The 115,343-nt window shown below is 51.0% G+C and carries 90 protein-coding genes, 1 tRNA gene and 1 pseudogene (1 of these 92 running past the window's edge); 50 read left to right on the top strand and 42 right to left on the bottom strand.

Annotated elements, in window-relative coordinates; all coding sequences use genetic code 11:
* Nucleotides 1-25, bottom strand: the beginning of a protein-coding gene (locus tag Q3C19_RS05235) for a glycosyltransferase (RefSeq protein WP_302727670.1). 932 nt of this gene lie to the left of the window's left edge; only the first 25 of its 957 coding nucleotides appear in the window; it begins with the start codon at nucleotides 23-25; its stop codon lies off the left edge, out of view.
* Nucleotides 26-566: 541 nt separating this feature from the next.
* On the opposite strand from Q3C19_RS05235, the gene Q3C19_RS05230 reads away from it, so the two are divergent.
* From Q3C19_RS05230 to Q3C19_RS05205, 6 genes are all read left to right on the top strand, one after another.
* Nucleotides 567-2,621 carry a glycosyltransferase gene (locus Q3C19_RS05230; protein ID WP_302727668.1) on the top strand — a complete coding sequence of 685 codons (2,055 nt, stop codon included), beginning with the start codon at nucleotides 567-569 and terminating at the stop codon, nucleotides 2,619-2,621.
* Between the two features lie 86 nt (nucleotides 2,622-2,707).
* Nucleotides 2,708-4,033, top strand: a complete 1,326-nt coding sequence (locus tag Q3C19_RS05225; RefSeq protein ID WP_302727666.1) for a glycosyltransferase — start codon at nucleotides 2,708-2,710, stop codon at nucleotides 4,031-4,033.
* A gap of 39 nt (nucleotides 4,034-4,072) precedes the next feature.
* Nucleotides 4,073-5,011, top strand: a complete 939-nt coding sequence (locus Q3C19_RS05220) for a glycosyltransferase family A protein (protein ID WP_302727664.1) — start codon at nucleotides 4,073-4,075, stop codon at nucleotides 5,009-5,011.
* A 113-nt stretch (nucleotides 5,012-5,124) separates the two neighbouring features.
* On the top strand, nucleotides 5,125-6,966 hold the full coding sequence (locus Q3C19_RS05215) for an ABC transporter ATP-binding protein (RefSeq protein ID WP_071148366.1): 1,842 nt from the start codon (nucleotides 5,125-5,127) through the stop codon (nucleotides 6,964-6,966).
* Between the two features lie 136 nt (nucleotides 6,967-7,102).
* Entirely contained in the window at nucleotides 7,103-7,552 is a 450-nt protein-coding gene (locus Q3C19_RS05210; RefSeq protein ID WP_302727662.1) for a DUF6078 family protein, read from the top strand.
* A gap of 247 nt (nucleotides 7,553-7,799) precedes the next feature.
* The gene (locus Q3C19_RS05205) at nucleotides 7,800-8,492 is read left to right on the top strand and encodes a hypothetical protein (protein ID WP_302727660.1); all 693 of its coding nucleotides are present in this window, start codon (nucleotides 7,800-7,802) and stop codon (nucleotides 8,490-8,492) included.
* Between the two features lie 7 nt (nucleotides 8,493-8,499).
* On the opposite strand, the gene Q3C19_RS05200 is transcribed toward Q3C19_RS05205, so the two are convergent.
* Entirely contained in the window at nucleotides 8,500-9,147 is a 648-nt protein-coding gene (locus Q3C19_RS05200) for a ribonuclease H family protein (RefSeq protein ID WP_302727658.1), read from the bottom strand.
* 192 nt (nucleotides 9,148-9,339) lie between these two features.
* Between Q3C19_RS05200 and Q3C19_RS05195 the strand changes: the two genes are divergently transcribed.
* The 5 genes from Q3C19_RS05195 to Q3C19_RS05175 all read left to right on the top strand — a co-directional run bounded on the left by Q3C19_RS05195 (nucleotide 9,340) and on the right by Q3C19_RS05175 (nucleotide 13,866).
* Nucleotides 9,340-9,867, top strand: coding sequence for a shikimate kinase (locus Q3C19_RS05195; protein WP_277120659.1), 528 nt, complete (start codon nucleotides 9,340-9,342; stop codon nucleotides 9,865-9,867).
* Nucleotides 9,868-10,035: 168 nt separating this feature from the next.
* The gene (gene speA, locus Q3C19_RS05190; RefSeq protein WP_302727656.1) at nucleotides 10,036-11,928 is read left to right on the top strand and encodes a biosynthetic arginine decarboxylase; all 1,893 of its coding nucleotides are present in this window, start codon (nucleotides 10,036-10,038) and stop codon (nucleotides 11,926-11,928) included.
* 97 nt (nucleotides 11,929-12,025) lie between these two features.
* Nucleotides 12,026-12,802: an acetylglutamate kinase gene (argB, locus tag Q3C19_RS05185; protein WP_302727654.1), complete on the top strand. Its 777-nt coding sequence runs from the start codon at nucleotides 12,026-12,028 to the stop codon at nucleotides 12,800-12,802.
* An 82-nt stretch (nucleotides 12,803-12,884) separates the two neighbouring features.
* Nucleotides 12,885-13,394 (top strand): RNA polymerase sigma factor, encoded by a 510-nt coding sequence (locus Q3C19_RS05180; RefSeq protein WP_022164154.1) that lies wholly within the window; start codon nucleotides 12,885-12,887, stop codon nucleotides 13,392-13,394.
* A complete protein-coding gene (locus Q3C19_RS05175) occupies nucleotides 13,384-13,866 on the top strand; it encodes a hypothetical protein (protein WP_277120661.1) in 483 nt (160 codons plus the stop codon). The genes Q3C19_RS05180 and Q3C19_RS05175 overlap by 11 nt, the downstream gene beginning before the upstream one ends.
* A gap of 396 nt (nucleotides 13,867-14,262) precedes the next feature.
* Here the strand turns inward: Q3C19_RS05175 and Q3C19_RS05170 are convergent, their stop codons facing one another.
* Nucleotides 14,263-15,123: a head GIN domain-containing protein gene (locus tag Q3C19_RS05170; RefSeq protein WP_277120662.1), complete on the bottom strand. Its 861-nt coding sequence runs from the start codon at nucleotides 15,121-15,123 to the stop codon at nucleotides 14,263-14,265.
* A 325-nt stretch (nucleotides 15,124-15,448) separates the two neighbouring features.
* Here Q3C19_RS05170 and Q3C19_RS05165 point away from each other — a divergent pair, with 325 nt between their 5' ends.
* The gene (locus tag Q3C19_RS05165; RefSeq protein ID WP_302727650.1) at nucleotides 15,449-16,168 is read left to right on the top strand and encodes a SprT family zinc-dependent metalloprotease; all 720 of its coding nucleotides are present in this window, start codon (nucleotides 15,449-15,451) and stop codon (nucleotides 16,166-16,168) included.
* 10 nt (nucleotides 16,169-16,178) lie between these two features.
* Here Q3C19_RS05165 and Q3C19_RS05160 read toward each other — a convergent pair whose 3' ends face one another.
* The 3 genes from Q3C19_RS05160 to Q3C19_RS05150 all read right to left on the bottom strand — a co-directional run bounded on the left by Q3C19_RS05160 (nucleotide 16,179) and on the right by Q3C19_RS05150 (nucleotide 19,371).
* Nucleotides 16,179-16,577, bottom strand: a complete 399-nt coding sequence (locus Q3C19_RS05160) for a hypothetical protein (protein ID WP_071148374.1) — start codon at nucleotides 16,575-16,577, stop codon at nucleotides 16,179-16,181.
* A gap of 303 nt (nucleotides 16,578-16,880) precedes the next feature.
* A complete protein-coding gene (locus Q3C19_RS05155; protein ID WP_302727648.1) occupies nucleotides 16,881-17,933 on the bottom strand; it encodes a DUF1593 domain-containing protein in 1,053 nt (350 codons plus the stop codon).
* 16 nt (nucleotides 17,934-17,949) lie between these two features.
* A complete protein-coding gene (locus Q3C19_RS05150) occupies nucleotides 17,950-19,371 on the bottom strand; it encodes a DUF1593 domain-containing protein (RefSeq protein WP_302727646.1) in 1,422 nt (473 codons plus the stop codon).
* Between the two features lie 348 nt (nucleotides 19,372-19,719).
* Between Q3C19_RS05150 and rimP the strand changes: the two genes are divergently transcribed.
* The 9 genes from rimP (at nucleotide 19,720) to Q3C19_RS05105 (ending at nucleotide 31,035) form a co-directional block, all read left to right on the top strand.
* Nucleotides 19,720-20,187, top strand: a complete 468-nt coding sequence (gene rimP / locus Q3C19_RS05145; RefSeq protein ID WP_277120666.1) for a ribosome assembly cofactor RimP — start codon at nucleotides 19,720-19,722, stop codon at nucleotides 20,185-20,187.
* Between the two features lie 5 nt (nucleotides 20,188-20,192).
* Nucleotides 20,193-21,464 carry a transcription termination factor NusA gene (nusA, locus tag Q3C19_RS05140; RefSeq protein ID WP_071148378.1) on the top strand — a complete coding sequence of 424 codons (1,272 nt, stop codon included), beginning with the start codon at nucleotides 20,193-20,195 and terminating at the stop codon, nucleotides 21,462-21,464.
* 63 nt (nucleotides 21,465-21,527) lie between these two features.
* Complete coding sequence (infB, locus tag Q3C19_RS05135; RefSeq protein WP_022161953.1) at nucleotides 21,528-24,602, top strand: translation initiation factor IF-2; 3,075 nt, start codon at nucleotides 21,528-21,530, stop codon at nucleotides 24,600-24,602.
* Nucleotides 24,603-24,802: 200 nt separating this feature from the next.
* A complete protein-coding gene (locus Q3C19_RS05130; RefSeq protein WP_022161952.1) occupies nucleotides 24,803-25,333 on the top strand; it encodes a CvpA family protein in 531 nt (176 codons plus the stop codon).
* A 36-nt stretch (nucleotides 25,334-25,369) separates the two neighbouring features.
* Complete coding sequence (sufB, locus tag Q3C19_RS05125; RefSeq protein ID WP_287640595.1) at nucleotides 25,370-26,824, top strand: Fe-S cluster assembly protein SufB; 1,455 nt, start codon at nucleotides 25,370-25,372, stop codon at nucleotides 26,822-26,824.
* Between the two features lie 106 nt (nucleotides 26,825-26,930).
* Nucleotides 26,931-27,689 carry a Fe-S cluster assembly ATPase SufC gene (gene sufC / locus Q3C19_RS05120; protein ID WP_302727642.1) on the top strand — a complete coding sequence of 253 codons (759 nt, stop codon included), beginning with the start codon at nucleotides 26,931-26,933 and terminating at the stop codon, nucleotides 27,687-27,689.
* A 93-nt stretch (nucleotides 27,690-27,782) separates the two neighbouring features.
* Nucleotides 27,783-29,126, top strand: a complete 1,344-nt coding sequence (gene sufD / locus Q3C19_RS05115) for a Fe-S cluster assembly protein SufD (RefSeq protein ID WP_288909789.1) — start codon at nucleotides 27,783-27,785, stop codon at nucleotides 29,124-29,126.
* 158 nt (nucleotides 29,127-29,284) lie between these two features.
* Nucleotides 29,285-30,520, top strand: coding sequence for a cysteine desulfurase (locus tag Q3C19_RS05110; protein WP_302727746.1), 1,236 nt, complete (start codon nucleotides 29,285-29,287; stop codon nucleotides 30,518-30,520).
* A 194-nt stretch (nucleotides 30,521-30,714) separates the two neighbouring features.
* Nucleotides 30,715-31,035 carry a heavy metal-binding domain-containing protein gene (locus Q3C19_RS05105; protein WP_071148383.1) on the top strand — a complete coding sequence of 107 codons (321 nt, stop codon included), beginning with the start codon at nucleotides 30,715-30,717 and terminating at the stop codon, nucleotides 31,033-31,035.
* Between the two features lie 184 nt (nucleotides 31,036-31,219).
* Here the strand turns inward: Q3C19_RS05105 and Q3C19_RS05100 are convergent, their stop codons facing one another.
* Together Q3C19_RS05100 and Q3C19_RS05095 are read right to left on the bottom strand one after the other, a co-directional pair.
* Entirely contained in the window at nucleotides 31,220-32,263 is a 1,044-nt protein-coding gene (locus Q3C19_RS05100; protein WP_302727638.1) for a CNNM domain-containing protein, read from the bottom strand.
* 98 nt (nucleotides 32,264-32,361) lie between these two features.
* On the bottom strand, nucleotides 32,362-32,781 hold the full coding sequence (locus Q3C19_RS05095; RefSeq protein WP_302727636.1) for a hypothetical protein: 420 nt from the start codon (nucleotides 32,779-32,781) through the stop codon (nucleotides 32,362-32,364).
* A gap of 113 nt (nucleotides 32,782-32,894) precedes the next feature.
* On the opposite strand from Q3C19_RS05095, the gene Q3C19_RS05090 reads away from it, so the two are divergent.
* The 8 genes from Q3C19_RS05090 to Q3C19_RS05055 all read left to right on the top strand — a co-directional run bounded on the left by Q3C19_RS05090 (nucleotide 32,895) and on the right by Q3C19_RS05055 (nucleotide 47,206).
* Complete coding sequence (locus Q3C19_RS05090; RefSeq protein ID WP_302727634.1) at nucleotides 32,895-35,096, top strand: sodium-translocating pyrophosphatase; 2,202 nt, start codon at nucleotides 32,895-32,897, stop codon at nucleotides 35,094-35,096.
* 160 nt (nucleotides 35,097-35,256) lie between these two features.
* Nucleotides 35,257-36,873 (top strand): DUF6377 domain-containing protein, encoded by a 1,617-nt coding sequence (locus tag Q3C19_RS05085; protein WP_302727632.1) that lies wholly within the window; start codon nucleotides 35,257-35,259, stop codon nucleotides 36,871-36,873.
* Between the two features lie 159 nt (nucleotides 36,874-37,032).
* Complete coding sequence (locus tag Q3C19_RS05080; RefSeq protein WP_302727630.1) at nucleotides 37,033-40,017, top strand: SusC/RagA family TonB-linked outer membrane protein; 2,985 nt, start codon at nucleotides 37,033-37,035, stop codon at nucleotides 40,015-40,017.
* 23 nt (nucleotides 40,018-40,040) lie between these two features.
* On the top strand, nucleotides 40,041-41,780 hold the full coding sequence (locus Q3C19_RS05075; protein ID WP_302727628.1) for a RagB/SusD family nutrient uptake outer membrane protein: 1,740 nt from the start codon (nucleotides 40,041-40,043) through the stop codon (nucleotides 41,778-41,780).
* A gap of 28 nt (nucleotides 41,781-41,808) precedes the next feature.
* Complete coding sequence (locus Q3C19_RS05070; protein ID WP_022019552.1) at nucleotides 41,809-42,267, top strand: SusF/SusE family outer membrane protein; 459 nt, start codon at nucleotides 41,809-41,811, stop codon at nucleotides 42,265-42,267.
* Between the two features lie 24 nt (nucleotides 42,268-42,291).
* Nucleotides 42,292-43,620 (top strand): hypothetical protein, encoded by a 1,329-nt coding sequence (locus Q3C19_RS05065; RefSeq protein WP_022019551.1) that lies wholly within the window; start codon nucleotides 42,292-42,294, stop codon nucleotides 43,618-43,620.
* A gap of 6 nt (nucleotides 43,621-43,626) precedes the next feature.
* Complete coding sequence (locus Q3C19_RS05060) at nucleotides 43,627-45,042, top strand: glucan 1,6-alpha-isomaltosidase (RefSeq protein ID WP_302727624.1); 1,416 nt, start codon at nucleotides 43,627-43,629, stop codon at nucleotides 45,040-45,042.
* Nucleotides 45,043-45,076: 34 nt separating this feature from the next.
* Nucleotides 45,077-47,206, top strand: coding sequence for a glycoside hydrolase family 97 protein (locus Q3C19_RS05055; protein WP_302727622.1), 2,130 nt, complete (start codon nucleotides 45,077-45,079; stop codon nucleotides 47,204-47,206).
* Between the two features lie 639 nt (nucleotides 47,207-47,845).
* Here Q3C19_RS05055 and Q3C19_RS05050 read toward each other — a convergent pair.
* Together Q3C19_RS05050 and Q3C19_RS05045 are read right to left on the bottom strand one after the other, a co-directional pair.
* Complete coding sequence (locus Q3C19_RS05050; protein ID WP_302727744.1) at nucleotides 47,846-48,412, bottom strand: lysine exporter LysO family protein; 567 nt, start codon at nucleotides 48,410-48,412, stop codon at nucleotides 47,846-47,848.
* A 75-nt stretch (nucleotides 48,413-48,487) separates the two neighbouring features.
* A pseudogene (locus Q3C19_RS05045) lies at nucleotides 48,488-48,712 on the bottom strand (LysO family transporter); the annotation flags it as partial.
* A gap of 108 nt (nucleotides 48,713-48,820) precedes the next feature.
* Here Q3C19_RS05045 and Q3C19_RS05040 point away from each other — a divergent pair.
* From Q3C19_RS05040 to Q3C19_RS05030, 3 genes are all read left to right on the top strand, one after another.
* Nucleotides 48,821-49,426, top strand: a complete 606-nt coding sequence (locus tag Q3C19_RS05040; RefSeq protein WP_277120781.1) for a ribonuclease HII — start codon at nucleotides 48,821-48,823, stop codon at nucleotides 49,424-49,426.
* A 148-nt stretch (nucleotides 49,427-49,574) separates the two neighbouring features.
* A complete protein-coding gene (locus Q3C19_RS05035; protein ID WP_302727617.1) occupies nucleotides 49,575-52,454 on the top strand; it encodes a response regulator in 2,880 nt (959 codons plus the stop codon).
* A 570-nt stretch (nucleotides 52,455-53,024) separates the two neighbouring features.
* The gene (locus Q3C19_RS05030; protein WP_302727742.1) at nucleotides 53,025-56,240 is read left to right on the top strand and encodes a hypothetical protein; all 3,216 of its coding nucleotides are present in this window, start codon (nucleotides 53,025-53,027) and stop codon (nucleotides 56,238-56,240) included.
* 97 nt (nucleotides 56,241-56,337) lie between these two features.
* Here the strand turns inward: Q3C19_RS05030 and Q3C19_RS05025 are convergent, their stop codons facing one another.
* The gene (locus Q3C19_RS05025; RefSeq protein WP_071148390.1) at nucleotides 56,338-57,264 is read right to left on the bottom strand and encodes a magnesium transporter CorA family protein; all 927 of its coding nucleotides are present in this window, start codon (nucleotides 57,262-57,264) and stop codon (nucleotides 56,338-56,340) included.
* A 559-nt stretch (nucleotides 57,265-57,823) separates the two neighbouring features.
* Nucleotides 57,824-60,067, bottom strand: coding sequence for a TlpA disulfide reductase family protein (locus Q3C19_RS05020; RefSeq protein WP_302727614.1), 2,244 nt, complete (start codon nucleotides 60,065-60,067; stop codon nucleotides 57,824-57,826).
* Between the two features lie 148 nt (nucleotides 60,068-60,215).
* On the opposite strand from Q3C19_RS05020, the gene Q3C19_RS05015 reads away from it, so the two are divergent.
* From Q3C19_RS05015 to Q3C19_RS04995, 5 genes are all read left to right on the top strand, one after another.
* A complete protein-coding gene (locus Q3C19_RS05015; protein ID WP_302727612.1) occupies nucleotides 60,216-62,381 on the top strand; it encodes a TIM-barrel domain-containing protein in 2,166 nt (721 codons plus the stop codon).
* 115 nt (nucleotides 62,382-62,496) lie between these two features.
* Nucleotides 62,497-64,014 (top strand): 2,3-bisphosphoglycerate-independent phosphoglycerate mutase, encoded by a 1,518-nt coding sequence (gpmI, locus tag Q3C19_RS05010; RefSeq protein WP_302727610.1) that lies wholly within the window; start codon nucleotides 62,497-62,499, stop codon nucleotides 64,012-64,014.
* 351 nt (nucleotides 64,015-64,365) lie between these two features.
* Nucleotides 64,366-64,947 (top strand): DUF3109 family protein, encoded by a 582-nt coding sequence (locus Q3C19_RS05005; protein ID WP_288910922.1) that lies wholly within the window; start codon nucleotides 64,366-64,368, stop codon nucleotides 64,945-64,947.
* Nucleotides 64,948-64,961: 14 nt separating this feature from the next.
* Nucleotides 64,962-65,279 (top strand): DUF3784 domain-containing protein, encoded by a 318-nt coding sequence (locus Q3C19_RS05000; protein ID WP_302727607.1) that lies wholly within the window; start codon nucleotides 64,962-64,964, stop codon nucleotides 65,277-65,279.
* Between the two features lie 347 nt (nucleotides 65,280-65,626).
* Entirely contained in the window at nucleotides 65,627-66,304 is a 678-nt protein-coding gene (locus Q3C19_RS04995; protein WP_368045228.1) for an MIP family channel protein, read from the top strand.
* An 88-nt stretch (nucleotides 66,305-66,392) separates the two neighbouring features.
* Here the strand turns inward: Q3C19_RS04995 and Q3C19_RS04990 are convergent, their stop codons facing one another.
* The 5 genes from Q3C19_RS04990 to Q3C19_RS04970 all read right to left on the bottom strand — a co-directional run bounded on the left by Q3C19_RS04990 (nucleotide 66,393) and on the right by Q3C19_RS04970 (nucleotide 69,711).
* Nucleotides 66,393-66,611: a winged helix-turn-helix domain-containing protein gene (locus tag Q3C19_RS04990; protein ID WP_277120791.1), complete on the bottom strand. Its 219-nt coding sequence runs from the start codon at nucleotides 66,609-66,611 to the stop codon at nucleotides 66,393-66,395.
* Between the two features lie 3 nt (nucleotides 66,612-66,614).
* Nucleotides 66,615-66,842, bottom strand: coding sequence for a winged helix-turn-helix domain-containing protein (locus tag Q3C19_RS04985; RefSeq protein WP_022163392.1), 228 nt, complete (start codon nucleotides 66,840-66,842; stop codon nucleotides 66,615-66,617).
* 411 nt (nucleotides 66,843-67,253) lie between these two features.
* Entirely contained in the window at nucleotides 67,254-69,227 is a 1,974-nt protein-coding gene (gene gyrB / locus Q3C19_RS04980) for a DNA topoisomerase (ATP-hydrolyzing) subunit B (RefSeq protein ID WP_071148396.1), read from the bottom strand.
* Nucleotides 69,228-69,343: 116 nt separating this feature from the next.
* Complete coding sequence (rpsT, locus tag Q3C19_RS04975) at nucleotides 69,344-69,598, bottom strand: 30S ribosomal protein S20 (protein WP_302727602.1); 255 nt, start codon at nucleotides 69,596-69,598, stop codon at nucleotides 69,344-69,346.
* Nucleotides 69,599-69,639: 41 nt separating this feature from the next.
* Nucleotides 69,640-69,711 (bottom strand) — tRNA-Glu (locus Q3C19_RS04970).
* Nucleotides 69,712-70,189: 478 nt separating this feature from the next.
* On the opposite strand from Q3C19_RS04970, the gene recO reads away from it, so the two are divergent.
* Nucleotides 70,190-70,918: a DNA repair protein RecO gene (gene recO, locus Q3C19_RS04965; RefSeq protein WP_302727600.1), complete on the top strand. Its 729-nt coding sequence runs from the start codon at nucleotides 70,190-70,192 to the stop codon at nucleotides 70,916-70,918.
* A gap of 144 nt (nucleotides 70,919-71,062) precedes the next feature.
* On the opposite strand, the gene Q3C19_RS04960 is transcribed toward recO, so the two are convergent.
* From Q3C19_RS04960 to Q3C19_RS04890, 15 genes are all read right to left on the bottom strand, one after another.
* Nucleotides 71,063-71,512, bottom strand: coding sequence for a GatB/YqeY domain-containing protein (locus Q3C19_RS04960; RefSeq protein ID WP_022163387.1), 450 nt, complete (start codon nucleotides 71,510-71,512; stop codon nucleotides 71,063-71,065).
* Between the two features lie 113 nt (nucleotides 71,513-71,625).
* Nucleotides 71,626-72,939: a cell division protein FtsZ gene (gene ftsZ / locus Q3C19_RS04955; RefSeq protein ID WP_022163386.1), complete on the bottom strand. Its 1,314-nt coding sequence runs from the start codon at nucleotides 72,937-72,939 to the stop codon at nucleotides 71,626-71,628.
* A gap of 30 nt (nucleotides 72,940-72,969) precedes the next feature.
* Nucleotides 72,970-74,394: a cell division protein FtsA gene (gene ftsA / locus Q3C19_RS04950; RefSeq protein ID WP_022163385.1), complete on the bottom strand. Its 1,425-nt coding sequence runs from the start codon at nucleotides 74,392-74,394 to the stop codon at nucleotides 72,970-72,972.
* A gap of 16 nt (nucleotides 74,395-74,410) precedes the next feature.
* The gene (locus Q3C19_RS04945; protein ID WP_071148399.1) at nucleotides 74,411-75,145 is read right to left on the bottom strand and encodes a cell division protein FtsQ/DivIB; all 735 of its coding nucleotides are present in this window, start codon (nucleotides 75,143-75,145) and stop codon (nucleotides 74,411-74,413) included.
* Between the two features lie 10 nt (nucleotides 75,146-75,155).
* Nucleotides 75,156-76,526 (bottom strand): UDP-N-acetylmuramate--L-alanine ligase, encoded by a 1,371-nt coding sequence (murC, locus tag Q3C19_RS04940; protein ID WP_302727596.1) that lies wholly within the window; start codon nucleotides 76,524-76,526, stop codon nucleotides 75,156-75,158.
* 24 nt (nucleotides 76,527-76,550) lie between these two features.
* Entirely contained in the window at nucleotides 76,551-77,696 is a 1,146-nt protein-coding gene (gene murG, locus Q3C19_RS04935) for an undecaprenyldiphospho-muramoylpentapeptide beta-N-acetylglucosaminyltransferase (RefSeq protein ID WP_287640578.1), read from the bottom strand.
* A 31-nt stretch (nucleotides 77,697-77,727) separates the two neighbouring features.
* Entirely contained in the window at nucleotides 77,728-79,044 is a 1,317-nt protein-coding gene (locus tag Q3C19_RS04930) for an FtsW/RodA/SpoVE family cell cycle protein (protein WP_071148401.1), read from the bottom strand.
* A gap of 254 nt (nucleotides 79,045-79,298) precedes the next feature.
* Nucleotides 79,299-80,705, bottom strand: a complete 1,407-nt coding sequence (gene murD / locus Q3C19_RS04925; protein WP_235817031.1) for a UDP-N-acetylmuramoyl-L-alanine--D-glutamate ligase — start codon at nucleotides 80,703-80,705, stop codon at nucleotides 79,299-79,301.
* Between the two features lie 91 nt (nucleotides 80,706-80,796).
* Nucleotides 80,797-82,065 (bottom strand): phospho-N-acetylmuramoyl-pentapeptide-transferase, encoded by a 1,269-nt coding sequence (gene mraY / locus Q3C19_RS04920; RefSeq protein WP_302727591.1) that lies wholly within the window; start codon nucleotides 82,063-82,065, stop codon nucleotides 80,797-80,799.
* Between the two features lie 112 nt (nucleotides 82,066-82,177).
* The gene (locus Q3C19_RS04915; RefSeq protein WP_302727589.1) at nucleotides 82,178-83,632 is read right to left on the bottom strand and encodes a UDP-N-acetylmuramoyl-L-alanyl-D-glutamate--2,6-diaminopimelate ligase; all 1,455 of its coding nucleotides are present in this window, start codon (nucleotides 83,630-83,632) and stop codon (nucleotides 82,178-82,180) included.
* A gap of 135 nt (nucleotides 83,633-83,767) precedes the next feature.
* The gene (locus Q3C19_RS04910) at nucleotides 83,768-85,912 is read right to left on the bottom strand and encodes a penicillin-binding protein (protein ID WP_071148404.1); all 2,145 of its coding nucleotides are present in this window, start codon (nucleotides 85,910-85,912) and stop codon (nucleotides 83,768-83,770) included.
* A 59-nt stretch (nucleotides 85,913-85,971) separates the two neighbouring features.
* Nucleotides 85,972-86,334, bottom strand: coding sequence for an FtsL-like putative cell division protein (locus Q3C19_RS04905; RefSeq protein WP_022162785.1), 363 nt, complete (start codon nucleotides 86,332-86,334; stop codon nucleotides 85,972-85,974).
* 12 nt (nucleotides 86,335-86,346) lie between these two features.
* Nucleotides 86,347-87,279, bottom strand: coding sequence for a 16S rRNA (cytosine(1402)-N(4))-methyltransferase RsmH (rsmH, locus tag Q3C19_RS04900; RefSeq protein WP_302727586.1), 933 nt, complete (start codon nucleotides 87,277-87,279; stop codon nucleotides 86,347-86,349).
* Between the two features lie 34 nt (nucleotides 87,280-87,313).
* The gene (gene mraZ / locus Q3C19_RS04895) at nucleotides 87,314-87,814 is read right to left on the bottom strand and encodes a division/cell wall cluster transcriptional repressor MraZ (protein ID WP_288179978.1); all 501 of its coding nucleotides are present in this window, start codon (nucleotides 87,812-87,814) and stop codon (nucleotides 87,314-87,316) included.
* Between the two features lie 417 nt (nucleotides 87,815-88,231).
* Entirely contained in the window at nucleotides 88,232-88,735 is a 504-nt protein-coding gene (locus Q3C19_RS04890) for an RNA polymerase sigma factor (protein WP_022162788.1), read from the bottom strand.
* A gap of 232 nt (nucleotides 88,736-88,967) precedes the next feature.
* Between Q3C19_RS04890 and Q3C19_RS04885 the strand changes: the two genes are divergently transcribed.
* The gene (locus Q3C19_RS04885; RefSeq protein WP_071148407.1) at nucleotides 88,968-89,798 is read left to right on the top strand and encodes a 1-acyl-sn-glycerol-3-phosphate acyltransferase; all 831 of its coding nucleotides are present in this window, start codon (nucleotides 88,968-88,970) and stop codon (nucleotides 89,796-89,798) included.
* Nucleotides 89,799-89,822: 24 nt separating this feature from the next.
* Entirely contained in the window at nucleotides 89,823-90,809 is a 987-nt protein-coding gene (locus Q3C19_RS04880) for a GNAT family N-acetyltransferase (RefSeq protein WP_022162790.1), read from the top strand.
* A 66-nt stretch (nucleotides 90,810-90,875) separates the two neighbouring features.
* Here Q3C19_RS04880 and Q3C19_RS04875 read toward each other — a convergent pair whose 3' ends face one another.
* The gene (locus Q3C19_RS04875; protein WP_277120824.1) at nucleotides 90,876-92,207 is read right to left on the bottom strand and encodes a deoxyguanosinetriphosphate triphosphohydrolase; all 1,332 of its coding nucleotides are present in this window, start codon (nucleotides 92,205-92,207) and stop codon (nucleotides 90,876-90,878) included.
* A 234-nt stretch (nucleotides 92,208-92,441) separates the two neighbouring features.
* On the bottom strand, nucleotides 92,442-92,630 hold the full coding sequence (locus Q3C19_RS04870) for a hypothetical protein (RefSeq protein ID WP_277120799.1): 189 nt from the start codon (nucleotides 92,628-92,630) through the stop codon (nucleotides 92,442-92,444).
* A 294-nt stretch (nucleotides 92,631-92,924) separates the two neighbouring features.
* Here Q3C19_RS04870 and dut point away from each other — a divergent pair, with 294 nt between their 5' ends.
* From dut to Q3C19_RS04850, 4 genes are all read left to right on the top strand, one after another.
* Entirely contained in the window at nucleotides 92,925-93,359 is a 435-nt protein-coding gene (gene dut / locus Q3C19_RS04865; protein WP_071148589.1) for a dUTP diphosphatase, read from the top strand.
* A 14-nt stretch (nucleotides 93,360-93,373) separates the two neighbouring features.
* Nucleotides 93,374-95,236: a tetratricopeptide repeat protein gene (locus Q3C19_RS04860; RefSeq protein WP_302727577.1), complete on the top strand. Its 1,863-nt coding sequence runs from the start codon at nucleotides 93,374-93,376 to the stop codon at nucleotides 95,234-95,236.
* Between the two features lie 154 nt (nucleotides 95,237-95,390).
* Nucleotides 95,391-95,936 carry a DUF4292 domain-containing protein gene (locus Q3C19_RS04855; protein ID WP_302727740.1) on the top strand — a complete coding sequence of 182 codons (546 nt, stop codon included), beginning with the start codon at nucleotides 95,391-95,393 and terminating at the stop codon, nucleotides 95,934-95,936.
* Nucleotides 95,937-95,999: 63 nt separating this feature from the next.
* Nucleotides 96,000-97,292, top strand: coding sequence for a murein hydrolase activator EnvC (locus Q3C19_RS04850; protein ID WP_022163877.1), 1,293 nt, complete (start codon nucleotides 96,000-96,002; stop codon nucleotides 97,290-97,292).
* A 21-nt stretch (nucleotides 97,293-97,313) separates the two neighbouring features.
* On the opposite strand, the gene Q3C19_RS04845 is transcribed toward Q3C19_RS04850, so the two are convergent.
* Nucleotides 97,314-98,384 (bottom strand): M20 family metallo-hydrolase, encoded by a 1,071-nt coding sequence (locus Q3C19_RS04845; protein WP_071148409.1) that lies wholly within the window; start codon nucleotides 98,382-98,384, stop codon nucleotides 97,314-97,316.
* A gap of 316 nt (nucleotides 98,385-98,700) precedes the next feature.
* Nucleotides 98,701-99,309, bottom strand: a complete 609-nt coding sequence (locus Q3C19_RS04840; RefSeq protein ID WP_022163875.1) for a porin family protein — start codon at nucleotides 99,307-99,309, stop codon at nucleotides 98,701-98,703.
* A gap of 212 nt (nucleotides 99,310-99,521) precedes the next feature.
* Between Q3C19_RS04840 and Q3C19_RS04835 the strand changes: the two genes are divergently transcribed.
* Both Q3C19_RS04835 and Q3C19_RS04830 read left to right on the top strand, forming a co-directional pair.
* Nucleotides 99,522-101,330: a long-chain fatty acid--CoA ligase gene (locus tag Q3C19_RS04835; RefSeq protein WP_302727573.1), complete on the top strand. Its 1,809-nt coding sequence runs from the start codon at nucleotides 99,522-99,524 to the stop codon at nucleotides 101,328-101,330.
* Between the two features lie 105 nt (nucleotides 101,331-101,435).
* A complete protein-coding gene (locus Q3C19_RS04830; protein WP_302727571.1) occupies nucleotides 101,436-102,461 on the top strand; it encodes a hypothetical protein in 1,026 nt (341 codons plus the stop codon).
* A gap of 223 nt (nucleotides 102,462-102,684) precedes the next feature.
* Here the strand turns inward: Q3C19_RS04830 and Q3C19_RS04825 are convergent, their stop codons facing one another.
* The gene (locus Q3C19_RS04825) at nucleotides 102,685-105,603 is read right to left on the bottom strand and encodes a pitrilysin family protein (RefSeq protein WP_302727570.1); all 2,919 of its coding nucleotides are present in this window, start codon (nucleotides 105,601-105,603) and stop codon (nucleotides 102,685-102,687) included.
* Nucleotides 105,604-105,754: 151 nt separating this feature from the next.
* Here Q3C19_RS04825 and prfB point away from each other — a divergent pair, with 151 nt between their 5' ends.
* Nucleotides 105,755-106,867, top strand: a complete 1,113-nt coding sequence (gene prfB, locus Q3C19_RS04820; RefSeq protein ID WP_302727569.1) for a peptide chain release factor 2 — start codon at nucleotides 105,755-105,757, stop codon at nucleotides 106,865-106,867.
* A 238-nt stretch (nucleotides 106,868-107,105) separates the two neighbouring features.
* Here prfB and Q3C19_RS04815 read toward each other — a convergent pair whose 3' ends face one another.
* Genes Q3C19_RS04815 through Q3C19_RS04795 form a run of 5 tightly spaced genes read right to left on the bottom strand, consistent with a single transcriptional unit; the run spans nucleotide 107,106 to nucleotide 112,325 of the window.
* A complete protein-coding gene (locus Q3C19_RS04815) occupies nucleotides 107,106-108,545 on the bottom strand; it encodes a Gfo/Idh/MocA family oxidoreductase (protein ID WP_277120808.1) in 1,440 nt (479 codons plus the stop codon).
* A 21-nt stretch (nucleotides 108,546-108,566) separates the two neighbouring features.
* Nucleotides 108,567-109,388 carry an FAD:protein FMN transferase gene (locus Q3C19_RS04810; RefSeq protein ID WP_277120809.1) on the bottom strand — a complete coding sequence of 274 codons (822 nt, stop codon included), beginning with the start codon at nucleotides 109,386-109,388 and terminating at the stop codon, nucleotides 108,567-108,569.
* Between the two features lies 1 nt (nucleotide 109,389).
* Nucleotides 109,390-110,748, bottom strand: coding sequence for a DUF1080 domain-containing protein (locus Q3C19_RS04805; protein WP_277120810.1), 1,359 nt, complete (start codon nucleotides 110,746-110,748; stop codon nucleotides 109,390-109,392).
* A 19-nt stretch (nucleotides 110,749-110,767) separates the two neighbouring features.
* Nucleotides 110,768-111,010 (bottom strand): hypothetical protein, encoded by a 243-nt coding sequence (locus Q3C19_RS04800; RefSeq protein WP_277120811.1) that lies wholly within the window; start codon nucleotides 111,008-111,010, stop codon nucleotides 110,768-110,770.
* A gap of 34 nt (nucleotides 111,011-111,044) precedes the next feature.
* A complete protein-coding gene (locus Q3C19_RS04795; RefSeq protein WP_277120812.1) occupies nucleotides 111,045-112,325 on the bottom strand; it encodes a Gfo/Idh/MocA family protein in 1,281 nt (426 codons plus the stop codon).
* Between the two features lie 449 nt (nucleotides 112,326-112,774).
* On the opposite strand from Q3C19_RS04795, the gene Q3C19_RS04790 reads away from it, so the two are divergent.
* The 3 genes from Q3C19_RS04790 (at nucleotide 112,775) to Q3C19_RS04780 (ending at nucleotide 115,341) form a co-directional block, all read left to right on the top strand.
* On the top strand, nucleotides 112,775-112,909 hold the full coding sequence (locus Q3C19_RS04790) for a hypothetical protein (RefSeq protein WP_022163870.1): 135 nt from the start codon (nucleotides 112,775-112,777) through the stop codon (nucleotides 112,907-112,909).
* A 15-nt stretch (nucleotides 112,910-112,924) separates the two neighbouring features.
* On the top strand, nucleotides 112,925-113,392 hold the full coding sequence (locus Q3C19_RS04785) for a CYTH domain-containing protein (RefSeq protein WP_277120813.1): 468 nt from the start codon (nucleotides 112,925-112,927) through the stop codon (nucleotides 113,390-113,392).
* 203 nt (nucleotides 113,393-113,595) lie between these two features.
* Nucleotides 113,596-115,341 (top strand): hypothetical protein, encoded by a 1,746-nt coding sequence (locus tag Q3C19_RS04780; protein WP_277120814.1) that lies wholly within the window; start codon nucleotides 113,596-113,598, stop codon nucleotides 115,339-115,341.
* Nucleotides 115,342-115,343 lie beyond the last annotated feature (2 nt).

Genomic DNA, 115,343 nt, shown 5'->3' with positions numbered 1-115,343 from the left:
CGATGACGCTGACTTTGGGAGACATGTTTATACGGGATATCTGGTTTTCAGAAGCAAAGTTAGCGTATCTTCTTCAGAAATCCATGTCTTTCACTGATTTTTCGGTCGAAAGTTGTGGCATAGGAGAACTTTTACTATGTTTGCAAAATAAACTATTGGAGAGAGTGTCTCGAAACCCGTGTGTGCCCGAACAGACCGGTCGTCGTGATGCAGTCGCAAATAACAAACCTTAACGCAACGTGATGCAGTATTCGTGCGTAGTTTGTTTTTTTATATAAAGCTTTGTTGGATTCTGTGAATCGAAGAAAGCTGTGTTTTAGCCTACCTGTATGTAAAATGTATTGTTTCTGTAAAGTGAAATGACTGAAATGACACTGAAAAAACTTTTTCGGCATAAGCTGTTGCCCTTGGTTTATGAAAAGAGGATTACGGGAAGCAGCTTGTATTCTGTTGAAAAACGCAAGTGCTTTAAAGTGACTCTGTTTAAACGTGAAAAAACAGATGCTTTTACCCGTACGCATTATTTGAAATTTATTCATTCCACAAAGTTCTTATCTTCAAAAAGAGTGGTCCCTGATGTCAGGGATAATGACTTTGGTGCACTGGATGTACCGGTGACCTGGAAAAAGCCGCCTTTGGTCAGCATCATCGTGCCCAACTACAATCATGTCCGCTATCTGAAAGAACGGTTGGACTCCATTTATAATCAGACGTACAGACACTTCGAAGTGATTCTGTTGGACGACTGTTCGACCGACGGAAGTGTAGAGGTGCTGAAAGAGTATGCGCGGAAGTGTCCCGAAAATACTCGCCTGGTTGCCAATGAACACAATTCGGGCAAAGTGTTCCATCAGTGGAACAAAGGACTGGAACTGGCGAGGGGAGAGTTTGTCTGGATTGCCGAGAGCGACGACTATTGCGACCGGAATTTTCTGGAAACAGTGCTTCAGGGCTTGCGCCATCAGTCGGTCATGCTGTCGTTTGCACGAAGCGTATTCATGCAGGAAGGAAAGCAGATCTGGTCGCAGGAAGAGTATCTGGCCGATTTGCCGGTTGCCTGGAATGCGCCGTTCATCATGTCGGCCCACAAGCTCGTAAGCAAGGCTTTTGCTATCAAGAATGTGGTGCCCAACGTCAGTAGTGCCGTCTTCCGGAACATAGGTACCATTCCGGCTGACATTATATCCCAATGGGAGCAGATGTCCTTGTGCGGCGACTGGCTGTTCTACCTGTGGCTGATTAAAGGCGGAGCTGTAAGCTATACCAATCGGGTGAACAATTATTACAGAATTCATCCGGGAAGCACGTCGCTGAAGATTCAGAAGACGCTGGACTATTATACGGAAACGTTGCAGATTTCCTGTTTCGTGGCCCGGAACTACGCAGTCGATGCGGCAGTTTTCGAGGTGGTAAAGAAAAATCTTATTCAACATTGCCTTGAAAAGCAATGTATCACTGTGGAAGAAGTCGAGAAGGCTTATTCTTTGGACAAGATAAAAGAAAGCATGGCGGGCAGACAGCCCAATGTGCTGATTTGTACTTATGCCATGGTGCAGGGAGGAGGAGAGGTCTTTCCCATCTACCTGGCCAATGAGCTGAAGAGACAGGGCATTGCCGTGACGTTTGTCGATTTCAGAGGAGAGCGTGGTGAAAAAGAAATCAGGCAGAAACTGGACCGGAATGTGCCTTTGCTGGCTTTGCCGCACGTCTTACAGCTTCGCAACGTGATGACTATGCTGGGTGCCGACATCATCCATACCCATCACGGAACCATCGACAGTGCGGTGGCCAATGCCATCGGCAACCGTTCGTTTCCGTGTAAACAGGTAGTCACCCTTCACGGAATGTACGAAGCTGTGCCGGAAGAGGAACTGAACAAGATTCTGAAAGCAGTGCTCCCCGTATGTTCGTGCTTTGTTTACATCGCAGATAAGAATCTGCTCCCGCTGAAGCACGTTCAGTCGCAGATTCGGCTGAAGAAAATAGGCAACGGTCTGCCCTATCTTCCCTTGTCGCCTTATAGTCGGGCCAGTCTGGGCATTGAGGAAGATGCTTTCTGCCTGTCGCTGGTGAGCCGCGGCTTCCTGTACAAAGGCTGGATGGAAGCGGTAGAGGCTGTGAAACGGGCCAATGCAACCATACAACGGCCGGTTCATTTGCTTCTGGTAGGAGACGGCGAGTGTTATGAGGCGCTGAAGCAGCAGGATCTTCCTCCGTTCATACATCTGATGGGCAGGCAAGGATATGTGCGCAATTATTTCGCCATGTCCGATGCCGGACTGCTTCCCTCATACTTCAAGGGAGAAAGCTTTCCGCTGGTAGTTATCGAAAGCCTGATGAGTGGTGCCCCCATCATAGCCAGCGATGTTGGAGAAATCCGGAACATGATTACCGATACGGACGGCGGAGTGGCAGGAGCCCTGTTCGAACTGAAGGACGGGAAAGTGCCGGTAGACACCCTTACGGATATTATAGTCCGGCTTGCTACCGATTCGTCTTTGTATGGCGAGCTGAAAAGACGTGTGGCGTCTATTGCACGGAAATTTGAGATATCCTGCACTGCCCGGCAGTATATAGATGTCTACAATAAAGTGTGGAAGAATGTTGAACCAACAGCCTAAGTCGGCTGTTTTAAAATAATATAACCGGATTCCGGTTGGGCAGTTATCGGGATACTCCGGATGTGAAACGTTTACGAATGTGTTCGATGATGAAAAAGATTCTTATAATTAACCCTTGGCCTCCCTATCCTCTGAACTCCGGAGGTAATCAGGCTTTCTTTAATATGGTGGACTACATGCGCCGCTATTTGTCAGTGTCTATTTTGCTCAATCCGCACACTTCCGGAGAAAGGCAGGCGGTGAAGGAGCTGAAGAAAATCTGGCCCGATGTAGAGTTCTTCCTGTTCGAAGCCGGGGACGAAGAAAAGGGTTATTCGATCAAGCATCCGCTGTATTACAAATGGCTGAAAAAGATTCAGGCATCGGTTGCCCGCAAAATGAGGAGGCAGCTGGTTGCACACGGCACTCAGGCCGTCGAGGGTAATGAAGTACGTAGAAGAGGCACCATCATGAATTCTACTTTCAGGAACTTCGACAGCCAGTATGTCGACTATGTGGCCAAGGTTTCACGCATGGGATTTGACATAGTGGAAGCTCAGTTCTATGATCTGTTACCACTGGTTTACGTTCTGCCGGACGATGTACAGACCGTGTTTGTGCATCATGAACTGCGATACATTCGCAACCAGAACGAAATGAAACTTCTCAAGCAGATGACCAATGAAGACCGTATGCTTTATGGTGTGGCAAGAGATTTTGAGAAAGGGGCGCTGGACAGCTATAAGCATCTGATTGTACTGACTGAGACCGACCGTGCCTTGCTGGCCGAGCTTTTGGGACGGACAGAGCGCATTTATACTTCTCCGGCAGTGATACGCAAGTCGGGAAATGTGGCCGATACGTTTGTCCCCGCGCAAACCAATCGTCTGGTGTTTGTAGGCGGCGAAGACCATATGCCCAATTGGGATGCCGTCATCTGGTTCTGCACCGGAATAGCTCCGCTTTTGCGTCAGCGTGGATTCAAGTTCACATTCCAACTGGTAGGAAAGTGGAACAGCGGAGATGCAAAGAGGCTTTGCGAAGTCTGCCCGGAAATGGAGTTCATGGGGTTTGTAGACGAGCTGACAACTTTCCTGAAAGGAGCCATTTCCATAGTGCCCATTCGGGTGGGAAGCGGAATGCGCATGAAGATACTGGATGCCGTCTTTGCCCGGGTGCCGTTTGTCACTACTTCCAAAGGAGTCGAAGGGCTTGACTTCCGTAGTGGTGAGGAATGTCTGATAGCCGATGAGGCTTCGGCCTTTGCCGATGCGGTAGTCCGGCTGGCCGAGGACGAAAAACTGCAGGAAAAACTGGTGCAGCAGGCTGCCGACAAGCTGAGTGCTTTGTACAATCCGCAGGAAATGCTGGAGCGCCGGATGGCGATTTACGAGCAGATTCTGGGTGAGAAGCTGTTGGAACGAAAGGCGTAAGGTAATGAAGGAATAATGGTGAATGAAACAGTAAAGGGTATGGACAGCAGACTGGCAATTGTGATACCGGCTTATAAAAGTCGTTTCTTGCAGGCTACGTTGGATTCTATCGCGAAGCAAAGTTGCAAGGATTTTGTGGTGTACATCGGTGATGATAACAGCCCGCAGAATCTGGAAGCGATTGTCGGACGCTATCGGAATGAGTTTCCCCTCGTATACCATCGTTTCGAAGAGAATATGGGGCGGAACGATTTGCCCGGTCATTGGGAGCGTTGCATTGCGCTGAGCCGTAATGAACCGTTAATCTGGCTTTTCTCCGACGACGATCTGATGCCCGCTGACGGCGTAGAGCGCATCTTGCAGGCAGCTGCGGTGCATGGTGATACCCGTGTCTTTTTCCGTTTCCCGTTGTCGCTGGTCGATGCCGAAGGCCATTTGTTGCGTAGCAATCCGCCGTTCGATGCGGACTGTATTTCGGGTTATCATTTCCTCTTGGACAAGCTTGGCGGAAAAATATCTTCTGCGGCGTGTGAGTATGTATTCAGCCGCGATGTGTATACTGAGGCAGGTGGCTTTGTGAAGTTTCCGCTGGCTTGGTGTTCGGACGATGCCTCATGGGCTCGTTTTGCCGACCTGGCAGGTGGCATCGTGTCGCTGTACGGACAGCCGGTGTGCTGGCGGAATGCCGAGAACGAGAACATATCCAATTCTATCGTTTACAACAAGGAGAAGGCGAAGGCTACCGCTCTGTTCGTGGACTGGATTGCCAGATATTATCCCGACCGCCGGGACGATGCCGTTTTGCACTGTGCATTGAAGAGTTATATAAAGACCATACTGGTTTGTTCGTTGCGAAGTGTCTTCGACGTGGTAGACCTCTGGGGCATGTGCCGTGCGGTGTGGCAGATTTCTCCGGCTGTAGCTTCCGGCTTGTTTGCAAAATATCTTTTCCGTGCTTTACGCCGTAAGGGGAAGTAGCTGTAAGAGGCCTTGGCGAGTGGTGCGTATAGCCGGCATTCGCTAATATTTCATTCTTGTTGCAGAGGTCGTATTTTTTCTCTACCTTTGTCCCCGTTATTCACTTGATAATTATGCTGAAACAATTTTTTTCTTTGATGAAGCGGTACATCAAACCTTACCGCAAGTATCTGACATGGGCTGTTATCCTGAACTTCGTGTCGCAGTGGCTTAATGTGTTCTCGTTCATGGCCATTATCCCGATTCTGAATATTCTGTTCAAGATAGATGGCAAAGTGTACGAATATCAGCCGATGGATTGGGAACATTTCGATAAGGATGTGCTGGTGAATAATGCTTATTACTGGATCAGCCATTTCGTAGAGACGAACGGTGCTTTCCTGACGCTTGTCATGCTGGGAGGCGTTCTGATATTTATGACACTGCTGAAGACGGCAGGTTACTTCGCTTCATCGGCGGTGATGGTGCCGTTGCGTACGGGTATTGTGCGCGATATCCGCATCGAAGTATATAATAAGGTGCTGAAGCTGCCTCTCAGTTTCTTCTCCGAGGAGCGCAAGGGCGACATCATAGCCCGTATGAGTGCCGATGTGACGGCCGTTGAAAACTCGCTGACGAGTTCGATTGATATGCTTATCCGCAACCCGATAGCCCTTTTGATTTACTTCTTTACCCTGTTCACCGTGAGCTGGCAGATGACGCTCTTCGTCATAGTCATTCTGCCCTTTGCCGGTTGGATTATGGGTGTAGTCAGCCGTAAGCTGAAGCGCCAGTCTTCGGCCGCGCAGGCACAGTGGGGCGACATCATGTCGCAGCTGGACGAAACGTTGGGCGGACTGCGCATTATCAAAGCGTTTATTGCCGAAGAAAAGATGTCGGCACGTTTCACCAAGACGAACGATGAGTTCCGCACGGCCATGAACGAGATGGTTATCCGTCAGAGTTCGGCACACCCGATGAGCGAGTTCCTGGGCACGTGTGTCATTGTTATTGTCCTGTGGTTTGGTGGTGCGCTGATTTTGAATCAGACGTATGCACCGATGGATGCGGCTACCTTTATCTTCTATATGGTGATATTGTATAGCATCATCAATCCGTTGAAAGAATTCTCCAAGGCTTTCTATAACATTCCGTTGGGTCTGGCCAGTATGGACCGTATCGATATGATTCTGAAAGCCGAGAATCCTATCAAGGAACCTGCACAGCCGTTGCCTTTGACCGACTTCGAGGATAAGTTGGAGTTCCGCGACGTCAGCTTCAGCTATACGGAAGGTCGTCCGGTGCTGAAGCACATCAACCTCACCGTGCCCAAGGGCAAGACAATCGCTCTGGTGGGACAGTCCGGTTCGGGAAAGTCGACGATGGTGGACCTGGTGCCACGCTATCACGACATTGCCGAAGGCGCGCTGATAATCGATGGAAAGAATGTGAAGGATGTATCTATCCGCAGCTTGCGTTCGCTGATTGGTAATGTGAACCAGGAGGCTATCCTCTTCAACGATACGTTCTACAACAATATTACGTTCGGTGTGGAGAATGCTACGATGGAGCAGGTGATCGAAGCTGCCAAGATAGCCAACGCTCACGACTTCATTATGGAGACGGAGAAGGGCTATGATACCATGATCGGCGACCGTGGCGGACGCCTTTCCGGCGGACAGCGCCAGCGCATCAGTATTGCCCGTGCCATTCTGAAGAATCCGCCTATCCTGATTCTGGATGAGGCTACTTCGGCCCTCGATACCGAAAGCGAACGTCTGGTGCAGGAGGCTCTGGAGCGCCTGATGAAGTCGCGTACGACGATTGCCATCGCTCACCGTTTGTCGACCATCAAGAATGCCGATGAGATCTGCGTGCTGTACGAAGGCGAAATCGTAGAGCGTGGTACTCACGAAGAACTGATTGCTCTCGACGGATATTACAAGCGACTGAACGATATGCAGTCGCTGAGCTGATACGATGACAAGTTGACGAGGGGACAAGTTGACGAATGGGAGTCTTCTTCTGTTCCTTTCCTTGTTTCCTCGTCCACTTGTCCCCTTGTCCACTTGTCCCCTTGTTAACTCGTCAACTAATACTAACCATACGCCTATGTTAACCGATTTCGATTACACCCTGCTCCCCGAGAATTATACCCTTTGTCTGCACGATGCCTGCCCCCGTGCCAAGGAATGCCTGCGCCGCGCCATAGCCGAAGGTGTTCCGGCAGCTCATATTTCTATCCGCGTCTTCTCGCCTGCTGCCGCCCGGCAGATGGCCGCTGCGGGATGTACGTTTTTCCGTCCCATCCGGACGGTGCGTTATGCACGAGGCATCGAAGCCGTGCTGAAGCAGTTTGAAAAACTGCCTTACCGGGAAGCCCGTATGGCTCGTGCTACCCTGTACGGCTTTTTCGGGCGGAATATGTTCTACCGTATACGCCACGGCGAGCGCTTTGTTTTCCCCGAGGAGCAGGAAAAGATTGCCGCACTCTTCCGTCGGGTTGGTCTGAAGGAAGAGCCGCAGTTCGACGAATATATCGAGCGTTACGACTTGCGCTAGTCACTGCCGCACCATTCCCGACTCTTTTTGCCGGACAACGCCTAAGGTTTTATTCTTTCTCATACCTATGAGAAAGGAATTCTCATGCTTATGAGAACGACATTCTCATATCTATGAGAAAACTATTCTCATGCCTATGAGAAGAGAGAAAACATACTGGAGTGTTGGCGGAAGGCTTAAGGGAGAGGAGATGGAAAGAAGCAGATAGAATTTGTATATTACGGAGGTTAATTAAAAAAACGAAATTATGAAGGATCTGTTCTTACTAAAGTTTATTCGCGTGAATAAGTTGATATCTACTGTCTTAGCTTTGTTGCTGTGTGTCTCGATTGAGGGAGTGGCACAGTCTTTGCTTCCCGATTTCCACAGATATGCCCGTTTTGCCGGGCGCGCTACAGGCTTTGTGGTTAAGACTCCAGACGGATTTGAGGTTGTGCAGCAGGGACAGGATGCCTGTTGGATACCTGAGGAGCGTAAAGCGGGCGGAGTGACACCTTTCTACAACTATATGCTGTTGTCTGACGACGAGGAATGTGTGGCCTTTTATCCGGATGTCTCGGCTTTGACCCTTGCCTGGTTGGGAGGGGCGAAGACTGAACCGGATTACATAAAGCAGGCCGTCGAGTCTGGCACAAGGGAAGGGCTGACGGTGTATGCGGCTTCCGATGCCGACCAGGAATTTGGGGCTGATTCCGTCTGGCTTTTCGAGAAAAACCTGTCCGAAGCCGTGCGTGGCAGATACGCTTATTCGGCCGAGTGGTATGCCATTAAGGACGGACGCCCCTGCCTGTTTCTGATGTGCGTACTGACCGCAGACGGGCTGAAGCGCAAAGAGGTCTATTTCGAACGGCTTTATCGTTCGCTAGGATATAAAAGGAAGTGGACATACAGTCAGGAAGTCTTTGACCGTGAGACTTTGCGTCTGCACACGAAGAAGTAAGACTGCATTACCCTTTCCGCCCAAAGTCCGCCGGAATCTCGCCCCACTGCTCGGTTTCCCATTTCAGTATCGGCGTGGAGTACGTATTTTCGCGCAGCCACTTCTCGGCACGCTCTATCAGTTGGAAGAGGACTTCGGTGCGGGGCTCGCGGGGCAGCTTGGTCTTGCATTGCTTCTGCCGCACCCAGGCGATGGCGTTGCGGCTGTCGCTGTAGATGGGCATGTCTATTCCTTTCTGCTTCAGCAGGGCAAGGCCGTGGACAAGGGCAAGGAATTCGCCGATGTTGTTCGTGCCGTAGACGGGTCCGAAGTGGAACACCTGCTGGCGCGAGGCCACGTGTACGCCGCGGTACTCCATCTGTCCCGGGTTGCCGCTACAGGCAGCGTCGACAGCGAGGCTGTTCTCTATCACCTCCGGCGGCAGTTCTCCTGTGGCTGCGGCAGCTTTTCGTGGCTGTTCTGTACCGGTGGCTTTTTGCCCGATGTAGTCGTAAGGTGAAGATGCGAAAGCCTGTTCGGCTTCCTCCATCGTGTCGAACGACTTGAACCGCGCACCCTCGTATCCGTTGGTCTGAAGCTGGCAGTCTGTCCAGTTGTCGTAGATGCCGGGCGTGACGCCTGCCCATACGACGTAGTATTTCTGTTTCTTTTTCATGCGGCAAAGGTACAAATATTTCTTGTTTTCCCTCTTGTACGTTGCAGAATTGCTTACCTTTGTTAAGTTTTTGAGTTCTTGAGTTTTTAAGTTTATAAGTTTGTAACTTTGTAAGTTAATTCAGCGTGTAAACTCAACCCCCTTAAGAACTCAAAAACTTATAAACTTAAATACTCAAAAACTCAAAATAACATGATACGTATATTCCTGACCGGCTATATGGGTGCCGGAAAGACAACCTTGGGCAAGGCTTTCGCCCGCGAGCTGCATGTACCGTTCATCGACTTGGACTGGTACATCGAGGAACGTTTTCATAAATCCATTCCCGAACTGTTTCGCGAGCGGGGCGAGGACGGCTTCCGCGAACTGGAGCGCTCGATGCTGCACGAAGTAGGCGAGTTCGAGGATGTCGTCATCTCTACCGGCGGCGGTACGCCCTGCTTCTTCGACAACATGGACTACATGAACCGTCAGGGACAGACGGTGCTGCTCGACGTTCATCCCGACATCCTGTTCCGTCGTCTACGTGTGGCTACGCAGCAGCGGCCCATCTTGCAGGGCAAGACCGACGACGAACTGCGCTCGTTCATCGTCAAGGCACTCGGCGAACGCGAACCCCATTACTCGAAGGCCCGTTACCGTTTTGATGGCGGACGGCTGGAAAGCCGGCGTCAGATAGCCGAGTCCGTGCAACAGTTGCGTAACCTGTTGGGGCTATAATCCCTTGTAAATGTGTATTTCTGGGCAAAAGATGCAGGGGGTGTCATATTTATGCTTATTTTTGCACTTCCTAATTGATTGTTGCAGTCCCGCATTCCCTTCCATGCGAAGAAGCAGATGCGGGCGCGTGTATTCATTAATTTTAATCTGTAAATAGAAGACAAGTCGATGAGAAAATGGCGTATTGAAGATTCTGAAGAGCTGTACAACATCACCGGTTGGGGCACTTCGTACTTTGGTATCAACGAAAAGGGACATGTGGTGGTAACGCCGCGCAAGGACGGTGTAGCCGTCGATCTGAAGGAACTGGTAGACGAACTGCAGTTGCGCGATGTGACTGCTCCCATGCTGGTACGTTTTCCCGATATTCTGGACAACCGCATCGAGAAGGTGTCCTGCTGCTTCAAGAAGGCAGCCGAGGAATACGGCTACAAGGGCGAGAACTTTATCATCTATCCCATCAAGGTCAACCAGATGCGACCCGTAGTCGAGGAAATGATCAATCACGGAAAAAAGTTCAACCTTGGACTGGAGGCCGGCTCCAAACCCGAACTGCACGCCGTGATCGGAGTCAATACCGACCCTGACTCGCTGGTAGTGTGCAACGGTTACAAGGACGAAAGCTTCATCGAACTGGCCCTGCTGGCACAGAAGATGGGCAAACGCATCTATCTGGTGGTAGAAAAGCTGAACGAACTGAATCTCATCGCTAAGATGGCCAAACAGCTGAAGGTACGCCCCAACATCGGTATCCGTATCAAACTGGCTTCCAGCGGAAGCGGCAAGTGGGAGGAGAGTGGCGGCGACGCCAGCAAGTTCGGCCTGACTTCGAGTGAATTGCTCGAAGCACTCGACTTCCTCGAAGCACGCGAGATGAAAGACTGCCTGAAGCTGATACACTTCCACATTGGCAGCCAGATCACCAAGATACGCCGCATCAAGAACGCCCTGCGCGAAGCTTCGCAATTCTACGTGCAGTTGCACAAGATGGGCTTCAACATCGAGTTTGTTGATACCGGCGGCGGTATGGGCGTGGACTACGACGGTACCCGCTCTTCGAACAGTGAAAGCTCGGTCAACTACTCCATTCAGGAATACGTGAACGACGTTGTTTCGACCTTTGTCGATGCAGCCGACAAGCACGGTTTCCCTCATCCGAACATCATCACCGAAACCGGACGCAGCCTGACGGCCCACCATTCGGTACTTATCTTCGAGGTGCTCGAAACAGCCTCCCTGCCGCAGATGGACGATGAATGGGAACCGGACGAGAATGCGCACGAACTGGTGAAAGAACTTTATACCATCTGGGACAACCTGAACCAACGCAGCATGCTGGAACCCTGGCACGATGCGCAGCAGATACGCGAGGAGGCACTCGACCTCTTCAGCCACGGCATTGTAGACCTGAACACCCGTGCCCAGATCGAGAAACTGTACTGGAGCATCTGTCGTGAAATCAACTCCATTGCCAGTGGCATGAAGCACTGTCCCGACGAGTTCCGCAAACTGAGCAAACTGCTGGCCGACAAGTATTTCTGCAACTTCTCCCTGTTCCAGTCATTGCCCGACTCGTGGGCCATCGACCAGATGTTCCCCATCATGCCTATCCAGCGTTTGGACGAGAAACCCGACCGCGAAGCTACCATTCAGGACATGACGTGCGACTCGGACGGAAAGATTGCCAACTTTGTCAGCTCGCGCCCCGACGCTACAACCCTGCCGCTCCACTCGCTGCGCAACAACGAGCACTACTACCTGGCCGTCTTCCTGGTAGGAGCTTATCAGGAGATTCTGGGCGACATGCACAATCTGTTCGGCGATACGAATGCCGTACACGTTTCTGTCAACTCCAAGGGATACACCATCGACCAGCTGATTGACGGTGAAACAGTGGCCGAAGTGCTGGACTATGTGCAGTACAATCCCAAGAAACTGGTGCGTAAGCTCGAAACCTGGGTGACACAGTCTGTGAAGGAAGGCCGCATCTCGCTCGAAGAAGGCAAGGAATTCCTGGCCAACTACCGTTCGGGCCTGTACGGATATACCTATTTGGAATAAAAAACTTTTTCACCACAGAGGACACAGCGTTTCACAGAGTTTTTCCCTCTCTGTGTTCTTCTGTGTCCTTTGTGGTGAACTATTTATATAAAGGAATATGAAAGAGAAACTGACACTGATCAAAGTAGGAGGAAAAATAGTAGAAGAGGAAGCCACCCTCCAGGCACTGCTGAGCGACTTTGCCGCCATCGAAGGCCGCAAGGTGCTGGTGCACGGCGGCGGACGTTCGGCAACGAAGCTGGCTGCCCGCCTTGGCATCGAAAGCCAGATGGTGAACGGGCGCCGCATCACCGATGCCGAAACACTGAAGATAGTAACCATGGTCTATGGCGGACTGGTGAACAAGAACATCGTAGCCCGCTTGCAGGCATGCGGTGTCAACGCACTGGGACTGACAGGTGCCGACATGGACGTCATCCGTTCGGTGAAGCGCCCTGTGAAAGACGTGGACTACGGCTTTGTAGGCGATGTGGAACGGGTAGATGCAACCCTGCTGGGCGACCTCATTGCGAAGGGAGTCGTGCCGGTGATGGCACCGCTGACTCACGACGGTTGCGGCAACATGCTCAATACCAACGCCGACACCATTGCCGGCGAGACAGCCAAGGCTCTGGCACAGCTGTTCGACGTCACGCTGGTCTACTGCTTTGAGAAGCGCGGTGTGCTTCGCGACGAGAACGATGACGACAGTGTCATTCCCCAAATCACCCGTGCCGACTTCGAACAGTTAGTGGCCGACGGTGTGGTGCAGGGCGGTATGATTCCCAAGTTGGAGAACGCTTTCGAGGCACTCCGTACAGGTGTGTCGCAGGTCATCATCACGCAAGCATCGGCCATTAATATGCCGGGCGAGGGTACCCGTATCATTCGATAATCGGGAAAAAACATATTTTTTTCAGAAAAAAACAGGGGTCGGCTGTAACTTTCGGCCGACTTAACCGTCAATGTAAATAGAGATGCAAGAAATCAGTTTTCGTAATGACATTCTTCCGCTGAAAGATAAACTCTTCCGACTGGCTCTGCAGATTGTTTTCGACAGGGCCGAGGCTGAGGATGTTGTACAGGAAACGCTGATTCGGGTATGGAACAAGCGCGACGAGTGGACGCAGTTCGGGTCGATAGAGGCATATTGCCTGACAGTAGCCAGAAACCTCGCCATCGACCGCAGCGAAAAGAAAGACGCGCAAACGGTGCAACTGACACCGGAACTGGAGCAGACTCCCGACGCATCGAGCCCCTACGACAGACTGGTGACAAAGGACCGCATGGCACTGGTGCACCGCCTGATCGGCGAACTTCCCGAAAAACAACGGCAAATCATGTTGCTGAGGGATGTAGAGGGAAAAAGTTACAAGGAAATAGCAGCTGCCTTGAACCTGACCGAAGAACAAGTGAAGGTGAACCTGTTCAGGGCGCGGCAGAAGGTAAAACAAAGATTTATAGATATTGATGGTTATGGACTCTGAACATATAGAACAACTCTTGGAGCGCTATTGGAAGTGCGAAACTTCCTTAGAGGAAGAAGCGCAGTTGCGTGCCTACTTCGCCGAAGCGGGCAACATCCCTGCACATCTGCTCCGTTACAAAGACTTGTTTGTGTACCAGCAGCTTCAGCACGATGCCCGTTTGAGCGACGATTTCGACGAGCGCGTACTGGCACAGGTAGAAGTACCGGTAGTCAAGGCACGCCGTATGTCGCTGATGTCGCGCTTTATGCCTCTGTTCAAGGCTGCCGCCGTAGTGGCTGTAGTGCTTTCGCTGGGCAACGTGATGCAGCATTCGTTCTATGACGGTAACGGGGAAATGGCCACAGCCGACACCATCGGCAAACAGATTTCCGCTCCGTCGGTAGCTCTTTCGGAGGAGACGCCGGCAACTCACGAGCAGCAGATTCTTGACAGTCTGCAGCGGGTGGAGAAGCAGGAACTGAAGAAGTAGAGTTTTTAATTTGCTTTTAAAATAACATTTTCATTTGCTTTATATATATAAATAGTTAGTGTGCTTTATTAAAAACGGAAATTTAGAAGCTGTGAAGTTTCAATTCTCTCAAAATTCTTATAGAAACTAACTAAGATAAATGGGACGCCGCGTGATGCAGCGTCCCTTTTATTTTTTCCGGACGGGCAGAAACGGCAAAGGCTTCCTCGCGGAAGCCTTTTTGCCTGTATTGGGAAGGGTGCTCTTATTCGGGTATTTGCCACAGATTGCCTGTGCTGTCGCGGAGTTTCCGGTCGGATTCTCCGCATTGTGTCTGAGATATTTCTGTGCAGGTTTGTTCAGTCTGTGGCGGCAGCTGGTGCGCACCCTTCGGAAAGAGAGAATTTATATTTGCTGTTAGAGTTTATATATGCCTTTCTTTTCAAGATCCAGTTGCGGATTGCCTTTATAGCCGATGCCTCCGCTGCCGGCAGTGCGTGCTTTCAGGTATTCGGTGGCATGGCAGCGGATGTCGCCCGAGCCGCTGACCTGTGCCGACACGCTGCGGGCACGAAGATTGGAAACATTCAGGTCGCCCGAACCTGCCACGCTGTATTCGGCATTGTCCACGCTTCCTGCGATGGTGACGGTACCCGATCCTGCTACCGAGGCATTGGCACTGGTGGCTTGGGCATCTTTTATGGTCATGTCGCCCGATCCGGCTACCGAAACCTCAAGTCGGTTGCAGCGCAGGGCGTTGGCATCGATGTCGCCCGATCCGGCTATGGTAATGCTACAGATGTTTTCGCAGGCGATGGTGTGGGGGCTCTTGATGTCGGCCGAACCTGCCACGCTTATTCCGAAGTCGTCGGTCTTTATTCCGTTGACCAGGTTAATGTCGGCCGAACCGGCTACGCTGATCTTGTTCAGGTCGGGCGAGGTGACACGCACTTCGAGCTTGTTATAAGATATGTTGTAGCCCTTCTTGAAGCCGATGTGCAGAGTGTTGTCCTTAACGTGGATGTCGAGCAGTTCGACGATGTTGTCCGAGGTATAGACTTCTACTTTCGGTTTGCCGGACTTCTGGGTATAAGTCACGTCGGAACTTCCGCTGACGCTTATCTTCTTGAAATTGCCGGTACGGATTTCTTTGGTCACATAGTTATTGCTACCTTTGACGCGTTTGCCGTTTCCGAAACCGTAGTTTCCGGAGAAAGAACAAGCTTGTGTGCTGATGGCCATTATGAAGACCAGAAGGATAGATGTTATTCGTTTCATATCTTTTGTTTTTAAGTATTTCGTTTATCTGTTAGACGTAGAGCCCTGTTGAAAAGTTGCACGGTTGGCGATGTTTTTTTCAAAAAAGTTTCGTCGGTATGTGTAGGACAATTCCTGTGCCAAAAGTCTAATCGGCTGATTTGCAACAAATATCAAGAATCATCTTCTGTTCGGAAACGGACAGTTGTCCGCTTTTGCGTACTGTCTTGCGGGTGGATTGTCCGGTGGAGACGGGATGTTTGCGGGGCGGGCGACAGAGTTTGATGGAGGTTTTGTTGGTGGTTTCGGGGAATCTTTGTTCTTTTGCCTGATTAAAAACGCTGATATGACGAACCCTTATGTGATAGACGACGAACAGCTGGGGCCGCTGCTGGTGCGTGCCGATGCCCGTGCACGGCGGCTGACGTTCCGCACGAAGCCCGATGGCATACACGTGACGGTGCCGCCCGGTACGCCGCTTGCCGAGGTGAAACGCGCCATCGAGCAGTTGCGTCCCCGCCTGCTGGCGGCCCGGCAGAAACTGGCGCGTCCGCTGATCGACCTGAATTTCCGAATTGATGCCGATTACTTCCGGCTGACGTTGGTGCCCGGTAGGCAGGAACGTTTCCTGTCCCGTTCTGGCGTGGGCGAGATGCAGATTGTCTGTCCGCCGGATGCCGACTTTGCCGACGAGGCGTTGCAGGCATGGCTGCGCAAGGTGATAGACGAAGCGTTGCGACGGAATGCGAAAGTGGTGCTTCCGCCTCGTTTGCAGCAGCTTGCCGCACGGAACGGGCTGACGTACAGCAGTGTGAAGATCAATTCGAGTTGCGGACGGTGGGGGAGTTGTTCGGCGCGGGGCAGCATCCACCTTTCCTTTTATCTGTTGCTCCTGCCGCGCCATCTGGTAGACTATGTGCTGCTGCACGAACTGGCTCATACGCGCGAGATGAACCACGGCCCCCGTTTCTGGGCCTTGCTGGACAGGATGACTGACGGACGGGCGCTGGCCTTGCGTCAGGAACTGCGGCAATTCCGCACGGGGCTTTGCGGCCTTGGCCAGTAGGGCGGGCGGTTTACTCCTGTGACAGCAGTTTCACTTCTTCTCCTTCTTTTTCGAAGTGGTAGTCGCCGCCTTTTTCACTCAGTTCGAACAGGGAGAGTTTGTCGGTAGCATTGTCTACAATCATCAGGGCACTTTGCTCGCTGAAGCGCTTGACGGACAGGCTGAACGGCTCGGTGTCGATGGTGCGGCGTTCGAGCAGGCTGTCGTTTATCAGGATGGAGACGGAGTCGCCGGCAAATCCGCGTACCAGGGTGATGTTGTAGGTTTCGGCAAAGTAGCGTTCGCCTTCTTTCTCGCGTTGCAGGCGCATGCTCATGTAGACGAATATCACGACTACCAGGATGACGGCGAAGGCCAGAATGCCGTTGCCTATCATGAATTGCTTGTTGGTGTTCAGACGGTGTGTCATGGTTTGGATGTGTTTAGAGATAATTCTTCGCAAAGATAATTCATTTTTCGGTTTCCCCGTCGTTCCGGTCACGAAAAACATGTGGCTGGCTTGTAGCTGAATGGCGAAGGAGGCGGATGCGGAAAGTATATCGGAAGGCATTGTTTTTACCAGAAAAAGCACTCTGTTTTTCAGGTAGTTGTAGGACACTTGTGTGGCTCGCGAGCGACACTTGCACGGCTCGCGAGCCACACAAGTGTTTCTCATGAGCCACACAAGCGTTGCTCGCGGGCAATGTTTGTGTGCTATGCAGTGCGCAGCAGTTTACTTGGCAGGCGGCAGCATCCAGTCGGCACGCTTGGCGAAGTCTGCCTGAAACTGCGCGCGCCATTGGTAGACGGCCTTTCCGCCTTCGGGTGAGTCGAACCAGTGCTTCTTGTCCGCGTCGGGACGGATGAACCGGCCTCCCCAGCTGGGCTGGTCGGGCTTTTCGGCATCGCTGATGCCTAGGGCGGCGCTTACGAGGTAGAGGTACGAGGGCGAGTCGCCTTCCCACACACCGGGCGTGTCGGGATAGAAGCCGCTTTCGGGGTAGGCCATACCCAGCAGTCCGTGGCCGCGGCGGATGTGCTGGTTCACCCACTTCAGGTCGGCCACCGACGGGTCGGAGCCTACGGCGTTCCAGAACATGCCCATGTAGTTCTGGCGCGACATGATGGTGAACAGGCGGGGGAATGTGTCGAGCAGCCATTGTCCCGAGCCGTCTTGCAGGGCTATCATGTAGACGCGTACTTTGGCCATCAGGCGTTCGGCTTCGGCACGGGGACGGGTCTGCTGTATTTTCCACAGGGCCTGGGCCAGGTCGGCTGTTCCTCCCCAGACGCAGAACCACACGGGGCGTGCGTCGGGTTCTTCCAGCAGGCGGATAATCTGTTCGGATGCCTCGCTGTCGCAATCTTTTCCTACGATTTCATCAGCCTTTTTACCCCACGTGCCCGAGCGTCCCTGCCACGTCACCCGGCGCAGGGCGTCGGCTGTCGGGTAGCGGTTGTCGTGCCGTTGCAGGTTGGGCTGTACGGCTTCGTACAGGTAGAGCATATCCAGCAGATTCTGTTTGTTGGCCACGTTGGCAAAGGTGCCCGAAGTGGCGATGAGGCCCTCTACATCGAATTCGTTGGTGTAGAGTAGGAAGCGGACCATCGACTGTACGTCGTCCGAGTCGCTCCGGCGGTCGGGGGCGCCGAATCCCATTCCGCCGGGCACTACGTCCACCGGAGGGAAGTCGGACATGATGACTACACGCAGGCGCGGTGCTGCCTGCAACAGGCTGCCCGCAACGAGCAGCAGAAGAAAGGCGAGGGATAGTTTTTTTCTCATGAGTTATAGGGTGTTGTTAGGGGTTGACGGTTATGATTACTCTGCGGTAGCCCTTCAGTGCGGGCTGTCCGTCGTCGGTCACTTCGCAGATGACGTGAAGGGCCTTTCCGGCTGCGTCGGCAGGCACGGTGAGGGTGGCACGGGCCGCGTCGGCATGCTCTATCTCCGGCGTACCGGCATAGGTTCCGGCTTCGGGCAGTATCCACCAGTGGTAGCTGAGGCGGTCGCCGTCGGGGTCGGACGATTTCGAGGCATCCAGTTGGATGGTTTCTCCGGCACGGGCTTTAAGGCTGACGGCATCCAGCCCTTTCTGTCGGTTGACTATCACGACGGGGTTGCGGTTGCCTTTCCCTTGGGCAACCCAGTCCATGCGGGCGGCGAAGTTGGCAAAGATAGCGGGGTAGAAGTAATTTTCGTACTTCTGCGATATTTTCTTCACTTCGGGCTGGTGGTTGGTGTAGCAGCTGGTTTCGCCGTCGGGACTCAGTCCCCACTCGAAGTAGCCGCCCCAGCCCGCTTCGTTGAAGACGGCGGGGTTGTTCAGTCCGTTGGGCATTAGGTGCAGGTAGGAGGGTGTGTCACCTTCTACACCGTATTTGTTCTTGGGGTAGATGCGGCCCAGGTGTCCGTGGCCCTGTATATGGGTGGCGTATTCGCCCCAGCGGCTGCTGCCCAGTCCGCATTGCGAGAGCCAGGCGCTTTCGTCCCAGATGAAACGCAGCGATTTGCCGCACGTCTGGCGCATCCAGTAGTGCGAGCTGTACTTGTGGTTGTCGCGGTCGCCCCAGGACACGTCCTGGTCGGTGATGGTGTAGACGTAGAGTTTGTCCAGGAAGGCTTTCAGTTGCTCTTCCGTCCGTTCGCGTTGCACTTTCCAGATGGCTTGTGCCAGGGTGTTGGCTCCACCCCAGGCGGCAATCCACAGCGGGCGGTCGTCGTCCTCGTCGGCCAGCTGAATCAGGAAGTCGCTGCCGCGCGAGTTGTTCTTTTCTCCCAGTTTGTCTTTGCCCAGTTCCAGGCTGCCCGCCATCACCCTGCTGCGCAGATAGTCGGCGCTGGGCCAATAGCCAAGCTGCTGTTGGCGGTTCTCTTTTTTCAGGGGCAGGAATCCGCTCTGTGCCGAGCGTTTCATCAGGTTGGGCAAGTCTTTCTGGTAAGCGTCGATAACGGTGTTGATGCTGTCCATCCAGCTGGTGGGGTAGGGGCCGCCGCTGCTGTTCCATCCGCTGGTGGCGATGATGGCTTCAATTTCATACAAGTCGGCATGTACCAGCAGACGGATGAGCGACTCCATGTCGTCGGGCTCCACATTGGCGGGAGCGATGTCGGTCAGTACTACCAGACGTGGTTTCAGCTGTTTGTTTTGTGCTTTCGCCGGATTTGTGCAGAGGCAACTTCCTGCAAGCAGAATAAGCAGTGTTCTGAGTAAAGTTTTCATGATACGTGATGTGTTTTAGTTAACTTCGCAAAGTTACGTTGGAAATTTCATTTAAATTGCCTCTTTTGAGGAAGAAATTGAGCGAATTCCGAGATTTGGGCAGGTTAAATAGGGAGAAAAGCCATATATTACGTTTGGAAAGAACCTACCGGATATGAAATAAAAATTTGAAATGCGCATGATTGAGTGCAGGAGAAACCCCTATGCGCCGCACAGCTTGTTTCTGTTGCGTAATTTTTTCGTTCTAATATTTTGCAGGCGAGCAGATTATTTATATCTTTGCACCGGAAACGGATGAAAGGTGGAGGGGCAATCAAGCTCCTCTTTTTTGTTCTTATTAGTTAATCTATGATAGAAAAGAAAACTGTTTGTCAGATTGTTGATGAGTGGCTGGAAGGAAAAGACTACTTCCTGGTCGATGTGACCATCAGCCCGGATGATAAAATCGTGGTAGAAATAGACCACAAAGACGGTGTTTGGATTGAAGACTGTGTGGAACTGAGCCGCTACATTGAGTCCAAGCTGAATCGAGAAGAAGAAGACTACGAGCTGGAAGTAGGCTCGGCAGGTATCGGGCAACCTTTCAAGGTGCTGCAACAATACCTCTGCCACATCGGCAGCGAAGTCGAAGTGCTTACCTGCGACGGGCGTAAACTGCACGGAGTGCTGAAGGATGCCGACGAACAACGCTTCATCGTGACTGTACAGAAGAAGGTGAAAGAAGAAGGTGCCAAACGTCCTAAGATGGTAGACGAAGACCTGACCTTTGCATACGAAGAAATAAAATATACTAAATACTTAATCAGTTTTAAATAAGACTTATGGCCAAGAAAGAAGAAACTGTCAGCTTGATAGACACATTTTCGGAATTTAAGGAACTGAAGAATATAGACCGTACCACGATGGTGAGCGTGCTGGAAGAGTCGTTCCGCAGCGTCATTGCAAAGATGTTTGGTACCGACGAGAATTACGACGTAATCGTGAATCCCGACAAGGGTGACTTCGAAATATGGCGTAACCGTGAAGTGGTGGCCGACGAAGACCTGGAGAACCCCAACCTGCAAATCTCGCTGAGCGAGGCACAGAAGATAGATGCTTCGTACGAGGTGGGCGAGGAAGTGACCGACGAAGTGAACTTTGCCAAGTTCGGACGCCGTGCCATCCTGAATCTGCGCCAGACACTGGCTTCCAAGATACTGGAACTTGAAAAGGACAGCCTTTACAACAAGTATATCGACAAGGTAGGCACCATTGTCAATGCAGAAGTATATCAGATCTGGAAGAAAGAAATCCTGCTGCTCGACGACGAAGGAAACGAACTGCTGTTACCCAAGACCGAGCAGATTCCGAGCGACTTCTACCGTAAAGGTGAGACGGCCCGTGCCGTGGTAGCCCGTGTGGACAACAAGAACAACAATCCGAAAATCATTCTGAGCCGTACGTCGCCCGTCTTCCTGCAACGTTTGCTCGAAATGGAAGTGCCCGAGATCAACGACGGTCTGATCACCGTCAAGAAGATTGCACGCATTCCCGGCGAACGTGCCAAGATTGCCGTAGAAAGCTACGACGATCGCATCGACCCCGTAGGAGCCTGCGTCGGTGTGAAGGGAAGCCGTATTCACGGTATCGTACGCGAGCTGCGTAACGAGAACATTGATGTGATCAATTATACATCCAACATACAACTCTTTATCCAACGTGCCCTCAGCCCTGCACACATTTCGTCCATACGTCTGAACGAAGAAGAACGCAAGGCCGAAGTCTTCCTGAAACCCGAAGAAGTGTCATTGGCCATCGGTAAGGGAGGTTTGAACATCAAGTTGGCCAGCATGTTGACAGAATACACCATCGACGTCTTCCGTGAACTGGATGACAGTGCCGTTGAGGACGAAGATATCTATCTCGACGAGTTCCGCGACGAAATAGACGGATGGGTGATAGACGCCATCAAGTCTATCGGTATAGATACTGCCAAGGCAGTGCTCAACGCGCCCCGTGAAATGCTGATCGAAAAGACCGATTTGGAAGAAGAAACGGTGGACGATGTATTACGTATTTTGAAACAGGAGTTTGAAGACGACAACAATGAGTAAGTCCGGGCGAACAGCATGACTTACCCCACTTCTTTCTCCACTATTATTCATTAAAATTAAAGTATGACGATTAGGTTAAATAAAGTAACAAGAGATTTGAATGTAGGAATTACGACGGCTGTCGAATTCCTGCAAAAGAAAGGGTTTACCGTGGAGGCAAATCCTAACACGAAGATTACGGATGAACAGTTCGAAATGCTCAAGAAAGAGTTCAGTACAGACAAGGATCTCAAGATGAAGTCTGAACGTTTCAGCCAGGTGCGTCAGAACAAGGAGCGTAATAAGGCTTCTGTATCGATCGACGGATACGAAACGGAAACTCAGGAGAAAACGAAGTCAGAAGAAATCAGAACTGTGATTCCGGAAGATATACGCCCGAAGTTCAAGCCAGTAGGTAAGATCGACCTTGACAAGCTGAACCGTCGTCCGGTAGTGGAGAAAGAGGAAGAAGTACATAATACGCAAATGGAGAAGAGTACCGAGGAAAAAAACGTGGAAACAATAGAGAAAGTAGAAGAAGTGGCCACCAATGTACAGGCTGAACAGGAGACAACTGTAACGGCTGATGAATCCGATAAACAAGTAGAAGAGTCACAGCCCGAGCCGCAGGCACAGGTTGTTTCTTCGCAGCCCGAGCAGACCTTGGTACAGGATGCCGCAGCTGCCGACAGTCAGGAAGACGTAGTGTCTGCCAGTCAGCAAGCCGAACCAGCAGAAGAACCTCTTCAGGAAAATGCGTCTGCATCGGACGAGGCAGATGGAGCAGAACCTGAAGCTGAGCATACGGAAGAAACGAAGAAATCGGGCGAGGAGGAAATCTTCAAGATTCGCCAGCCGGAGTTCGTTTCGAAAATCAATGTCATAGGCCAAATCGACCTGGCTGCTTTGAACCAGTCTACACGCCCCAAGAAGAAATCGAAGGAAGAAAAGAAACGCGAGCGTGAAGAGAAGGAAAAGCAGCGCATGGATCAGCGCAAGCAGATGAAAGAAGCCATCATTAAGGAAATCCGTCGGGAAGACAGCAAGATGAAGGACATCAACGATGGAGACTTGGGCGGCAAGAAGAAACGCGTGCGCATCAATAAGGAAAAAGTAGATATCAATAATGCTTCCAACTTCCAGCGTGGAGGAAACGACCGTCAGAAAGGTGGTAACCCGATGGCGGGAGTGCCCGGACAGCCAGGTAGCGGAAAGAAGAATAAGGATCGCTTCAAGAAGCCTGTAGTAAAACAGGAGGTAAGCGAAGAAGATGTTGCTAAGCAAGTAAAAGAAACGTTGGCACGTCTTACAGCCAAGGGTAAGAGTAAGGGAGCCAAGTATCGTAAAGAGAAACGTGAACAGGCGGCCGACCGTATGCACGAACTCGAAAATCAGGAAATGGCCGATAGCAAAGTACTGAAGCTGACGGAGTTCGTAACAGCTAACGAATTGGCAAGCATGATGGACGTACCTGTGACACAGGTAATCGGAACTTGCATGAGCATCGGTATTATGGTATCTATCAATCAGCGTCTCGATGCCGAGACTATCAACCTGGTAGCCGAGGAGTTTGGCTTTAAGACCGAGTATGTCAGTGCCGAAGTGGCTCAGGCCATTGTCGAAGAAGCTGATGCAGAAGAAGACTTGCAGCCTCGTGCCCCGATTGTTACTGTGATGGGTCACGTAGACCATGGTAAGACATCGTTGCTCGACTATATCCGTAAGGCTAACGTTATTGCCGGTGAGGCGGGTGGTATCACGCAGCACATCGGTGCATACAATGTGAAGCTGGAAGACGGACGCCGGATTACATTCCTCGATACACCAGGTCACGAAGCCTTTACTGCCATGCGTGCCCGTGGTGCCAAGGTAACAGACGTTGTTATCATCATCGTGGCAGCCGACGACAATGTGATGCCGCAGACCAAAGAAGCTATCAATCATGCCATGGCTGCCGGTGTGCCCATTGTTTTTGCCATCAACAAGATTGATAAACCGACTGCCAACCCCGATAAGATTAAGGAAGAATTGGCAAGTATGAACTTTCTCGTTGAAGAATGGGGTGGTAAATATCAGTCACAGGATATATCGGCAAAGAAGGGTATTGGTGTTCCCGAATTGCTTGAAAAAGTATTGCTTGAAGCCGAAATGCTTGATCTGAAGGCTAATCCTAATCGGAAGGCAACAGGTTCTATCATTGAGTCTTCACTTGATAAAGGTCGCGGTTATGTGGCAACAGTGCTCGTTTCGAACGGTACCTTGAAAGTGGGTGATATCGTGTTGGCCGGAACCAACTATGGTAAGGTGAAAGCCATGTTCAACGAACGTAACCAGCGTATGAAAGAAGCCGGTCCGGCTGAACCCGCTCTGATCCTGGGCCTGAACGGTGCGCCGGCTGCAGGTGATACGTTCCACGTAATTGAAACCGAACAGGAAGCACGCGAAATTGCCAACAAACGTGAACAGTTGCAGCGCGAACAGGGATTGCGTACACAGAAGATGCTGACACTGGACGAAGTAGGACGTCGTTTGGCTTTGGGCGACTTCCACGAACTGAACATTATTGTGAAGGGCGACGTGGACGGATCTGTCGAAGCTTTGAGCGACTCTCTTATCAAGCTGTCTACCGAGCAGATTCAGGTTAACGTTATTCACAAGGGTGTGGGACAGATTTCCGAATCCGATGTTTCGCTGGCCGCCGCTTCCGATGCTATTATTGTCGGCTTCCAGGTACGTCCGTCTAACTCGGCAGCCAAGTTGGCCGAGCAGGAAGGTGTAGATATCCGCAAGTATTCTGTGATCTACGACGCTATTGAGGAAGTGAAGTCTGCTATGGAAGGTATGCTTGCTCCGACTGTGAAGGAACAGGTAACTGCAACCATCGAAGTACGCGAAGTATTCAACATCAGCAAGGTTGGTATGGTAGCTGGTGCCATGGTGAAGACCGGAAAGGTGAAACGAACCGACAAGGCACGCCTTATTCGCGATGGTATTGTAATCTTTAGCGGAAACATCAATGCACTGAAACGCTTCAAGGACGATGTGAAGGAAGTAGGTACTAACTTCGAGTGTGGTATCAGCTTGACCAACTGCAACGACATCAAGGTGGGCGATATCATCGAAACCTATGAAGAAGTAGAAGTAAAGCAGACATTGTAATTTGAATAGTTGATTCTTCAGCCGCAGCTAACGCGGATGACATAGATTTTGTGCTGCACGAATGATTCGTGTTGTCATACCGCAAGGGAAAGTGAAATCTGCGTTGTCGGTGTTGCCTGCGGCTGAAGTTTATATAATAAATAAGGTAATGCCGAAACAGAAGAATACTTTTGGCCATAGCCTTGCAAATAGAGAGAAGCATGACAACGATTGATATCATCATACTTGTTATTGTAGGTATCGGGGCAGTGCTGGGATTTATCAAAGGTTTTATAAAACAGCTGGCATCTCTGCTTGGACTGATTGTGGGACTATTGGCTGCTAAAGCCCTGTATGCTTCGGTGGCCGAAAAGCTATGTCCTGCCCTGACCGATTCCATGACGTTTGCACAAATACTGGCTTTTGTCCTGATCTGGATTGCGGTACCTTTGGCTTTTACGCTGATAGCCGCTTTGCTGACTAAAGCCATGGAGGCTGTTTCCTTGGGTTGGGTGAACCGTTGGCTGGGCTCGGGGCTTGGCGCATTGAAGTATCTTCTGCTGGTCAGTCTGCTGATTGGTGTACTCGAATTCATCGATTCCGATAATTCACTGATTGATAAAACAAAAAAGAAAGAATCGGTGTTATATTATCCCATGGAATCGTTTGCCGGCATCTTCTTTCCTGTGGCAAAAACAGTTGCAGAAGAATTTGTAAACGGTGATTTGGACAAACTTTCGGTTGACTTATAGTATAGTGATTCATAAATAATTCATTGATTTTATATTGTGATGCAAGAAGAACCCAATAAATATGTCAAGGAACTCACGCAGGAGAAGTACAAATATGGCTTCACCACCGACGTGCATACCGATGTCATCGAGAAGGGCTTGAACGAAGACGTTATCCGTCTTATCTCCCAAAAGAAGGGTGAGCCCGACTGGATGCTGGAGTTCCGCCTGAAGGCTTACCGCCACTGGCTGACACTGGAGATGCCCACATGGGCTCACCTCCGCATTCCCGAGATTGACTATCAGTCCATCTCTTACTATGCCGACCCGACTAAGAAGAAGGAAGGCCCCAAGAGTATGGACGAAGTGGATCCTGAACTGATCAAAACCTTCAATAAACTGGGTATTCCCTTGGAGGAGCAGATGGCACTGAGTGGCATGGCCGTGGATGCCGTGATGGACTCCGTCTCTGTAAAGACTACTTTCAAGGAAACACTGATGGAGAAAGGCATCATCTTTTGCTCGATGAGTGAAGCCATCCGCGAACATCCTGATCTGGTGCAGAAGTACTTGGGCTCGGTTGTTCCTTACCGCGACAATTTCTTTGCTGCGCTTAACTCCGCTGTTTTCTCCGACGGATCGTTTGTTTACATCCCCAAAGGTGTGCGTTGCCCCATGGAGCTGTCCACCTACTTCCGCATCAATGCGCAAGGTACAGGGCAGTTTGAACGTACACTGATTGTGGCCGATGACGATGCTTACGTTTCCTATCTGGAAGGTTGTACGGCTCCGATGCGTGACGAGAACCAGCTTCATGCCGCCATCGTGGAGATTGTGGTACACGACCGTGCCGAGGTGAAGTACAGCACTGTGCAGAACTGGTATCCCGGCGATGCCGAAGGCAAGGGTGGTGTTTATAACTTTGTCACCAAACGCGGCATCTGTAAGGGTGTGAACAGTAAACTGTCGTGGACGCAGGTCGAGACGGGTAGTGCTATAACCTGGAAGTATCCTTCGTGCATCCTGGCAGGCGACAATTCCGTGGCCGAGTTCTACAGCGTAGCCGTGACCAATAACTACCAGCAGGCCGATACAGGTACGAAGATGATACACATCGGTAAGAATACCCGTTCGACTATTGTCAGCAAGGGTATTTCGGCCGGACGGAGCGAGAATTCATACCGTGGTTTGGTTCGTGTCAGCCCCAAGGCTGACAATGCCCGTAACTACAGCCAGTGCGACTCGTTGCTGCTGGGCGACAAGTGCGGTGCACATACTTTCCCCTACATGGACATTCACAACGAAACAGCGGTAGTAGAACACGAAGCTACCACCAGCAAAATCAGTGAAGACCAGATATTCTATTGCAACCAGCGCGGCATTTCGAGCGAAGACGCCGTGGGGCTTATCGTCAATGGTTATGCCAAGGAAGTGCTCAACAAGTTGCCTATGGAGTTTGCCGTCGAGGCTCAGAAACTGCTGAGCATCTCGCTGGAAGGCAGTGTGGGATAAATGATGAACGAACAATGCAGAATTAAGAATCAAATTGAATGAGGAAGTCGGGATGAGGAAAAAGTAATTCTTCGTTCTTCATTCTTCATTCTTAATTACATAAGTTATGTTAGAGATAAAAGACCTTCATGCCAGCATCAATGGCAAAGAGATATTGAAAGGCATCAACCTTACCATCCGCGACGGTGAGGTACACGCCCTTATGGGGCAGAACGGTGCCGGAAAGAGTACGCTGAGCAACGTTCTTGTAGGCCATCCTGCTTACGAAGTGACACGTGGCTCCATTACTTTCAACGGAAAGGACCTGCTGGCCCTTTCGCCCGAAGACCGTGCCCACGAGGGTATCTTCCTTTCCTTCCAGACGCCGGTCGAGATTCCCGGTGTATCGATGGTGAACTTTATGCGTACTGCCGTCAACGAGCAGCGCAAGTACCGCCATCTGCCTGCCCTTTCGGCAAGCGAGTTCCTGAAACTGATGCGCGAGAAGCGTGCCATCGTCGAACTGGACAGCAAGTTGGCCAACCGTTCGGTGAACGAGGGTTTCAGCGGCGGTGAAAAGAAGCGCAACGAAATCTTCCAGATGGCCATGTTGGAGCCGACCTTTGCCATCCTCGACGAGACAGATTCTGGCCTTGATGTGGATGCGTTGCGTATTGTGGCCGAGGGCTTCAACAAGCTGCGCACGCCGCAGACCTCGGCCATGATCATCACGCACTACCAGCGTCTGTTGGACTATCTGAAGCCTGATGTGGTACACGTCCTTCTGAACGGCCGCATCGTGAAGACCGGTGGCCCCGAACTGGCAACAGAAATCGAGAACCGCGGCTTCGACTGGATAAAGAAAGAGCAGTTAAATGAAGAATGAAGAATGAAGAATGAAGAATTGCTGTTTTTCGCTTATGGATTGGAGGTAAATTCTTCATTCTTCATTCTTCATTCATAATTCTTCATTGAGATTATGAGACCCGAACAACAATACATAGACCTGTTCTCGCAGTGCGAGGCCATGATATGCCAGCACAGTTGCGAGGTGATGAATGCCCCCCGTGCAGCGGCGTTTGCCGATTTCGAGCGTCTGGGCTTCCCCACCCGCAAGGACGAGAAATACAAGTACACCGATGTCAGCAAACTGTTCGAACCCGACTACGGGCTCAACCTGAAGCAGCTCGACATACCAGTCAATCCGTACGACGTGTTCAAGTGCGACGTGCCCAACATGAGCACTTCGCTCTATTTTGTTGTGAACGATACTTTTTATAGCAAGTCATTGCCCAAGTCGCATTTGCCCGAAGGCGTGCTTTTCGGCAGCTTACGTCAGCTGGCAGCGGAGCATCCCGAACTGGTGAAGAAATACTACGGCAAGCTGGCCGATACCTCCAAGGACGGAGTGACTGCCCTCAACACGGCTTTGACGCAAGACGGTGTGCTGCTTTATGTGCCTAAGAACGTAGTGGTAGAACGCCCCATTCAGTTGGTCAATATCCTGCGCAGCGACGTCAATCTGATGGTGAACCGTCGTGTGCTGATTGTGTTGGAAGACGGTGCGCAGGCTCGTCTACTGGTATGCGATCATGCAATGGATGCAGTTAACTTCCTGGCTACACAAGTGGTGGAAGTCTTTGTGGGACAGAATGCCGTACTCGACCTCTACGAGCTGGAGGAAACACATACCAGCACCGTGCGTGTCAGCAGCATGTACGTCCGTCAGGACAGCGGAAGTAATGTCTTGCTGAACGGCATGACGCTGACAGGCGGTACCACACGCAATACTGTCAACGTGACTTTGGCTGGCGAGAATGCCGAGATCAACCTCTGCGGCATGGCCATTGCTGACAAGAACCAGCATGTCGATACTCACACCGTCATCGACCATGCCGTGCCCCGCTGTACGTCGAACGAGCTTTTCAAGTATGTGCTCGACGATCAGGCTACGGGTGCTTTTGCCGGACTGGTATTGGTTCGTCCCGGTGCGCAACATACCAGTTCGCAGCAGACCAACCGTAACCTTTGCGCCACTCGCGAGGCCCGTATGTACACGCAGCCGCAACTGGAAATCTATGCCGACGACGTGAAGTGTAGTCACGGTGCGACAGTCGGTCAGCTGGACGACGCAGCCTTGTTCTATATGCGTCAGCGTGGTATTCCGATGCACGAAGCCCGTCTGTTGCTGATGTTTGCTTTCGTCAACGAAGTGATAGACACCATCCGCCTCGACGCCTTGCGCGACCGCCTGCACCTGTTGGTTGAGAAGCGCTTCCGCGGCGAGCTGAACAAGTGTCAGGGGTGTGCCATCTGCAAGTAGGGAGCCTCACCCTCAGCCCCTCTCTCCAGGAGAGGGGAGGAGTGACCGAATGCGAAAGTATAGGAAGAGGCTGAAAGTTACATTCTTTTTGAAGAAAAAGGATGGAGCAAATAAACGAATAATAGATGAAAGATATGTCTGAACAGAATAACTCACAAATGTTTTCTTCCCCCCTCTCCTTGGGAGAGGGGATGGGGGTGAGGCAAGACTTCCCCATCCTTAGCCGCACCGTCTATGGCAAACCGTTGGTCTATCTGGACAACGGCGCCACAACCCAGAAGCCGCGCTGCGTAGTCGATGCCATCACCGACGAGTATTACAGCGTCAATGCCAACGTGCACCGCGGGGTACATTTCCTGTCGCAGCAGGCTACTGAACTTCATGAAGCCAGCCGCGAGACGGTGCGCCGTTTCATCAACGCCCGCAGCACCAACGAGATAGTCTTCACCCGCGGCACTACCGAAAGCATCAACCTGCTGGCTTCCAGCTTTGGCGAAGCTTTCCTGAAGGAGGGCGACGAGGTGATTGTTTCCACCATGGAGCATCACAGCAACATCGTCCCCTGGCAACTGCTACAGATGCGTAAGGGCATTGTCCTCCGCGTGATTCCCATGAACGACCGTGGCGAACTGCTGCTGGACGAATACGAACGGCTCTTCACTCCACGTACCCGGATTGTCTGTGTGGCTCACGTCAGCAATGTATTAGGCACGGTGAACCCTGTGCGCGAAATGATAGCCACGGCTCATGCCCACGGCGTCCCCGTGCTGGTGGACGGTGCGCAGAGCATCCCCCACATGCCGGTGGACGTGCAGGCACTCGATGCCGATTTCTACGTTTTTTCCGGACACAAAGTCTATGGACCTACAGGCGTTGGCGTGCTTTATGGAAAGGAAGACTGGCTCGACAAGCTGCCTCCCTATCAGGGTGGTGGCGAGATGATTCAGCACGTTTCGTTCGAGCGCACCACGTTCAACGAACTGCCTTTTAAGTTCGAGGCCGGTACGCCCGACTACATCGGCACTACAGGCTTGGCTAAGGCACTGGACTACGTTTCTGCCCTCGGTATGGACCGCATTGCAGCCTACGAGCACGAACTGACCGAGTATGCCACCCGTCGCCTGAAGGAAATACCCGGCATGCGTATCTTCGGCGAAGCTCCCGAAAAGGGCAGTGTTATCTCCTTCCTTGTGGGTAACATCCATCACTTCGATATGGGTACGCTGCTCGACCGCCTTGGCATTGCCGTGCGCACGGGACATCATTGCGCCCAGCCGCTGATGCAACGGCTTGGCATCGAGGGCACTGTCCGTGCTTCCTTCGCCTTGTATAATACGAAGGAAGAAATTGATGCGCTGGTAGCCGGTGTGGAGCGCGTGAGCAGGATGTTCTGATATTTAAAGCCGTCAATCGGAACCATAAAGCCGCAGAGGACACGGATTGCAATTTAAATCCGTATTCTCTGCGGTTTATATTATCTGTCCGACCCTTTTCTTTGATTTTTCCATCTTTTTCTCTCCCTCCTGCAACTTTTCCTCCATCGGTTGCGTTTAATAAGAGCAAATAACTTTTAAATGACGAGACAGATATGTTACTTACAACCACTTCTATGATTGACGGCGGGAGAATTACCCGCTACTACGGCATCGTGTCGGGCGAGACCATTATCGGTGCCAATGTGTTCCGTGACTTTTTTGCCGGTATCCGCGACATTGTGGGCGGACGCAGCAGCTCTTATGAAGAAGTGCTGCGCGAAGCCAAGGAAACTGCCTTGCGCGAGATGGAAGAGCAGGCTCGTGCCTTGGGGGCCAATGCCGTGATAGGCGTCGACTTGGACTACGAGACTGTGGGCGGCAGCGGCTCCATGCTGATGGTGACGGCAGCCGGTACGGCAGTGACCGTAGAGTGACGCAAATACCCCCTGTGAACCACACTTGTGCGGCTCGTGTGGGACACTTGCACGGCTCGCGAGCCACACTTGCACGGCTCACGAGCAACACAAGTGTCTCTCACGAGCCGTACTTGTATGCCTCCCAGACTGGTTTGGAGTGCTTCTGCGAGGGGGGAAGATTCACCGCTTCCGGTACACGCTTTTAGAAGGTGGAACCCTGTTCTGCCTTCCGTTTCTGCCAGCGGTCGCGTGCCAGCTTCTGCATGTCGGTCACGGCGTCGCGCTCGTCCACAATCTCGAAACCGAGGGCTGTTTCGATGATGTCTTCCATGGTGACGATACCCCGCAGACAGCCATATTCGTCGATGATGATGGAGATGTGCTCTTTCTTCTCAAGCATTTTTTCCCAGATTTTCGAGACCGAAGTGCTTTTGGGGAAGGTCAGGATGGGGCGTACAATGTCGGACAGCTTCATGTCGAACTTGTCTTCGGCCAGGCGCTCCAATACGACTTGCCGCAGCACGTAGCCCGTGATGTTGTCTTCGTTGTTGTGGAAGACGGGGATGCGCGAATAGTTGCAGAACTGCTTGCTGCGGTAGAAGTCCTTCAGTGTGGTGTCCTCGGGTGCAGCGGCCACTACTACACGAGGCGTCATCACGTCGCGGGCCGTTACGTTGTCCAGCTTGATCAGGTTCTGTATCATTCGGTTTTCGTCCTTCTGGAACACGCCTTCCTCGGCACCGATAGACACCATGGCCGACACCTCTTCGCGGCTCACCGAAGCCTCGTGCTTCGACGGTGCCACCAGACGGGTGATCAGTTCGGACAGCCACACCAACGGATAGGAGATCAGAATCATACCCCAGATGATACGGGCCGAAGGCACAGCCAGCGAACGCCAATAGTTGGCACCCACACTCTTCGGGATAATCTCGGAGAGGACAAGGATGAGGATGGTCAGCACGGCAGAGATGATGCCGAAATAAGCTTCGCCGAATACTTTCACGGCTTCGGCTCCGACACCCGCCGCACCTACGGTGTGGGCGATGGTGTTCAGTGACAGAATAGCGGCGATGGGTTTGTCAATGTCCTGCTTCAGCCGCTTGAGCAGGGTGGCCGACTTGGCGCCGGACTGTTCCTTCATGGTGATGAAGGACATGGGGGTAGACAACAGCACTGCCTCCATGACGGAGCAGAGAAAAGATACGGAAAGGGCAAGAATAAGGTATAAAAGTACAAGTCCCATAAAATGAGTATTAAGTGAAACATGCGGACGCGAGCCTTTGGGATAGGATAAAGGCCCGTCCGGTTGATAAAATAAAAGCTGTAGGATGGAACTTGTGTCTAAAGCCGATAGATGCACAGCGTGGAACGGCGGCGGATATAGTCGGCCGAGGGTGTGCACAAGGTTTTCCGGCCGGAACAGGCCGACAGGGATGAAACGTGGCGCTGGATGACTGACGGGCCGGAAACCGACGTCGTCTGGTGGCGCAGCCTTGTTGCCGAAGGGGCATAGGGAGTGGTGTCTTCGTCGATGCAGGTCGAGCCTTGCTGGCGGAACTGCATTTCGCAGTTGTCGAACGAAGTCACGTCATCGGGCAGCGATTCATACTGTCCGAGGGGTTGCAGCATGGCGAAAAGCAGGATGATGATCCACGTTGCAACCTTGTATATGCGGTTATCTTTTTTCATTTGTGTGGAGCAAAGATAGGCAAATGCCTTTCTTGCCCGTAAGGAAACGGTGCCTTTTTGTTTTTTTAGCATTTGATTGGTTGCCATAGCGATGAGAATAGTGGTAAACAAATTTGCTTATTCCGTCTCAATTCCATATATTTAGCGCATTCTATTTTGTCAAACCTCAAAACATAAAGAATGCTATGGATCAACTTCTATTCTGGGTCGTACCGGTAGCTTCCGTGCTGGCCCTTGGCTTTGCCTGGTATTTCCATCGTCAGATGATGAAGGAGAGCGAAGGTACTCCTCAAATGATTAAGATTGCGGCGGCTGTGCGCAAGGGCGCCATGTCCTACCTGAAACAGCAGTACAAGATTGTGGGACTGGTGTTTCTGGCGCTGGTCATCCTGTTCTCCATCATGGCCTACGGCTTCGGTGTGCAGAACTCGTGGGTGCCGGTGGCCTTCCTGACGGGCGGCTTCTTCTCGGGCCTTTCGGGCTTCCTGGGCATGAAGACGGCCACGTATGCCTCGGCCCGCACGGCCAATGCCGCCCGCGGCTCGCTGAACGGCGGCCTGCGCATCGCCTTCCGCAGCGGTGCGGTGATGGGGCTGGTGGTGGTCGGCCTGGGTCTGCTGGACATCTCCTTCTGGTACCTGCTGCTGAACGCCGTGATTCCTGCCGACGCGCTGACGCCCACCCACAAACTCTGTGTCATCACCACTACGATGCTCACCTTCGGGATGGGTGCCTCGACGCAGGCCCTCTTTGCCCGTGTGGGCGGCGGCATCTACACGAAGGCGGCCGACGTGGGCGCCGACCTCGTGGGTAAGGTGGAGGCCGGCATCCCCGAGGATGACCCGCGAAACCCGGCTACCATTGCCGACAACGTGGGTGACAATGTGGGCGACGTGGCCGGCATGGGGGCTGACCTTTATGAGAGTTATTGCGGTTCTATTCTGGCTACGGCGGCGCTGGGTGCGGCAGCCTTTATACACAGCGGCGATACGCTGATGCAGTACAAGGCGGTCATTGCGCCCATGCTGATTGCGGCGGTGGGCATTGTGCTGTCCATCATCGGCATCTATGCGGTCCGCACCAAGGAGAATGCCGGCATGAAGGACCTGCTGGGCGCGTTGGGCTTCGGCACCAACCTCAGTTCGGTGCTTATCGTTGTGGTCACGTTCTTCATCCTGTGGCTGCTGAAGCTGGACAACTGGATGTGGATTTCCTGCTCGGTGGTGGTAGGCTTGCTGGCGGGCATCGTCATTGGCCGCTCTACCGAATACTATACTTCCCAATCCTATAAGCCCACGCGGCGGCTGAGCGAGAGCGGAAAGACGGGACCGGCCACGGTCATCATCTCGGGCATCGGGCTGGGCATGCTTTCTACGGCAGTGCCGGTTATCGCCGTGGTGGTGGGCATCATTGCCTCGTACCTGTTTGCTTCGGGTTTTGACTTCAACAATGTAGGCCTGGGACTGTATGGCATCGGCATTGCCGCTGTGGGTATGCTGTCTACGCTGGGCATAACGTTGGCTACCGATGCTTACGGACCCATTGCCGACAATGCGGGCGGCAATGCTGAAATGTCGGGGCTGGGTGCCGAGGTGCGCAAGCGTACCGATGCACTCGACTCGCTGGGCAACACGACGGCGGCCACGGGCAAGGGATTTGCCATCGGTTCGGCAGCCTTGACGGGACTGGCTCTGCTGGCGTCGTATGTGGAGGAAATACGCATCGGGCTGACTCGCCTGGGCACGACGGAAATCAATGTGGGCGGCACGACGGTGCCTTTGCAGGATGCTACATTCTTTGACTTCATGCACCACTATGACGTGACGCTGATGAATCCCAAGGTGCTTTCGGGCATGTTCATCGGCTCCATGATGGCCTTCCTGTTCTGCGGACTGACGATGAATGCCGTGGGACGCGCGGCGGCGCACATGGTAGATGAGGTGCGGCGGCAGTTCCGCGAAATCAAGGGCATCCTGACGGGTGAGACGGAGCCCGACTATGCACGCTGTGTCTCTATCTCGACCAAGGGGGCACAACGCGAGATGGTGGTGCCGTCACTCATTGCCATTGTGGCACCCATCCTGACGGGTATTGTGTTTGGTGTGCCGGGTGTGCTGGGATTGCTGATAGGAGGATTGAGCAGCGGTTTCGTGCTGGCTATCTTCATGGCAAACTCGGGAGGAGCCTGGGACAATGCCAAGAAATACGTGGAAGAAGGCAACTTTGGCGGCAAGGGCAGCGAGGTGCACAAGGCCACCGTGGTGGGCGACACCGTAGGTGACCCCTTCAAGGATACGTCAGGTCCGAGTCTGAACATACTTATCAAGCTGATGTCAATGGTGGCCATCGTAATGGCCGGGCTGACGGTGGCGTGGAGTGTGTTCTAAGTAGGAGTGGACAACGTAATTTTGTTTCAGTAGACAAGTTGGCGAGGTGAGGTAGTCTTCTGTGTATCACCTTGTGAGTTTGTTCTTTATGTTTATTAAGGAAGAAATGGTTTCAAGATTCTGGTTAAATTATTGTTTTGCCTTATTAGTTCTGGTTGGAATGTCGTTTGCCAGTAGGGCACAAGCGGATGTTACGGGGTTGAATATTGATTCGATATTGAATGTGTTGGATTACGAGATGAGCCAGTGTGATGCATATACGCAAAAGAAGGAAGAAAAACTGGTTTCATTGAAGAGCCTGTTGCATCAGTCGGCTGATGACCAACACACTTTTGCTTTATGTAACGAGCTGTTTGAAGAATACAAACATTATCAATACGATTCGGCTTACGTGTACGCTGTGCGTTCTTTGTGGATGGCAGAGAAGTTGCAGCAGCCGGAGTCGATAGCGTTGGCCAAGAGCAGCCTGATGTTTTGTTATACGGCAGTAGGGTTTTACAAAGAGGCCGACGAGATGAATAGAAGTTTTTCGGTGGAAGGCTTGAGTCCCCAAATGTTGGAGCATTATTATTCGCAATGCCTATATTTATATCAGAATATGCGTGATTTTTCGGTAGATAACGACAGCCTTTGGCAACATTACGAGTCTTTGCGTGAACAGGCTCGTGATCAAGTGCTGGCAAGTGTCGCTATGAACGCTGACGTATACCGGAGGACTTACACGAAAGACATGCTTTCGGTGGAGTTCCTTCCGCCGGCTTCTATGATTGAGAGGCGGAAACAGTTGCTGGGTAAGTATTCGTTGTCGCTACACGATCAGGCAGTGCAATGTTTCATGATAGGTGAAATGTGCGACAAGTTGGGGCGGAGAGCCGAAGCCACCTATTACATGGCGCTTTCTGCCATTAATGACATTCGCTCTAATACGCGTGAGACTTCCGCCGGCAAGACGCTTGCCTCTTATATGTACGAGGCAGGCGACATTGACCGTGCGACACGCTATGTGCATAGGGCACAGAGTGATGCCAACTTCTATAACACGCGTATTCGTAAAATGGAAATCAACTCCATATTGCCGCTGATAGAAAGCCGCCGTTACGAACAGATGAGCCGCCAGCGGAATTTCCTATTTGCCTTCGGCGCTTTTGTTTTGCTTACTTTGCTGTTGTTAGCCGTTTTGTATGTCATTTTGAAGAAAAAGAATCGTAGCTTGTGCGAGGCAAGGAATGAAGTCGAGCGGAAGGCCTGTGAACGTGATGCGGTCAATCGGCAGTTGTCTGTCATCAATATGCAGCTGCAAGAGGCTAATGAGATAAAAGACAGTTATATCGTTCAGTCGTTGTATGGTGATTCATCCTTTGTGAATGATGTAGAGGAGAAGTGTAAGCAGTTGAAACGTAAACTGAAAGCCAAACAGTATGATGATTTGCTGTCTATCATTAACGGAATCAATATCAGGCAGGAGCGTGAGCGTATGTCTTCATCGTTTGATGCCGCCTTCTTGAAACTGTTTCCTACTTTCTTGGAGGAATATAACAAACTCTTTCCAGAGGAATATCAGGCTTGTCTGACCGATAGTGGCATGTTGCCCACCGAAGTACGTATCTTTGCCTTAATGCGGTTGGGTATTGCCGACACGGCATTGGTGGCCAAATACCTGAATATTTCACAAAATACGATTTATGTCTACAAAGCTAAGGTAAAAGCTAAATCGCTCGTTTCAAAAGATGAATTTGACAATCATATTTTGCGTATTTGTAAACCTCGGGAATCTTAATTTTATGTTGATTTAATATTTTGTATTTAGCTGATTTATAGTGGCGCAATGTAAGAAGTAGTATTAAAATGACCTTAATTAGTTGCTCTTGGAAGACATCTTATCTACCTTTGCATGTAAACAAATGAACCACATTGTTTAACTTTAAAATGTAAAGCTATGAGAAGAAAATTCCGTAAACTGGGTTTTTTATTATGCTTGTTGTTTGTGCTTGGAGGACTGGCTCAAACTGCGTGGGCGCAGCAATTAAGCGTAAAGGGAGTAGTGACAGACGCAGCTACTCAAGAAACACTTCCTGGAGTAAACATCCAAGTTAAATCTACAACAAAAGGTTGCATTACTGATTTAGACGGGCAGTTTGTGCTCGAGGGAGTAGGCAAAAATGATGTGCTGATAGTGTCCTACATTGGTTACAAAACTGTTGAAGTGCCGGTGAATGGGCGTACAGAGTTGAAAATTGCCTTGGGTGAAGACACTGAGATGTTGGCCGAAGTGGTGGTTATTGGCTATGGTACGATGGATAAGAAAGAACTGACTTCAGCCATTTCGCACGTTTCTCAAAAAGATTTTCTTGCCGTGAGCAGTATTGACCCTACCATGATGATTCAAGGCAAAGTGCCCGGAGTGTCTATTACCAATACCGGTGCGGGCGACCCCAACAACCAAGCCAGTATTCAGATACGTGGCGTTTCGTCGCGTGCGGCAGGTTTGGGCCCGTTGATTGTAATTGACGGTGTGCCTGGAGGTAATCTTACAAATCTTAATCCAAATGACATTGCCAGTTTCGATATATTGAAAGACGGCGCGGCTTCGGCTATTTATGGAACACGGGGTTCCAACGGTGTTATCCTGATTACGACTAAGAAAGGTAGCAAGGACGGCAGCATACATACATCTTATACCGGCACATTCTCGTTCGATGTGATGAAGAAAGAACTGGATATGCTTACTGCACAAGAATACCGCGACTTGCGTTCTGATTCATCGGTAGGTTATGATTTAGGGGGTAACGATGATTGGCTGGATGCCGTAAGCCAGACAGGATTTAGCATGCAGCATACGCTGACTTTAAGTGGCGGAAACGACCGTACCTCCTATCGTGTAAGTGCAGATTATCGCGATGCACGCGGTATCGACCTTCGTTCAGGGCGTGAAGAATATGGTGCACGTGCTTCTTTAAACCATACAACGGCTGATGGCTTGTTTACGTTTACTGTTAACATCGCTCCACGTATCGCTTATCGTGACCAAGCAGCGTGGGATGTGTTCCGCAACGCTATTGAGGCCAATCCTACCACGCCAATTCGTGACCCTCAAGATCCTTCAAAATATTATAACTTCCAAGGGCAGACGGCAGGATACAATCCTGTGGAACTGATGGCTTTGGAAGAAGACAAAGGAGAAACCAAGTTGCTTGACTGGGATGCTACGGCCCGTTTGAACCTGTTGCCTTTGTTGCTGAAAGACAAGACCGGCAATCATTCGCTGAACACACAAATCACATTTGCCGATCACCAATATGACAACTTTAACGGCTGGTTCCGTCCTTCTACCAGTACGTTGTGTATAAATGCTGGACGTGACGGAGAGGCTTCTCGCTCGTATAGCAAGGAACGCCAACACGTGTTGGAGTGGATAACTAACTACCAGACATCTTTCGGTGGCCACAACCTGAAGGCTATGGCCGGTTATTCTTACCAGTATTCGCAATATTCCGGGTTGAATGCTTCAAACAAGGATTTTTCCAACGATGGTTTGGGATTCAACAATATTGGCTCGGGTGAATATGCTAAAGATGAAGGCGAAGTGGGAATGGGCTCTTATAAGAATGATTCAAAACTCATAGCATTCTTTGGCCGTATCAGTTACGATTACAAGGGCAAGTATCTGATGACAGCCTCACTGCGTCATGAAGGCTCTTCAAAGTTTGGAGCTAACAACAAGTGGGGTAACTTCCCGGCCATTTCACTCGGATGGCGTATTTCGGAAGAATCGTTTATGAAGGGTATTGACTGGATTAATGATTTGAAGCTGCGCGGTGACTTCGGTATAACAGGAAACCAAGAATTCGACAGCTATAAGTCACTGAGTACAATGACGCCTTTTGGTTATTACTATTACAATGGTCGCTATTTCCAGGTATGGGGTCCGTCAAAGAACGTAAATCCTGATTTGAAATGGGAAAAAGGAAAGAACTGGAACATAGGTATTGATTTTGCCCTCTTCAAGAACCGAGTGTACGGTTCTATCAATTACTTCAACCGTCGTCAGCAAGACTTGTTGGGTGATTACAAAGTGTCGGTTCCGCCCTACTTGTTTGACACAACGTTTGTCAATGTAGGTACAATGAAGAATACTGGTCTGGAAATAGATATTACTTGGGATGCTGTGAAGACCAAAGACTTTGATTATTCAGTGTCAGTAGTCGGTTCGACCATGGGTAATGAGTTTGTTGATTTCAGTAACTCGGAATATGTGGGACAAGATTTCTACGACGTAGTGGGTACTGAGGATCCCTATCCTTTCCATTACTTGCAGCGCATTGAGAAAGGGAAGCGTTTAGGAAACTTTTATATGTTCAAATATGCCGGTATCGATGAACAGGGCAACTGGATTGTGTATGACAAGGACGGAGATATGATTAAAGCCGACCAGGCTACGGATGAAGACCGCCAGATTGTAGGCAACGGACTTCCTAAGTTTACTGGCTCTATGACTCATAATTTCCGTTATAAGAATTTCGACCTCTCCATTTTCTTCCGTGGCGCTTTTGGATATGATATCTTTAACATCCATGATTTTTACTATGGCACCAAGAGTTTCATTGGTAACGTGCTGAAGAAAGCTTATGAGAAGAATGCACAGATTACTGCCAACCCGGTAGTAAGTGATTATTTCTTGGAGCGCGGCGATTACGTGAAGCTGGATATGTTGACTTTGGGCTATACCTTCAATCCTCAATGGAAATACCTGAAGAAATTACGTGTTTATGGTACCGGGAAGAACCTGTTGACTTTCACTAAATTTAGTGGTGTAGATCCTTCTACCTATCAGGTAAACGGACTGAATCCGGGGGGTACCGGTTCGCGCAGTTACTATCCGTCGAGCCGCCAGTTTATTGTAGGTGTGCAGATTGATTTCTAAGATTCCTTAAAATTAATAAGAATATGAAAGTCTTAAAAAAGATATATATAGCCGCAACGGCATTAGCTACCGTGTTTGCAACCGGTTGCACCAATTTGGATGAAACCCTTTACGACCAAGTGGGTTCCCAGAACTATTACAATACCCAGATGGATGTGGTACGTGCTACATTCCGTCCTTTTGAACATGCTTTCTGGAGCATACAGTCTCGACATGTTTTGAACGAACTCTCGGCCGATCAGTTGATAACACCGACGCGTGACGGTTGGTGGGATGACGGAGGGCGCTGGCGCCGTTTGCATTACCATACGTGGACGATTGAAGACGGCGATGCGCAGACTGAATGGAACGGATGTTTCCAAGGTATCATGCAGGCCAACTATGTGATTGAAGACCTCAGTTCGTTATCGCCCGAGAAATTTGGTTTTACGGATGACGAGTTCAACAACCTCAAGGCACAGTGCCGAGCATTACGAGCTTGGTTTTACCTGAGATTATTGGATGCTTTCCGCAACGTCCCGTTGGCAGTAAGCTTCAATGATGTATCGTTGAACTCTGAAGGACAAGTAGAGCCGAAAGTCATTTTTGAATTCATTGAGACGGAGCTGAAAGAATGCTTGAATTTGCTGACCACGAAAGAGACGTTGGGAGGTAATCAAGGTATTCAGGGACAATGGACCAAAGCAGCGGCTGCCTCTTTGTTGGTACGGCTTTACCTCAATGCAGAGACCTATATCGACGAAAACCGCTATGCCGATTGTGCCACTTACGCTCAGGAAATCTTGGACGGCAAGTATGGCAAGTACGAATTGGCTGCCACTTGGGATGCTCCGTTCGATTGGAATAACGAGACATGCGACGAAGTCATCTTTGGATTCCCTGCATCACAGGGCTACTCTTATTGGCACTATCAAGGCGATACCTATTGGTGGACTGTGCCGGCGCGCATCCGTTTCTACTTCAACGACTCCAAGGCAAAGGCGGGTGATCATAACTGTAAGTATGCTGCTTCACCCAGCTATGACTTGAGTGGCAATTTGTATGAGTACACGTTGGGTATGCCTATCCAGAAGTTCCGCAAATATCCTGAAGATGAACGTTTGAAATTGTATAGGAACTTGGGCAATAATACTCGTGAAGGAATGTTCCTTTACGGCAAACTGCCCTACACGGATGAAAACGGTGAACTGAAGTATGTACCTTCTCCTAATTCAGATTATGATTTGTGTATCCGCGATGCCGTTGGAAAGTTCCACGGACTTCCCGAAGGACAGTATCCAGACGACAAGACCAGTAACCTCACAACGGGCGATCACAATTCAGGATGGCACTTCTGTAAGTATCCTTTCTATAGTGACGAAGATGACCAGCAGTTGGAATCTGACTTTACTGAAATCCGCCTGGCTGAGATTGTCTACTCATTGGCTGAATGCAAATTCCGCCAAGGTGATGTAGAGGGAGCGGCCAAGTTATTGAACAGTGTGCGCAAGCGCAACTATCCGGCGGAAAGCTGGACACGTAACCTTTATGCACCCGAAGGACAAGCCCAACTTACTGAGAGCGAATTGCTGGATGAGTGGGGACGCGAGTTCTTTGCTGAAGGACGCCGCCGCATTGATCTTATCCGTTTCGGACAGTTCAACAGTGGACGTTGGTGGGATAAGGAGGCTGATTCCGATAATCATACCGAGATTTTTGCCATTACGCGCGACGTGCTGAATGCTAATCATAATTTGAAGCAAAATCCTGGATACGACAAATAAATTTTATAACTAAAAAAGACTTATTCTTATGAAACAGCTATATCATTTTGTACAAGCAGCCGTGTTGCTGCTGACCATAGCCTTGGCTGGTTGCGAAGGAGAAAAAGACTTGATTGTCATCGAAGGAAATCTGCCGATTAAAACCGAAACGTTTTACATGGTAGGCGATGCCACTCCAGCAGGGTGGGATATCAGCAACCCTACGGCTTTGACACCGACGGAAGCTGATCCGTTGATTTTCGTGTATGAAGGGCATCTGAACACCGGCGAGTTGAAATGCTGCTTGGTGACGGGCAGTTGGGATGCACCGTTCGTACATCCTACTACGCAAGGACGTGAGATAAACCAGAGCGGCATCAATGCCGAAGTATTCTTGATGTACGCCGGAGGCGAAGATTTGAAGTGGAAGGTTACCGCTGCGGGAACCTACAATCTGACCTTCGACCTGCGCAACTGGACCATCTCGGCATCTTATTTGGGCGAATAATTACTAAAACGATTTGTATGGTATATGAACTTCGTTTTTAGACTATTCTTATTGGGAAGTTTGCTTCTGGCAAACTTCCTCCCCGTCCACTCCCGCGACAGCAAGTTTACCCGCAAGGGCAGCGGTCCGATGTATTGGATGGCCTACGAGTATTGCTACGACAACAACCGGCCTCTGCCCGAAGACCGTTACAAGAAAAACATCGATTGGATGGACACGCATCTGAAAGCGTATGGCTACGATATGATATGCACTGACGGGTGGATAGAACAGGCGCAAACGATAGATGCCAACGGATACATCACCAAGTACAACAGTGATTGGCAGCATGACTTCAGCTATTGGAGTGATTACATCCGTGGCAAAGGGATGAAGTTCGGCGTCTACTACAACCCGATGTGGCTGACACGTGCCGCGTGGGAGCAAGACTGTCCGGTGGCAGGCGCGGAAACCACCGCCCGCCAAATCGTGGGGAAGAACAGTTTCAACGCCGATTTGTATTGGGTGGATACCGCCCGTCCCGGAGCCGAGCAGTGGATAAAGGGATATGTGCGTCATTTCATCGACTTAGGGGCCACTTACCTGCGCATCGACTTCCTGGAGAATTACGAGCGGAACTACGGTTCGGACAAATACGTGCAAGCCTTGAAATGGATTAAGGAGGAAGCAGGCGATGAGATTTTCATCAGCCTGGTGATGCCCAACTGTTTCAGTCACGGCAAGAACGAAATACCGTATGGCGACATGATACGCATCAGTGACGATTGCTTCAAAGGCGGATGGGACTTTGTGAGTGGACGCCGGAGGGGCGAACGTCAGGAAAACTGGCCGCAATACGGCAATGCGTTCGATGGCTTCATCGGATTCTCTGACATAGCGGCCCCCGGCCGGTTGATTATGGACGGAGATTTTATGCGCATGAACACTATGGCCGATGTGGACGAACGCCGTTTCCTGTTCTCGTTGATGGTTGTCACAGGGTCTGCGCTGGCCGTTTCAGACCAGTTTGACACGGCGACGGAGGAGTGCTTGGAGGTCTATCGGAACAAGGAGCTGATAGAACTGAACAAGGCTGGCTTCTGTGCCCAACCGTTGTCCCGGGATGTCAAGAGCAAAGACAGTTCCCGCTGGATTGGGAAATTGCCTTGCGGCGATTGGATTGTCGCTTTTTTCAACCGTGAAGATGCAGCGGACGAATACCGCATCGATTTCGGGAAAGAACTGGGCATCGAAACGGGAAAAGCGGGAAATGTGCGCGACCTCTGGACACATCAGGACTTGGGCGCTATGGAAGGCTCCTATGCTGTGACGTTAGAGCCTCACAGTTGCCAAGTAATACGTATAACAAAGTAATTAGGGATGAAATTGGCAACAGTTTTCAATATGGGTATTTTGATGATAGTCCTGGCATTCCTTTTAGGAGGATGCCAGGATTCTGGAAGCGGTTCTTTGCAGGAGCCGCAGGAGCCTGAAACGGACATTCACGTCTACAAAGCCCCGTTGTACTGGAGTGTGTACGAATATTGCTGGAACCAGAGCAAGAACGGAGTGGCCAATGAGGATATGGACATCAGCCCGGACGAATGGGACAACATCATCGACTGGGTGGCACGCGACCTGAAGCCTTACGGATACGACATGATATGCACCGACGGATTCATTCCGATGATAGCCGACGATGAATCGGGATATATGACCCGTTATGGAAGCATGCCGCTGGAGGAGCTCATTGCCAGATGCAGGGCAAAGGGTCTGAAAGTGGGCGTCTACGACAACCCCTTGTGGCTGCACGGACCCGACGACACCCCGATACCGGGCACGGACGTGACCTTTGGCGATCTAAAATACAAGTCGGGCGATAAGATAGATAATTCCGGGCATGACGACACTTGGTTCAGCTGGGTGGTAGCTTCACATAAGGGCGCCAAGGAATACATTGACGGATTCTTCAAGCATTTTTCGGAAATGGGGGTGGAGTACATCCGCATGGATTTTTTGAGTTGGTATGAGAATGGCAAAGACCGTAATATGGGTACTGTAGGGCGTGGGTATGGACGCGAAAACTATCAACTGGCCTTGCAGTATATCTGCGAATCGGCACAAAAGTATGGTGTGTTTACTTCGTTGGTTATGCCCCATTTGTTCGACCATGCAGACTTGGAGAAACGTTACGGGAACATGGTGCGCATTGTGGCCGATACGGGCGATGGGGGATGGGGACATTTTTCTGCCAATGAGCGTGGAAAGATTTACGGTTCCTGGCCTGCCAGTATGAATATGTTCGACGGGTTTCTTCACTTCTCTGATGTGGCCGGACGAAACAATGTGATTCTTGACGGTGATTTTATCCGTTTGAATACCTTTGGTACGGATGAGGAGAAGCAATCAGTCATCTCGTTGCAACTGATGGCGGGAGGCCCTGTGACCGTAGCTGACCAATATCACACGATAGGTGATAACCTCCGTTTTTATCAAAACAGTGAACTGCTGGCCTTGAATACTGATCGTTTCGTAGGGAAACCGCTTACAACCGATCGATGGGATAGCCGGAGCCAAATCTGGTACGGACAACTTACTAACGGTGATTGGGTGTTGGGGCTTTTCAACCGCGAAGACAATAAGCAAAAGCGTGCTGTGGATTTCACAGAATTGGGTATTGAAGGCAGCGTGAGCGTGCGTGACTTATGGACACATACTGAAGAAGGAGAAGCTTCACGGTTGGAAGTGGAATTGCCTCCGCATGGCTGTAAAATCGTAAAACTGAGTAAAAAATGAGAAAACTTGAGTATTCATTTTAAACCCTTACAATATGAGACATTTTTTCAAAACCATCTGCTTGGCCTTGTTTGCTCCTTTTATAGGATTATTTGCACAGGCACAGGAAAACACAGTACAGTCGGTCACATCGCCCGATGGAAACCTGATTCTTCGTTTCGAATTGGCCGAAGGAGGAGTGCCACGTTACTCGTTGCGATACAAGGACAAGGATGTGATTAAACCCAGTGGTATGGGTTTCAAACTGAAGGACGGAACAGCGTTAGTTGATTATTTCAGGCTGGTGAAAGCTTCTCAAAGTGAGAAAAATGAGACGTGGAAACCTGTGTGGGGTGAAGAAAACGAGATACGCGACCATCACAAAGAATTGTTGGTGGAACTGGAGCAAACCTCTTCCAAGCGGCTGATGAACATCCGTTTCCGTGTTTTTGACCATGCCTTGGGTTTCCGTTACGAGTTTCCGCAACAGCGTAACCTGAGCTACTTCGTCATTACCGACGAATGTACGCAGTTTGCTATGACAGGCGACCACATTGCTTGGTGGATTCCAGGTGATTACGACACGCAGGAGTATGACTACACACGTAGTCGCCTGAGCGAGATACGCGGCCTGATGACCGGGTCCATCACCGGCAACCTGTCGCAAACCAGCTTCTCGCCCACCGGCGTACAGACGGCCCTGATGCTGAAGAGCGACGACGGCCTGTACATCAACCTGCACGAAGCCGCTCTGGTGGACTATCCGTGCATGCACCTCGACCTGGACGACAAGAACTTTGTCTTTACCTCCTGGCTTACGCCCTACCCCAACGGCGACAAGGCTTACATGCAATCGGCCTGCCGCACGCCTTGGCGTACGGTCATTGTCAGCGACGACGCCCGCGACATCCTCGCTTCGCGCGTCACGCTGAACCTGAACGAGCCCTGCAAGCTGGAAGATACATCCTGGATAAAGCCCTGCAAGTACATGGGCGTCTGGTGGGAAATGATTACCGGCAAGAGCGAGTGGAGCTACACTTACGATGCGCCCAACATCCACTTGGGCCAGACAGACTATGCCAAACTGAAACCCCACGGACGCCATGGCGCCACAACCGGAAACGTGAAGCGGTACATTGATTTCGCGTCAAAACACGGCTTCGACGCCCTGTTGGTGGAAGGATGGAACATCGGTTGGGAAGACTGGTTCGGCAACGCCAAGGACGAAGTGTTCGACTTCGTGACGCCTTATCCTGATTTTGACCTGCCGGGCATTCGCGATTATGCTAAGCAGAAGGGTATCAAAATGATTATGCACCACGAAACGTCTTCTTCCATACGCAATTACGAGCGCCGCATGGATGAGGCTTACCGTTTTATGAAAGAAAACGGTTACGATGCTGTGAAGAGTGGCTATGTGGGCAACATCATTCCCGTCGGGCAGAACCACTACAACCAATGGCACGTGAACCACTACCTGTATGCCGTGAAGAAAGCGGCCGAATACAAGATTATGGTCAACGCCCACGAAGCCGTGCGCCCCACCGGCTTGTGCCGCACTTATCCCAACCTTATCGGCAACGAGTCGGCGCGCGGTTCCGAGTATCAGGCTTTCGGAGGCAGCAAGCCCGGCCACACGGCCATCCTGCCCTTCACACGACTGATAGGCGGCCCCATGGACTACACCCCCGGCCTGTTTGAAAACGACATAAAGAAGTACAACCCCAACAACTCTTCGTGGGTGAACACAACGTTGTGCAACCAGCTCTCGCTGTACGTCAGCATGTCGAGCCCGTTGCAGATGGCAGCCGACCTACCTGAAACCTACGAACGGTTTATGGATGCCTTCCAGTTCATCAAGGACGTGGAGGTGGATTGGGACCGGAGCTGGTATCTGGAGGCCGAGCCGATGGAGTATGTCACCGTGGCGCGCAAGGCCAAAGGAAAAGATTTGTGGTTTGTGGGCGGTACCAACGGTGAACAACCCCGTATTTCGGTCATTAACCTCAATTTCTTGCCGGCAGGCAAGTATGTGGCGATCATCTATCAGGACGGTAAAGATGCTCATTATAAAGAGAATCCTCAAAACTATGTCATCAGTACTAAGAAAGTGTCTCCTAAGACGAAACTGAAGATTTGGACGGCGGCAGGTGGTGGATATGCCATCAGTATACGGCCTCAATAATCTTCCTACTATAGGAGGAAGCAATCGTTTGTGTTCTTGCTCTTTTTCTCTTGTTCGTGCAAGTGGGGTAGATGGTTAGTAATGTGGATTGTACGATTGCTTATTTTGAATTTGTTAAATATTCCCCCCGGATGGTTTGTGAAGCATCTCTTTTTGTTTAAATATGGCAAGAAATGCTTTTCAAACCGTCCGTTTTTTTGTTGTTTATGGAAATGTATAGACAATTGAATTCCATTTGACGGATACTTGCATGGCTTAGGAAAGTCGTAACCAAGGAGTAAACTGATACCATGCTGTGAACTAACTGTTATCATGCTGCGAGTTAACTCTTGCCAAGTTGGCTGTAAACTACTGTGGATTGTCTCTGGTTTTATTCGTATTTTTGTGTGTTTCCTGTTTTTAGTCATAATGGCTGAAGCGAAATATTGCCCCTGCCTATAATGTTTTCGTTTGATACTTGTTAGTATTCTCCGAGATAATCGACTAAGAGTAGCCTTTAGCTCTATTTAGTGGTGTGAAGAGTTGTGGCTGCGCATTACCTTTTGCGGTGTAAAGTATTGGATGTTTAGATGCAAATTATTCCTTTCCCCCGATGAAAATATACTATGTTTTCCTATCGGTGGATGTTGTGGGGTGCTTTTAAAGTGAACAGAACAACGTTACGAGGAATGGTACACTGAAGTCCACCGTGAACCCGTGGAAGATGGACACTACGACAAACTCTTGTCCCGAAGTGCGGGTGATGATGGGAAGCGTGGTGTCCATTGTGGTGGCACCTCCGGCCGAAATGGGTGCCAGACGCCCGAACCAGCGTACCAGCAGCGGTGCTGCCAGCAGGGCTATGGTGCCCAGTTCGGCTCCGCGGTATTCGGTGATGAAGATGCTCGACAGTGAGTAGTAGCCGAAGCCGGAACCGATGGCCAGGCAGTCGGTGAGGCTGCGGTGGGTCAGCAGCAGGCTGATGACGGCTGTGCCCGCCAGTGTGCCTGCAATGGTCATGACGGGGAGGAAGATAAGTCGCGGGTTGAGCGTGCGGAAGTTTTTCAGTGTTTGGGGATCGTTGCCGACGCTGATGCCCACGCTGGTCATCAGTGCGCAGAGGGCGTAGAAGCTGATGTGGCTGCCCGGTTGTGCAGGCAGGATATGGAACAGGCTGCTGATGATTCCCAGAACGAAAAAGATGACAATGACAAGGCTGCCTTTCAGGGCTTGCAGGTTGCCGCTACCCTTTGTCGCATCGGAAGAAGTCTGCTCTTGTGCTTTTTTGTGTCTGTTGAGCATGTGCCACAACAGTTTGGCCGCTGTTACACTGCCCAGTGTGCCGCCTATTGTCAGCAGGATGGCTTCCAGCCCGATGGTGTGCAGGCCTTGTATGATATCTTTGTTGCCTCCTGCCTCTACGCCCAGCAGGAAGAGCAATAGCCAGATGAGGATGGTGATGAAATGCTGGATGCCCTTTAAACGGTGTCTGCGTAGCAGAAAACCGGCAACCATTCCCGTCAGCATGAGTCCTATGACTGTGAACATCTTTTATTATTCTTTTGAAAAACGGGGCAAAGATAGCTATTTTTTAGTTGCTTACCTGTATCTTTGCAACTCGTAAACTGTAATATCATGTTACTTCCTTATTTGAATGCCGATTTGATAGAAGCCGGTTGTGATGAGGCCGGACGTGGATGTTTGGCAGGGGCTGTATATGCCGCCGCTGTTGTATTGCCCAAGGACTTCAGGAATGAACTGCTGAATGACTCCAAGCAGCTGACCGAACACCAGCGCTATGCTTTGCGTGAAGTGATAGAGCGCGAGGCAGTGGCATGGGCAGTGGGTGTGGTGTCGCCGGCCGAGATAGATAAAATCAATATACTCAATGCCTCGTTCCTGGCCATGCACCGTGCCATTGACCAGTTGAAAGTTCGTCCGCAGCACTTGCTTATCGATGGCAACCGTTTTAAAAAATACCAGGATATACCGCATACCACAGTGGTGAAAGGCGACGGCAAATATCTTTCCATTGCCGCGGCGTCCATTTTGGCCAAGACTTATCGTGATGATTACATGAGCCGGCTGCACGAGGAATTTCCGTATTATGACTGGAACCGGAACAAAGGCTATCCCACCAAGAAGCACCGCGCCGCCATTGCCGAGCATGGCACTACGCCCTATCACCGCCTGACATTCAATCTGCTGGGCGACGGGCAGCTTTCGCTGGATTTTAAATAATGTTACTATCTTGGAGGCGAGAATGTGCTTGGAAAATAAAAGCCGAGGTAGATTGCCAAGATTAAAATGAGTAAACAAAATGATAATTCATCGTTGGCGTTTTTTTTAATATTAAAAAACTTTTCTGTTTTGTTAAATTCTGCTATTTTTGCATTATGACAATCTCCTTTTGATTATTATAATAAAAAATATAGGATTACTACTTATGCAGCGCCTTATAATACAGATATTAAGTGTTTTACTAATAATGGTAAGCTGTGTCCCATCCGTACATGAAGGAGCTAATATGGATGCAGGAAAGCAGGAAATAGAAAAACTGGCAAAACAGATGGCAAAAGTTGATTCGCTTGACTGCTTCATCCATCAGCATAGGAAGAACAATTACGCCCTTAGTATCGCTTATAAGATAAGAGGAAAGGAACTGCGGGATAAATCTCGTTTCAGGGAAGCTTTGAATGCCCATTATAAAAGTTTGGAATATGCCTTGGCGGCTCAAGATACTAATGAAATCATTCAAGCATACAACAATTTAGGTACAAACTTCAGGCGTATGGGGATTTTGGATGAGGCATCTAACAACCATTATACCGCATTGCGCTATTGTGAAAACTGGAGCGATACAATATCGGACGTTGCGAAAAAAAACAAGGTAGTTTCGCTCAATGGAATCGGTAATATCCATCTGACATTGGGTAATGCTGAAATTGCCATGCAGGCTTTCAGTAAAGCACTCGAAGGAGAAAAGAAATTGGGCAGCTATTTGGGACAAGCCATCAACTATGCTAATATTGGGAGTATATTGGAAACGCAAGGAGAAACAGCAAAAGCCTACATCTATTACCAGGAATCTATGAAATTCAATCGTTTGGCCCAATCCAATTTAGGCATTGCTCTTTGCCATAATCATCTCGGACGTATGGCAGAAAAACAAAAAAATTGGAAAGAAGCTTTGGAACATTACCAAAGTTCGAGCCAACTTATGGAAGAAAACTCAGATCGGTGGCATTGGCTGGAAGCACACATTGCTATTGCGCGTGTGTATTTATTGCAGGATCTGCGCGGGAAAGCCGGGCCTTATATCGAAAGAAGTGAACTGGAAGCACTGAATATCCACTCACCCGAACATTTGTCTGAAATATACAGGTTGAAATCTCTAGCCTGCCAACAGGCCGGAAACTTTAAAGAAGCCATTAGTCATTACGAAAAAAGTTTGGCATATACGGATAGCGTAATGAACGAGAAAAACAAAAACAATACGCTGAACTTACAGATGAAGTATGAGAGGAATAAAGCGCAGAAAATTGTCAACGTGGCTCAAAATGCTTATCGAACAGAGCAGAAATCCAAAAATACAATTCTTATAGGTAGTGTGTTATTTGCTATATTGGCTGTAACTATTATATTGCTTCTGCTATACATTCAGCGCATACGTCTCCGAACTAACCGGCAACTGAAACGTACGATTCAGATGAGAAGTACTTTCTTTACTAACATTACCCATGAATTTCGGACTCCACTTACTGTCGTCATAGGCTTGGCTGAACAGTTGAAAAAACAGGAGTTGGGGAAAAAAGATGTGGACGATTATCTGGATACCATTATCAGACAAAGCCGCAGTCTGCTCGGGCTGGTTAACCAGTTGCTTGATGCAGCCAAATCGGCTCCGGGTATGGAACAGCAGAAATGGGTGCATGCAGATATTGTTTCTTACATCCGGTTGGTTTTGGATGGCTATCGCTGTTATCTGAATGCCAAACATATCCAACTCATCTTCACCACACAAGTACAGACGCTACAGGCAGATTACATTCCTGAATACATCAATAAAATATTGCAGAATGTACTCGGTAATGCTATTAAATTCGCTCCCAAAGAGGGAATGATACAAGTTCACTTGGGCACAGCATCCGATAAGCAGTTGATTCTGCAAATTACTGATAACGGGCAAGGAATATCAAAAGAAGAACTTCCATACATTTTTGACGCATTTTACCAAGGGGCAAACAGCAAAAATAATATGGGTACCGGTATCGGATTGGCTTTTGTCAAGCAAATGGTTGAAAGTATGAATGGAAGTATCACCGCTGCCAACAGCAAAGAGGGAGGAGCCGAATTTACCATCCGGATACCCTTACAGAATCCAAAGGCTCACATTGAAATTCGGGTTGAAGAAAGTGAACCTGCTTTGAGTAGTTTGCCGGAAAACGATGAAAAGCCTGCTGAAGCCTGTGATATAACCGTAATAGATGAAGAACCTTTAGAGAATGCTAATCCGTTGATTCTGATTGTGGAAGATAATCAAGATGTGTCATTCTACATTCATAAGCTCGTTGAGGGCAAGTATCGGATCAGGCATGCACACAATGGATGTGAAGCTTTGAACGTATGCAATGAAAATATGCCCGATTTAATCATTACGGATCTGATGATGCCTGAGATGGATGGATACACCTTGTGCCAAAATATACGCAGTTCACAAACGCTCAACCATATCCCTATCATCATTACAACAGCGAAAAGTGAGGAAACCGATAGGTTGAAGGGAATACAGGTTGGAGCAGAGGCTTATTTATTGAAACCTTTCAATGCCGACGAACTATTGCTGCAAATTGAAAATATCCTGAACCAGCGGCGCATCCTGCGTGAAAAATACTCGAAAGCATTGTGCGAGGGCAATACGGGGAACGTTGAATTGCGTCCTGCCGACCGTGACTTCCTGAACAACTTGACTGAATTTATACATCAGCATTTGGCCGAAAAGGCTTTGAATGCAGAAATGGTTGCCGACAAATTTTGTGTCAGCAAATCGCAGTTGAATCGTAAGATACGAGCCATAACCAATTACAGTACTACGGCTTATATTTTGTTAATCCGTATGGAAAAAGCCAAGCGTCTGTTGGTTTCCACAGAACAGCCTATTGGTGAGATTGCCATGAACTGTGGTTTCGAAGATACCAGTTATTTTACGCGCGTATTCAAACAACTGTTTTCTACAACACCTTCATTGTTCCGTAAAACGCCTCAATAAGGACGTATGTTCATCCCGGATTTGGAGTGAAGTGCGCAAAAGTCATCCGGAAGAATCTCTAATTAATTAGCTAATATTGCATTCGTAACGTAAGTTGTGTGGTTAGTTGAACTGCACATTCACAGTTACTCGCGACTTTTCTAATCTAATAAATGCAGGCTGGTGTGCCTGCAATTCTGCTGTTGTGTCCCTTCTTATTTAACGTTTGCTATTGTTGAAAAAAAAAATTATGCTTTCAAATCTGGGTTCAATTTAGATTGATGGCAAATTTTGAGTTCCAAAACTGTCTGCTTTTTGATAATCAGAAGACTGAATATTTGCTGATGGATGAAAAAAGAATACTGTGTTAGTAGGATTTTTAAGGTCTTGATTATTATTTGTTTATTGAAAAATGATGCTTCAATTTTCCTATTTGTAGGATAGAATTGGGTTTAAAAATCCTTATTCTTGCTTTAAAAATCCTAACTTGATGAAGCGGATTGGGCTACATTTGCATGAAAACAGGAAAATCCTGGAAATATGTTTAACTTTTTAATGTTATGTGCTATGAGAAGAAGGTATCTTAATGTAATGCTAGTGAGTGCCCTATTAATGGCTTCCACTGGAACATTTACCTCTTGCAAAGATTACGATGATGAGATTGCTAATCTGCAGGAGCAAGTGAATCAGAAAGCTTCTATTGAGGAGTTAAGATCAGAAATCAGTAGCGTTGAATCTGCCATTAATAAGGCTGTCGCTGATGCTGATAAAGCAATCAAAGAAGCTCAGGTTGCTAAAGCTGAAGCTGAAGAAGCTTTGGCTCAAGTTGGTGAAAACACTCCTGATGGAGTGACACAGGAAGAATTGGAACAAATGCTGAAGCAAGCAATTGCTGATGCTGAAAAGAAAATTCAGGAAGAGTTGGGCAAAAAAGCTTCACTAGAGGACGTAAATGCGAAAATTGAAGCTTTGAAAGCGGAACTTTTAAGTGATTTTGTATCAGACGAAGAGCTGAATGCTTTGGCTGCAAAAGTATCTCAGTTAAGTGAAGAAGTTATCAGACTGTTAGGCCATCGTCTGACAAGCATGAATTTGGTTCCTACGCAGCATATCAATGGTATTCCTGCCATTATTTTCACTTCGTTGAAATATACTCCGCAGGTATATACTCCTATTAAAGGACATGCTGTAACGGATTATTCTGACCCATTGCATCCAGTAATGACAACACCTGCCGATCACTCCAAACGCCCTGTGTTGGACCATACGGCTGTAGCGGGTGCGAAAGTACGTTATCTGTCTAGTGAGAAGAACGAGGCATATTATCAGGTAAGTCCTAATATGGGTGTCCGTACGCAGGATCTGGAAAGTCTAGCCTTCGACTGCATGACTTCTAAAAACATAACTCGTGCAGCTGAAAGTGACCTGATTAAGCAGAACAGTCCTATTGAAGTGACTGGCTTTAAAATTGATAAGAGCCTGATGACTGTTACTTTCAAGAAAAACAAAGAATTCTTGAACGACCGAATCATGAGCACGGGCGATGCTCACCCGGCACCTGGACAAGAAAAATTCTGGATGGCATCGGCTAAAGCTGCCATTGCTAAGGAAAATCTGGATGCTGAGGAACGGAAAGCTTATGAAGCAGGGACAAAGACCTATGTGAACTCTGAATATTCGCGTATTGAAGAGCTGGTTAAAGTGCCTTATATTGCCAATATCAGAACAGATTTCGGCAAGCCTTTGACTACCGACTATTTTGCTGACGAAGTTCAGACAGATGCCAATGGAAGTTTCTTTGTACACTATCGTGACTCTATTTGTACATATGAATCTTTAGCAGGTAAGGATATTGACATTTATGCAGACTATGCCGAAGAACTGGATCTGAAGAAGTATGTAACAGTCTGTGTTTCTGATGAGGCAGAGGCATGGAAGGATCATGCTCAACACGAACTGTTCAAGAATTATAAGGATTATGGTCTGGAATTCCGCTTCAGTCTGGCAGCAGCTCCATACATCACTTTAGGAGGTCCGGAAGGTAATACCAATAAGACCGACCAGCAGAAGTTTGCAAAAATTGATTCTCCGTCCAATGGTATCATGACATCAAAGGTGTATACAATTGAAGGAACATCTGCTACAGCTATCGGTCGTGAGCCTATTGTACGTGTATCGTTGGTCGACACCAAAAACGGTGATGCATTGGTTGCACAGCGCTATCTGAAAGTAAAATGGACAAGAGAAATTGGTGTGAAGGAAATCACAATCGAGTTTGATCCGATTTGCTATGCTTGTGGCATCCAAAGCCGTGTAACGACTCAGATGATGAATGAATTAATCTACCACCAGGCTAAAGAAGGCGGTATGACTCACGAAGAATTCAAGGCTATCTATACGACATTTGACGAAAATGCTTCTGAACCTTATGGTACGGCTAAGAACGTAATCAATACCGAAGGTGGTGTAGATTCTTATAACATCCTTTGGGATTTGACAACAGAAACCATGGGTAACATCTGGCCGGGTCAGAAGTACAAAGACTTCAGCAAGGTTGTTTACTACAGAAATGATTCCAAGTCTTATCCGGATCTGAAGATTACATTGAAGAGAAGAGTGAACATGCCTGAACTTGGCGTTTGGGGACACTTGGGTACATACTGGAAGACAACAGATCCGAAGTACACAATCTTCAACGTTAACCCGATTGTTTATGATACGGAAGAATCCAACCCGGCATGGGGCGAACTGGAAACAAACGCAGCAGACTGGAAGGATGAAAATGCAACTTGTAACATTTATACCGACTTGTTGAACGGATTCCTGAATGAAGAAGGTACGAAGCCATTATTCGCAGAAGATGCCGTTTGGTATGACTGTGGTAAAGTGAAGGAAGATTTCTATAAGAAACCTTATGAAACCATTCGTTTCGTGTTTGACGATACGCGCATCAATAACTATACTTACCAGTATTACAACCGTTCGGCAATGAAGTATGAGCCTAAGAAGGCAACGGTACAAAATAGACTGGAAACGATTGACGGAACCTCTTACTACGTATCTATATTGTGGATTAACGGTGAAGTTGCTGCCAAGATCATCAATGAAAGAAAGAACTTCTTGAATGCGGCAGAACAGACTTACAACATTCGTCTGGAAGAGGAAAATGCAATCCATGCTCCGCGCACCGGTGAGAAACCGACAGAAGCAGCCAAGGCATTGGTTGGAGCAGATGTTCCGGTTAGAATGGAGGCGGTACTTTGCGATGCAGTTGGCAAAGACTGGAATGTAAAGACTGTGAAGGCTTATGAGGCATTCATCATTGAACCGTTGACTATGAGCGATCCGACATTGGCACCGTTCACTGATGCCCAGGAAGGTGGTTCTCGTATCTCTATAGAAGGTAAATTCACATACAAGGCTTGGAACAATTCTACCGTTGCTAATACAGTCGGGTTGCCGAAAGCACTGTGGGAATTCTATGAAGCAAACGAAGGTGAATGGCCATACCTCGATCTGACTACCGGTGAATTGGATCCTTCGAGACTGAAGACCAACTTGAAGTTAGTTGATGGAAATATTGAACCGGTTGAAGGTTACCGAGATGGTGCATTGCCAAAGAATGTGAAGATTATCAGAACAACTTCTGGAGGTAAAGACGAATTGGTTTACTATAACTACAGCGGTACGCCGGTTAATAAGGAATACATCATTTACATTCCGGTTACCTTTACATATAAGTGGAAGACATTTGTTTACAATGTAGCCGTAACAGTTAAACCTAATCCAGGTACCCCGTCTGTATAGTACATGGGCTAATATCCAATACGTTGGATAACTAAGAGTAGGGGATGTGCACATCGTTTGTAGTGTACATCTCCTATCTTTTTTATGCTATTTCTTCTCAGAACCACTTAATCCTCCTGAACCACACGAACGTCACCGCCGACAAGGCGACGGACAGCACCACGATGAGCAGGAAGGCATGGGGGAAGGCATCCAGGTGGATGTCCACATTCATGCCGTAGAAGCTGGCGATGACGGTGGGTATCATCAGCGTGATGCTGAGGCTCGTCATGCGTTTCATGATGTCGTTCACGTTGTTCGAGATGATGGAGGCGAAGGCGTCCATCGTGCCGGTCAGGATGTCGCTGTAGATGTTCACCGTGTTGTAGGCCTGGCGCAGCTCGATGACGGCATCGTCCAGCAGTTCCATGTCCAGCATGCCGGTGTTCTGGAAGATGTTCTTCAGCCGGCCTATCAGCACTTCGTTGCCACGGATGGAGGTGTCGAAGTAGACGAGTGTCTTTTGCAGCTTCATCAGCCGTAGCAGGTCTTCGTTGCGGATGCTCTTCTCCAACTCTTTTTCGGCGTTGGCCACTTCGTTGTTTATCTGCTTCAGGTACTTCAGGAACCAGACGGCGGAGGAGTAGATGAGGCGCAGGATGAGATCCAACTTGTTGTTCACACAGATGCCCTTGCGGCGCGTGTGCTGGATGAAGTCGGGCAGCAGCTCCGTGCGGTGGTAGCAGACGGAGACGATGATGTCGTTGTTGGTGATGATGCCGATGGGCACGGTGATGAAGGGAATCTGCGGGTTGCTGCTCTGCATGGGGATGCGCAGGATGGTCAGCAGCCAGTTGCCTTCGGTCTCGGTGCGGGGCCGTTCGTCGGCGTCGGCAATGTCCTCCAGGAAGGATTCGGGTACGTTAAGTTCGCGAGTCAGGAATTGAAAATCGTTGTTGTCGGGGCATTCTACATTTACCCAGCAGTTGGGTGCCCACACAGGCTTCTCTACGAAGCCGTTTTCGCTGTAGAGATACTTTCTCATCGGTGATAGCCTCCTTTCTTAGGTTGCGTACGGAGGCTGGCGATGCAGAGGGTCTCCGTCCGCGGTTAAGGGTTAATACTGTTGCACGTTCGAGGGTTTGAATCGTCCATATCTGTTGTTCTCAATTTGTTTTTAATGCGGGGCAAAAGTAATGAAACGGACCGATAGCTGGTGCATCCGGCCTGATTTTTTAGGTTTTGTTTCGATTTGGGGGAAGGAACCGGTGGCGGAATGTCGCGGAGCGGGTTCTGCCGGTCGGCGGGAAGGGTACAAGTACACCGTTTGTGGGACACTTGTGTGGCTCGTGAGCCACACTTGCACGGCTCGCGAGCCACACTTGCGTTACATTTGTTCCACACAAGTGTCCCACAAACGGGGGATAAGAAGGGTGTGTCAAAACTAAAAGTAACTGACATCTTGTTATTTTTAGGCACGGATTACACGGAAAAACACCGAGAAAGAAGAATAATCATCCGCGAAATTCCGTGTAATCCGTGCCTAAAGGAAAGCAATTCCTTAATTTGACACATCCCCTTGCATTATCATGATATTCAGTGCGTTATTCTGTCCTCTTCTGTTCCGTACCGAAACGTTGTTGCAGGAAGGAGGCCAGGTTGTAGGCTTCGACGTTTTCGGTGCAAATGCTGCCGTCTTTTTCCACCACGACGTAATGGGGAATGCCGTTGAAGCGGAAGAGCTGGCGCAGGTACTTGTAGTCCGTGTCCCCCAAGCGGTAGCTGGCTTCGCCTTTCAGGTTCTTCTCCACGTATTCCGTATAGTCTTTCAGGGGTGATTCGGCTTCACTGGTGATGTAAACGAACTGGAATTCGGGATGGTTGCGGTATTGCTCGCGCAGCTTGGCCGTGGCCTTTATGCCTGCCCGGCAGGGACCGCAGGTGGTTGCCCAGAAGTCAACGAACAGCACTTTGCCCGCATGGGGCGCGATGATGCGGCGGAAGATGTCGGTGGCTTTCCCTTCGGGCAGTTGGTACGACGTCGTTGGGGTGTCGGGGAACCGTTCTTCCAACATTTCGCGGGCCGTGGCTCGCAGATAGGGATGGGTGACGGTTTTTTCCAGCTGGGTAAGGAAGGCTTCGGCATACTGACGTTGCATAAATACATCAGATAACATGAAGTGCAGGCTACGCACACGGGCTATTTGCCAGAGCAATGGGGAGGGCGTGGCGCACAAGCTGTTGACGATGCTGTCTTTTTTCTCAGAGAATCTCAGCTGAAGTCTCAGCTGTCTTTCCTCTAAGGGCAGAGCCTGAAAGGCTTCATCGTTCTGTATGTTTATCTGCTCCTGAAGGGGAATGGAAAGCGGACTCATGAATTCGAAGCGGTTGATAAAAAAGTTTGTGCCGTAATTGACTAATACCGACTGCTCGTTCAGAGGCATTTCCTTCAGAAAATCGTAGTAAGAGGCGTCGGGTTGCACTTTCAGTATCTGATTGGTAGTGTCTTGCTGTGCATAGTAGCTGCGATCCATTTGGAAATCGAAGTAAGCCATCCCTGTCTGTGTAGCTTTCTGGTTGCGTATCAGCGACACGGCTTTCTGCGAGGGGGCGTAAAGGCGGGAGAGCGAGTCGGCCTGCTGTTGCCATTGGTCGATGACGGGTTTCAGCCGTTCCTGGAACTGGGCGGGCGTCAGCGTCTTCTGTGCTTCGGACAATTGGTTGTAAGGATACTGGAAGTATTTGTTCAGTGTCGTGGCTAAGTACGACAGATCGGGTCTCTTGCCCATATAGGCGGTGTGGGAGAGGGGGTAGTTCATATCGCGTGCGCGGCTGCGGGCCATGACGTCTTCCCAGTCTATGTAGAGGGTGACGGTGTCGCCCGGTTCGGCATAGAAGGGTATATCTATATTATTTCTAATTATCAGGTTCTCGCAGACGGGATGCCGCAGGAGGAAGGAGCATTGGAAGCTGCCGTCGGGGTTGATGGGCACCACGGTGGGATAGTCCTGTCGGGTGATTTCGTCTTTCAGATAGAGGATGCCGCTGTCAAAGCCCAGTCGCGGGTCGTATCCGTTCAGATAGCCTTGCAGGCAGACGCTGTCGCGGCGGAAAAAGTCTTCTCCATAACCGTTGTCGGTTTCGGCGGCAACCGTCCCAGGACGGGTACGGACATAACGCTGCGCTTCGTCACCGTCAAGGGCAATGAGGCAGGAGCCGTCCTTGCGTGGTGTCAGTTGCAGGGTGGCGGTGGAGCCGTTTGTGCGGCTGCGGGCAGTCAGCACGATGCGCTTCCCTTTCTTGCGGCATTCGGTCAGATCGTACAACCGGTTGTTCAGGATGACGAGCGAGTCGTGGACGCCATACGTCCAGCGGCCTTGCGCGTCGTCGGCAAACCAGTTGCCTTCCACCTGTTTCAGGGGCGATGGCTGCTTGGGGTCTGCGGGCACTAACGAGATGTCGTAAGTATTGCTTTCGTTGCTGTTAGGGTCAATCATGTGGATGGTCTGTGTTTCCTTGGGCAGGGGTTCGAACAGCAGTACGAAGTCCATTTCGCCCGAATCGGGCATGAAGGTTTCTTTTTTCAGTTCGATGCCTTCGGCGCCCGTTTGTGCGTAGCGTTTGCCGGTGGCAACATCTTCAAGATAGTTTTCTCCGTCTTCCATAATCCACCAGTGCGGACGGAAAATGGCGTGAATATAGACTTTAGTGTACTCGGGGGTACGCTCGATGCGGGTGATGTTGCGGATGCTCCCGTTGCGTACCTTGAACGTGGGGGTCTCGATGGTTTGTGCCGTCAGCAGTCCTGATAGCAGGAGCAGGAGGCTGCAGAGAAATACCTTTATCATAGTAGTATTAAAATAAGTTAGACAAATGTTTTTGTTATATTGTCTCAAAGGTACAAAAGTTATGTATAAATACAAATTTCATTGACTCAAAGATACAACAATAGTAAAAGACAGCTTATCTTTGTATTGTTCATAATCTTAAAAATCTATGAGTAAAAGCGTTAAAAAATGGTTGGCATTGGGCATATGCTTAATGCTGGTATTGTCCCCTTTGCGGGCACAAATTCATTGGACCCTGGTGGAACCGGGAGTGTGGAAAGGAGTTGTAGGTACTCCGGAAGAGTATTCGTTATTGAGTGTTTCGGGAAAGATGCCGTTGAAAGAGGGTTTTACTCGTCTGCCGGTAGTGACTTTGCCTGCTTTGGCCGATGAAATAACTGCTACTTTGAACGACGGGAAGACGTACATTACTATTCCCTTGCAGCGACAGGAACAGTTATATGGTTTTGGGCTGAATTTTAAAACTGTGCACCAGCGTGGACGAATATTGAATTTGCATGTAGATCATTACGGTGGTAAGGATGATGGTAGAACTCATGCGCCAGTTCCTTTCTATGTATCCAGTTGTGGCTATGGTATATTAATTAATTCAGCTCGTTATTTGACTGTTTATGCTGGAAGCGGTTCGCGCAAGGATAGCCCTGACGCACCTGTTGCTAAAGACCGTAATACGGACAAGACGTGGAGCGCCAATCCCTATTCGGATGCTGTTTCAGTATTGGTTCCGGCTCCGGGTGTTGAGATTTATCTGTTTGCCGGTCCCCAGCCGATGGATGTGGTACGCCGTTACAACCTGTTCTGCGGAGGAGGTACGTTGCCTCCGCGCTGGGGATTGGGATTTACGCATCGCACTCCCTCTCTTTATACGGCCGATCAGGTGAAGCAGGAAGCCGAAGAGTTTGAACGTCGTGGTTATCCGCTCGATTTCATCGGTTTGGAACCCGGCTGGCAGAGTAAGTCTTATCCGTGCACATTCGAGTGGGACAAACAGCGTTTCCCTCAGCCGAAGGCATTTGTGGACGAGATGAAGAAGCGTGGCATCCGTATTAATTTGTGGACCAACCCTTATGTTTCTCCCGAGTCGGACATTTATGAACAAATGTTTCCGTTGAGTGGCTCGCACACGGTGTGGTGCGGCATTGTGCCCGACTTGGCTCACGAAAAAGGACGTCGGCTTTGGATGGACAAACTGGACAAGGAACATGTAGGCATCGGTGTGAGCGGTTACAAGGTGGACGAGGTGGATGGTTACGACCGTTGGTTGTGGCCCGACGTGGCTACCTTCCCCAGCGGTGTGTCGGCCGAACAGATGCGGCAGACCTATGGCCTGTGGGTACAGCGTACGACGACCGACCTGTATCACCAACGCAATCAGCGTACCTATGGACTGGTACGTGCCTCCAACGCCGGTGCCAGTGCTTATCCCTACGTCATCTACAACGATTATTACAGCCATCCGGACTTTATTACGGCTTTGATTAACTCGGGCTTCTGCGGTGTGCTTTGGACACCTGAAGTACGTGGTTCTAAGACAGCCGAGGAGTGGTTGCGCCGCTTCCAGACGGTAGTCTTCTCACCGATGGCTATGCTCAATGCCTGGGCTAGTGGTACGAAGCCTTGGTCGTTCCCTGAAGTAGCTGAGCAGGTGAAAGAATACGCCCTGTTGCGTATGCGGATGATTCCTTATTGGTATACAGAGTTTGCTCGTTACCATTTTGATGGCATTCCTCCTTTTCGTGCTATGAATCTGGAGGCGGGTTTTTCCCCTTCTGGAGTAGAGCCTGTGGAGTTGCAAAATACCAATGCAAATTTGGAAACCAATCCTTATTTGGAGGCCGTTTCCAAAGAAATCAAAGACCAGTACATGGCAGGCGAATACTTGTTGATAGCTCCTTTGTTTGCAGGGCAGACTCAGCGTAAGGTTGTTTTGCCGAAAGGTAACTGGTATGACTTTTATACGGGTAAATATGTGGGTAACGGAGAAACAATTACCGTTTCACCAGGTTTGGATCGTATTCCGGTGTTTGTGAAAGATGGAGCGATTATTCCTTTGATGGAGCCTCTGCTGCATGCTCCAACTGCTGGGCAGAAAATGAATCTCGAAATTCGTCATTATGGAAAGGCCGATGGCTTTTATCGCTTCTACGATGATGATGGAGAAACGTACGATTATGAGCGAGGCGAATACACATGGCGTGATATCCGTGTGACCCGCGACCGAAAAGGACAGTTGAAAGGCAGTATTTCGAAGGCCGAGAGGGGAAAGCCGGATAATATCGGTACTGTAAACTGGCGTTTCATGACGCAGGAGTAAGTAGGCTTCGTTGTTAACTTAACATAGATTAATCCTTTACATACGCATCTTTTTTTGTAACTTTGCGGCCGGAAAAGAAATAAGATTGATTTAAACTTTAAATACATTAAGCATTATGTCAAAGAAAGCTCTTTTAATGATTCTCGATGGTTGGGGTTGTGGCGACCATCAGAAGGACGACGTGATCTTCAACACTCCCACTCCTTACTGGGACAGTCTGCTGGCCAACTATCCGCACTCACAGCTCCAGGCGAGCGGCGAGAACGTAGGTTTGCCCGACGGTCAGATGGGTAACTCTGAAGTAGGTCACCTGAACATCGGTGCCGGACGCATCGTTTATCAGGACCTCGTGAAGATCAACCGTGCCTGCGCCGACAACAGCATCCTGCAGAACAAGGAAATTGTTTCTGCCTTCACGTATGCCAAGGAGCATGGCAAGAACATCCACTTCATGGGACTGACTTCGAACGGCGGTGTTCACTCTTCGTTCGATCACCTGTTCAAGCTCTGCGGCATTGCCAAGGAATACGGTTTGCAGGACACTACCTTCATCCACTGCTTCATGGACGGTCGTGATACCGACCCGAAGAGCGGTAAGGGCTTCATCGAACAACTGACTGCTCACTGCGCACAGTCGGCCGGCCGCATTGCCAGCATCGTGGGCCGCTTCTACGCTATGGACCGCGACAAACGCTGGGAACGTGTGAAAGAAGCATACGACCTGCTTGTTAACGGACAGGGCCGTGTAGCTACCGACATGGTACAAGCCATGCAGGAGTCTTACGACGAAGGTGTAACTGACGAATTCATCAAGCCTATCGTAAACGGCGCTTTCGATGGCACCATTAAGGAAGGCGACGTAGTGATCTTCTTCAACTACCGCAACGACCGTGCCAAAGAGCTGACCATCGTACTGACCCAGCAGGATATGCCGGAACAGGGCATGCACACCATCCCCGGTCTGCAATACTACTGCATGACGCCGTACGATGCATCGTTCAAAGGCGTGCACATCCTCTTCGACAAGGAGAACGTACAGAACACGCTGGGCGAATACCTGGCCAACAACGGCAAGACGCAGCTGCACATTGCCGAGACAGAGAAATATGCCCACGTAACCTTCTTCTTCAACGGTGGCCGCGAAACTCCGTATGCCAACGAAGACCGTATCCTTGTTCCTTCGCCCAAGGTTGCCACTTACGACCTGAAGCCTGAAATGAGCGCTTACGAAGTGAAGGACAAACTGGTAGAGGCTATCGGTACACAGAAGTACGACTTCATCGTGGTGAACTATGCCAACGGCGATATGGTAGGCCACACGGGTATCTACGAAGCCATCGAAAAGGCAGTTGTAGCTATCGACAACTGTGTGAAGGACACTGTTGAGGCTGCCAAGGCCAACGGCTACGAAGTCATCATCATTGCCGACCACGGTAATGCCGACCACGCACTGAATGCCGACGGCACACCCAACACAGCTCACTCGCTGAATCCGGTTCCGTTCGTATACGTAACGGACAACAAGGATGCCAAGGTAGAGAATGGCGTACTGGCCGACGTAGCTCCGTCTATCCTCCACATCCTCGGCATGCCTCAGCCGGCTGAGATGACGGGTAAGGATCTGATTAAGTAATTTTAGCAAGAGAGGGTGTGTTGTAGAGTGTTCGGACGCACCCTCTTTTTTTATGAATAGAAGAAAGACAAATATAAAAACTCTATATTCCGTTATCTAAGCGGGAGCACTGGCAATAAGTGCTATTCATGGCAATGCTATTAAAGGTATGTGGAAAATATCTTGAAAGAGCAAATGATTGACAGATACCGGTACAGAGTATTGGCTGGGGGTAACTGGGGCGGAATTTTTTCCCAGTTAGGAAAATAATATTCTCCAGTTAGAAAAAATTTTTTTCCCAGTTAGGGAAAAAAAGTCGGTATACAGTGATCTGATTTATTTTTGTCAGTTAGTAAGAGATATTGAATAATTATGGTACAGATAGGCGACGTAGTAGTGAGTTTCGATGTGTTTCGCGAGAAGTTCCTTTGCGACCTGGATGCCTGCAAAGGGCAGTGTTGTATTGAAGGTGATGCGGGAGCGCCCGTTGAGCTGGACGAAGTGGAAAAGCTGGAAGAAGTGCTTCCCGTCATTTGGGACGAACTGAGCCCCGAGGCGCGTGCCGTTATCGACCGTCAGGGCGTAGTCTATACCGATTGCGAGGGCGATCTGGTGACCTCCATCGTCAACAACAAAGATTGTGTCTTCACTTGCTACGACGAGCGCGGTTGCTGCTACTGCGCCATCGAGAAAGCCTTCCGTGCCGGTAAGACCGACTTCTACAAGCCCGTTTCCTGTCATCTGTACCCCATCCGCGTAGGCGATTACGGTCCTTACAAGGCGGTGAACTACCATCGTTGGGACGTTTGCAAAGCGGCTGTCCTTCTGGGCCGCAAGGAGAACGTGCCCGTCTATAAATTCCTGCGCGAACCCCTTATCCGCAAGTTCGGCGAAGACTGGTACAAGGAACTGGAGATTGCTGCCAAGGAGCTGGAGAAGCAAGGGATGCTGTAAAAAGAAAGGTTACTATGGAAGCTTATCTTGTCTGGCTTTTTGCCGTCCTGTTTGTTGTCTTAGGGTTACTTGTACGGAAGAACCCGAAACTGATAGCGGGTTACAATACAATGTCGCCCGAGCGGCAGAAGAAAGTCGATGTCGAAGGGTTGAGGACTTTCATGTGTCGTGTGTTCTGCATGATCGGGGTACTCCTCGTTCTGTGCCATTACTTGCTGGTGTTGGCTGGCATGCGCGGGCAGATAGCCTTGCTGTTAAGTGTCGTGTTGGTACCCATGCTGGGAGCATTTTATATACTGATTGCCGCGCAGCGTTACGATCGCGGGCGGTGACTGCAGGCAGGATGGTGTCTGCTATCTGAATAGCATTTCAACTTCTGAATAGTGGTTAATATTGCTCGTGAGCCGTGCAAGTGTCTCTCGTGAGCCGTACAAGTGTCTCTCGCGAGCCGTGCAAGTGTCTCTCGTGAGCCGTACAAGTGTCTCTCATGAGCCGTACAAGTGTGCTCCAATATCCCTCTTTTTCTTTGTATTTTCTGCAGGAAACAGGTGTTGATGTTTTGCCGGATCGGGCGGAGATGGGTATGGGCAAAGGGAGCTTTTCCTCGATTTCTCTCCCCAAGACTTGTTTTTCTCGGAAAAAAAGCGTATAATTGTTGGACAACCAATCTTATATGCTTATGAAAAAGTACATTGCAGAAATGGTGGGGACGATGGTGCTCGTCCTCATGGGATGTGGTAGTGCTGTTTTTGCCGGCAGCGTGGCCGATACGGTAGGCGCCGGTGTAGGAACTATTGGAGTAGCTTTGGCCTTCGGACTGTCGGTTGTGGCCATGGCTTATGTTATTGGAGGCATTTCGGGTTGCCATATCAATCCGGCCATTACGCTGGGCGTTTTCCTTTCGGGACGCATGAAGGGCAAAGAGGCCGCTATGTACATGGTGTTTCAGGTGATTGGAGCCGTTATCGGGTCGGCGGTACTTTATGCGCTTATCACGACCGGTGCGCACGACGGCCCTACGGCAACGGGTGCCAACAGCTTCGACGCTGGAGAGACGGTGCAAGCCTTCGTGGCCGAGGCGGTGTTTACGTTTATCTTTGTTCTGGTTGTCTTGGGTTCGACCGACCCTAAAAAAGGTGCCGGACAGTTGGCTGGACTGGCCATCGGTCTGACGCTGGTGCTGGTACACATTGTCTGTATCCCCATCACGGGTACGTCGGTCAATCCAGCACGTAGCATCGGTCCAGCCTTGTTCGAGGGTGGAGCAGCGTTGTCGCAGCTATGGCTCTTTATTATCGCGCCTTTTGTGGGTGCAGCCTTCAGTGCGATGGTCTGGAACTATCTGGAGAAAGACTGATTGCGGTGAAAAGTATAAGCTCCCGTCCGGTTGGCCGATGGCTGTGCCGGGCGGGAGCTTATGTGTAGATGTTGCTCCTACTGTCTTTTTAATAATAGATGTTGAGAGAAAGATATAGGTATTCCGCGTTGTTGCTATCTGTCTCGAAGTAGATTTTGTCTTCTCGTGCCAGCCAGCCGATAGCTGCGTTCAGGTCTCTGTCCGATAGTGCCGATGCGGCTTTCAGGTCTTCGTATTTCCAGCGTTTGCCGTTGTTCAGCAAGGTCCAGACGATGCCTGCATTGTTTCCGATAGTGTATTTATCCATAATTTAGCCGATATAATAATTTAGTTCGATGTATAATACGTTTCTTCTTCCTACTTTGGTTTCCTCAATAGAAAGTTTTCCTTCGCGTGCCAGCCAGCCGATGGCGGCATTGATGATTCGGTCCGACAGGCCGGTTGCCTGTTTGATTTCCTGGTAGTCCCACTTCCGGCTTTCGCTTTGAAGCAGGTTCCAGATGATGCCTGCGCTTTCGCCGATACTTTGAATGTTCATAGGCTTTTCTTTTTAATGGTTTGTCTTTCGTTTTAGTAAGGTTATACAATAGGCCATACATATTCCCGGAGGAGTTTGTCTGGCTTTCGAGAGGGACCGGCAATCTTTTTCGCAAGCGGAAATCGACTGTCGATTTGTTACTTCAAATAAGATTCTTATATGAATCTGTTACAAAAGTATACTTTTCGGATAATAAAACAACCTTTAAGAGTTTTTTCTCAGGAAATCTCTCTTTTTTTAATGATTTTTTCTCTTTGTTGTTACGTTGGTGTGAATGGGGTGGAGGAAAAGGGGGTAGACAGTTGTTCCCGAGGGACAGAAACGGAAAAGCCCCGGAACGAGCAGGAGTTTCCTGTTGTTCCGGGGCTTCTTCGTTGTAAGATGTGAGGTTGGTTAATATATTACGATTGTTTATGCATCGATGTTGGCGTATGTGGCGTTCTTTTCGATGAACTCGCGACGCGGACCAACGTCTTCGCCCATCAGCATGGAGAAGGTGTAGTCGGCTTCGGCAGCATTCTCCAGATGCACCTGCTTCAGCATACGGTTTTCGGGGTTCATGGTTGTCTCCCACAGCTGTTCGGGGTTCATCTCACCCAAACCTTTGTATCGTTGGGTGTGAATGGCGTTCTCCGAACCACCACCGTAAGTGTCGATGAAGCGTTGGCGCTGTTGGTCGGTCCAGCAGTATTCCTTTACCTTGCCTTTGGTGCAGAGGTAGAGGGGCGGTGTAGCAATGTACAGATAGCCTTGCTGGATGACTTCAGGGAAGTAACGGAAGAAGAGCGTCATGATGAGGGTGTCGATGTGCGAACCATCGACATCGGCATCGGTCATGATGATGACTTTCTTGTAGCGCAGCTTGTCGATGTTGGCTTTTTTGCTGTCTTCCGTGTCGACGCCGAAGCGGATGCCCAGTGCCTGAATGATGTTGTTGACTTCTTCGCTTTCGAAGGCTTTGTGCCACATGGCTTTCTCTACGTTCAGGATTTTACCGCGCAGGGGCAGGATGGCCTGGAACGTACGGTTGCGGCCTTGCTTGGCCGATCCGCCTGCAGAGTCTCCCTCGACCAGGAAGAGTTCGCATTCGTCGGGGTCCTTGCTGGAGCAGTCGGCCAGTTTGCCGGGCATTCCGCCGCCACTCATGGGCGACTTGCGCTGTACGGACTCGCGCGCCTTGCGGGCAGCCACACGGGCGGTGGCAGCCAATATCACTTTATCTACAATCAGTTTGGCTTCCTTGGGATGCTCTTCCAGGTAGTTGGTGAGGGCTTCGCCCACGGCCTGGTTGACGGCGCCGCTTACTTCGCTGTTGCCCAGCTTAGTCTTGGTCTGTCCCTCGAACTGGGGCTCGGACACTTTGACGGAGATAACGGCGATGAGTCCTTCGCGGAAGTCTTCGCCCGATATTTCCACTTTGGCTTTTTCGAGCTGCTTGGCGCAGGTTTCTTCGCCGTACTTCTTCAGTACACGGGTCAGCGCAGCACGGAATCCGGCTTCGTGTGTTCCGCCTTCCTTGGTGTTGATGTTGTTGACGTAGGAATGGAGGTTCTCGCGGTAGCCGGTGTTATACATGATGGCGCACTCGATGGGCACGCCGGCTTTTTCGGTGTTCAGGTAGATGACGTCGTTGAACAGGGGTATGTTGTTGCTGTTCAGGTAGCGGACGAACTCTTTCACGCCTTCTTCCGAGTGGAATACTTCGCGGATAGGGTTGCCGTCTTCGTCTTTCTCGCGGAGGTCGGTCAGCGTGATGCGGATACCTGCGTTGAGGTATGCCAGTTCGCGCAGACGTGCCTGCAAGGTAGAGTATTTATAGGTGGTGACGGTGAAGATACTTCCGTCGGGCCAGAAGGTCTGTTTGGTTCCGGTGAAGGCGGGGTCGCATGTGCCTACTTCCTTGACGGGGTAGAGGGGCTTTCCGCATTCGTATTCCTGCTGATAGATTTTTCCGTTGCGGAATACTTGTGTGGTCATGTGCGTGGAGAGGGCATTGACGCAGGATACGCCGACGCCGTGCAGACCGCCTGATACTTTATAGGAACCTTTATCGAACTTTCCGCCGGCGTGGAGCACGGTCATTACCACTTCGAGTGCCGATTTCTGTTCTTTCTCGTGGAAGTCGACGGGGATACCTCGTCCGTTGTCTTGCACGGTGATGGAGTTGTCTTCGTTGATGGTTACTTCGATGTGGTCGCAGTAGCCGGCCATGGCTTCGTCGATGGAGTTGTCTACTACCTCATAGACGAGGTGGTGCAGACCGTTTTCGCTGATGTCGCCGATGTACATGGCGGGACGCTTGCGTACGGCTTCCAAGCCTTCGAGGACTTGGATGTTACTGGCCGAATAGTTGTTCTCGCCGTTTATCTTTTCTTCTTCTGTCATATTGTATTTTCCTTATTGTAATAACAGAGCAAAGTTAGTGAAAATCTTTGAGATACAAAAAAAGGCGAGATTAAAAAATCTCGCCTTTCTGTATCTTTTGTTTGTACTCAATCAGCTTAAGTCAGCTTGTTGATGTAGAGAGCCAACTTCGACTTCAAGTTATTGGCTTTGTTTTTGTGGATGGTGTTGTTCTTAGCTAACTTATCCAGCATTTTTGCAACGAGCGGAAGCATGGCAGTAGCCTCTGCTTTGTCAGTAGTTGCGCGAAGTTTTCTAACAGCATTTCTCATGGTCTTGCCATAGTATCTGTTGTGAAGTCTTCTCTTCTCTTCCTGTCTGATTCTTTTCAGTGATGATTTATGATTTGCCATCTCGACTAATCTTTTTTTAATTCGTTTATCTTTTTATTTAGTAGCCCGTGGGGGAATCGAACCCCCCTTTCAAGAATGAAAATCTTGCGTCCTAACCGATAGACGAACGGGCCATCCTTTTGTCGAGCGTTTCCGCTCTTAGCGAGTGTCTTTGTTTCTCGTTTGCGGATGCAAAGGTAGAAACTATTTTTGAATTACCAAAACATTCGCAAGAAATTTTTCGAAGTTTTTTGTTTGAAATACTCGCAAACCGCGTGTAATATATTGTAAATCAAATAAATAGACGGTGATAAAATTTTTATGGGAAAATGCATTTTTCTTTTGCCCAACTGTGGAAAGTGGTGGAAAATGGGGCTGGCGGGTTGGTGGAAGCTGTAGGGATGGTATGAAGGGGGCAGGAGTGGCTTTTCTACTATGCTTGTATGGCTCGCGAGCCGTACAAGTGTCTCTCACGAGCCGTGCAAGTGTCTCTCAAAGGGTGCCCGTGGCGGGTGTCTGGAGGGGGTAGGATGGCGAAGAGATATTTGGATGCATGGCACGTGAAGCAAAAGGATTTTTTTGTAGATTTGCCTTCGGAAAGGAGAGATTGGTATGCTACAGAAGACTCGTGGAATCGTGTTGCGCACGTTGAAGTACAAGGACAGTTCGCTCATTGCGGACGTTTATACCGAGGTGTCGGGACGCACGTCGTTCCTGCTGCCCGTGTCGCGTTCGCGCAAGGCGCCCGTGAAGACGGCTTTGTTTCAGCCCCTGGCGATGGTGGAACTGGAAGCGGACTATCGGTCGAACGCTACTATGTATAAGGTAAAGGAGGCAAAGTCGTTCTATCCTTTCTCGTCGCTGCCGTTCGATCCTTACAAGTCGGCCATTGCTTTGTTCTTATCCGAGTTCCTGTGTCGTGCCTTGCGCGAGGAGGCCGAAAACCGTCCGCTGTTTGCCTATCTGCAGCATTCGGTTGTTTGGCTGGACGAGTGCCGTGGCGGCTTTGCCAATTTTCATCTGGTTTTTCTGATGCGCCTGTCGCGCTTCCTAGGTCTGTACCCCAATCTGGAGCATTATGCCGAGGGCGATTATTTCGACCTGCAGGCTGCCTGCTTCACTTCGCTGCGTCCGCAGACACACTCGCATTACATTGGTCCGCAGGAGGCCGCGCGTCTGCGGCGTCTGATGCGTATGAACTACGAGACGATGCACCTGTTCGGCATGAGCCGTACCGAGCGTGCCCGCTGTCTGTCCGTCATCAACGACTATTATCGTCTGCATTTGCCTGACTTCCCCGAACTGCGGTCGCTGGAGGTGCTGAAGGAGCTGTTCGACTGAGCGTGTCTGTGCGTGCTCTGCACCGGTTGTACGCCCGCAACAGTAGTGGTAGGGATAAAAAGAAAGAGGATGCAGGACGAATCCTGTATCCCCTTTCCGTAAAACCGACGGGCCTGCCAGCCGGCAAGCACCGCCTTGTTCGTTTTATCCCAGCAGTTCTTTAACTTTGGCCGAGATGGCACGTCCTTCGGCCAGTCCGGCCAGTTTCTTGCTGGCTACGCCCATCACCTTACCCATGTCCTTGCCACTGGTGGCACCTACTTCGGCGATGATTTCCTTCAGGGCAGCTTCCAGTTCTTCGGCACTCATCTGCTTGGGCAGATAGGCTTCCATGACTTTCACCTGTGCCAGCTCGCCTTCGGCCAGGTCCTGACGGCCTTGCTGAATGTAGATGTCGGCAGCGTCCTTGCCTTGTTTCACCAGTTTCTGGATGATTTTCAGGGCAGCGTCGTCTGTCAGGGTATCGTTGGCTCCCGGTGCTGTTTTAGCTTCGAGGAATACTTTCTTGATGTTTCTCAGAGTTTCCAAAGCCACTTTGTCTTTGGCCTTCATTGCGTTTTTAATGTCTTCGCTGACTTTGTCGAATAAATCCATGATATTGTGTCTTTTTAAGTTTCTACGTTTCTCTATTTTATTCTTTCTTACGGAAAATCATTTCAACCACTTTCACTCCCCCCTCTCCTTGGGAGAGGGGTCAGGGTGAGGCATCAGAAGGTAATAATTCCTCCGTCGTTTCCTCCCGTCTCCTGTGCGGCCTCGGTGGCCTGCTGCACGGCAGTTTCGGCTTTGCTCTTGATGCTGTTCAGCGTACTCTTGTCGCGCTGGTAAGTCGGCGTGCTTTCCACCATGCTGATGATGTCGGCGTTGTCCAGGTCCTCGGGTGCGAAGATGTAGATGTGGCGGCGGCGCGTACGCTGGCTACGGCTGTTGGCATTGCTTCCGTAGTAGCTTTCGCGACGCATACGGCGCTGTTCTTCCTCTTCTTCGAGTTCGGCCAGGCGTTGTTGTTCTTCGGCCGAACGTTGGCTGACGCGCTCGTCCATCTCCTTCATGTGAATGTCCTGTATACCGAATCCGGTAGCCAGCAGGGTGATTTTCACCTTTCCTTCGAGCGAGTTGTCTATGGCCATACCGAATTTCGTTTCGAAGTCGCGGTTGAAGCGGTTCATGAATTCCTTCACTTCTTCCATCTCGCTCATCATCAGTTCGTGTTCGGCGCTGTACGAGATGTTGAGCAATACCTTCTTGGAGTTGAAGATGTCGTTTTCGTTCAGCAGCGGCGAGTGTTGTGCGTTCTTGATGGCTTCGCTCACGCGGTTCTCTCCCTCGCCGTAGCCGGTACTCATGATGGCCACTCCACCGTCCTTCATCACGGTTTTCACATCATTGAAGTCGAGGTTGATGATGCCTCGCATGGTGATGATTTCGGCAATGCTTTTGGCGGCGATCAGCAGTGTGTCGTTGGCTTTGGCAAAGGCACTCGTCACCGAGAGGTCCGGGTAGATTTCGCCCAGTTTCTCGTTGTTGATCACCAGCAGGGCATCGACGTGCTGGCTTATCTCCTCTACACCGTCCAGTGCCTGGTCGATCTTCTTGTCGCCCTCCCAGCGGAAGGGGATGGTAACGATACCTACGGTCAGGATGTCCATGTCCTTGGCAATGCGGGCGATGGTGGGGGCAGCTCCGGTACCTGTTCCTCCACCCATTCCGGCGGTGATGAATACCATCTTCGTACCGTCGTTGAGCATGTCTTTTACTTCGTTGATGCTTTCTTCGGTTGCCTCCTTAGCCTTTGCCGGACGGTTGCCAGCTCCCAGGCCTTCGTGCCCCAGTTGCAGTTTGACGGGCACGGGCGACTCTTCGAGGGCCTTGCGGTCGGTGTTGCACACCACGAAAGCTACGTCGTGTATGCCTTCCCGGTACATGTGGTTGACGGCATTGCCGCCTCCGCCTCCTACACCGATCACTTTAATGATTTTCGGCGAATCGGTCGGGAAATCGAATTGTACTATATCTTCCATAACTATGAATGTTTCTTGTTATCACCCTTATTACTTCATGTCCTCGTCCGAGAAGATTTCGTTGGACAGCTTGTTGAAGGTTTTTTCGAACCAGCTGGGACCGTCTTTTTTCTTCTTCTTTTTGGCCTCTTTCTCCAGCCGTTCTTTTTCCTTGCGCTCGCGTTCTTTGCGTTCGCGCTCTTCCTTTTCGCGCTGTAGCTTGGCGATTCGGGCTGCTTCTTCCTGTTTCTTCAGTTCTTCGTCGTTGCTGAACATGTCCGCTGTGCTGTTGGCGGTTGCTGTTTGCGCGGGGCGCGGAATCTCCTGTAAGCAGCAGTTTTCGTTTCCGGCAGCCAGCAGACCAAGCAGTGTATTCTGAGTACCGTTCTTCTTCAGTACGTCGCTGAAGCCGTGAATGGTCTCGTGAACGAATCGGGCAGTCTTGACCTTCTCCATCTTGCTTTGTTTGCGGAAGGCTTCTTCCAGATGCTTCAGGTTCGAGCCTCCGCCGGTCAGGATGACACCGGAGAAGAGCTTGTCCTCGTAGCCGGAAAGTTGCAGCTGGTTCCATACGTTGGCCAGTATTTCCTCAGTACGTGCGCCGATGATGTTGTTCAGAACGTTCAGTTCGATGCTACGTCCGTCTTCTGTCTGGCAGGTGGCAGGCGTTTCGGCTCCTTCTTCCTCCTCGTAGAGGGCATCGCCGTATTGCAGTTTCAGCTTCTCGGCATCTTCTTCCTCCATCTGCAGGGTAGTGATGTCGCGCGTGATGCTGTTTCCGCCCAGGGGCAGTACGCTGAGGTAGCGCAGGATGTTGTTCTTGTAGACAGAGACGGTAGTGGTGTCGGCACCGAAGTCTACCAGTGCGCAACCCGACCGCATTTCGTTTTCCGTCAGTACGGCTTTGGCCAGTACGAGGGGCGAAATGAGCAGGTCGGCTATTTCAATCTTGGCCTGTTCGAAGCTGTGCTCCAGGTTCTTCTTGAGCGTGGCCCGTGCCACGATGTTCAGGAACTGCCCGGTAATACGCTTTCCCGTAACTCCTACGGGGTCGGCCTGTAGGGTATTGTCTATTTTATACTCTTGCGGGGCGACATCCAGTACGCTCATGTCGGCTAAGGGGACTTCGAGGTTCTCGTCGCAGATGCTGTCGATGAGTTCCTGCGAGATGATGCCCTCCTCTTCCAGCGTACGGCTTACCGCATTTGCTACTGTGCGTAGCGACTGTCCGCCGATGCCTACATACACTTTGGCAATAGAGTTGTTGAGCTGGCTTTCCAGCTTGTTGATGATGGAAGTCAGTGCCTGGGCTGTCTTATCAATGTTGTAGATGACTCCCTTGTGTATAAACTGGGATGCCTCTTCGCGTGCATAAGCCAACACCTGGATGCTTCCGTCACTGTTCTTCTTGCCGGCGATACCGGATATCTTGGAAGAACTCAACTCGATGGCGGCGATAAAATCTGTTGTTGCCATATTTGATGTATTTAGTTTATTTCTTCGTACAAATTATCTGATTCCCGAATTCAACGTTTATTCGGGAGTATTTGTTCCAGCCTACCTGGTTCAGTGCCTTCTCGTAGAAAGCCTTGACCCGTTTCAACTTGTTCTCGTAATTGTCCAGCCGGCCGAGGTAGATGAGGTGGTCGCCTACCCGCGGCACCAGTTCGACGTTTCTGCCCAGCAGTACGTGAATCTGTTCGACCTGTGCATTCCAAAAGGAATTGTTCTGCAAAAATACAGCAAACTTGTATAAATCCCTCATGGCAAATGACTTTTCTATACTTCCGGTAGCTACGGCAAGGTGCGCCACGCACTTGGCGTGGGGAGGCATCACGGTTCCTTTGTTGTCCAGGTAATAGTTTTCGCCGTTGTCGCTCATGACGCGCAATACGGGAATGCGCTGGGTGACCTCAACGCACAGCTTGCCGCTGGGTGTCTTGTAGCATTCGGCCCGGTCGATAAGGGGATGCTTGGACAACTCTTTCTCTACGGTTTTGGTGCGTATGCGGTCCAGTTTCTTCCCGATGGGGCTGATGCCTTTCTTTTCAAGCATGCTGATTACTTCCTTCTGGGTGATGAATCCGGCATAGGCAGTGTCCTGAATGATGAGCTGTATGTCGTGGCACACCTGTCCTTCCGGCTTCCGGTTGAAAGCTGTGATGGCCATCACCAGATAGGCTGTGATGAGCAGCAGGACGATGGAAAGTAAAATACGCTTTATCATAACCTGGGTATTAATGGAGTATCTTGATTATCTCGGGTATATAGTTGTCGAGGTCGCCGGCACCCAATACGATGACCACCTGGAAGCTCTTCGTCGCAAGGAAGTTGAGCAGGTCTTTCTTAGGGCAGATGTACTTTTCGATGCCCGGTCGCAGGTTGTCGTAGATGAGCTGGCTGCTGACACCGGGGATAGGCTCTTCGCGCGCCGGATAGATTTCGGTCAGGATGACTTCGTCGAGCAACGAAAGGCTGTCGGCAAAGTCTTTGTAGAAATCGCGCGTACGCGTATAGAGATGGGGCTGGAAGATGGCTGTAATCTTCCGGTCGCTGTAGAGTTCGCGGATGGACTTCACGCTCTGGGCTATCTCGGCGGGATGGTGGGCGTAGTCGCTCAGCAGTACCAGACGGTCGGTCTTCAGGCGGAAGTCGAAACGGCGATCCACTCCGCCAAAGCTGGCCATGCCCTGACGGATTTCTTCGTCGGTAGCACCGTTGAGGTGGGCCAGCGCCATGGCTGCCACGCCATTCTCGATGTTGATGCTGACAGGAACTCCGAGTCGTATGTCGTTGATGCGCGTGTCGGGGGCAACGAAGTCGATGACGATTTCACCGCCGCCGATGCGTATGTTTTCGGCATGGAAGTCGCCTTCGGTGCGCGAGTAGGTGTAAGTACGTACACCGGGTTGCACATCGGGCTTCATCTCCAGTCCGGTATGGATGATCAGTGCGCCGCCCGGTTGGATGAGGGTGGTGTAGTGGCGGAAGCTTTCGAGGTAGGCTTCCTTGGTGCCGTAGATGTCCAGATGGTCGGGGTCGGTAGCGGTGATGACGCTCATGTAGGGCGAGAGCCAGTGGAAGGAACGGTCGAACTCGTCGGCCTCGATGACGGTGTAGGGACTGTCGGCCGAGAGCAACAGGTTGGTGCCGTAGTTTTTCGAAATACCTCCTAAGAAAGCGGTGCAGCCTACGTGCGACTGGTGGAGCAGGTGTGCGGCCATGGTGCTGGTAGTGGTCTTACCGTGGGTGCCGGCCACACACAGTGCTTTGCTGCCGCGCGTGATGAGGCCCAGCACTTGGGCACGCTTGTGTATCTCGAACCCGTTCTGGCGGAAATAGGCCAACTCGTGGTGGTCGTGCGGAATGGCGGGGGTGAAGACAACCAGTGTGGTGTCCTTGTCCTTGCAGGCCTGGGGTATCAGGTCGGCGTTCTCTTCGTAGTGTATCTGTGCGCCTTCTACGATGAGGCGTTCGGTCAGTTCGCTGGGCGTACGGTCGTAGCCGGCTACGGTCTTGCCTTTCGACAGGAAGTAGCGTATCAGGGCGCTCATGCCGATGCCGCCTGCGCCGACGAAGTAAACCGACTTTATGTTTTCTATATTCATTGTCTGTATGTCTTTAGGTTGTTGTTATGCGTTATCTGCCAGTTTCAGTACTTCTTCGGCGATGCGTCGGGCAGAGTCGGGCAAAGCCAGCCGGGCAATGTTGCTGCTAAGTGCTTGCAGGCGGTTGTCGTCGGCCACGGTTTCGAGGGCGGTGGGGATGAGTTTCTCCATCGCTTCGGCATCCTTGACGTAGAGGGCCGCATCCTTGTTGACCAGCGCCAGGGCGTTCTTCGTCTGATGGTCCTCGGCCACGTTGGGCGAGGGCACCAGTATGACGGGCTTGTGCAGCAGACAGAATTCGGAGATGGAGCCTGCTCCGGCACGCGAGATGACAAGGTCGGCCAGCGTATAGGCTTTGGCCATGTCCTTGATGAAGTCGGTGACGTACAGGTTGGGGATGGCCGTGATGTGGGGATGGCGCACGGCTTCGCCCGTGAAGGCGACAATGGCCTGCTTCACCTGCTCGATGTATATTTTTCCGGTCTGCCAGATGAACTGGATGTCGGGATGTGCGCGCATCGTTTCGAGGGCGGCTGTCAGTGTCTGGTTGATGGTGCGTGCGCCCAGGCTTCCGCCCAGTATCAGGATGGTCTTCTTCGCCGGGTCGAGGCCGAACAGGTCGGCAGCTTCCTGGCGGGTGATGGAGTGCCCGAAGAGGTTCTGCCGTACGGGGTTGCCGGTCATGATGATTTTATCGGCCGGGAAGAACTTCTCCATGCCTTCGTAAGCCACGCAGATTTTGCGCGCCTTCTGGGCCAGCAGCTTGTTGGTGACGCCGGCGTAGGAATTCTGCTCCTGTATCAGGGTGGGGATGCCCATCATGCCGGCGGTCTTCAGCGTGGGTCCGCTGGCATAGCCACCTACGCCTACGGCCACCAGGGGCTTGAAGTCTTTGATGATTTTACGTGCCTTCCACTGGCTGCGTGCCAGCTTCACCAGTACGGCGAAGTTCTTCCACAGGTGTTTGCGGTCGAATCCGGCCACGGGCAGTCCGATGATTTTGTATCCGGCATCGGGCACGCGCTGCATCTCCATGCGTCCTTCGGCGCCTACGAACAGTATTTCGGCTCCGGGGCGCAGTTCCTTGATGGCATTGGCTATGGAGACGGCGGGGAAGATGTGGCCTCCCGTGCCGCCGCCGCTGATGATGATATGAGGATGTTCGTTCATTTCGTCTGAAGTATTAATAGATTGTTGTATGTTATTCGAATTCAGCATCGCTGTTCAGGGCTTTCGAGGTAGGGTCGGCCGCCGTCTGTGCATCGCTGGAGGGCGATGGCTCGGGGGCAGCTCCGGTACCGGCATCGACCAGCAGCGGAATCTGTGCGTCGTGCTGTTTCTGTTCTTCCAGCTTGGCAGTGTAGCGGCTCACGCTCAGTATCATGCCGATGTAGGCACAGTTGATGAACGTCGAGGTTCCACCCTTGCTGATGAGGGGCAACGGCTGTCCGGTGACGGGGGCCAGTCCGACAGCTACCATCATGTTGAACATGGCCTGCGTGACCAGCAGCAGGGCGATGCCCATGATGAGGAATGCCGGAAAGGTGCGGTCGCACTTCTTCGCGATGCGTCCTACGCGTACCAGCAGGCAGATGTAGAGGAAGACAACTACGGCGCCGCCTACCAGACCCAGCTCTTCGATGATGATGGCGAAGATGAAGTCGGAAAAGGCCTGGCTCAGGAAGTCGCGCTGCACGGAGTTACCCGGTCCCTTGCCTATGACGTGGCTCGTAGCCACAGCAATGCGGGCGTGGGCTACCTGTCCGTCGCCGTCGATGTCGAACTTGGCGGCGGGCACTTCTTCCTTGCTGGCAAAGTCGGCGATACGCGACTTGACGGTGGTGAAGCGGTGGCCCATCGGAATTTTCTCAAGAGTCTTGTCGGGCGTGGCCAGCAGGAACGACACGAATACCACCAGGAAGGCGGCGATGCCTCCGCCCAGCAACAACAGCTTCTTGGCCTGGACGCGTCCGATGAACATCATCAGGTAGACGGTGCCGAAGAGCAGCATTCCCGTGGAGTAGTTTTCGGGCAGGATGAGGCCGCACACGATGCACGTGATAATCATGATTCGCTTGAAGGCCTTCGGGCTGGCTCCGTTTTCGTCCTGACCCTTCGACAGAATGAAAGCGGTGACTATGACCACGGCCATCTTGGCTATCTCCGAAGGCTGGAACTGGATGCCCATGAACGTCATCCAGCGGGCGGCACCGTTGACGCGGTCGCCCGTGACGAAACCCATCAGCATGACGAAGGCCAGCAACCCGATGGAGAGCGGCAGCAGGAACACGGGGAACACCTGGAACCACTTGTAGGGAATGTTGTGAACCAGTACCACGATGACTGCTCCCACCATCAGCAGGATGCTGTGCTGCGTGATGGGTGCCCAGTGGTCGCCGCTTTTGTAGGTCAGCGTACTGGCGGCACTGAACACTTCGATGATGGAGATGAGACAAAGAAAGAGGAAGATGATCCAGATGACCTTGTCTCCTTTGAATATGCTTTTTAGTAAATCCACGTTAGTCGATAATTGAGTTATATGGTTTCTACAGTTTCGTTGTTGCTCCGGGCGGCTTTTGAGGCCTCTCAGGAGGTGTCTGGCAGGGTGTCCGAGCCGTGCAAGTGTGGCTCGTGAGCCGTGCAAGTGTTTCTCGCGAGCCGTACAAGTGTCTCTCACGAGCCGTACAAGTGTCCTGCAAACGCATGTCCGGCAGTCCTTCCGGAGGATGCCGTCGGGCATCCTTCAGCCGGTGTGGAATGCATGTTCAGGGATTACAGTTCGCGGACGTACTTCTTGAACTGGTCGCCGCGGTCTTCGTAGCTCTTGAAGAGGTCGAACGAGGCGCAGCAGGGGCTCAGCAGCACGGTTTCACCTTTCTTGGCCAGGCGGAAGGCAGCTTCGACGGCATCCTTCATGCCCGTCTGCACGTCGGCTACGGGCAGGCCCAGCCGGTCGAAGAAGTCGTGCAGCTTCTCGTTGTGCAGGCCCAGGTAGACCAGCGCCGAACACTTCTCGCGTACCAGGTCTTCGATTTCGGTGTAATCGTTGCCCTTGTCCTTGCCGCCTAGGATGAGGACGGTCTTCGTGGTCATGCTCTGCAGGGCATACCAGCAGGAGTTGACGTTGGTGGCCTTCGAGTCGTTGATGAAGTGTACGCCGCGCACGTCGCAGACTTTTTCGAGTCGGTGCTCCACGCCCTTGAAGTCGGACAACGCCTTGCGGATGTATTCCTTCTTGATGCCCGCCAGATTGGCCGAGATACCGGCTGCCAGCGAGTTGTACAGGTTGTGCGTGCCGCGCAGCGCCAGTTCTTCCTGCTCCATGTTGAAGGCGATGGGAGCGTTTATCTCTACTTCGCCGTCTTCCACGTAGGCGATGGCTCCTTCTTCCTTGACGGCCGAGAAGGGGTACAGATGCGCCTTCAGTCCGTGCTTGGCCAGTTCGCGCTTGATGATGGGGTCGTCGTTCCAGAAGACGAAGGCATCGTCGGGCGTCTGGTTCTGCGTGATGCGGAATTTGGCATCGACGTAATTCTGCATGCAGTGGTCGTAGCGGTCCAGATGGTCGGGGGTGATGTTCATCAGCACGGCGATGTTAGCGCGGAACTTGTACATGTTGTCCAGCTGGAAGCTGCTCAGCTCGATGACGTAATAGTCGTGCTGCTCGGTGGCTACCTGCAGGGCCAAGCTGTTTCCGATGTTTCCGGCCAGACCGACGTTCAGCCCTGCGCTCTTGAAGATGTGGTAGATGAGCGAGGTGGTCGTGGTCTTACCGTTCGAACCGGTGATACAAATCATTTTGGCATCGGTATAACGTCCGGCAAACTCTATTTCGGAGATGACGGGGATGCCTTTTTCCTTCAGTTTCAGAATCAGGGGGGCGTCGTTGGGGATGCCGGGGCTTTTCACCACTTCATCTGCGTTCAGAATCAGCTCCTCCGTGTGGTGTCCTTCTTCCCAGGCAATGTCGTACTTGTTCAGCAGCTCCTTGTATTTGTCTTTGATCGCGGACATGTCGGAAACAAACGTATCCAGTCCCTTCACCTTGGCCAGTACGGCAGCACCTGCGCCGCTTTCGCCGGCTCCTAATACTACAATCCGAGTTCTCTTTTCCTTTTCCTCCCCGGCAGGGAGAGCGGTAGAGTTACTTCTGTCTGTACAATTACTTTCCTGTTTCATATCTTGTTCTTCTAATGTTCAGTTTTTGTTTTTTCTGTCTCTCAGTCACCTTCTCCCCTCCCTTTGGGGGAGGGGTTGGGGGAGAGGCCTTTTATCTTATCTTCAGTGTAATGATGGTGATGGCTGCCAGCACGATGGTTACAATCCAGAAGCGGACGGTGATCTTCGATTCATGGAACAGCTTTTCGGGGCTCTTGAAGACTACGCTGCATCCCGGTTCTACCAGACTCATGCTGGTGCGGAAGTGGTCGTGGATGGGCGTACGCTTGAAGAGGCGTTGTTTCACTCCCTTCCGTTTGCCTGCTTTGTAGTAGACGCGCTGCAGAATGACAGAAAGATTCTCGACCAGGAACACGCCGCACAGAATCGGGATAAGCAGTTCCTTGTGGATGATGATGGCAAACACGGCGATGATGCCGCCGATGGTCAGACTGCCGGTATCGCCCATGAAGACCTGTGCCGGGTAGGCGTTGTACCACAGGAAGCCTATCAGCGCACCGATGAAGGCGCAGATGAAGATAACCAGTTCTTCCGAGCCCGGTATGTACATGATGTTCAGGTAGCCGGCATACTCAATGTGGCTTGATACGTAAGCCAATATGCCCAGCGTTACGCCGATAATGGCCGAGTTTCCGGCTGCCATGCCGTCCATGCCGTCGTTCAGGTTGGCACCGTTGCTCACAGCCGTCACTACGAAGATGGTGACCAGCACGAACAGCACCCATCCTGCGGTCTGTGCGTGTTCGCCCAGAAAGCCCATCAGGTCGGCATAGTCCAGGTTGTTGCTCTTGAAGAAGGGGATGGTGGTCTGCGTCGCCTTTATCTCTTTGGCGGCATGCACCACTTCCACCTGTCCGTCGGGCTGGGGGATTTCGATGTTTTCGCGTATCACCACTTGTGGACTCAGGTACAGTGTCAGTCCAACGATGAGGCCCAGACCTACCTGACCGATGATCTTGAACTTGCCGTGCAGGCCTTCCTTGTCTTTCTTGAAAATCTTGATGTAGTCGTCGGCAAATCCGAGCGAACCCAGCCATACGGTCGTAATCAGCATCAGCACCATGTAGATGTTCTCCAGTCTGCCCAGCAGCAGGCAGGGGATAAGTATGGCAAAGATGATGATGACGCCTCCCATGCTCGGCACACCCACTTTGTTCACGCCAAAGGGGTCGATGCTGGCATCGCGCTGTGTTTCGGTGATTTGTTTCCGCTTCAGCAGGTCGATGAACTTGTCACCCCAGATACTCGAAATGAGCAGGGCCAGAATGACAGCCATCAGCGAGCGGAACGACGTGTAGCCGAACATACCCGCGCCGGGGAAGTCGTATTTGTCCAGCCATTGGAATAAATAATACAGCATATCAGTCTTTTAGTTTATCAGTTTCTATATTTATCAAAGTTTCCCATTGTTCGTTTTTCGAAGCTGGCCTCCGTTTCCTTTTTCCTTAGGAGAGGGGCAGGAGGAAGATGCTTTACTCGCCGTTCATGATTCGGGTTACTTCCTCCTTATCGTCGAAGTGATGTTTTACGCCCTTCACTTCCTGATAGTTTTCGTGTCCCTTGCCGGCGATGAGGATGACGTCGCCCGGTTGTGCCAGCATGCAGGCCGTCTTGATGGCGTCGCGGCGGTCGACGATGCTGATGGTTTTCTGCATGTCGTCCTTGTCGAGTCCGGCCAGCATGTCGTTGATGATGTCCTGCGGTTCTTCGAAGCGGGGATTGTCGCTGGTGATGATGACACGGTCGCTCAGTCGGGCCGATTCCTTGGCCATGATGGGGCGTTTGCCTTTGTCGCGGTTGCCGCCGGCACCTACTACGGTGATTACTTTTCCTTTGCCTTCCAGTACGCCGTGGATAGCGTTCAGCACGTTGACCAGTGCATCAGGCGTGTGGGCATAGTCCACAATGGCGGTGAAACCTTTGGGCGAGCGCACCGCGTCGAAGCGGCCGGCCACCGGGTGCAGGGTGCTCAGGGCCACCAGTACGTCTTCTTCCTTCTTGCCCAGCAATACGGCAGCGCCGAATACGGCCAGCAGGTTGGAGGCATTGAAACGTCCGATGAAGTGAACGGCTACTTCGTGGTTGTTGAAGTCGAGCAACATGCCTTCGAAGTGTGACTCCAGTACGCGGCCTTTGAAGTCGCTCAGGCTGCGCAACGAATAGGTGTATACCTGTGAGCGCGTGTTCTGTGTCATCACCAGGCCGTTCTTGTCGTCCAAGTTGGTCAGGCTGAATGCGCCTTTGGGCATGTCGTCGAAGAATTTCTTTTTGGCTTTGAGATAGTTCTCCACCGTCTTGTGGTAATCCAGATGGTCGCGCGTCAGGTTCGTGAAGATTCCTCCGGCAAAGCGCAATCCACTGATGCGTTTCTGTGCAATGGAGTGCGAGCTTACCTCCATGAAGGCATACTTGCAGCCACAGTCGGCCATCTCGCCCAGCAGACGGTTCAGTGTGATGGGGTCGGGGGTTGTATGTTCGGTGGGCACGGCACGGTCGTCGATGTAGTTGCACACGGTCGATATCAGTCCCACCTTATAGCCGAAGTAACGGAAGGTATGATATAATAAGGTAGCGATGGTGGTCTTTCCGTTGGTACCGGTTACGCCTACCAGCTCCAGTTTCGAGGTCGGGTCGCCGTAGAACAGGGTGGCAACCTTGCCGACAGCTTCTTCGCTGTCTTTCACCTGTATGTAAGTGATGCCTTCCTTGCGTTCGTCGGGTAGGTCTTCGCACAGGATGGCGACGGCTCCCTTCTCGATGGCGGCCGGAATATAGGCATGGCCGTCGGTCTGTGTGCCGTGCATGGCCATGAACAGGTGTCCGTCGGCTATCTGTCTTGAATCGATGTTTACTCCGTTTATTTCCGTTTCCGTACTTCCGATAATCTGTATCGGTTGTATCGTCTTAAGCAATTCGTTCAGTTTCATGTCTTTTGTTCTGATAACGGATAACGGGTTGTTTCCCGTTAGCTTGTTTATTCTATACCTTATTATATATACTGTCTTTTCTCTTTGTTGTTTCGGCTCTCCGGGCAGTTAGCTTTGCCTGAAGTTCCGGAATGCTTAGTTGTGCATGGTCAGCAGGATAGTCTGGCCTTTCACTACACGACTTCCGCCTGCAATGGACTGCCGCTTCACTCGTCCCACTCCGCTGATTCTTACCTTTAGCCCCTGTTTCTCCAGCAAGTAGACCGCATCCTTGGCTCCCATTCCGATGACGCTGGGCACGGTATTGTCTGCTATCTCTTGGCTTTGCAGGATAACGGCGCTGGGAGCTGCCTGAGTGTGTCCCCATACGTCAGTACCTTTCTTTCCGTCGGTTACCTCGCCCTGAACGGGTACATTCAGGCTGTTCAGTACGTACGAGGCTTCACGCAAGTCGCCGGCTTTGACCGGGGGAATCACGTTTGTGGTACTGTCTATTGCGTTGCTCAGGTCGAAGCGCAGGTTCTTGGCATATACCCTTTCGGCTATCTTGCTGAAAACACTGCCCGCCATCAAACCTCCCGAGGCCGGTAGTCCGGACTTCTGTATGGCGACGATGCAGCTATACTTCGGTGCTTCCGAGGGGAAGTATCCGCAGAAACTTACCAGATAGTTGGTGCGTCCGGTTTTGTATCCGGCTGCGCCTTGCGAAATCTGTGCGGTTCCTGTTTTCCCCGATACCGAGAACTGTTTGCTTCCTGCCGGTTTGGCCAGTCCTTCCGAAACGACTTTCCGCAGAATCTCACGAATTTGCGTGAGGGTATGGTCGGAGCAGATTTTCGGATTGATGACTTCGGTTGGGTACTCTTGGACAACTTCTCCGTCCTTTACGGCTGCCTTGACAAACTTGGGGCGTACCATTACGCCGTTATTGGCAATGGCATTGTAAAACGTCAGGGTATTGAGCGGTGGAAGCTGTGTTTCGTAACCGATACTCATCCAAGGCAGGGTAGTCTTGGCAAAGTAGCGTTCTTTGGGACCTTTTATGTTTGGCTTTCCCTCGCCGGGTATCTGCAAATGCAGGGGCTGGTCGAGGCTCATACGCTTCAGCCCGTCCACATACTTCTGAGGGTCGTCCTTGTAGTACTTGTCTATCAGGTACGATACACCTACGTTGGACGATACTTCCAGTATGCGTGTGACGTTGATCTTTCCATATCCTCCGCGATGCCAGTTATGGTCTTTCATTTTGCTGCCGTACATGTTCATAACACCATTGCCGGTATCTACTTCGGTGTCGGGCGTAATCTTTCCGTCTTCAAGGGCCACCATAATGGAGGCTGTCTTGAAGGTAGAGCCCGGTTCGAGCATGTCGCTGATGGCGTTGTTGCGCATTTCGTAGTAATTGCCGTCGCCGGCTTTCATCATGTTGACGATGGCTTTTACTTCGCCCGTCTGCACTTCCATCAGTACGGCTACACCTACACTGGCGTTGAGTTCCTTCAGTTTATCAACCAGTGCTTTCTCGCAAATATCCTGCATATCGACATCAATGGTCGAGATAATGTCGCATCCGTCTACCGGCGGCAGGTCGACGATGTTCAGGTACTTGTTCATCACTTTCTGGCGGTGTGTGATACCGTTGCGTCCTTTCAGCAGGGTATCGAAAGCCAGCTCAATTCCGTTCTTTGCTCCCTGAGCCGTGTCGGCGTAAAGGTCGCCCAAAGTTCGGGCTGCCAGCGAGCCGAAAGGTTTCTTGCGCTGGTTGAATATCTGTTCGTGGAAACCTCCCTTGTATTTGTTCATCTTGAATACAGGCAGCCTTTTGGCTTCCTTGTACTGGATGTACGAAATACGGCGGCTTCGGCTGGGCAGGATGTTATAGTTGCGGCTTTTCATCTTGCGCCCTTTCTTCAGATGGGCTTTAAACGTGGCGACAGAGTACTCCGGGAATATTTTGTTCAGCCCGATGCAGATGGAATCGAGGTTGGCATTCCAGACAGAGTCTTTGCGGTGTTGTTCTTTCTTTCTGCGCTTCTCGTCGCGTTCGCCCGTCATGAAGTCCATGAAGATCTTGTACTCGGGAAGCGAGCTGGCCATCAGTTTGCCGTCGGCGGAGAGAATGTTTCCGCGGTTGGGCTTGATGGTGACGTTCTCTTTGACGAAGCGGTCGGCCACATCCTGCCAGTACTGCCTCTCGGCGAACATGATGATGGCGCCTTTGGCAATAATAAATACTCCTATCACACCCATGATGAGCATGACGAAGAAGTAACGGGTCATTATGTTTCGTTTATTGACAGCCAATGTTGTTTAGTTTTTATCGTTCAAATGGAATATGTTTATTTGTTCTTTATCAGGTATGGCGGATTGGTCGAAGTTTGCAGGTCGCTTTCTTTGGTGGCGATGTATTCTTCGATTTTCGACTGCCGGCTTCTTTCCAACAACTCAGAACTGCGTGTCAATGCATCGTATTTGATGTCGATCAGTTCTTTCTTCAGCCGGTCAATTTCTATCAGCTGTTGTTGAGCGGCGTATCGGTTGTGGATATAGAAGATGACAAGCACCATGATGAGCACAATCAGCTTGCTCTGGCGGCGGAAGAAGTCAGCAGCCAGAATGTCGCCTCCGATGATGTTCTTCCATGCAGTGCGTCTTCGTATCTTTTCGTTCTTCTTTTCTTCTGTATGTTCGTTGTTGCCCATAATTGCTCCTTTCTATTTGTTATCGGCATTATCGGTCTTTTCTGCAATTCGCAGCTTGGCGCTTCTTGAGCGCGGGTTGCGTTCTATTTCGTCATCGTCGGGGACAATCACTTTGTTGTTGACCAGGCGGAACGGAGTCTTCACGTTACCAAAGAAGTCTTTCTCGGCTTTGCCTTCGACGTTGCCGGTCTTCATGATGTTTTTTACCATGCGGTCTTCCAGCGAGTGATAGGTGATGACTACGAGCCTTCCTCTGGGGCGCAGGGCTTCGGTAGCTGCGTAGAGCATCTCTTTCAGTGCTTCCATTTCCTGATTGACTTCGATGCGTAGTGCCTGAAAGACTTTAGCCAGTTCTTTCTTCTCGCGTTCCCGTCCGAAGAGAGGCTTGACGATATCGAGAAACTCGCCGATGGTCGAGATGGCCTGTGCACTGCGTGCCTTGACGAGGACCGATGCCAGTTTGCGGCTGTTCTTCAGTTCGCCATACAGGTAGAAGATGTTGGCCAGGCGTTCTTCGTCGTAGGTGTTGACAATGTCGGCGGCGGTTAGTCCGGCCCGTTTGTTCATGCGCATATCCAAAGCTCCGTCGAAGCGGAAGGAAAAGCCTCGTTCGCTGTCGTCAAAGTGGTGGGAGGATACGCCCAAGTCGGCCAATATCGCATCCACTTGCTCAATGCCATGATAACGCAGAAAGTTGTGCAGATAGCGGAAGTTGCTACGCACGAACGTGAAGTGCGGATTGTCCACAATGTTGCGCTCGGCGTCTTCGTCCTGGTCGAAACTCAGCAGACGGCCGCCTTCGCCCAGTCGTGAAAGTATTTCGCGCGAGTGTCCGCCTCCGCCGAATGTAACGTCGACATACGTTCCGTCGGGTCGTATGTTCATTCCGTCTACGCTGGGTTTCAGCAGTACCGGTATGTGATATGTCTGTTCTTCATTTGCCATTTCTTTTTCTCCTTTGCTTTGGGTTGGTGTGCTTTCAGGGCATTGGGTTCTGGTATTGGCTTTCGATTGCGTCTTCCGGCAGGCAGGCTTCGTCGCCCAGTACTTCCTGCAAGGCCTGGCTGAACTCTTCGGGCGACATGAATGGCTGTTCGGCCCGTTCCTTAGCCCAGATTTCGATGGTGTTGTCCATACCGATGAAACGCACGTCGCTTTGTATGCCTGCCATTTGCAGGTAGCGTTTAGGAATCAGGATGCGTCCGTTTCCGTCGGGCACTACGATTTCGGCATCGCTGACGAACTGGCGGAAGATGGCCTGTTGTCGTGCGTTCCACTTGTTCAGTCGCTGGCGGAGCTGGTTCTGGGTGCTGAACCACACGCTTTCGGGGTAGAGCACCAGGCAGTCCTGATAGACGTCTTTGCGCAACACGAGCCGTTCTTCGGAGGCGGCCTGAAGCTGCTTCCTGAAACCAGCAGGGATAAAGACTCTTCCTTTAACGTCTGCTTTAGCCTCGATGTTGCCTAAGAAACGTATCATATCTACCTTATTATAATAAGCGACTGTAAAAGTACACAATTCCCCACAATTCCCCACAATGTTTTAACCAAAATCTTTATAAGAAGTTTTCAACACCCTGTTGATGACTTATCCGTTTGAGAATGAAGAATATGCTGTATCCCTTTACTGGTGGGCAATCTGTGGGTTAGGGCATTGTGCGGATGGCTGTTGGGGAGTGGCGTAAAGTGGGGGAAAAAGAAAGAAGAGCTTAAGTGGAGTATGTTCCGCTTAGCTCTTCTTGTCGACACAACTAAAAATTTACGATGGTTATTTCATTTGCAGGCTGTGCCTGGCGTTGGCTGTTGCTAAATGTGTTGTTTGGCCAGTCGGCCCGCCCGGTTTGTTGCCATGGGCGAGCCGGCCAAACTTGAATATGTATGGAGAAAGATTGGGAAATCAGACAAAGTCCTTGAGGTCCTGCTGAAGCTTTTTGCGGGTGAAGAAGATACGGCTCTTCACTGTGCCAAGCGGCAGGTTCAGTTTTTCGGCTATCTCGCGGTACTTGAACCCTGCTACATGCATGGAGAAGGGGAGCTTGTACTCGCGTGGCAGCGTGTTGACGATGCGGTGCATTTCCTTCAGGTCGTAGGCGGCTTCGGTGCTTTCGAAGGCTGTGTCGCGCGGTAGGTTGAGGTGGTAGAGCTGGTCGGTCTGATCCACGAATGTCTGGTCGCGCACCACTTTGCGGTAGTTGTTGATGAAGATGTTCCGCATTATCGTATATATCCAACCCTTAAAATTAGTGTCGGGCATGTATTTGTCCTTATTGTCGAGTGCTTTGAGCGATGTCTCCTGCAGCAAGTCGTTTGCCTCCTCGCGGTCGGCAGTCAGTTTGTATGCAAAGCGCAAGAGCTCGTCTTGTATTCCTACTAAGTCGTTTTGAAATGCGATGCTGTTCATAAAATGTGCTTTGTTTTGGTTTTTACTTGTTCTTTCAGGTGATTTCTTGTGCAAGTTTACGAAACTTCTTTGGCTTGGGCCGACCGAAAACAGACATTATTAGGGGGAAAAACTATCAATTGATAGGTTTTATGTGAGTTTTGATAGATTTTGGGTGCAGTTTTCGGTTAAATGTTTGCAATTAATAAAAAAGATGAATTAATTTTGCGCACTCATTTCATTGTAAAGAAGAATGGCTGATGACTCTTTGTTTTTGATTGACATTGACAGAATTCTTCGGGAGAAAGCTCCGAAGCAGTCGAAGTATATACCTAAGTTTGTCGTCTCTTATCTGAAACACATTGTTCACCAGGATGAACTGAATGTCTTTTTGCGAGAGTCGAAAGACAAGGTTGGTGTGGATTTCCTGAAAGCCAGTCTCGACTTCCTTGATGCCACGATTGTGGTAGAAGGGAAAGAGAATCTGCCGAAAGACGGGCTTTGCACTTTTGTCTGCAATCATCCGCTGGGCGGACAGGACGGACTGGCGCTGGGCTACGTGCTAGGCTCGTTCTACGACGGCAAAGTGAAGTATATGGTCAACGACCTGCTGATGAATCTCCGCGGACTGGCTCCCCTTTGCATCCCTATCAACAAGACCGGACGTCAGGCGAAAGATTTCCCGAAGCTGGTGGAGGCCGGCTTTGCATCCGACAATCATCTGATAATGTTTCCCGCCGGGCTGTGCTCGCGGCGTCGCAACGGTGTGATCCGCGACCTGGACTGGAAGAAGACATTCATTGTAAAGAGTGTACAGTCGCACCGCGACATCGTGCCCATTCACTTCGAAGGAAGAAACTCCGACTTCTTTTACAATCTGGCCAACTTCTGCAAAGCTATCGGCCTGAAGTTCAACATTGCGATGTTGTATCTGGCTGACGAAATGCTGAAGAACCGCCACAAGACTTTCACCATCACCATAGGCAAGCCGATTCCCTGGCAGACGTTTGACAAGTCGAAGACGCCGACCCAATGGGCGCAGTATGTGAAAGACATCGTTTATAAACTGAAAATAGAGAATTAACAATAGAGTTAGGTAAAGAGAGATATGGAAGATATTATTGAACCTATCAGTAAGGAACTGCTGAAAGCGGAGTTGACCGAAGACAAGCGCCTGCGAATGACCAACAAGAGCAACAACCAGATTTATATCATCACGGCGCAAGACTCTCCCAACACCATGAAGGAGATTGGCCGTCTGCGCGAGATCGCATTCCGTGCGGCAGGCGGAGGAACCGGCATGTCGATGGACATTGACGAGTTCGACACCATGGAGCATCCTTACAAGCAGCTGATTGTATGGAATCCCGAAGCAGAGGAAATTCTGGGAGGTTACCGGTATATTTTGGGCACCGATGTGCGCTTCGACGAGCACGGAGCTCCTATTCTGGCTACTTCGCACATGTTCCACTTTTCGGAGAAGTTTTTGAAAGAGTATCTTCCTACCACGATCGAGCTGGGACGTTCGTTTGTGACGCTGGAGTACCAGTCTACACGTGCAGGAAGCAAAGGTCTGTTTGCTTTGGACAACTTGTGGGACGGGTTGGGCGCGCTGACTGTAGTAATGCCCAATGTGAAGTATTTCTTCGGCAAGGTGACCATGTACCCCAGCTACAACCGCAAGGGACGCGACATGATTCTGTACTTCCTGCGCAAGCATTTCGGCGATAAGGAGGGACTGATTGTTCCCATGGAGCCGTTGCAGTTGGAGTCGGACGAGAAGGAACTTGCCGCACTGTTCTGCAAAGACACGTTCAAGGAAGATTATAAGATTCTGAACGGCGAAATCCGTAAGCTGGGCTACAACATTCCGCCGCTGGTGAACGCTTACATGAGCCTGAGCCCCACAATGCGTATGTTCGGCACCGCCATCAACTACGGCTTTGGCGACGTGGAAGAGACCGGCATCCTGATTGCCGTCGACGAGATTCTGGCCGAGAAGCGTATGCGTCACATCCAGTCGTTCATCGAGAGCGAACCGGATGCGTGCCACCTGACTTCGGGGGTGAATAAACTGTTCTACCCCAGCAAGTAATAATGTAAGTAGAGGGGGTACTGACAGGCATCCCTTTGGTTTCAGTACACCCTTCTTCGCTTGTATTTAAGAAATAGTAGGCAGACTGTTGCCGTTTATCTTACGGTAGAGGTCGAGCGCAAAGACGTCGGTCATGCCCGAAATATAATCCAATACCGCCTGTATTCTTTCGTGGAATACAGGCGAATTTATTTTGTACTGGCTTGACACGCGGTTGATGAGCAACTGGGAGTAAGCCTTCTCCGGGGCACACACGGCGTCGGTCATCAGCTGGAGCAGGGTGCCGATGATGCGGAAACCGGCCAGCTCGATGTCGAGTACGTCGCGCGAGCGGTAGATGCGTTCGAACGAAACGTCGGCGCAGTGTTCGTAGGCCGAGGCGGGCAGGGAGTCGATGTGGCGGATGAGTGGTCCCTCGAACGTACCGGCCAGGATGGCCTGCTGGTTCTCCAAAAAGACGCGGGTACACTCGCGTATCAGTAGTCCGATGACGCACGAACGCAAGTAGGCTATCTGTTCGTTGGTGTCGCTCACTATCTGCAGGGTCTTCTGCATGCGTGCTTTCCGCTCGTCGGTGAAGAACGACAGCATCAGTGCCTGCGTCTCGGCCGTGGTCATGATCTTCAGCTTGTGGGCGTCCTCCAGGTCCATCATCTGGTAGCAGATGTCGTCGGCGGCTTCGACGAGGTAGACCAGCGGGTGGCGGGCATACTTCAGCGGAGCGTCGTTCAGCTTCTGCATGCCCAGCTCTTCGGCAATGCGGCGGAAGCTGTCTTCCTCGGTGGTGAAGAAGCCGAACTTCGACTTTTTGCCGGCCAGACTCGACGAGTAGGGGTACTTCACGATACTGGCCAGCGTAGAGTAGGTCAGCACGAAGCCGCCGCGGCGGCGTCCCTCGAACTGATGGGTGAGCAGACGGAAGGCGTTGGCGTTGCCTTCGAAGTGCGTCAGGTCGCTCCACTCGGCGTCGGTCAGACGGTCGCGCAGAGCCAGTCCGCCGCCTTCGGAAAAGAAGGTGGAGATGGCACGTTCGCCCGAGTGCCCGAAGGGCGGATTGCCCAGGTCGTGCGCCAGGCAGGCGGCAGAGACGATGGAACCGATTTCGGCCAAGAAGGTTTCGTGCAGTTCGGGCTGGCTTGCCAGCAGGGCGCGTGCCACGTCGTTGCCCAGCGAGCGTCCTACGCACGACACTTCGAGGCTGTGCGTCAGTCGGTTGTGTACGAAGATGCTGCCCGGCAGGGGGAATACCTGCGTCTTGTTCTGCAACCGCCGGAAGGGGGCGGAGAAGATGAGTCGGTCGTAGTCGCGCTGAAATTCCGAGCGGTTCTCGGGATGCTCGGAGTGATATTCTTCCAGTCCGAAGCGCTTGGCGGAGAGGAGTTGGTTCCAGTTCATCATGTTGCGTTCCTTATGTTTTACCGTCTGCAAATGTATCACTATTTTCCGACAGAAAAAATGCTTCCTTTCATTTTGACACTTTGTCGCGCCGGTCGCCTCAGATTCGCGTTTTTCGTCCGGAGGTGCGGCGCACCGGCTGTTTTCGAAGCGGAAACTGCTTATCTGTCTGTCGGATAGTATGGTAGCGAAATGCTTACAAATATTCTGGAGGCGAAAGATGCTTCTTGCCTTCGTTCAGTGCCCTCTTCGCATCCGTCGTCTGCTTTCTTCCCGAGCCGCACAAGCAATCCGGTCGAGCCACACAAGCATTTCAGCCGAGCCGGACAAGCGTTGCTCTCCTTCCGCACAAGCATTCCGGCGCAGTGTAGCATCGTTTCCGACGCATAGGTATGCACAATCCGGCTCTTTTTCGTGTATATTCATGCCCTTTTCTGCATATCGGCTGCTTCCGGTTTCCCTGCTTTGCAGGTTTTGTCGGAAGGCGTTGTTGCTGAAACGGGCGTTTTTCTGTCTTTTTGCTTGCTTTTGGTCTGGATTTTCGTCAGATTGATTTCTGGAACTCAGCCTTTGCCCGCGGCTTCGAACGTGTTTCTCATTATTTAACTGCAAAATTGTGTCCGTTTGCTTCAAAATCTGTATTTTTGCCCGTTAAAACGAGGCCTGCTTTTCGTCGTCATCCGTCGGTAGGGCAGGCGCCAAATACCGAACAAGAATATGCTGAACGTACAGATTATCAATAAATCGAAGCATCCGCTTCCGGCTTATGCCACTTCGCTCTCGGCGGGAATGGACATCCGCGCCAATCTGACAGAACCCATCACGCTGGCTCCCATGCAGCGCTGCCTGGTACCCACGGGGCTTTACATCGCCTTGCCTGCGGGCTTCGAGGCGCAAATTCGCCCGCGTAGCGGACTGGCCTTGAAGAAGGGCATCACTGTGCTCAACTCGCCCGGCACCATCGATGCCGACTATCGCGGCGAGGTCTGCATCATCCTTGTTAACCTGTCGGCCGAGCCTTTCGTCATCGAAGACGGCGAACGCATCGCCCAGATGGTGATAGCCCGCCACGAGCAGGCCGTGTGGCAGGAAGTGGAAGTGTTGGACGAAACAGAACGTGGAGCCGGAGGTTTCGGCCACACGGGCAAAAACTAACGAACAAACGTAGCATGAAACTCGGAATAAAAATATTGCTCGCGCTCTGGATGAGCGCCCTGTGTATGACTTCCTATGCCGCCATCGTAGGCGGACTGCCCGGCGGACTGGCGGCATCGGCTGCCATCGCAGGTGCTCACACCGCCGCCAACAAGAAGAAGCCCGACGCCAAAAAGCCGAAGAAGAAGCGCAACAAGCAGAAGCGTCAGGCCGAAGCCGCTCCCGTGCCCCAACTCACCGAGGAGCAGCAGCGCAAGTTCGACTACTACTTCCTCGAAGCCATCCGCCTGAAGCAGGCGGGCGACTACGATGCTGCCTTCGACCTGTTGCAACACAGTCTTGCCATCAATTCGCACGACGCTTCGGCCTTGTACGAGCTGGCTCAGTACTACCTCTACCTGAAGCAGCCCGCCCGTGCCACGACCACCATCGAACAGGCCGTAGCTGCCGACCCCGACAATTACTGGTACGCCCAGGCCCTGTCGCAGCTCTACCTGCAGCAGAACGAGGCCGAAAAGGCAACCGTCCTGCTCGAAGATATGGTGCAGCGCTTTTCCACCCGTATCGACCCTCTGTACAGCCTGCTCGAAATCTACAACCAGCAGGAAGACTACGACCGGGTGCTCGACGTGCTGAACCTGCTCGAACAGCGCATGGGCAAGAACGAACAGCTCAGCCTTGAGAAGTTCCGCATCTATCTGCGCAAGGGCGACAACAAGCGCGCTTTCGGCGAGATGGAGAACCTTGTGGCCGAATATCCCCAGGACCTGCGCTACCGCGTTGTGCTGGGCGACGTCTGCTTGCAGAACGGCAAGAAAGACGAAGCCTACGACATCTACCAGCAGGTGCTTGCCGAAGAACCCGACAACGCCATGGCCATGTACTCGCTGGCAAGCTATTACGAAGAAACGGGTCAGGACTCCCTCTACCAGCAGCAACTCGACTCCCTGCTGCTCAACCGCAAGGTGACGCCCGACATCAAGTCCAACATCATGCGCCAGCTCATCATCCGCAACGAGCAGGCCGACGGCGACAGCTTGCGCATCATCACCCTCTTCGACCGCATCATGCAGCAAGACCCCGACGAGCCCGACCTGCCCATGCTCTATGCACAGTACCTCCTGTCGAAAGGCATGAACCAACAGTCGCTCCCCGTGCTCAGACGCGTGCTCGATATCGATCCTACCAACACGGCTGCCCGTATGACACTTTTGGGCGAAGCCGTACGGCAGAACGACAATAAAGCTGTGGTCGACCTCTGCGAGGCCGGAGTAGAATCCAATCCCGATATGCTCGAATTCTACTTCTACCTGGCCATCGGCTACAACCAGGACAATCGCACCGCCGACGTGCTTTCCACCTGTCGGAAAGCACTGGAACGCGTCACCCCCGAAAGCAAGAAAGATCTCGTGTCCGACTTCTATGCCATCATGGGCGATGCCTACCACACCGACGGCATGACCGAGCAGGCCTATGCCGCCTACGACTCAGCACTGGTCTACAACCCCGACAACATCGTTGTGCTCAACAACTACGCCTACTACCTCTCGCTCGAACGCCGCGACCTCGACCGTGCCGAGGAAATGAGCTATCGCACCGTCAAGGCCGAGCCGGGCAATGCCACCTACCTCGACACGTACGCCTGGATTCTCTTCGAAAAGGGCAACTATGCCGAGGCACGCCTCTACATTGACGACGCCATGAAGAACGGCGGCGGGCAGAGCGAGGACGTCGTAGAGCATTGCGGTGACATCTACTACATGACAGGCGACGTGGACGGTGCCCTGAAGTACTGGAAACAAGCCCTCGACATGGGATGCAAGTCGCCCAAGCTGAAAGAAAAAATCGAGAAGAAGAAGTATATTCCTGCCGACTGATGCCATTGGCCGGCACCGGTCTGCTTCTTCCCGCCGATAATGAAACCATATATATCAACCGATAATATCCGAAACAATGACCGATAACACTTCCATTCTGCGTTCCGCTGCCGTGCGGACACCGTTCTTCACCGCCCGCCTCTGCCTGCGGCTGATGCTTCTTGTGTTGCTGACCGTAAGTCTGGCCGGCTGTAAGACCTCGCGCAAGGCCGAAAGCCATGGTGCACAGTCCCTCTGCCTGTCGTCGAAAGTCCGACTGACCATCCCCCACAAGGATGCCACGTTCACCGTAAGCGGCACCATGAAACTGAAGAGTGGCGAGCGTATGCAGCTTTCTTTCCTCATGCCTATCCTGCGCACCGAGGTAGCACGAATGGATATTACGCCCGATGAGGTGTTGCTCGTCGACCGTATGGGGAAACGCTACGTGCGTGTCACCCGTGGCGAACTTCGCGGCATGCTGCCCCGCAAGGCCAACTTCGAGAATCTGGAGAAGATGCTCTTCAAGGCTTCGCGTCCAGGTGCCAAGAACTGGATCGACGGCAAGGAGCTGGGGCTGAAAGACCTCGAAAAGTGTCGCATCGAGCTGACCGAGTTCTCCAACAAACCCATCAGTCTGACGCCCACCGAAGTTTCTTCCCGCTATCGCGAAGTGACGCTGGAAGAGCTGCTCGAAATGCTGCTCGATCTTTCCGCCTGAACCCAAGGCGGTCGCCGGAGTACTGAACAACGTTGAATTTATAAGTCCCTAACCGTTTCCGAAATGTCCCGAATACTGATTCTTCTCTTCCTCTTGTGCACCTGTGCATCGCCGCTTCTGGCTCAGTCGAACAAACTGATCAAGGAGCTGGAAAACAAGCGTGGCGACTTGCAGAAACAGATTGCCGAGACCGAAACCCTGTTGAAGTCTACCAAGAAAACCGTGGGCAGCCAGCTGAACGGCCTTGCCGCACTGACCGGACAGATAGAAGAACGGAAACGTTACATCCTCAGCATCAACCGCGACATGGAAGCCATCGAGCAGGAACTTTCCTCGCTCAACCGCCAACTCACTACGTTGCGCCGTCAGCTTAAGGAGAAGCGCCAGAAGTATGCCGCTTCCGTGCGTTACCTGTACAAGAACCGTTCGGTTGAAGAAAAGCTGATGTTCATCTTCTCTGCCGAAAACCTGGCACAAACCTACCGCCGTCTGCGTTACGTGCGCGAGTATGCCACCTACCAGCGTCTGCAAGGCGAAGAAATTCAGAAAAAGCAGCAACAGATTGCTGCCAAGCAAGCCGAACTGAAACAGGTGAAGCAGGCCAAGGAAAGTCTGCTGAAGGAGCGTGAAGCCGAAAAGGGAAAACTGGAGGCGCAGGAGAAAGAGAAACGCACCCTCATTGCCAATCTGCAAAAGAAGCAGCGCGGACTGCAGAACGAAATATCGCGCAAACGCCGCGAGGCCAACCAACTGAATGCCCGTATCGATCGCCTGATAGCCGAAGAGATAGAGAAGGCACGCAAGCGGGCCGAGGAAGAAGCCCGTCGCGAAGCTGCCGCACGCCGTAAGTCAGAGGGGACTAAAAGCGGCTCGTCGGGCACCAAGTCGAAAGCTGCTCCGTTGGAGCGGTTCAACATGAGCAAGGCCGACCGCGAACTGTCGGGCACCTTTGTCAGCAACCGCGGCAAGCTGCCCATGCCCATCACGGGTCCTTACCTCATCACCAGCCACTACGGGCAATACAGCGTCGAGGGGCTTCGCGGGGTGAAGCTCGACAACAAGGGTATCGACATCCAGGGCAAGCCCGGCGCACAGGCACGTGCCATCTTCGACGGTAAGGTAGCTGCCGTCTTCAAGCTAAACGGCCTGTTCAACATCCTTGTCCGCCACGGCGCCTACATCTCCGTCTATTGCAACCTTTCTTCAGCCTCCGTCAAGACGGGCGACACGGTGAAGACCCGTCAGTCGCTCGGTACCGTCTTCTCCGATGCTTCCGACGGCGGTCGCACCGTTCTCCACTTCCAGCTCCGCAAGGAGAAGGAAAAGCTGAATCCGGAGGGGTGGCTGGAGCGTTGATACTGTTTAGGGGTAACAGGTTTACAGCTGTGCTCCGTCCAGCAACTCCAGATACAGTCCGATAGCCTCTTCTATTTCTTTTACGAAAATGAATTCGTCGGCCGTGTGCGAGCGGGCGCTTTTGCCGGGACCCATCTTCATCGAGGGACACGACAGCAGGGCCTGGTCGGAGAGGGTGGGCGAGCCGAAAGGTGTGCGACCCAGGGCGACGGCGCGTTGCACCAGCGGATGCTTGGGCGATACGTGTGATGAACTCAGTCGGAAGGAGCGGGCCTTGGCCTGACAATGGATGTGGCGGGTGATTTCGTCGAACAATGCCTGATTGGTGTAACACTCGTTGCTGCGGATGTCCACCACGAACGTACAGCGGTCGGGGATGACGTTGTGCTGGGTGCCGGCATTGACCATGGTTACGCTCATCTTGACAGGACCCAGCAGGGGCGATACTTGCTCGAAGCGGTAGTCGCGAAACCAGGCGATGTCGTCCAGCACCTTGTAGATGGCGTTGTCGCCTTCTTCGCGGGCAGCGTGTCCCGAGCGGCCTGTGGCAGTGACGTCGAGCACCATCAGACCCTTTTCGGCAATGGCGGGTTGCATTTCGGTAGGTTCGCCCACGAGGGCAAACGCCAGGGGCGGCAGTTCGGGAAGCACGCATTCGATGCCTCCGGCGCCGGAAACTTCTTCCTCGCACGAAGCCAGGTAGATCAGGTTGTAGTGCTGGCGTGTGCGGCACAGCTGGAGGAACACTTGCAGCAGACTGACAAGGCTGGCACCGGCATCGTTGCTGCCCAGTCCGTAGAGCTTGCCGTTAGGTTCCAGTTGCGGGGTAAACGGATCTTTCCGCCAGCCGTTGACGGGCTTCACGGTGTCGATGTGCGAATTGAGCAGCAGGGTCGGTTTGTTCAGGTCGAACATGGGGCTGAGGCACCACACGTTGTTGCCTTTCCGTCCGGTATCCATTCCTTGCATTTCGATGTAGCGTTGCAGGAAGTCGGCCGCCTGTTGTTCGTCGCGGCTTACGGAGGGGATGGCTATCAGCGACTTCAGCAGGCCGATGGCGTCCGAAGCCAGGGTAGGTATGTCGTAGGTCATAAGCAGAAGTTTGATTTTACTGTTGCAAACTTACGGATAAAAAGTGAAAGACAACGCACGCCGCCGTGGAAAAAACTCGTCGCTGGCAGTGCATTTCTGGGACACAAGTGTGGCTCGCGAGCCGTGCAAGTGTTTCTCGTGAGCCGTACAAGTGTCTCTCACGAGCCGTGCAAGTGTGGCTCAAAGTGCCCTTTTGTAGGGTCTAGGGCGATGTCGGGTGGGTGGTAAAAAAGAGGTGTGGGCAACTCCGTTGCCTGGCGGCTTGCGGAATTGCCCACACAAGAAGAGGAAGTAATTTCCTCGGTATATTCTTCGGTTATAAGAAGTACACGAGTGAAATCATCAGATTGCGGTTCTTGTTGCCGCTGTCTTCGATGTTGTCAATCAAGCCCCAGTCGTAGCCGATGGATAACTGGTATTTTTGATTCAGTTCTACGCCTGCTTTCAGCCCCAGACCAAAGTCAAAGCGTTTCATGGCATCGTCACCGAAGACATTGACAGAAGTGTCTTCGCCTTCCATCAGTTCACCGCTGGCTTTTGCTTTGCCGAACAGTCCGATGCCAATGTAAGGACCGAAGTTGCCGAAGATAGCAAACTTGTCGTTAACGGCATATTTGTAACCCATGTGAATAGGGATTTCCAGATAGAAAGGATTGTATTTAACAGATCCTGCAGGGCCAAGATCTACTTTGGCACCTTTCAGCGAGAGTAGTGCTCCCATGTCCAGATAGATTCCATCGGCCAGTTGGGGAAGTCCCATTTCGGCCTTTACACCGGCATGGAAACCGATGCGGCTGTCGAATCCGCTTACCGAGAAGTTGCTTGAATTAAGACCTGCGGTGATACCCCACTTAAGACTCTCCTGTGCATTCATGCCCGAAATGCCGGCCACTAATAATGCTACTAATGCTAAAAACTTTTTCATGCTTGTTAAAATTTAAGGGTTACTCAATTGCAAATATAGGAATATATTTGATTTTTTGTTAATCGGCAGGTAAGAAAATCAGGTAATTCTTGTTTTTTGTATAGGAATATCCCGCTTGGGAGGTTTTGCTCCGAATATTTTATCATAAGGAGGCAGATAGTTTCAAATGAAACCACTACCTTTGCAAAACATTAACCAATTTTATAACAGACATGGCTTATCATCATTTGTCCGTCATGGTACACCGCCAGGCGGAGAAGTATGGAGATAAAGTAGCCCTGAAATACAGGGACTATGAAAAAGCACAGTGGAACGCTGTCTCCTGGAACGAATTCTCGCAGACAGTGCGCCAAGTGTCCAATGCCCTGCTGACGCTGGGTGTGGAAGTTCAGGAAAACATCGGCGTCTTCTCGCAGAACAAACCCGAATGTCTTTACGTGGACTTCGGCGCCTATGCCGACCGTGCTGTCACCATCCCGCTTTATGCCACCAGTTCGCCTGCACAGGCGCAGTATATCATCAACGATGCCGGCATCCGTTACCTCTTCGTTGGCGAACAGTTTCAATACGACGCCGCCATCCGTGTGTTCGGCATGTGTCCGTCGCTCAAGCAAGTTATCATCTTCGACCGCAAGGTGCAGAAAGACGCCCGCGACCAGTCGATGTCCATCTACTTCGACGAGTTCCTTGCACTGGGCAAGGGGCTGCCGCACGAAGCCGAAGTAGAGAAACGCACAGCAGAAGTGGCCGACAGCGACATTGCCAACATTCTGTACACTTCGGGCACGACAGGCGAACCAAAAGGCGTCATGCTGATGCACTACAACTACATGGAAGCCTTCCGTACGCACGAAATCCGTATCCCTTCGCTGACGGACAAAGACGTTTCGATGAACTTCCTGCCGTTGACGCACGTCTTCGAACGCGGCTGGACCTATGTCTGCCTGCAACGCGGCACTCAGGTCTGTATTAATCTCCGTCCACAGGACATCCAGATGACCATCAAGGAGATCCGCCCCACGGTGATGTGCAGTGTTCCCCGTTTTTGGGAGAAAGTTTATCAGGGCGTGCAGGAGCGTATCAGTCAGGAGACTGGCCTGAAGCGTGCCATGATGCTCGATGCCCTTAAGGTAGGGCGGGCACACAATCTGGACTACCTTCGTCAGGGCAAGACACCGCCCCTGATGCTTCACCTGAAATACAAGTTCTACGAAAAGACCATCTATGCCATCCTGAAGAAAACTATCGGCATCGAGAACGGCACCTTCTTCCCCACGGCAGGAGCCGCCGTTTCCAACGAAGTGTGCGAGTTTGTTCATTCGGTAGGCATCAACATGGTAGTGGGTTACGGATTGACCGAGTCGACGGCCACCGTGTCCTGCTTCCCGCCTGTAGGTTTCGAGCTGGGTTCGGTAGGCGAGATAATGCCCGACCTGGAAGTGAAGATAGGCGAGAACAACGAAATCCTGTTGCGTGGCAAGACCATCACGCCCGGCTACTATCGCAAACCGGTGTCCACCGCCGCCGCCATCGACAAGGACGGATGGTTCCATACGGGCGACGCCGGACGTCTGGAAGGCCGTGTGCTCTACCTGACCGACCGCATCAAGGACTTGTTCAAGACTTCGAACGGCAAATACATCTGTCCGCAGGCTTTGGAGACGAAGTTCATCATCGATCGCTACATCGACCAGGTGGCCATCATTGCCGACGAGCGTAAGTTCGTTTCTGCCCTCATCGTCCCCGTTTACGGGCTGGTGGAAGCTTATGCCAAGGAGAAAGGCATCGCCTACAGCAGCATGGAAGAACTGTTGCAGCATCCAAAGATACAGGCATTGTATCGTGCCCGCATCGACACCCTTCAGCAGCAGTTTGCCCACTACGAGCAAGTGAAACGCTTTACGCTGCTGCCCAAACCCTTCAGCATGGAGCGTGGCGAACTGACAAACACACTGAAGCTGAAACGCCCCATCGTGGCGCAGAACTACAAGGAAATCATCGACCACATGTACGAAGAGTAAGCTCGTCGCACACGGAGCGTCAACATAGGTTGATTGTTGGGTTGGATTGTTGGAGAAGTGAAGGGAAATTCATTTCTTTGCAATCCAATCCAAATCATCAACGTTATGAAGCGAACTTTTTCCCGTCTGACCCTATACCTGATGCTGCTCGTGCTGTGCAGCTGCAACAGCGACGTATTTGTTGACAATTTCTTGCCTTCGGCAAAAAAGGTGCATGTGCCTGCCGACGGTTCCGAAGCTATTCTCCGTTTCGGTGCGTCCAACTGGCGCACTCTGGGCTTGTGGCTCCGTATCGACTTTACCCAGTCGGTTAACGGGGGAACTTACGATCCGGTCGTGGGCGACATTTACAGCCTCGACGGCACGCTGATGGCGCGGGACACGGAGCTTTATTGCCAGGATGAGGAGCCCTTCCGCTTTGTGACTCATTCCTCGACCTTCAAACTGACCATAGAACGTACTTCGGGGAAAGAACTCCGTTTTCTGGATGCGGAGAACCTGGGTACCGGCTCGTTACAGCTGCAACTGAATGTGGGCAATGATTACAATTACGAACAGATAGACCTGTACATCGACCCTTCGCCCCGTTATCAGTTGGACAGCCTTGTCTACAAGCTGAATTTCTGGCTCGAAGAGGATAGTGCCATGTACACGACGTATGTGGTTGGCCCTACCAATGCCACCGAAACGCCTTGGAAGTATGAGCTCCATCCCTACGAATACTTCCAGCGGACGTTCACCTTTCAGGGAGGAGATCAGTGGCACGAGCCCATTGATGAGGTAGCCTTCCAGCTCTTCGGCAAAGAAAAGCCTGTTGTGGATGTGCCCGAGCTTGACAAGTTCCAGTCCCCGGCGTTGTTGGGTGAGAAGCTTGCATTTGCGCCCGGCAAGACCCACTTCCCCCTGTCAGACGATCTGCTGTCGGTAGTCGACACCATTGACGTTCCGCCCCTCACACAGATAGAGTGTACCATTAAGTGCTGGTACCGCTTCACCGGTGTCTCCTACACTTTGTATGCCAGTAATCCGCAAACCGGCCACCGCTGCGTGTACGAAGGCCGTGCCGACCTTTACACCCCACAAGCTTATTCGCTGACGAAGAAGGAAGTGCCGGTGCATATCGGGAAGTGAGGCACAACTCCCCCATTTGTACAACACTTGCACGGCTCGCGAGCCACACTTGCATTCCATTTCCGGGACACTTGTGTGGCTCGCGAGCCGCACTTGTGTTGCTCGGCACCCCTTCGTAGAGCGGTTGTGAGCAGGGTTGGAGGGACAAAAAACAGGCGGGTGTGCCGGTAGGGAAAATTCCCTGTGCCGGTACACCCGCCTGCGTGTCAGGGTGGCGGAAGTATCAATAGCCGAAGATGTCTTCCGTGGTCAGTTCGATGACGGGACCTATCTTCTTCAGCGATTCCATGTCGAGCTCTTTCTTGTCGCCCAGGATGCAATAGTTGTACGTGCGGCCTTTGATCCATTTCTGCTGGAAGTCGATGACGTCCTTCAGGGTTGCGGTCTGCACGTCGTTGTACAGGCGGATGCGGCTGTCGGTCGTTTCGCCCATGTCCTGTGCGTTGATGTATGCCCAGATGATGTCGCTCTTCAGGATGCGTTCGGTGCGCAGTCGGGCGATGAGGCCTTCCTTGGCCAGCTTGAAGGCGGCTTCGGACTGGGGCATGTTGTCGATGATGTCGTTGAACGTACGGATGGCGTCCATCAGTTTGTCATTCTGGGTGGCGATGTACGTGCTGACCGTGTAGTTGTACTTGGGCAGGCTCGGACGATCCATTCCGGCCCATGCCGAGTAGGCCAGTCCGCGGCTTTCGCGCATTTCCTGGAAGACGATGGAGTTCATTCCGCCGCCAAAGTATTCGTTGTACAGTCTGCGACCGGGTTCGATAGCCGGGTCATACTTTTCGCCTCGGTTCGAAATCTGTGCCATGTAGATGTTCTTGGCTTCGTAGGGAGCGATGTAGACTTTGGTTTCCGGCGTAAGTTGTTGCTTGAACTCGATGCCCTGCGGCACGTCTTTCAGGGTGTCGGGCACACGGTGCTCTTTGTTGATGACGGCCAGCAGCTCTTCGGTCTTGCTGGGACCGTAGTAGGTGATGCGGTGCTTGTAGCTGTTCAGTTGGTGAATGCGGTCGACAAGTTGCTGCGGATCCATGGCCTTCAGTTCGGCTTCGCTCAGCTGGTTGGTGGCGTAGTTGGTGGGGCCCCATTCGGTATAGACCATCAGTCGGCTGAAGTTCTGCGACTGGTTCAGCTTGGCGTCGGAGCGGCTCTTCTGCAGGTCGGCTACCAGGTTGTTATAGGCTTCGGGGTTGACTTGCGCGTCGGCCAGCAGTTTCTCGAACAGGGCCACGGCCTGCGGCATGTTTTCGTTGAGGCCGGAGAGTACGATATAGGTACGTTCGCTGCCCGGCGACACATAGAAGGTGCAAGCCATGCGGTAGAACTCGCTCTTCACCTGCTCGGGCGTCATGTCCGAGGTGCCCAGATACTCTAAGTATTGGGCGGCCATGCCTAATGCCTTGTCGTTGCGGTTGCCCATGTCGAAGAGGTAAATCAGTTCGAACAGGTCGTTCGTGCTGTTGTGACGGTAGATGACGGGGATGTCGTCTTTGGCCTTCAGTTGGGTCAGGTCTTTCGAGAAGTCTAAGAAGACCGGTTCGATGGGTTGCACCGTGCTTGCCTGAATCTCCTTGAGGAAGGCACTCGCGGTGTCACGGTTCATCACGATGGGCGTAATCTGGGGTTTCTCTATCTTCTTTTCGTTGGGGTCCTTGCCCTGACGTTTGTAGATGATGGCATAGTTGTCGTCCTTCAGGTACTTGTTGGCAAAGTCCACGATGTCCTGCTTGGTCAGTTTGGCCATGCGGTCCAGGGCGGTCACTTCGTCGGCCCACTGGCTTCCGTTGATGAACGACTGTACGAACCAGTCGGCACGGGCGTCGTTGCTTTCCAACTGTTTCATCTGGTACAGCTTGAAGTTGTTGATGTTGGCTTCGAGCAGGCTTTCGTCAAAGTCGCCGTCGCGCAGCTTCTTCAGCTCGCCCAGCAGCAGGTCCTTCACTTCGTCCAGTGTCTGTCCGGCTTTGGGGCGTCCGGCCATCAGGAAGGCGCTGTAGTCGCTCATGGTCATGGGGTAGCAGTAGGCGAGCAGTGTCTTCTGCTGTTGCGTCAGGTCGAGGTCGATGAGACCGGCCTGTCCGTTGTACAATATCTGCGAAACGATTTGCAGGGTTTCGATATCCTTGCTGGCCGCACCGGGGAAGCGCCATGCCAGGCTTACGTTCTCGGCCTCGGGGCCGAACACTTCGCGCACGATGGGCGTGGTGATGGGTGCTTCCTTGCCCGGGTCGAGCTTGGGCAGGTTGGGGTTGGGCTGCATGTCGCCGAAGTACTTGTCGATGGTGGCAATCATCTGGTCGGGGTCGAAGTCACCGCTGAGGCAGATGGCCATGTTGTTGGGCACGTACCACGTCTTGAAGTAGTTCTTGATGTTGGTGATGGAGGGATTCTTCAGGTCTTCCTGTGTACCCAGCACGGTCTGTGTGCCGTAGGGGTGATGGGGGAAGAGGGCGGCAAGGGTCTGCTCATATACCTTGCGGCTATCCTGGGTGAGCGACATGTTCTTTTCTTCATAAACCGTTTCCAGCTCGGTGTGGAAACCGCGGATGACGCAGTTCTTGAAGCGGTCGGCCTGAATCTTGGCCCAGTTCTCCACTTCGTTGCTGGGGATGTCTTCCGTGTAGCAGGTCACGTCGTAGCTGGTGTAGGCGTTGGTGCCGTTGGCTCCGATGGCGGCCATCAGCTTGTCGTACTCGTTGGGGATGGCATACTTCGAGGCCTCGTACGAAAGGCTGTCGATGGTATGGTAGATGGCTTTGCGCTGGTCTTCGTCGGTAGTCTTGCGATAGACTTCGAACGTCTGTTCAATCTGGTCCAGCAGCGGTTTCTCCACTTCGTAGTTCTGGGTGCCGAAGTGGTTGGTGCCCTTGAACATCAGATGTTCGAAGTAATGGGCCAGACCGGTTGTCTCGGCGGGGTCGTTCTTACCGCCTACGCGCACGGCGATGTAGGTCTGGATGCGTGGCTCGTCCTTGTTGACGGTCATGTACACTTTCAGTCCGTTGTCCAGGGTGTAGATGCGTGCCTGAAGCGGATCGTTGGGAACAGTCTCGTAACTGTACTTCGAACTGCAGCTGCCCAGTCCTAACGTGGCCAGCAGCAGGAGCGAAAAACCGAATTGTCTGATTCGTTGGTTCATAAGCAATACTTAATTAGGTTGATAACCGCAAATTTATGCGTTTTTTTCATACCTTTGCAAGCCGAACGGAAGAATCTGCTGCGGGAAGCCGCCTTTTTTGCAGATATCCCGTCGTCGGGCATCAAGAATAACAGCTAAATCACATAGACAGATGATTACCATAGAACAACTGAAGGACATCAAGGAACGTACCGAAGCGCTCTGCCGCTATCTGGACATCGAAGGGAAGAAAGTACAAGTGGAAGAAGAACAGCTGCGCACGCAGGCACCCGGTTTCTGGGACGACCAGAAGGCTGCCGAAGCACAGATGAAGAAAGTGAAGGGATTGCAGCAGTGGATTGACGGATACAACGAAGTGAAGACCCTGACCGACGAACTGCAGCTGGCCTTCGACTTCCATAAGGACGAACTGGTGACCGAAGAAGAGGTGGACGAGGCTTACAACAAAGCCGCCGAAGCCGTCGAGGCACTCGAACTGAAGAACATGCTCCGCGACGAAGCCGACCAGATGGACTGCGTACTGAAGATCAACTCGGGTGCCGGAGGTACGGAAAGCCAGGACTGGGCCAGCATGCTGATGCGTATGTACCTGCGCTATGCCGAAACCCACGGCTACAAGGCCACGATTGCCAACCTGCAGGAAGGTGACGAGGCGGGCATCAAGACCTGTACCATCGAAATCAGCGGCCCCTATTCCTACGGTTACCTGAAAGGTGAAAACGGAGTACACCGCCTGGTACGCGTGTCGCCCTACAATGCACAGGGCAAGCGAATGACTTCGTTTGCATCCGTCTTTGTCACTCCGTTGGTCGATGACACCATCGAAGTGACCATCGAGCCGGCACGCATTTCGTGGGATACCTTCCGAAGCGGCGGTGCGGGTGGACAGAATGTGAACAAGGTAGAGTCCGGTGTCCGTCTGCGTTATCAGTACAAGGACCCCTACACGGGCGAGGAAGAAGAAATCCTGATTGAAAACACCGAGACGCGTGACCAGCCGAAGAACCGCGAAAACGCATTGCGACTCCTCCGCTCCATGCTGTACGACAAGGAGATGAAGCACCGCATGGCCGAGCAGGCGAAGGTCGAGGCCGGCAAGAAGAAGATTGAGTGGGGTTCGCAGATCCGCAGCTACGTCTTCGACGACCGCCGTGTGAAAGACCACCGCACCAACTACCAGACAAGCGACGTGAACGGCGTGATGGACGGTAAGATAGACGGATTCGTCAAGGCTTACCTGATGGAATTTGCCGGAGCAGAATAACGTTCGTGTCCCCTTGGACACGGATGGCCGGGGACGCGGCTGTAGGGATTCGCACCTGCAGCCGCGTCTCTTTTTTACAGGCACATTTCACCGGTTTCTGGGACACTTGTGTGGCTCGTCTGGGACACTTGTACGGCTCGCGAGCGACACTTGCACGGCTCACGAGCCACACTTGCATTCCACACGAGCCGTACAAGTGTCCTGTAAAATGGTATGAAACGAGGTCTGACGACGCTGTCTATAGCTGATAGAACTCTTCCCATCCTTTGCGCGGAATGCCTCTACGCAAAAGCAAGTTTCCTACCGGACTATTAGTGAACAGTTTCAGTTTAGGATCGAAGGTGAGGTGGGCATTCAGCTGTTGGGCAATGACTCCCAGGCAGAATACTTGGCTAAGTGGTCCGGCAATGTGGAACGGTGAACGAGGCTTTTCCTCTCCTTTGCATGCCAGAAGGAAATTCTGGAAATGATTAGAGGGGCTTTGGGGAACTTCCGGTAATTGGGATGCCATTTCTTTGGCTTTCTCTTCAGGGATGATGGAAAGGGTGGAGCCGTGCGATCCTCCTCTGAATATCAGATCATCGGTATAGATGATTTTCCCAGGATTGAGTTTGGAGGGGCGGATTTTTCCTGTACCTGTTGGCGGAATGTTGGGGTCGAGTGCTACGTTTCCATAGCCTTCCGGAATTTCGGGCAGATTGTCCAAGCCGTCGTACCAGGTGATGTCTACAGGCGGCATGTTGCCTCTTGCTGGGAAACGGAACTGGATGGTCGATGAAAACGGATAAAAGAACGGATTGTGTCCTTCGGCACGCAACATGTTGATTTCGGTGGGTAATCCCAGTTGGCAGAATTCGTGCACGGTGTCCAGAATGTGCGCTCCCCAGTCGCCCAAGGCACCCATACCGAAATCATACCAGCAACGCCATTGGCCGTTTACATAATCCTTGTTGTACGGATGATAGGCTTCGCCGCAGAGCCAGTTGTCCCAGTCCATGGTTTTGGGTATGCTCTCTCCGAGCAAGTAGTTTTTCATCTTTGCGTCCCATCCGTGCCAACGTCGCGGACTGTTCATGTGGGCGGTCACCGCGCGTACGTTTTTGATGATGCCGGCTTCCTGCCAGGCTTTGAACTGGAAGTAATTGGCTTCGGAATGGCCTTGGTTGCCCATTTGTGTCACCACTTTGTATTTTTTCTCAGCTTCCATCATCAGTTCGCACTCATAAAAAGTGTGTGCCATGGGTTTCTCCACGTATACGTGTTTGCCCAGCGACATGGCCAGCATAGCGATGGGGAAGTGACTGTGATCGGGAGTACCGATGCAGACGGCATCGATCTGGTTGCTCATTTGATCGAACATTTTGCGGAAGTCTTGAAAACGGGGCACTTTGGGAAACATTTTCAGGACACTTTCGGTATGCGGGGCGCCCATGTCGATGTCGCATAAGGCTACGATGTTACAAAGTCCTGTTTGGGCAAATGCTTTGATAATATCGCCACCTCTGAAGCCTATGCCTACACAAGCAAGGTTTACTTTTTCGTTACTGCCCAGAATACGCCCTGTCGGGGTAGTTTTGGGGAAGTTTTCGGCATTCAGAAACGACGGAATGGCAGTGGCGGCAGTAAGTACAGATACCTGCCGCAGGAAGTTACGGCGTGATTGATTGATATTTTTCATGTGTAAATAGTTTGATTTCTGTTAACCAAACGCTAAAGTCTGTTCTTGTTTGTGCTGGTCAGAGGTTTGCGTTTGTATGGATGAATAAGTTTGAATAAACTGTACGATGGACATGACTTCACCTTCTTCAGGCAGACGGGTTATGACCGAGATTTCTTTTTCGCCGGTAATGTATTCGCCGGTTAGCGGATGAATAATGTGCCGTCGTTGCTCAGTTTCGTTGCCAGATGTGGTCAGACACAGATTTGAAAGCAGATAAGGTCGTTCCGGGTGCTTGTGGCAGGCTATCGGCCATTTTCCTCCTTCGGGATGTTTCCCCAAGGCATAGATTGAACTGTTGCCGAAGTTGAGCAGGCCGTTCTGTATTCCGTTTTGGCGGGCCAAAGAGACGGCATGTCCCAACGCATAACCTTTCAGATAGCCGGAAAGGTCGATACGGACGTCTTCGGTATGCTTTCGGACTCGGCATAACCTGATGTCGGTTTCAAACTTGTCGGTACAGTTGCGTCCGGAGGAATGCAGAGACGCGGTAATGTCGAACAGTCCTCCGGTTTGTTTGCTGTAGTCGATGCAGTCGTCCAGTAGCCGACACAATTCGTAAGAGAGGTTACACCATGTTCCTGCTTTTGTGGCGTTGAGGCGAGATACTTCGCTGTCAGGGCGGAAGCGGCTGCCCATTTGTTCGATGCGGGCTGTCTCTCGGCTGATGGCATCAATGCACTGAATGAGCTCGTCGCAGGTATGGTGGTTGCTCCATAACAACAAATCTATTCGTGTATGCATGGCGTCGAACCAGGCATATACCAATTCTTTGTCTTCGAAGTGTCGGCTGATGTGCGGCATATCAGGGAAGCTCTTTGATTTTGATGTTTTTGAACCATACTTCGTCGCCATGGTCCTGTAGCAGGATATGCCCGGACTCTGCACAGCCAAAGCCTGTCCATTTCTGATATTTGCTGTAGTTTACGAGGGCTTGCCACATGTCGGTGTTCCGTTCGTATTCCAGCATTTTCACACCGTTCAGCCAATGCTCCACCCGGTTCCCTTTGACTTTGATGAGTGCGGTATTGAAGCCGTCGGGATAGATGAGCTTTTGGGCAGGTGCTGGGATCAGGTCGTAAAGGGAGGCGAGCTTGCGATTCCCTAATACTCCCATTTTGGCGTCAGGATGGTTGTTATCATCCAGTATTTGAAATTCACAGCCTATGGCTGATCCTTCACCTTTGTTGAGATTTGGATCTACAAAATATTTGATGCCGCTGTTTGCGCCTTTGGTCAGCTTGAAGTCTACTTTCAGTTCGAAGTTACGGTATTTCTTTATCGTTACAATGTCGCCTCCGTTGGCCGATTCTTTTCCTTCCGACTTCTTCACTTTCAGGATGCCGTTTTCGATGCTCCAGCCTTTTTGGGGAAATGTGCTGAGTTTGGCGCCGCGCCACCCATTTGTTGTTTGCCCGTCCCACAGCAATGCCCATCCTTCGGCTTTCTCTTGATCGGACAGAACGTTGTTCAGACGGTTTATTTCAGCTGCTCGGCGCGATTCGGGGTACAGCTCCTGCTCGAATCCGCTGGTACAGATGCGGATGTTGCGCCAACACACTGTTTTGCCTTCTAACTTTTTATTGTTGCCGATATTGTGCACTTGTAGGGCAATGAATCCTTCGGCGGTTTGTGGGTCGAGCAGGTTGGCGCAAGGAATATCGTTGACCCATGTGCGCAGGTTGTTTCCTATGGCTTCTATTCGTGCTTTGTTCCATTGGTTGGCTTTGAATGCGGCTTTTGCTTCGGGTACGGACAAGGAGTAGAGCCATCCGCTACGGGCTTCATCATAGATGCCTCCGGTCCAGGCACGTTCCGACGGGTCTATTTCGAATTGATATCCGTGTACTCTTCCGTTGCGGTCTTCTTTCCGGCTGAGTGAACGGAATTGCACGCCGGAGTTCAGTCCATCGTCTACTTTGAATTCAAATTCAAGGATGAAGTCGCTGTAAGTTTTCTTAGTGACGAGAAATGTGTTTGGGGTATTGGTACGGCTGATGCCTACGATGGCTCCGTCTTTTACCTTGTATTCAGCGTTTCCGTTCAGACGTGTCCATCCTTTTAAGTTTTTACCGTTGAACAGATTTTCCCATTGGGCTTGTGCATGGCTTCCTGTGGCCAGACACGACAGCATGAAAGCTGCTAGTATCAGTTTCTTTTTCATGTATGATTGGTTATAAAGATTAATATGTCTTTTTTCGAAAGATTCGTGTCAGACCTGCGAAAAGCAGGCGGATCAGGACAAGAATGGCGTAGAGTATGATGGCGCTGATGCAGACATAACCCAGAGAGCAGAAGGCTTCGTTCCATTGTCCGTCATAGTGAATGATGGCGTAGATGTTGATGGCTTCGGTGACTAACAGGCATACGGCTAGCCATGTCAGTTCCTGTTTGATGTGTTTTTTTCGAATAAGTATGTCTTTCATTTCTTTTGTCGTTTATTGAAGATATGAAACAAGGTTATAGCGATGCGGGATTGCTGTGATTCCGATAATTCAGCTTGTAGGCATCGGGGAAAGTCAGTATCTGCTCTTCTTCGATGGCCTGGTATCCCAGCAGCGAGAGGGCACTGGCGTAATAGGCTTCTTCGGCTATTTGTTCGGGTTGGCGCTGGGTGTTAATGGCTTCGACAAAAGCATCCAGCATCAGTGATGTTCCGTCGGTCTTGGGACTTTTGCCTAAAAGGAAGAAGCCGGTGTTTTCGTTGGGAGATTCCGGTTCCCAGCTTGTCCCGGCAAAGGGGATGGCATCGAACAAGGAGTTTTCAATGTCGTTGATCAGGCGCATGAAGGCGGGAGCAGGATCGGTTTGCTCGAAGTAGTATTTCCCTTTTTCGGGTTCTACGGTACCTTTGTGACCCAGAATTTTTTCTTCCAGGCCGTAGAATTTGTTCGAGATGACCGAATCGTATGTCATGCGTACGCCGTTGTCGAATATGTAGATGCAACTGACGTTGTCATGTACTGTACGTCCGTCTTTCCAACATGTCAACGAACCGTGTCCCATTACTTTGTTTGGAATTTGACGCATTGCCCAAGTTCCTGTTTGCAGCTGATGGCAGGCCAGTTCTGTCATCAATCCTTTAGAGTGCTGTTTGTATAATCGCCAATTGATGAGTTCATCCAGATCGGGTGAAGGTGTGGGGCGGCGCCAGTCATTGTTGCGATACCAATAGGCACGTATTGCATTGATTTCGCCGAAGGTTCCATCGTGAATCAAAGCCATAGCTTTGATGTAACGTGGATCGAACAGGCGTTGTTGCCCGACAAAAAAGATTTGTTTACTCGCCTTATACTTTTGGTATACGTTGTAGCATTGTTCGAGGGTGTAGCAGAGGGTCTTTTCGCAAAATAAGTGCTTTCCGGCATCCAAAGCATCCATTGCCATTTGGTAATGGAGATCTAAAGGAGTGGCTATTAGTACGGCTTCGACCGTGGGATCATTCAGCAATGCGCGGTAGTCACGATACACTTTGGCGCGTGGAGCTATTTTCAAGGCTTTCTCGATTGACGGTTGATATATGTCGCATATGGCTACGATTTCAACTTTGGGATTTTGGACGAGAAAATTCATGTGAAATTGTCCGCGCGAGCCCGGCCCGATGATACCAATTCTTACTTTGTAGGTTTCTGTGTGTTTGGTTTCTGAAAAAGCAGATAGCCAAGGACTGGTGCAAAGTAGCAGACCTCCTGCTATGGCCGTGAGTTCTTTCAGGAACTTTCTTCTTTCCGGTTGTTCCATGGTATAGATGTTTTTGTTTGGGTTGTGGTGGTTATTGAGTTTTGTTCTCAGAATTTGTGTTCTTAAAAATAGGGAATAAAGGTCTATGCTGTTTCAATATAAAGAGCTTTTTAATATTGTTTAAGCATGGAGACTTTTCTGTTAACTGAGTTTAGATTTAACAGCTTTAGTACGGTTATTCAGAATGAGGAGTTCGCGGTTTGTGGGACACTTGTACGGCTCGCGAGCGACACTTGCACGGCTCACGAGCCACACTTGCATTCCACACGAGCCGTACAAGTGTCCTGTAAAGCCCCTGTTTCTGGCCCGATTTCCTGTTTCCGGCCCTCCGGATGGCGGCCGATTGCCTGCCGGACGCGAAAAACACAAATTTTCTTTCTTTTTTCTTGCATTCCTCCCTTTTTTCCTCTTACTTTGTTCATCGTTGAATTTAAAACTATAGAAAGACCATGGGAAAGAATAAGAAAAATATGGGACACACCCGCAAGGAAGAAGAGCAAGGCAAGAAAGTTCTGATAGGCATCGGCGTCGTAGCCGTAGTCCTGGTTATTGCCATGTTTGTGCTCTACTCCTTCTGGGGCTGATAAGAAGATAGGATTATGCCACAAGAGATCGAACGGAAATTCCTCGTCGACGGCGAGTACAAGTCGAAGGCCTACGCCAGCAGCCGCATTGTGCAGGGATACATCTGTAGTGCGCGCGGGCGGACCGTGCGCATCCGCATTCGCGACGACAAAGGCTACCTCACCATAAAGGGACCCGCCGATGCCTCGGGCATCAGCCGTTACGAGTGGGAGAAGGAGATACCGCTGGACGAAGCCCGCGACCTGATGAAAATCTGCGAACCGGGTGCCATCGACAAGACGCGCTACCTGGTGCGGAGCGGCCGGCACGTGTTCGAAGTGGACGAATTCTATGGCGAAAACGAAGGGCTGGTCATTGCCGAGGTCGAACTGTCCTCGCCCGACGAACCCTTCGAAAAGCCCGATTTCATCGGGCAGGAAGTGACGGGAGACGCCCGTTACTACAATGCGCAGCTGATGAGGCATCCTTATAAAGACTGGTAGAGTTTTTTTATGTCAGTATAGGGGTGATTTCCAGTTGTATAAGCTGTGTAAGAGGAATTTTTATACAATATGAAAATTCGTGTATTTCTTTTTACAGTAGGAAATATGTGAAAAGAATTATGTGTGTACAGCTGGTGAGTATAAGGGACAATATTCTGTTCGACTGTTTCCTTCTGAATGCAATCTAATAACTCTGTATCTCGATGCAACGTAATAGATTCATAAAAGTTTTATTATTGCTGTTCATCCTTTTTTTTATTACTATTAAAGGAAAGGCTGAAGGAGGCAATTTAGTAATGTTAATCGAAGATTCTCCTTACACTGACCAATATTATAAATATTCGGATGGTGAAAAGCCACCTTATGAATTTTTGAAGAACGAATGGAGGCAGGGTAGAAGAATTTTGGCGGCAAAATTTACCCCTATCGGTTGGTTTGCACTTACGGCTGATAATAGTGGTTATGGTAGTCAGCAGTACAGTTACGATACGAAAGCTGGTATTATTGATCTGATAAAGGAAGAAGCTGCGAATGGAAATTTTGTCTCATCAATAGCTTTTGGTACGATGAACAAGTGGGGTAAAAACCAATGGTTCACAGTTCTCTCATCAGGTAAAGGAATAACAGCGCAAACCTGTAATTTTCTGAAGCAAAGTAAAGTAATCAAATGGGTACAGTCTCAATGGTCAGAAGATTATAAGCTGACGGCTATGTCGGGTGCTGCTATGGAGTGGGCAGTTGTCATGAGCCAAGGGACGGATATTGATCAGCAGGCATTGGAGTTTTACGACGGTTCCTCGGAAATGCTGAATGGCGTCAGGAAGATGTGGGAACAGGGCTATTATATTCAGTTTGTTGAATGTAATCCGGCAGGAAAGTATGTGGGGGTATTTTGTACTTACAAGGATGGACGCAAACCCAAGCAATATATATCTGTATGCAAGAATATTGAGCAAGCAAAAAAACAAATGGCAGCACATCTCAATAATGGATGTGCTATTACGCAAATTGGTGGAAGTTACATTGCCACGCTGCTTTGCAATTATGAGACAGAAGAAGAAAGACAAGTTGCAACTCGTAAATTATTTGGTGATTTGTCGAATGCTGTCAACGAATTGCGTGACAATAGTTTGAAAGAATCGATTGATGTAGGGAAAGAAAATGTCAGTCCTTCGTCTAGACCCAATTTTTCGAGTGCACGTATTGAAGCTGGGAAGATTGCTATGTTTTGTGATGACAGATGGGTTCCCGGAGTTCTGTTCACTTACTTATGTGAATATGTAAAAATCCAACGACCTATGGGGATTGCAGGCAATATGATGGAATTTCATGCATATCCGGCACACTCGTTCCTTCTGAAGTTGAAACACAAAGGTGATGCGGAATGGACATTGCGTAATTATTTTGTACCGGCTAAGGAAGTCGCTGCCATAGCCGACGTTGCTTTAAGTATTTCGACAACAAATAGTAGTCTTTACATCAACAAAAAGTATTGTAACTGGGATTTACAGGATCATGATATGATCGAAATCTGGTATAATGATGTCTGTCTCGCTCAGTATGAGACGCCTGATGATTGTTTGAATGAGGGAACACAAAGTTATGCTGCAGTTATGCGGTTAAGGCAGGGAGGTACAGCTTTGCCGACGGGTACTATAGAAATGGAACCAGTAAAAACAGGTATGTCGGCAGACTATTATATGCAGCAATATTCCAGATGGGAAAGAATGGCCGAATCTATATACAACAGCATCACATCTGTCAAGGTGAAAGAAGTAGATACCGATAAAGAAGTACATGGTTATACTGATTGGGGCGGAAGTAGTGAAATGCAAATGAAAATGCAGCTGAGTAAAGCTCAAACTCAGATGCGTGATGTGCGTAACGAAGCAGGTCGTAACGGAATAACAATTCCTATGTCACATTGGGAATCGGTAACTGTCTATTAAGT

Source organism: Bacteroides sp. ET489, assembly GCF_030518095.1.
Classification (GTDB): domain Bacteria; phylum Bacteroidota; class Bacteroidia; order Bacteroidales; family Bacteroidaceae; genus Bacteroides; species Bacteroides ndongoniae.
The sequence above is the reverse complement of the archived record's forward strand: the minus strand, read 5'-3'. Positions and strand labels throughout refer to the sequence as shown.

What these genes read in the sequence shown, in the direction of transcription:
- Q3C19_RS04825 (WP_302727570.1), bottom strand. Translation starts at nt 105,603, where the DNA reads ATGAACCAACGAATCAGACAATTCGGTTTTTCGCTCCTGCTGCTGGCC.
- rimP (WP_277120666.1), top strand. Translation starts at nt 19,720, where the DNA reads ATGATAGAAAAGAAAACTGTTTGTCAGATTGTTGATGAGTGGCTGGAA.
- Q3C19_RS05205 (WP_302727660.1), top strand. Translation starts at nt 7,800, where the DNA reads ATGAAGGATCTGTTCTTACTAAAGTTTATTCGCGTGAATAAGTTGATA.
- Q3C19_RS05015 (WP_302727612.1), top strand. Translation starts at nt 60,216, where the DNA reads ATGAGTAAAAGCGTTAAAAAATGGTTGGCATTGGGCATATGCTTAATG.
- Q3C19_RS05080 (WP_302727630.1), top strand. Translation starts at nt 37,033, where the DNA reads ATGAGAAGAAAATTCCGTAAACTGGGTTTTTTATTATGCTTGTTGTTT.
- Q3C19_RS05020 (WP_302727614.1), bottom strand. Translation starts at nt 60,067, where the DNA reads ATGATAAAGGTATTTCTCTGCAGCCTCCTGCTCCTGCTATCAGGACTG.
- Q3C19_RS05220 (WP_302727664.1), top strand. Translation starts at nt 4,073, where the DNA reads ATGGACAGCAGACTGGCAATTGTGATACCGGCTTATAAAAGTCGTTTC.
- Q3C19_RS05055 (WP_302727622.1), top strand. Translation starts at nt 45,077, where the DNA reads ATGAGACATTTTTTCAAAACCATCTGCTTGGCCTTGTTTGCTCCTTTT.
- Q3C19_RS04960 (WP_022163387.1), bottom strand. Translation starts at nt 71,512, where the DNA reads ATGGATTTATTCGACAAAGTCAGCGAAGACATTAAAAACGCAATGAAG.
- Q3C19_RS05060 (WP_302727624.1), top strand. Translation starts at nt 43,627, where the DNA reads ATGAAATTGGCAACAGTTTTCAATATGGGTATTTTGATGATAGTCCTG.
- mraY (WP_302727591.1), bottom strand. Translation starts at nt 82,065, where the DNA reads ATGCTGTATTATTTATTCCAATGGCTGGACAAATACGACTTCCCCGGC.
- Q3C19_RS05180 (WP_022164154.1), top strand. Translation starts at nt 12,885, where the DNA reads ATGCAAGAAATCAGTTTTCGTAATGACATTCTTCCGCTGAAAGATAAA.
- Q3C19_RS04880 (WP_022162790.1), top strand. Translation starts at nt 89,823, where the DNA reads ATGGAAGATATTATTGAACCTATCAGTAAGGAACTGCTGAAAGCGGAG.
- Q3C19_RS04810 (WP_277120809.1), bottom strand. Translation starts at nt 109,388, where the DNA reads ATGCCGCACATCAGCCGACACTTCGAAGACAAAGAATTGGTATATGCC.
- Q3C19_RS05075 (WP_302727628.1), top strand. Translation starts at nt 40,041, where the DNA reads ATGAAAGTCTTAAAAAAGATATATATAGCCGCAACGGCATTAGCTACC.
- Q3C19_RS04815 (WP_277120808.1), bottom strand. Translation starts at nt 108,545, where the DNA reads ATGAAAAATATCAATCAATCACGCCGTAACTTCCTGCGGCAGGTATCT.
- Q3C19_RS05200 (WP_302727658.1), bottom strand. Translation starts at nt 9,147, where the DNA reads ATGAAAAAGAAACAGAAATACTACGTCGTATGGGCAGGCGTCACGCCC.
- Q3C19_RS05215 (WP_071148366.1), top strand. Translation starts at nt 5,125, where the DNA reads ATGCTGAAACAATTTTTTTCTTTGATGAAGCGGTACATCAAACCTTAC.
- Q3C19_RS04785 (WP_277120813.1), top strand. Translation starts at nt 112,925, where the DNA reads ATGCCACAAGAGATCGAACGGAAATTCCTCGTCGACGGCGAGTACAAG.
- rpsT (WP_302727602.1), bottom strand. Translation starts at nt 69,598, where the DNA reads ATGGCAAATCATAAATCATCACTGAAAAGAATCAGACAGGAAGAGAAG.
- speA (WP_302727656.1), top strand. Translation starts at nt 10,036, where the DNA reads ATGAGAAAATGGCGTATTGAAGATTCTGAAGAGCTGTACAACATCACC.
- Q3C19_RS04840 (WP_022163875.1), bottom strand. Translation starts at nt 99,309, where the DNA reads ATGAAAAAGTTTTTAGCATTAGTAGCATTATTAGTGGCCGGCATTTCG.
- Q3C19_RS04780 (WP_277120814.1), top strand. Translation starts at nt 113,596, where the DNA reads ATGCAACGTAATAGATTCATAAAAGTTTTATTATTGCTGTTCATCCTT.
- infB (WP_022161953.1), top strand. Translation starts at nt 21,528, where the DNA reads ATGACGATTAGGTTAAATAAAGTAACAAGAGATTTGAATGTAGGAATT.
- Q3C19_RS04945 (WP_071148399.1), bottom strand. Translation starts at nt 75,145, where the DNA reads ATGATAAAGCGTATTTTACTTTCCATCGTCCTGCTGCTCATCACAGCC.
- Q3C19_RS04805 (WP_277120810.1), bottom strand. Translation starts at nt 110,748, where the DNA reads ATGAAAAAGAAACTGATACTAGCAGCTTTCATGCTGTCGTGTCTGGCC.
- Q3C19_RS04985 (WP_022163392.1), bottom strand. Translation starts at nt 66,842, where the DNA reads ATGAACATTCAAAGTATCGGCGAAAGCGCAGGCATCATCTGGAACCTG.
- Q3C19_RS05005 (WP_288910922.1), top strand. Translation starts at nt 64,366, where the DNA reads ATGGTACAGATAGGCGACGTAGTAGTGAGTTTCGATGTGTTTCGCGAG.
- Q3C19_RS04830 (WP_302727571.1), top strand. Translation starts at nt 101,436, where the DNA reads ATGAAGCGAACTTTTTCCCGTCTGACCCTATACCTGATGCTGCTCGTG.
- murC (WP_302727596.1), bottom strand. Translation starts at nt 76,526, where the DNA reads ATGAATATAGAAAACATAAAGTCGGTTTACTTCGTCGGCGCAGGCGGC.
- Q3C19_RS05165 (WP_302727650.1), top strand. Translation starts at nt 15,449, where the DNA reads ATGACGAACCCTTATGTGATAGACGACGAACAGCTGGGGCCGCTGCTG.
- rsmH (WP_302727586.1), bottom strand. Translation starts at nt 87,279, where the DNA reads ATGGCAAATGAAGAACAGACATATCACATACCGGTACTGCTGAAACCC.
- Q3C19_RS05100 (WP_302727638.1), bottom strand. Translation starts at nt 32,263, where the DNA reads ATGGGACTTGTACTTTTATACCTTATTCTTGCCCTTTCCGTATCTTTT.
- murD (WP_235817031.1), bottom strand. Translation starts at nt 80,705, where the DNA reads ATGAAACAGGAAAGTAATTGTACAGACAGAAGTAACTCTACCGCTCTC.
- Q3C19_RS05195 (WP_277120659.1), top strand. Translation starts at nt 9,340, where the DNA reads ATGATACGTATATTCCTGACCGGCTATATGGGTGCCGGAAAGACAACC.
- Q3C19_RS05030 (WP_302727742.1), top strand. Translation starts at nt 53,025, where the DNA reads ATGCTAGTGAGTGCCCTATTAATGGCTTCCACTGGAACATTTACCTCT.
- gyrB (WP_071148396.1), bottom strand. Translation starts at nt 69,227, where the DNA reads ATGACAGAAGAAGAAAAGATAAACGGCGAGAACAACTATTCGGCCAGT.
- Q3C19_RS04795 (WP_277120812.1), bottom strand. Translation starts at nt 112,325, where the DNA reads ATGGAACAACCGGAAAGAAGAAAGTTCCTGAAAGAACTCACGGCCATA.
- Q3C19_RS04855 (WP_302727740.1), top strand. Translation starts at nt 95,391, where the DNA reads ATGCTTCTTGTGTTGCTGACCGTAAGTCTGGCCGGCTGTAAGACCTCG.
- Q3C19_RS04995 (WP_368045228.1), top strand. Translation starts at nt 65,627, where the DNA reads ATGAAAAAGTACATTGCAGAAATGGTGGGGACGATGGTGCTCGTCCTC.
- Q3C19_RS05040 (WP_277120781.1), top strand. Translation starts at nt 48,821, where the DNA reads ATGTTACTTCCTTATTTGAATGCCGATTTGATAGAAGCCGGTTGTGAT.
- sufC (WP_302727642.1), top strand. Translation starts at nt 26,931, where the DNA reads ATGTTAGAGATAAAAGACCTTCATGCCAGCATCAATGGCAAAGAGATA.
- Q3C19_RS04990 (WP_277120791.1), bottom strand. Translation starts at nt 66,611, where the DNA reads ATGGATAAATACACTATCGGAAACAATGCAGGCATCGTCTGGACCTTG.
- recO (WP_302727600.1), top strand. Translation starts at nt 70,190, where the DNA reads ATGCTACAGAAGACTCGTGGAATCGTGTTGCGCACGTTGAAGTACAAG.
- gpmI (WP_302727610.1), top strand. Translation starts at nt 62,497, where the DNA reads ATGTCAAAGAAAGCTCTTTTAATGATTCTCGATGGTTGGGGTTGTGGC.
- sufD (WP_288909789.1), top strand. Translation starts at nt 27,783, where the DNA reads ATGAGACCCGAACAACAATACATAGACCTGTTCTCGCAGTGCGAGGCC.
- Q3C19_RS04850 (WP_022163877.1), top strand. Translation starts at nt 96,000, where the DNA reads ATGTCCCGAATACTGATTCTTCTCTTCCTCTTGTGCACCTGTGCATCG.
- Q3C19_RS04915 (WP_302727589.1), bottom strand. Translation starts at nt 83,632, where the DNA reads ATGAAACTGAACGAATTGCTTAAGACGATACAACCGATACAGATTATC.
- prfB (WP_302727569.1), top strand. Translation starts at nt 105,755, where the DNA reads ATGATTACCATAGAACAACTGAAGGACATCAAGGAACGTACCGAAGCG.
- mraZ (WP_288179978.1), bottom strand. Translation starts at nt 87,814, where the DNA reads ATGATACGTTTCTTAGGCAACATCGAGGCTAAAGCAGACGTTAAAGGA.
- Q3C19_RS05150 (WP_302727646.1), bottom strand. Translation starts at nt 19,371, where the DNA reads ATGAAAACTTTACTCAGAACACTGCTTATTCTGCTTGCAGGAAGTTGC.
- Q3C19_RS04870 (WP_277120799.1), bottom strand. Translation starts at nt 92,630, where the DNA reads ATGAATATACACGAAAAAGAGCCGGATTGTGCATACCTATGCGTCGGA.
- Q3C19_RS05090 (WP_302727634.1), top strand. Translation starts at nt 32,895, where the DNA reads ATGGATCAACTTCTATTCTGGGTCGTACCGGTAGCTTCCGTGCTGGCC.
- Q3C19_RS05000 (WP_302727607.1), top strand. Translation starts at nt 64,962, where the DNA reads ATGGAAGCTTATCTTGTCTGGCTTTTTGCCGTCCTGTTTGTTGTCTTA.
- Q3C19_RS05025 (WP_071148390.1), bottom strand. Translation starts at nt 57,264, where the DNA reads ATGAGAAAGTATCTCTACAGCGAAAACGGCTTCGTAGAGAAGCCTGTG.
- Q3C19_RS05095 (WP_302727636.1), bottom strand. Translation starts at nt 32,781, where the DNA reads ATGCTAAAAAAACAAAAAGGCACCGTTTCCTTACGGGCAAGAAAGGCA.
- murG (WP_287640578.1), bottom strand. Translation starts at nt 77,696, where the DNA reads ATGAACGAACATCCTCATATCATCATCAGCGGCGGCGGCACGGGAGGC.
- Q3C19_RS04800 (WP_277120811.1), bottom strand. Translation starts at nt 111,010, where the DNA reads ATGAAAGACATACTTATTCGAAAAAAACACATCAAACAGGAACTGACA.
- Q3C19_RS05110 (WP_302727746.1), top strand. Translation starts at nt 29,285, where the DNA reads ATGTTTTCTTCCCCCCTCTCCTTGGGAGAGGGGATGGGGGTGAGGCAA.
- ftsZ (WP_022163386.1), bottom strand. Translation starts at nt 72,939, where the DNA reads ATGGAAGATATAGTACAATTCGATTTCCCGACCGATTCGCCGAAAATC.
- Q3C19_RS05105 (WP_071148383.1), top strand. Translation starts at nt 30,715, where the DNA reads ATGTTACTTACAACCACTTCTATGATTGACGGCGGGAGAATTACCCGC.
- Q3C19_RS05160 (WP_071148374.1), bottom strand. Translation starts at nt 16,577, where the DNA reads ATGACACACCGTCTGAACACCAACAAGCAATTCATGATAGGCAACGGC.
- Q3C19_RS04885 (WP_071148407.1), top strand. Translation starts at nt 88,968, where the DNA reads ATGGCTGATGACTCTTTGTTTTTGATTGACATTGACAGAATTCTTCGG.
- Q3C19_RS05085 (WP_302727632.1), top strand. Translation starts at nt 35,257, where the DNA reads ATGTCGTTTGCCAGTAGGGCACAAGCGGATGTTACGGGGTTGAATATT.
- Q3C19_RS04905 (WP_022162785.1), bottom strand. Translation starts at nt 86,334, where the DNA reads ATGGGCAACAACGAACATACAGAAGAAAAGAAGAACGAAAAGATACGA.
- Q3C19_RS05210 (WP_302727662.1), top strand. Translation starts at nt 7,103, where the DNA reads ATGTTAACCGATTTCGATTACACCCTGCTCCCCGAGAATTATACCCTT.
- Q3C19_RS05065 (WP_022019551.1), top strand. Translation starts at nt 42,292, where the DNA reads ATGAACTTCGTTTTTAGACTATTCTTATTGGGAAGTTTGCTTCTGGCA.
- argB (WP_302727654.1), top strand. Translation starts at nt 12,026, where the DNA reads ATGAAAGAGAAACTGACACTGATCAAAGTAGGAGGAAAAATAGTAGAA.
- Q3C19_RS05175 (WP_277120661.1), top strand. Translation starts at nt 13,384, where the DNA reads ATGGACTCTGAACATATAGAACAACTCTTGGAGCGCTATTGGAAGTGC.
- Q3C19_RS04860 (WP_302727577.1), top strand. Translation starts at nt 93,374, where the DNA reads ATGAAACTCGGAATAAAAATATTGCTCGCGCTCTGGATGAGCGCCCTG.
- ftsA (WP_022163385.1), bottom strand. Translation starts at nt 74,394, where the DNA reads ATGGCAACAACAGATTTTATCGCCGCCATCGAGTTGAGTTCTTCCAAG.
- Q3C19_RS04890 (WP_022162788.1), bottom strand. Translation starts at nt 88,735, where the DNA reads ATGAACAGCATCGCATTTCAAAACGACTTAGTAGGAATACAAGACGAG.
- Q3C19_RS04875 (WP_277120824.1), bottom strand. Translation starts at nt 92,207, where the DNA reads ATGATGAACTGGAACCAACTCCTCTCCGCCAAGCGCTTCGGACTGGAA.
- nusA (WP_071148378.1), top strand. Translation starts at nt 20,193, where the DNA reads ATGGCCAAGAAAGAAGAAACTGTCAGCTTGATAGACACATTTTCGGAA.
- Q3C19_RS05155 (WP_302727648.1), bottom strand. Translation starts at nt 17,933, where the DNA reads ATGAGAAAAAAACTATCCCTCGCCTTTCTTCTGCTGCTCGTTGCGGGC.
- Q3C19_RS04835 (WP_302727573.1), top strand. Translation starts at nt 99,522, where the DNA reads ATGGCTTATCATCATTTGTCCGTCATGGTACACCGCCAGGCGGAGAAG.
- Q3C19_RS05225 (WP_302727666.1), top strand. Translation starts at nt 2,708, where the DNA reads ATGATGAAAAAGATTCTTATAATTAACCCTTGGCCTCCCTATCCTCTG.
- Q3C19_RS04790 (WP_022163870.1), top strand. Translation starts at nt 112,775, where the DNA reads ATGGGAAAGAATAAGAAAAATATGGGACACACCCGCAAGGAAGAAGAG.
- Q3C19_RS05170 (WP_277120662.1), bottom strand. Translation starts at nt 15,123, where the DNA reads ATGAAACGAATAACATCTATCCTTCTGGTCTTCATAATGGCCATCAGC.
- Q3C19_RS05130 (WP_022161952.1), top strand. Translation starts at nt 24,803, where the DNA reads ATGACAACGATTGATATCATCATACTTGTTATTGTAGGTATCGGGGCA.
- Q3C19_RS04910 (WP_071148404.1), bottom strand. Translation starts at nt 85,912, where the DNA reads ATGACCCGTTACTTCTTCGTCATGCTCATCATGGGTGTGATAGGAGTA.
- Q3C19_RS04845 (WP_071148409.1), bottom strand. Translation starts at nt 98,384, where the DNA reads ATGACCTACGACATACCTACCCTGGCTTCGGACGCCATCGGCCTGCTG.
- Q3C19_RS05070 (WP_022019552.1), top strand. Translation starts at nt 41,809, where the DNA reads ATGAAACAGCTATATCATTTTGTACAAGCAGCCGTGTTGCTGCTGACC.